This is a genomic window from Mangrovibacillus sp. Mu-81 (genome assembly GCF_036867415.1).
In the GTDB taxonomy this organism is placed as follows: domain Bacteria; phylum Bacillota; class Bacilli; order Bacillales; family Bacillaceae_B; genus Rossellomorea.
This window is the reverse complement of the sequence record NZ_JBAJHU010000004.1, coordinates 173,015-288,357: the sequence shown is the minus strand read 5'-3', so window position 1 is coordinate 288,357 and position 115,343 is coordinate 173,015. Positions and strand designations below refer to the sequence as shown.

105 protein-coding genes and 3 other annotated features (2 of these 108 running past the window's edge) are annotated in these 115,343 nt (G+C 44.1%); of the genes, 79 read left to right on the top strand and 26 right to left on the bottom strand.

Annotated features, from left to right (window positions below):
• Positions 1 to 310 carry the 3' portion of a bacillithiol system redox-active protein YtxJ gene (gene ytxJ / locus V6B33_RS11980; protein ID WP_334217978.1) on the top strand. It extends 5 nt beyond the left edge of the window, so 310 of the gene's 315 nt are visible here — the last part of the coding sequence; its start codon lies off the left edge, out of view; the stop codon is at positions 308 to 310.
• A gap of 184 nt (positions 311 to 494) precedes the next feature.
• On the top strand, positions 495 to 1,058 hold the full coding sequence (locus V6B33_RS11975; protein ID WP_334217977.1) for a YtxH domain-containing protein: 564 nt from the start codon (positions 495 to 497) through the stop codon (positions 1,056 to 1,058).
• Positions 1,059 to 1,097: 39 nt separating this feature from the next.
• Here the strand turns inward: V6B33_RS11975 and V6B33_RS11970 are convergent, their stop codons facing one another.
• Positions 1,098 to 3,257 carry a cell division protein FtsA gene (locus V6B33_RS11970; protein ID WP_334217976.1) on the bottom strand — a complete coding sequence of 720 codons (2,160 nt, stop codon included), beginning with the start codon at positions 3,255 to 3,257 and terminating at the stop codon, positions 1,098 to 1,100.
• A 198-nt stretch (positions 3,258 to 3,455) separates the two neighbouring features.
• On the opposite strand from V6B33_RS11970, the gene V6B33_RS11965 reads away from it, so the two are divergent.
• The 4 genes from V6B33_RS11965 to motS all read left to right on the top strand — a co-directional run bounded on the left by V6B33_RS11965 (position 3,456) and on the right by motS (position 7,424).
• The gene (locus tag V6B33_RS11965; RefSeq protein WP_334217975.1) at positions 3,456 to 4,532 is read left to right on the top strand and encodes a bifunctional 3-deoxy-7-phosphoheptulonate synthase/chorismate mutase; all 1,077 of its coding nucleotides are present in this window, start codon (positions 3,456 to 3,458) and stop codon (positions 4,530 to 4,532) included.
• 290 nt (positions 4,533 to 4,822) lie between these two features.
• Positions 4,823 to 5,821, top strand: a complete 999-nt coding sequence (gene ccpA, locus V6B33_RS11960; RefSeq protein WP_334217974.1) for a catabolite control protein A — start codon at positions 4,823 to 4,825, stop codon at positions 5,819 to 5,821.
• A 57-nt stretch (positions 5,822 to 5,878) separates the two neighbouring features.
• Complete coding sequence (gene motP, locus V6B33_RS11955; protein ID WP_334217973.1) at positions 5,879 to 6,694, top strand: flagellar motor protein MotP; 816 nt, start codon at positions 5,879 to 5,881, stop codon at positions 6,692 to 6,694.
• Positions 6,684 to 7,424 carry a flagellar motor protein MotS gene (gene motS, locus V6B33_RS11950; protein ID WP_334217972.1) on the top strand — a complete coding sequence of 247 codons (741 nt, stop codon included), beginning with the start codon at positions 6,684 to 6,686 and terminating at the stop codon, positions 7,422 to 7,424. The genes motP and motS overlap by 11 nt, the downstream gene beginning before the upstream one ends.
• A 122-nt stretch (positions 7,425 to 7,546) precedes the next feature.
• Here the strand turns inward: motS and V6B33_RS11945 are convergent, their stop codons facing one another.
• Genes V6B33_RS11945 through V6B33_RS11935 form a run of 3 tightly spaced genes read right to left on the bottom strand, consistent with a single transcriptional unit; the run spans position 7,547 to position 10,024 of the window.
• Positions 7,547 to 8,722, bottom strand: coding sequence for an acetoin utilization protein AcuC (locus tag V6B33_RS11945; protein WP_334218009.1), 1,176 nt, complete (start codon positions 8,720 to 8,722; stop codon positions 7,547 to 7,549).
• Positions 8,719 to 9,366: an acetoin utilization AcuB family protein gene (locus V6B33_RS11940; protein WP_334217971.1), complete on the bottom strand. Its 648-nt coding sequence runs from the start codon at positions 9,364 to 9,366 to the stop codon at positions 8,719 to 8,721. Before V6B33_RS11940 ends, V6B33_RS11945 begins: the two co-directional genes overlap by 4 nt.
• A 25-nt stretch (positions 9,367 to 9,391) precedes the next feature.
• Positions 9,392 to 10,024, bottom strand: a complete 633-nt coding sequence (locus V6B33_RS11935) for a GNAT family N-acetyltransferase (protein WP_334217970.1) — start codon at positions 10,022 to 10,024, stop codon at positions 9,392 to 9,394.
• A 265-nt stretch (positions 10,025 to 10,289) separates the two neighbouring features.
• On the opposite strand from V6B33_RS11935, the gene acsA reads away from it, so the two are divergent.
• Positions 10,290 to 12,008, top strand: coding sequence for an acetate--CoA ligase (gene acsA, locus V6B33_RS11930; protein ID WP_334217969.1), 1,719 nt, complete (start codon positions 10,290 to 10,292; stop codon positions 12,006 to 12,008).
• Between the two features lie 361 nt (positions 12,009 to 12,369).
• On the opposite strand, the gene V6B33_RS11925 is transcribed toward acsA, so the two are convergent.
• The gene (locus V6B33_RS11925) at positions 12,370 to 15,294 is read right to left on the bottom strand and encodes a transglycosylase domain-containing protein (RefSeq protein ID WP_334217968.1); all 2,925 of its coding nucleotides are present in this window, start codon (positions 15,292 to 15,294) and stop codon (positions 12,370 to 12,372) included.
• A gap of 181 nt (positions 15,295 to 15,475) precedes the next feature.
• Positions 15,476 to 15,688, top strand: a binding site (T-box leader).
• Positions 15,689 to 15,759: 71 nt separating this feature from the next.
• Here V6B33_RS11925 and tyrS point away from each other — a divergent pair.
• The gene (gene tyrS / locus V6B33_RS11920) at positions 15,760 to 17,022 is read left to right on the top strand and encodes a tyrosine--tRNA ligase (protein ID WP_334217967.1); all 1,263 of its coding nucleotides are present in this window, start codon (positions 15,760 to 15,762) and stop codon (positions 17,020 to 17,022) included.
• A gap of 648 nt (positions 17,023 to 17,670) precedes the next feature.
• On the opposite strand, the gene rpsD is transcribed toward tyrS, so the two are convergent.
• On the bottom strand, positions 17,671 to 18,273 hold the full coding sequence (rpsD, locus tag V6B33_RS11915) for a 30S ribosomal protein S4 (protein WP_334217966.1): 603 nt from the start codon (positions 18,271 to 18,273) through the stop codon (positions 17,671 to 17,673).
• 509 nt (positions 18,274 to 18,782) lie between these two features.
• On the opposite strand from rpsD, the gene V6B33_RS11910 reads away from it, so the two are divergent.
• The 3 genes from V6B33_RS11910 (at position 18,783) to megL (ending at position 22,659) form a co-directional block, all read left to right on the top strand.
• Positions 18,783 to 19,379, top strand: a complete 597-nt coding sequence (locus V6B33_RS11910) for a hypothetical protein (protein ID WP_334217965.1) — start codon at positions 18,783 to 18,785, stop codon at positions 19,377 to 19,379.
• Positions 19,380 to 19,416: 37 nt separating this feature from the next.
• Complete coding sequence (locus tag V6B33_RS11905) at positions 19,417 to 21,258, top strand: sensor domain-containing diguanylate cyclase (protein ID WP_334217964.1); 1,842 nt, start codon at positions 19,417 to 19,419, stop codon at positions 21,256 to 21,258.
• Positions 21,259 to 21,456: 198 nt separating this feature from the next.
• The gene (megL, locus tag V6B33_RS11900; protein ID WP_334217963.1) at positions 21,457 to 22,659 is read left to right on the top strand and encodes a methionine gamma-lyase; all 1,203 of its coding nucleotides are present in this window, start codon (positions 21,457 to 21,459) and stop codon (positions 22,657 to 22,659) included.
• Between the two features lie 67 nt (positions 22,660 to 22,726).
• Here the strand turns inward: megL and V6B33_RS11895 are convergent, their stop codons facing one another.
• Positions 22,727 to 23,212 carry a GAF domain-containing protein gene (locus V6B33_RS11895; protein WP_334218008.1) on the bottom strand — a complete coding sequence of 162 codons (486 nt, stop codon included), beginning with the start codon at positions 23,210 to 23,212 and terminating at the stop codon, positions 22,727 to 22,729.
• Between the two features lie 257 nt (positions 23,213 to 23,469).
• Here V6B33_RS11895 and refZ point away from each other — a divergent pair, with 257 nt between their 5' ends.
• Complete coding sequence (gene refZ, locus V6B33_RS11890; RefSeq protein ID WP_334217962.1) at positions 23,470 to 24,123, top strand: forespore capture DNA-binding protein RefZ; 654 nt, start codon at positions 23,470 to 23,472, stop codon at positions 24,121 to 24,123.
• A 54-nt stretch (positions 24,124 to 24,177) separates the two neighbouring features.
• On the opposite strand, the gene hisJ is transcribed toward refZ, so the two are convergent.
• Positions 24,178 to 24,972: a histidinol-phosphatase HisJ gene (gene hisJ, locus V6B33_RS11885; protein WP_334217961.1), complete on the bottom strand. Its 795-nt coding sequence runs from the start codon at positions 24,970 to 24,972 to the stop codon at positions 24,178 to 24,180.
• A gap of 219 nt (positions 24,973 to 25,191) precedes the next feature.
• Here hisJ and ezrA point away from each other — a divergent pair, with 219 nt between their 5' ends.
• Positions 25,192 to 26,889 (top strand): septation ring formation regulator EzrA, encoded by a 1,698-nt coding sequence (gene ezrA, locus V6B33_RS11880; protein ID WP_334217960.1) that lies wholly within the window; start codon positions 25,192 to 25,194, stop codon positions 26,887 to 26,889.
• A 72-nt stretch (positions 26,890 to 26,961) separates the two neighbouring features.
• Here the strand turns inward: ezrA and brnQ are convergent, their stop codons facing one another.
• Entirely contained in the window at positions 26,962 to 28,299 is a 1,338-nt protein-coding gene (brnQ, locus tag V6B33_RS11875) for a branched-chain amino acid transport system II carrier protein (RefSeq protein ID WP_334217959.1), read from the bottom strand.
• A gap of 317 nt (positions 28,300 to 28,616) precedes the next feature.
• On the opposite strand from brnQ, the gene V6B33_RS11870 reads away from it, so the two are divergent.
• The 6 genes from V6B33_RS11870 to rarD all read left to right on the top strand — a co-directional run bounded on the left by V6B33_RS11870 (position 28,617) and on the right by rarD (position 35,787).
• On the top strand, positions 28,617 to 29,765 hold the full coding sequence (locus V6B33_RS11870) for a cysteine desulfurase family protein (protein ID WP_334218007.1): 1,149 nt from the start codon (positions 28,617 to 28,619) through the stop codon (positions 29,763 to 29,765).
• Positions 29,762 to 30,973 carry a tRNA uracil 4-sulfurtransferase ThiI gene (gene thiI / locus V6B33_RS11865; RefSeq protein ID WP_334217958.1) on the top strand — a complete coding sequence of 404 codons (1,212 nt, stop codon included), beginning with the start codon at positions 29,762 to 29,764 and terminating at the stop codon, positions 30,971 to 30,973. Before V6B33_RS11870 ends, thiI begins: the two co-directional genes overlap by 4 nt.
• Positions 30,974 to 31,062: 89 nt before the next feature.
• Positions 31,063 to 31,269 (top strand): alpha/beta-type small acid-soluble spore protein, encoded by a 207-nt coding sequence (locus V6B33_RS11860; protein ID WP_172251897.1) that lies wholly within the window; start codon positions 31,063 to 31,065, stop codon positions 31,267 to 31,269.
• 161 nt (positions 31,270 to 31,430) lie between these two features.
• Positions 31,431 to 33,014: an acyl-CoA synthetase MbcS gene (mbcS, locus tag V6B33_RS11855; RefSeq protein ID WP_334217957.1), complete on the top strand. Its 1,584-nt coding sequence runs from the start codon at positions 31,431 to 31,433 to the stop codon at positions 33,012 to 33,014.
• A gap of 186 nt (positions 33,015 to 33,200) precedes the next feature.
• Positions 33,201 to 34,793 (top strand): amidohydrolase, encoded by a 1,593-nt coding sequence (locus V6B33_RS11850; RefSeq protein WP_334217956.1) that lies wholly within the window; start codon positions 33,201 to 33,203, stop codon positions 34,791 to 34,793.
• Positions 34,794 to 34,869: 76 nt separating this feature from the next.
• Positions 34,870 to 35,787, top strand: coding sequence for an EamA family transporter RarD (rarD, locus tag V6B33_RS11845; RefSeq protein WP_334217955.1), 918 nt, complete (start codon positions 34,870 to 34,872; stop codon positions 35,785 to 35,787).
• A gap of 51 nt (positions 35,788 to 35,838) precedes the next feature.
• Here the strand turns inward: rarD and V6B33_RS11840 are convergent, their stop codons facing one another.
• Positions 35,839 to 36,639 (bottom strand): NAD kinase, encoded by an 801-nt coding sequence (locus V6B33_RS11840; protein WP_334217954.1) that lies wholly within the window; start codon positions 36,637 to 36,639, stop codon positions 35,839 to 35,841.
• A gap of 151 nt (positions 36,640 to 36,790) precedes the next feature.
• Here V6B33_RS11840 and sppA point away from each other — a divergent pair, with 151 nt between their 5' ends.
• From sppA to V6B33_RS11800, 8 genes are all read left to right on the top strand, one after another.
• Positions 36,791 to 37,801, top strand: a complete 1,011-nt coding sequence (gene sppA / locus V6B33_RS11835) for a signal peptide peptidase SppA (RefSeq protein WP_334217953.1) — start codon at positions 36,791 to 36,793, stop codon at positions 37,799 to 37,801.
• Positions 37,802 to 37,815: 14 nt separating this feature from the next.
• The gene (locus V6B33_RS11830) at positions 37,816 to 38,385 is read left to right on the top strand and encodes an RDD family protein (protein WP_334217952.1); all 570 of its coding nucleotides are present in this window, start codon (positions 37,816 to 37,818) and stop codon (positions 38,383 to 38,385) included.
• Positions 38,386 to 38,510: 125 nt separating this feature from the next.
• Positions 38,511 to 39,224: a DUF2953 domain-containing protein gene (locus V6B33_RS11825; RefSeq protein ID WP_334217951.1), complete on the top strand. Its 714-nt coding sequence runs from the start codon at positions 38,511 to 38,513 to the stop codon at positions 39,222 to 39,224.
• A 15-nt stretch (positions 39,225 to 39,239) separates the two neighbouring features.
• Positions 39,240 to 39,716: a GerW family sporulation protein gene (gene ytfJ, locus V6B33_RS11820; RefSeq protein ID WP_334217950.1), complete on the top strand. Its 477-nt coding sequence runs from the start codon at positions 39,240 to 39,242 to the stop codon at positions 39,714 to 39,716.
• Positions 39,717 to 40,232: 516 nt separating this feature from the next.
• Positions 40,233 to 40,733: a thiol peroxidase gene (tpx, locus tag V6B33_RS11815; protein ID WP_334217949.1), complete on the top strand. Its 501-nt coding sequence runs from the start codon at positions 40,233 to 40,235 to the stop codon at positions 40,731 to 40,733.
• 129 nt (positions 40,734 to 40,862) lie between these two features.
• Positions 40,863 to 41,849: a class I SAM-dependent methyltransferase gene (locus tag V6B33_RS11810; RefSeq protein WP_334217948.1), complete on the top strand. Its 987-nt coding sequence runs from the start codon at positions 40,863 to 40,865 to the stop codon at positions 41,847 to 41,849.
• Positions 41,850 to 42,119: 270 nt separating this feature from the next.
• Entirely contained in the window at positions 42,120 to 43,313 is a 1,194-nt protein-coding gene (locus tag V6B33_RS11805) for an acetate kinase (protein ID WP_334217947.1), read from the top strand.
• Between the two features lie 277 nt (positions 43,314 to 43,590).
• A complete protein-coding gene (locus V6B33_RS11800) occupies positions 43,591 to 44,427 on the top strand; it encodes an EcsC family protein (RefSeq protein WP_334217946.1) in 837 nt (278 codons plus the stop codon).
• A gap of 69 nt (positions 44,428 to 44,496) precedes the next feature.
• Here V6B33_RS11800 and V6B33_RS11795 read toward each other — a convergent pair whose 3' ends face one another.
• Positions 44,497 to 44,796, bottom strand: coding sequence for a hypothetical protein (locus tag V6B33_RS11795; protein ID WP_334218006.1), 300 nt, complete (start codon positions 44,794 to 44,796; stop codon positions 44,497 to 44,499).
• 254 nt (positions 44,797 to 45,050) lie between these two features.
• Here V6B33_RS11795 and V6B33_RS11790 point away from each other — a divergent pair, with 254 nt between their 5' ends.
• The 5 genes from V6B33_RS11790 to V6B33_RS11770 all read left to right on the top strand — a co-directional run bounded on the left by V6B33_RS11790 (position 45,051) and on the right by V6B33_RS11770 (position 50,750).
• Positions 45,051 to 46,262 (top strand): argininosuccinate synthase, encoded by a 1,212-nt coding sequence (locus V6B33_RS11790; RefSeq protein ID WP_334217945.1) that lies wholly within the window; start codon positions 45,051 to 45,053, stop codon positions 46,260 to 46,262.
• On the top strand, positions 46,259 to 47,653 hold the full coding sequence (gene argH / locus V6B33_RS11785) for an argininosuccinate lyase (RefSeq protein WP_334217944.1): 1,395 nt from the start codon (positions 46,259 to 46,261) through the stop codon (positions 47,651 to 47,653). Before V6B33_RS11790 ends, argH begins: the two co-directional genes overlap by 4 nt.
• A 151-nt stretch (positions 47,654 to 47,804) precedes the next feature.
• Positions 47,805 to 48,542, top strand: coding sequence for a glycosyltransferase (locus tag V6B33_RS11780; RefSeq protein ID WP_334217943.1), 738 nt, complete (start codon positions 47,805 to 47,807; stop codon positions 48,540 to 48,542).
• A 22-nt stretch (positions 48,543 to 48,564) separates the two neighbouring features.
• The gene (locus V6B33_RS11775) at positions 48,565 to 49,761 is read left to right on the top strand and encodes a glycosyltransferase family 4 protein (protein ID WP_334217942.1); all 1,197 of its coding nucleotides are present in this window, start codon (positions 48,565 to 48,567) and stop codon (positions 49,759 to 49,761) included.
• A 113-nt stretch (positions 49,762 to 49,874) separates the two neighbouring features.
• Positions 49,875 to 50,750, top strand: coding sequence for a sulfite exporter TauE/SafE family protein (locus V6B33_RS11770; RefSeq protein ID WP_334217941.1), 876 nt, complete (start codon positions 49,875 to 49,877; stop codon positions 50,748 to 50,750).
• A gap of 165 nt (positions 50,751 to 50,915) precedes the next feature.
• Here the strand turns inward: V6B33_RS11770 and V6B33_RS11765 are convergent, their stop codons facing one another.
• The gene (locus V6B33_RS11765) at positions 50,916 to 51,368 is read right to left on the bottom strand and encodes a universal stress protein (RefSeq protein ID WP_334217940.1); all 453 of its coding nucleotides are present in this window, start codon (positions 51,366 to 51,368) and stop codon (positions 50,916 to 50,918) included.
• 107 nt (positions 51,369 to 51,475) lie between these two features.
• Between V6B33_RS11765 and V6B33_RS11760 the strand changes: the two genes are divergently transcribed.
• Entirely contained in the window at positions 51,476 to 51,631 is a 156-nt protein-coding gene (locus V6B33_RS11760; protein ID WP_334217939.1) for a hypothetical protein, read from the top strand.
• Positions 51,632 to 51,676: 45 nt separating this feature from the next.
• Here V6B33_RS11760 and V6B33_RS11755 read toward each other — a convergent pair whose 3' ends face one another.
• Entirely contained in the window at positions 51,677 to 53,020 is a 1,344-nt protein-coding gene (locus tag V6B33_RS11755; RefSeq protein WP_334217938.1) for a purine-cytosine permease family protein, read from the bottom strand.
• A gap of 240 nt (positions 53,021 to 53,260) precedes the next feature.
• Between V6B33_RS11755 and ald the strand changes: the two genes are divergently transcribed.
• From ald to V6B33_RS11735, 4 genes are all read left to right on the top strand, one after another.
• Positions 53,261 to 54,379: an alanine dehydrogenase gene (ald, locus tag V6B33_RS11750; RefSeq protein ID WP_334217937.1), complete on the top strand. Its 1,119-nt coding sequence runs from the start codon at positions 53,261 to 53,263 to the stop codon at positions 54,377 to 54,379.
• Positions 54,380 to 54,608: 229 nt separating this feature from the next.
• Positions 54,609 to 55,289 (top strand): metal-dependent hydrolase, encoded by a 681-nt coding sequence (locus V6B33_RS11745; protein WP_334217936.1) that lies wholly within the window; start codon positions 54,609 to 54,611, stop codon positions 55,287 to 55,289.
• 124 nt (positions 55,290 to 55,413) lie between these two features.
• On the top strand, positions 55,414 to 55,662 hold the full coding sequence (locus V6B33_RS11740) for a hypothetical protein (protein WP_334217935.1): 249 nt from the start codon (positions 55,414 to 55,416) through the stop codon (positions 55,660 to 55,662).
• Positions 55,663 to 55,760: 98 nt separating this feature from the next.
• Complete coding sequence (locus tag V6B33_RS11735; protein ID WP_334217934.1) at positions 55,761 to 57,077, top strand: CBS domain-containing protein; 1,317 nt, start codon at positions 55,761 to 55,763, stop codon at positions 57,075 to 57,077.
• A 47-nt stretch (positions 57,078 to 57,124) separates the two neighbouring features.
• Here the strand turns inward: V6B33_RS11735 and V6B33_RS11730 are convergent, their stop codons facing one another.
• A complete protein-coding gene (locus V6B33_RS11730; RefSeq protein WP_334217933.1) occupies positions 57,125 to 57,430 on the bottom strand; it encodes a YtpI family protein in 306 nt (101 codons plus the stop codon).
• 93 nt (positions 57,431 to 57,523) lie between these two features.
• Between V6B33_RS11730 and V6B33_RS11725 the strand changes: the two genes are divergently transcribed.
• Positions 57,524 to 58,462: a DHH family phosphoesterase gene (locus V6B33_RS11725; protein WP_334217932.1), complete on the top strand. Its 939-nt coding sequence runs from the start codon at positions 57,524 to 57,526 to the stop codon at positions 58,460 to 58,462.
• 42 nt (positions 58,463 to 58,504) lie between these two features.
• On the opposite strand, the gene ytrI is transcribed toward V6B33_RS11725, so the two are convergent.
• Positions 58,505 to 59,008, bottom strand: coding sequence for a sporulation membrane protein YtrI (ytrI, locus tag V6B33_RS11720; protein ID WP_334217931.1), 504 nt, complete (start codon positions 59,006 to 59,008; stop codon positions 58,505 to 58,507).
• Positions 59,005 to 59,340 carry a YtrH family sporulation protein gene (locus V6B33_RS11715; RefSeq protein WP_334217930.1) on the bottom strand — a complete coding sequence of 112 codons (336 nt, stop codon included), beginning with the start codon at positions 59,338 to 59,340 and terminating at the stop codon, positions 59,005 to 59,007. Before V6B33_RS11715 ends, ytrI begins: the two co-directional genes overlap by 4 nt.
• A 149-nt stretch (positions 59,341 to 59,489) precedes the next feature.
• Here V6B33_RS11715 and dnaE point away from each other — a divergent pair, with 149 nt between their 5' ends.
• From dnaE to V6B33_RS11675, 8 genes are all read left to right on the top strand, one after another.
• On the top strand, positions 59,490 to 62,843 hold the full coding sequence (gene dnaE, locus V6B33_RS11710; protein ID WP_334217929.1) for a DNA polymerase III subunit alpha: 3,354 nt from the start codon (positions 59,490 to 59,492) through the stop codon (positions 62,841 to 62,843).
• Positions 62,844 to 62,990: 147 nt separating this feature from the next.
• Positions 62,991 to 64,229 carry an NAD(P)-dependent malic enzyme gene (locus tag V6B33_RS11705; RefSeq protein WP_334218005.1) on the top strand — a complete coding sequence of 413 codons (1,239 nt, stop codon included), beginning with the start codon at positions 62,991 to 62,993 and terminating at the stop codon, positions 64,227 to 64,229.
• Entirely contained in the window at positions 64,226 to 64,894 is a 669-nt protein-coding gene (locus V6B33_RS11700; protein WP_334217928.1) for a FadR/GntR family transcriptional regulator, read from the top strand. The genes V6B33_RS11705 and V6B33_RS11700 overlap by 4 nt, the downstream gene beginning before the upstream one ends.
• A gap of 465 nt (positions 64,895 to 65,359) precedes the next feature.
• Positions 65,360 to 66,238 carry an acetyl-CoA carboxylase, carboxyltransferase subunit beta gene (accD, locus tag V6B33_RS11695; protein ID WP_334217927.1) on the top strand — a complete coding sequence of 293 codons (879 nt, stop codon included), beginning with the start codon at positions 65,360 to 65,362 and terminating at the stop codon, positions 66,236 to 66,238.
• A complete protein-coding gene (gene accA, locus V6B33_RS11690) occupies positions 66,232 to 67,212 on the top strand; it encodes an acetyl-CoA carboxylase carboxyl transferase subunit alpha (RefSeq protein ID WP_334217926.1) in 981 nt (326 codons plus the stop codon). Before accD ends, accA begins: the two co-directional genes overlap by 7 nt.
• Before the next feature lie 369 nt (positions 67,213 to 67,581).
• Positions 67,582 to 68,541 (top strand): 6-phosphofructokinase, encoded by a 960-nt coding sequence (pfkA, locus tag V6B33_RS11685; RefSeq protein ID WP_334217925.1) that lies wholly within the window; start codon positions 67,582 to 67,584, stop codon positions 68,539 to 68,541.
• Between the two features lie 34 nt (positions 68,542 to 68,575).
• Positions 68,576 to 70,336, top strand: coding sequence for a pyruvate kinase (pyk, locus tag V6B33_RS11680; protein ID WP_334217924.1), 1,761 nt, complete (start codon positions 68,576 to 68,578; stop codon positions 70,334 to 70,336).
• Positions 70,337 to 70,476: 140 nt separating this feature from the next.
• On the top strand, positions 70,477 to 70,863 hold the full coding sequence (locus tag V6B33_RS11675) for an FxsA family protein (protein ID WP_334217923.1): 387 nt from the start codon (positions 70,477 to 70,479) through the stop codon (positions 70,861 to 70,863).
• A 421-nt stretch (positions 70,864 to 71,284) separates the two neighbouring features.
• Here the strand turns inward: V6B33_RS11675 and ytvI are convergent, their stop codons facing one another.
• Positions 71,285 to 72,403, bottom strand: a complete 1,119-nt coding sequence (gene ytvI / locus V6B33_RS11670; protein WP_334217922.1) for a sporulation integral membrane protein YtvI — start codon at positions 72,401 to 72,403, stop codon at positions 71,285 to 71,287.
• 481 nt (positions 72,404 to 72,884) lie between these two features.
• Between ytvI and citZ the strand changes: the two genes are divergently transcribed.
• The 26 genes from citZ (at position 72,885) to V6B33_RS11540 (ending at position 100,062) form a co-directional block, all read left to right on the top strand.
• Entirely contained in the window at positions 72,885 to 74,003 is a 1,119-nt protein-coding gene (gene citZ / locus V6B33_RS11665; protein WP_334217921.1) for a citrate synthase, read from the top strand.
• A gap of 122 nt (positions 74,004 to 74,125) precedes the next feature.
• The gene (gene icd, locus V6B33_RS11660; protein WP_334217920.1) at positions 74,126 to 75,397 is read left to right on the top strand and encodes an NADP-dependent isocitrate dehydrogenase; all 1,272 of its coding nucleotides are present in this window, start codon (positions 74,126 to 74,128) and stop codon (positions 75,395 to 75,397) included.
• 81 nt (positions 75,398 to 75,478) lie between these two features.
• Entirely contained in the window at positions 75,479 to 76,417 is a 939-nt protein-coding gene (gene mdh / locus V6B33_RS11655) for a malate dehydrogenase (RefSeq protein WP_334218004.1), read from the top strand.
• 413 nt (positions 76,418 to 76,830) lie between these two features.
• Positions 76,831 to 77,025, top strand: coding sequence for a hypothetical protein (locus V6B33_RS11650; RefSeq protein ID WP_334217919.1), 195 nt, complete (start codon positions 76,831 to 76,833; stop codon positions 77,023 to 77,025).
• Positions 77,026 to 77,547: 522 nt separating this feature from the next.
• On the top strand, positions 77,548 to 78,024 hold the full coding sequence (locus V6B33_RS11645; RefSeq protein WP_334217918.1) for a MaoC family dehydratase: 477 nt from the start codon (positions 77,548 to 77,550) through the stop codon (positions 78,022 to 78,024).
• Between the two features lie 175 nt (positions 78,025 to 78,199).
• Complete coding sequence (locus V6B33_RS11640; RefSeq protein WP_334217917.1) at positions 78,200 to 78,916, top strand: response regulator transcription factor; 717 nt, start codon at positions 78,200 to 78,202, stop codon at positions 78,914 to 78,916.
• Positions 78,913 to 80,709: a two-component system histidine kinase PnpS gene (gene pnpS / locus V6B33_RS11635; RefSeq protein WP_334217916.1), complete on the top strand. Its 1,797-nt coding sequence runs from the start codon at positions 78,913 to 78,915 to the stop codon at positions 80,707 to 80,709. Before V6B33_RS11640 ends, pnpS begins: the two co-directional genes overlap by 4 nt.
• Positions 80,710 to 80,994: 285 nt before the next feature.
• Positions 80,995 to 81,951, top strand: a complete 957-nt coding sequence (gene hflK / locus V6B33_RS11630; RefSeq protein ID WP_334217915.1) for an FtsH protease activity modulator HflK — start codon at positions 80,995 to 80,997, stop codon at positions 81,949 to 81,951.
• Positions 81,951 to 82,883, top strand: coding sequence for a protease modulator HflC (hflC, locus tag V6B33_RS11625; RefSeq protein ID WP_334217914.1), 933 nt, complete (start codon positions 81,951 to 81,953; stop codon positions 82,881 to 82,883). The genes hflK and hflC overlap by 1 nt, the downstream gene beginning before the upstream one ends.
• Positions 82,884 to 83,078: 195 nt before the next feature.
• On the top strand, positions 83,079 to 85,709 hold the full coding sequence (polA, locus tag V6B33_RS11620; protein ID WP_334217913.1) for a DNA polymerase I: 2,631 nt from the start codon (positions 83,079 to 83,081) through the stop codon (positions 85,707 to 85,709).
• A gap of 23 nt (positions 85,710 to 85,732) precedes the next feature.
• Entirely contained in the window at positions 85,733 to 86,560 is an 828-nt protein-coding gene (gene mutM, locus V6B33_RS11615; protein ID WP_334217912.1) for a DNA-formamidopyrimidine glycosylase, read from the top strand.
• Between the two features lie 76 nt (positions 86,561 to 86,636).
• A complete protein-coding gene (gene ytaF / locus V6B33_RS11610; RefSeq protein ID WP_334217911.1) occupies positions 86,637 to 87,275 on the top strand; it encodes a sporulation membrane protein YtaF in 639 nt (212 codons plus the stop codon).
• A 31-nt stretch (positions 87,276 to 87,306) separates the two neighbouring features.
• Positions 87,307 to 87,912, top strand: coding sequence for a dephospho-CoA kinase (gene coaE, locus V6B33_RS11605; RefSeq protein WP_334217910.1), 606 nt, complete (start codon positions 87,307 to 87,309; stop codon positions 87,910 to 87,912).
• A gap of 980 nt (positions 87,913 to 88,892) precedes the next feature.
• Positions 88,893 to 89,921, top strand: a complete 1,029-nt coding sequence (locus V6B33_RS11600) for a glyceraldehyde-3-phosphate dehydrogenase (protein ID WP_334217909.1) — start codon at positions 88,893 to 88,895, stop codon at positions 89,919 to 89,921.
• 330 nt (positions 89,922 to 90,251) lie between these two features.
• Entirely contained in the window at positions 90,252 to 90,632 is a 381-nt protein-coding gene (gene speD, locus V6B33_RS11595; protein ID WP_034756998.1) for an adenosylmethionine decarboxylase, read from the top strand.
• Positions 90,633 to 90,777: 145 nt separating this feature from the next.
• Positions 90,778 to 91,158 carry a cytosolic protein gene (locus tag V6B33_RS11590; protein WP_334217908.1) on the top strand — a complete coding sequence of 127 codons (381 nt, stop codon included), beginning with the start codon at positions 90,778 to 90,780 and terminating at the stop codon, positions 91,156 to 91,158.
• A gap of 82 nt (positions 91,159 to 91,240) precedes the next feature.
• Entirely contained in the window at positions 91,241 to 91,696 is a 456-nt protein-coding gene (gene nrdR, locus V6B33_RS11585; RefSeq protein WP_334217907.1) for a transcriptional regulator NrdR, read from the top strand.
• Positions 91,697 to 91,766: 70 nt separating this feature from the next.
• Complete coding sequence (locus tag V6B33_RS11580) at positions 91,767 to 93,161, top strand: replication initiation and membrane attachment family protein (protein WP_334217906.1); 1,395 nt, start codon at positions 91,767 to 91,769, stop codon at positions 93,159 to 93,161.
• Between the two features lie 12 nt (positions 93,162 to 93,173).
• The gene (gene dnaI, locus V6B33_RS11575) at positions 93,174 to 94,106 is read left to right on the top strand and encodes a primosomal protein DnaI (protein ID WP_334217905.1); all 933 of its coding nucleotides are present in this window, start codon (positions 93,174 to 93,176) and stop codon (positions 94,104 to 94,106) included.
• 131 nt (positions 94,107 to 94,237) lie between these two features.
• Entirely contained in the window at positions 94,238 to 95,104 is an 867-nt protein-coding gene (locus V6B33_RS11570) for a putative sporulation protein YtxC (protein WP_334217904.1), read from the top strand.
• A 75-nt stretch (positions 95,105 to 95,179) separates the two neighbouring features.
• Positions 95,180 to 95,433: a binding site (T-box leader), on the top strand.
• A 61-nt stretch (positions 95,434 to 95,494) separates the two neighbouring features.
• A complete protein-coding gene (gene thrS, locus V6B33_RS11565) occupies positions 95,495 to 97,426 on the top strand; it encodes a threonine--tRNA ligase (protein ID WP_334217903.1) in 1,932 nt (643 codons plus the stop codon).
• A gap of 182 nt (positions 97,427 to 97,608) precedes the next feature.
• Positions 97,609 to 97,752, top strand: a sequence feature (ribosomal protein L20 leader region).
• An 84-nt stretch (positions 97,753 to 97,836) separates the two neighbouring features.
• Positions 97,837 to 98,340 (top strand): translation initiation factor IF-3, encoded by a 504-nt coding sequence (gene infC / locus V6B33_RS11560; RefSeq protein WP_034757009.1) that lies wholly within the window; start codon positions 97,837 to 97,839, stop codon positions 98,338 to 98,340.
• 22 nt (positions 98,341 to 98,362) lie between these two features.
• On the top strand, positions 98,363 to 98,563 hold the full coding sequence (gene rpmI / locus V6B33_RS11555; protein ID WP_032087387.1) for a 50S ribosomal protein L35: 201 nt from the start codon (positions 98,363 to 98,365) through the stop codon (positions 98,561 to 98,563).
• A 28-nt stretch (positions 98,564 to 98,591) separates the two neighbouring features.
• Entirely contained in the window at positions 98,592 to 98,951 is a 360-nt protein-coding gene (rplT, locus tag V6B33_RS11550) for a 50S ribosomal protein L20 (RefSeq protein WP_032087388.1), read from the top strand.
• Positions 98,952 to 99,047: 96 nt separating this feature from the next.
• Entirely contained in the window at positions 99,048 to 99,326 is a 279-nt protein-coding gene (locus V6B33_RS11545) for a DUF1294 domain-containing protein (protein WP_334217902.1), read from the top strand.
• 157 nt (positions 99,327 to 99,483) lie between these two features.
• The gene (locus V6B33_RS11540; RefSeq protein ID WP_334217901.1) at positions 99,484 to 100,062 is read left to right on the top strand and encodes a TVP38/TMEM64 family protein; all 579 of its coding nucleotides are present in this window, start codon (positions 99,484 to 99,486) and stop codon (positions 100,060 to 100,062) included.
• 94 nt (positions 100,063 to 100,156) lie between these two features.
• On the opposite strand, the gene V6B33_RS11535 is transcribed toward V6B33_RS11540, so the two are convergent.
• On the bottom strand, positions 100,157 to 101,230 hold the full coding sequence (locus V6B33_RS11535) for a YheC/YheD family protein (RefSeq protein WP_334217900.1): 1,074 nt from the start codon (positions 101,228 to 101,230) through the stop codon (positions 100,157 to 100,159).
• Positions 101,231 to 101,372: 142 nt separating this feature from the next.
• Here V6B33_RS11535 and V6B33_RS11530 point away from each other — a divergent pair, with 142 nt between their 5' ends.
• Positions 101,373 to 102,689: a YheC/YheD family endospore coat-associated protein gene (locus V6B33_RS11530; protein WP_334217899.1), complete on the top strand. Its 1,317-nt coding sequence runs from the start codon at positions 101,373 to 101,375 to the stop codon at positions 102,687 to 102,689.
• Positions 102,690 to 102,816: 127 nt separating this feature from the next.
• Here V6B33_RS11530 and V6B33_RS11525 read toward each other — a convergent pair whose 3' ends face one another.
• From V6B33_RS11525 to V6B33_RS11515, 3 genes are read right to left on the bottom strand one after another with little or no spacing between them, the layout of a single operon-like run.
• Positions 102,817 to 104,199, bottom strand: a complete 1,383-nt coding sequence (locus V6B33_RS11525) for a UDP-N-acetylmuramoyl-tripeptide--D-alanyl-D-alanine ligase (RefSeq protein WP_334217898.1) — start codon at positions 104,197 to 104,199, stop codon at positions 102,817 to 102,819.
• Between the two features lie 14 nt (positions 104,200 to 104,213).
• Entirely contained in the window at positions 104,214 to 105,266 is a 1,053-nt protein-coding gene (locus V6B33_RS11520; RefSeq protein ID WP_334217897.1) for a YheC/YheD family protein, read from the bottom strand.
• Between the two features lie 9 nt (positions 105,267 to 105,275).
• Positions 105,276 to 106,499 carry an ATP-grasp domain-containing protein gene (locus V6B33_RS11515; protein WP_334217896.1) on the bottom strand — a complete coding sequence of 408 codons (1,224 nt, stop codon included), beginning with the start codon at positions 106,497 to 106,499 and terminating at the stop codon, positions 105,276 to 105,278.
• 237 nt (positions 106,500 to 106,736) lie between these two features.
• Between V6B33_RS11515 and V6B33_RS11510 the strand changes: the two genes are divergently transcribed.
• Positions 106,737 to 108,065 carry a YheC/YheD family endospore coat-associated protein gene (locus V6B33_RS11510; RefSeq protein ID WP_334217895.1) on the top strand — a complete coding sequence of 443 codons (1,329 nt, stop codon included), beginning with the start codon at positions 106,737 to 106,739 and terminating at the stop codon, positions 108,063 to 108,065.
• Positions 108,066 to 108,100: 35 nt separating this feature from the next.
• Here the strand turns inward: V6B33_RS11510 and V6B33_RS11505 are convergent, their stop codons facing one another.
• Both V6B33_RS11505 and V6B33_RS11500 read right to left on the bottom strand, forming a co-directional pair.
• Positions 108,101 to 108,829 carry a YheC/YheD family protein gene (locus V6B33_RS11505; RefSeq protein WP_334217894.1) on the bottom strand — a complete coding sequence of 243 codons (729 nt, stop codon included), beginning with the start codon at positions 108,827 to 108,829 and terminating at the stop codon, positions 108,101 to 108,103.
• A 180-nt stretch (positions 108,830 to 109,009) separates the two neighbouring features.
• The gene (locus V6B33_RS11500; protein ID WP_334217893.1) at positions 109,010 to 109,399 is read right to left on the bottom strand and encodes a sigma-w pathway protein ysdB; all 390 of its coding nucleotides are present in this window, start codon (positions 109,397 to 109,399) and stop codon (positions 109,010 to 109,012) included.
• Positions 109,400 to 109,532: 133 nt separating this feature from the next.
• Between V6B33_RS11500 and V6B33_RS11495 the strand changes: the two genes are divergently transcribed.
• Together V6B33_RS11495 and V6B33_RS11490 are read left to right on the top strand one after the other, a co-directional pair.
• On the top strand, positions 109,533 to 110,021 hold the full coding sequence (locus V6B33_RS11495) for a dUTP diphosphatase (protein WP_334217892.1): 489 nt from the start codon (positions 109,533 to 109,535) through the stop codon (positions 110,019 to 110,021).
• A 76-nt stretch (positions 110,022 to 110,097) separates the two neighbouring features.
• Positions 110,098 to 111,183, top strand: coding sequence for a M42 family metallopeptidase (locus V6B33_RS11490; RefSeq protein WP_334217891.1), 1,086 nt, complete (start codon positions 110,098 to 110,100; stop codon positions 111,181 to 111,183).
• A 45-nt stretch (positions 111,184 to 111,228) separates the two neighbouring features.
• Here the strand turns inward: V6B33_RS11490 and V6B33_RS11485 are convergent, their stop codons facing one another.
• From V6B33_RS11485 to sspI, 3 genes are all read right to left on the bottom strand, one after another.
• Positions 111,229 to 111,774, bottom strand: coding sequence for an isochorismatase family cysteine hydrolase (locus tag V6B33_RS11485; RefSeq protein ID WP_334217890.1), 546 nt, complete (start codon positions 111,772 to 111,774; stop codon positions 111,229 to 111,231).
• 26 nt (positions 111,775 to 111,800) lie between these two features.
• Positions 111,801 to 112,013 carry a hypothetical protein gene (locus V6B33_RS11480; protein WP_334217889.1) on the bottom strand — a complete coding sequence of 71 codons (213 nt, stop codon included), beginning with the start codon at positions 112,011 to 112,013 and terminating at the stop codon, positions 111,801 to 111,803.
• A 513-nt stretch (positions 112,014 to 112,526) separates the two neighbouring features.
• Positions 112,527 to 112,745: a small acid-soluble spore protein SspI gene (gene sspI / locus V6B33_RS11475; RefSeq protein ID WP_334217888.1), complete on the bottom strand. Its 219-nt coding sequence runs from the start codon at positions 112,743 to 112,745 to the stop codon at positions 112,527 to 112,529.
• 124 nt (positions 112,746 to 112,869) lie between these two features.
• On the opposite strand from sspI, the gene V6B33_RS11470 reads away from it, so the two are divergent.
• From V6B33_RS11470 to pheT, 3 genes are all read left to right on the top strand, one after another.
• Complete coding sequence (locus V6B33_RS11470; RefSeq protein WP_334217887.1) at positions 112,870 to 113,628, top strand: TrmH family RNA methyltransferase; 759 nt, start codon at positions 112,870 to 112,872, stop codon at positions 113,626 to 113,628.
• A gap of 368 nt (positions 113,629 to 113,996) precedes the next feature.
• Complete coding sequence (gene pheS, locus V6B33_RS11465; RefSeq protein WP_334218003.1) at positions 113,997 to 115,034, top strand: phenylalanine--tRNA ligase subunit alpha; 1,038 nt, start codon at positions 113,997 to 113,999, stop codon at positions 115,032 to 115,034.
• A gap of 31 nt (positions 115,035 to 115,065) precedes the next feature.
• Positions 115,066 to 115,343: the 5' end (the start) of a phenylalanine--tRNA ligase subunit beta gene (pheT, locus tag V6B33_RS11460; protein ID WP_334217886.1), read on the top strand. 2,137 nt of this gene lie beyond the right edge of the window; 278 of the gene's 2,415 nt are visible here — the first part of the coding sequence; its start codon is at positions 115,066 to 115,068; the stop codon falls past the right edge of the window.

The following is a 115,343-nucleotide window of genomic DNA, read 5'->3' as shown; positions in this document are numbered from 1 at the left end:
AAAGATCGAAACCATACAGCAATTTGAGCAGCTTGCAGAAACGAAACACCGCTTTTTCTTTATGAAGCACAGTTTGACCTGCCCGATCAGCTCAACGGCATTTTCTGATTATCAATCATATTTGAACACCAACAGGGAAGAAGAGGGCTATTATCTGGCCGTGCAGGAATCAAGGGAACTCTCAAGCCATATTGCTGAGAAATACGGAATCAAACACGAATCCCCGCAAGCGTTCCTATTCATCGACGGCAAACCAGGCTGGTCCGCCTCCCACTGGAATATCACCGAAAAAGAACTGAATAAACTATAAAAAGAATCTGCCTGGCAGGTTCTTTTTTTGCGACGGATACAAGAAACGTGCTCATCTGCATAGCAGAATACACACAAAATAATACCGGTAATAACAGGAATTTTGCCTTTTGAAGTTTATTTACAGAGGGAAGGGGAATTTAACGTAATAACAAATTAATAACCCTATAGGAGGATTAATCAATATGGTACAGCCTTATCAAGGTCAAAAAAATGAAACGAACAATGCAAATCAAATCCCTACAGTTAAGGAGAAAAGAAGCGGAAAGCTTGTAAAAGGAATCGTACTCGGCGCTGTCGTGGGGGGAGCGGTAGCCATGATGGACAAGAACACAAGAAAGAAGGTCACATCAAGCACCAGCTCCATGAAAGACTCTACGATGGGTATGGTCTCAAAAGTGAAAGAAAATCCATCAGGAGTCATGAATGACTGGCAGGAGCGTATCAAGTCAGCTTCCTCAGTATTGAAAGAAGCCATAAATGATGCACAATCGTTATATGAAAAAGTAAACGGGGACGTCATCGATCAAGTGAATCAGGTAAAAGAGGAATCATCTGAAATCATAGCCACGACAAAAGACGCTGCTGAAGATTTAAAGGGTATCGGAAGCAAAGTAAAAGAAGCAGGTGAAGAAGTGTCAGGGGATTCAACACAGGCTTCATCGACATCAACGACAACATCATCAAATGATGAATCGATTCACAGTACGAATAAACCGAGCAGTGTTCCCGGACAGGTGGGATCATAAAAAAACTGGCTTTCGCCAGTTTTTTTGTGTTTTTCCCTTTTAGTTTTCATAAGCATTTGTCCAGAGTATCTCAAGATTGTCACCAGTTTGGATTTCTTCATAAAACGTTGTTTCTTCTCCATTTCTCATCAACTGAAATGAAGCATTCCCATGTGCCGGCATGGCGATTTCCACGTGATTGAACACATCCTGGAAGATGAAAGAGTGACCTGCTTTTTCTTCGATGATGATCGTGTCTCCGAGTTCCACACGGTCAGTCATTTTCAATGGCTGATCACCTTTATAAACGTTCGCTGCCTCTTGTTTCAAAATGACCGGGGTACCATTGAAAATGATCTCGATCGATCGATCCCGATAATCGCTTCTTTTCATCAATAATTGTTCGACCGTAGGATGTTCAGTAGAAGCCAACGTAATCTGGTCATTATGTGAGATGGCTGTGGAAGGTTTGGCTTCCATTCCATTGATATATACCTTTCCTCCGAATGAAGGAAAGTAGGTTTCTTTTCCGTTTATAGTAAGGCGGAACGGCTTCCACCTTTCCAGCCATTCTCCATAATCGAGTCTTTTTAATGCGTCTGCTATCGTTTCTTTGACCTCGTAATGGATGATGTCGCCGTCGCAGATCTTTTCACTGTGTGAATCTTGCTTTCCGTTTCTTAATAGCAGAGGTGAGAGAGTGTGAACTTTTTCATTGATGAATAGTGTTTTATCCGGAAGTTCATCCATTAACTCGGAAATTTTCACGGAAGGTGCAGCACCGTCATCGCCCTTCAAAACGGTTATCCTGTCATGATTCATTAATCTGTCGTCTACCGATGCTTCCCTCCCATTCTTCGTAATCACAGGAGGATGTCCGTATCCTCCTGGAAGGGTGACTTCCTGACCGTTGACAGTGATGAAATAGGCATGACCCGGTTTTCCATAAAGCTTGTTGATTTTCATTCCGGCAGCAAGCAGTCCATCCCCGATTGTTAAATCCTTAACCTCGAACAAACGGATGGGCTGCTCATTTACGTGGATTGTGACATATTGGACAGGAGCTTGTTTGGCTGCGATCGCTATGCCGACAGGTGTCACGAGTTCCGGCCCTTTGGCGGGAAGGTCGGCAAACGATAAGTTCTGGATGGCTTCGATTCCTCTTACGGCGACTCTGTTTTCAGGAAGTTTCAGGGATCTTGCCAACTGTGCAGGCAATTCCGGCGTCAAGCTGCCCCCTCCGACAAGCATGACTGCCTGCGGCGGCTTTTGATTGTTTAATAGAAGGATTTCATGTGAGATCTTTTCTGCAAGATGTTCGATGGAAGGCTGTATTTTCTCCACTACTTCCTGAACGGAGAACTCTGATTCAAATCCCAGAATATCGGTCACAGTGATGCTTTCTGACTGATGAAGTTCTCTTTTCGCTTTTTCCGCAAATGGGAAATCGAGCAGTAATGCGTCACTCATGGCTTCGGTGATTTCATCGCCGGCAGTCGGCACCATACCGTAAGCCGTGACGGTTCCTTTGTTTGTAAGGGCAATATCAGATGTTCCCGCTCCGATATCCACCAGTGCGACGTTCAACCTCCTCATGGATTGAGGAATCAACACATTGATCGCAGCGATGGGTTCAAGCGTCAGGGCTTCCATTTCAAGGCCAGCCCGATTCAAAGCGGCTAAGAGGGATTCCACTACCACTCTCGGGAGGAAGGTAGCGATGATCTCTACGCTTGCTTCATCCCCCTGCTGGTCGATCAGGCTGCCGATCTCTTCTCCGTCTAAACGATAGTACAGAACGGAATAGCCGACGCAGTAATAGTGATAGCTGTTCGCATCTCCGCCATTTTCTGCTGCCTGCGCCTGCGCCTGCTGGACAGCACTGAGTTCCAGGTGGAGGATATCTTCCTTTTTCAGCAGTGGTTTGCTTTTGATCGGAAAAGCCGCAAGTGATTTTTCCGTTTTCAACGCCCTTCCGGCAGCTGCGACACACACTTTATGGAGTGACCCATGTTTTTCTTCCAACTTCTTTTTTATGGATGATATAACTTCCGATACAGCAGGGACATCGTGAATTTGTCCATCAAGCATTGCACGTTCTTTATGTTCTTCCACTTCTATGTCGGTTACGTGGTATTTCCCGTCTCTTTCTTCTAATATGATTCCGACAACCGAACGTGTGCCGATATCTAATGAAAATATTTTTTTCAACGTATACACCTACTTTTAATCAGTCTCATAAAATACTAAAATGCTTTAGTGCTTAAAAGCGTTTAATTAATAAAGAAATTTATCGTGACATTTGGGAATTCTTCTATTATAATTAGTTTCAATATCTATAAAAAATGTATCATACTTTAATAACTAAAACAGTTTTTTATGTATGAACAGGATAAAATCAAGAAAGGGTGCTGTATTGTGAGTAATCAAGAGCTCGATCAATTACGGAAAAAAGTCGACGAGATGAACTTAAAACTACTAGAAACCATCAATGAACGTGCTAAGCTCGTGCAGGAAATCGGGCGTGTGAAGGAAAAGCAAGGAGTATACCGATATGATCCTGTTCGTGAAAGAGGAATGCTCGACCTGATCAAGGAAAATAACAATGGTCCTTTTGAAAACTCGACCATTGAACATATTTTCAAAGAGGTCTTCAAAGCTGGTTTAGAATTACAGAAAGATGATCATCGTAAAGCATTACTGGTATCCCGAAAGAAGAAAGCTGAGGATACGATCGTGAATATCAATGGAGATGCAATCGGTGACGGGAATCCTCATTTCATCTTTGGTCCATGTGCTGTAGAATCCTATGAGCAAGTAGCTCAAGTGGCACAGGCTGTTAAAGCAAAAGGTCTGAAGCTGCTGCGCGGCGGTGCATTCAAACCAAGAACTTCCCCTTATGACTTCCAGGGTCTTGGAATCGAAGGACTGAAGATTCTAAAGAAGGTTGCGGACGAATACGATTTGGCAGTAGTCAGTGAAATCGTCAATCCTGCCGATATCGAGTCTGCAATTGAATACATCGATGTAATCCAGATCGGTGCGAGGAACATGCAGAATTTCGAATTACTGAAAGCTGCCGGCGCTGTGAAAAAACCGGTATTATTAAAAAGAGGTCTTGCTGCAACGATCGATGAATTCATCAATGCAGCTGAATATATCATTTCTCAGGGTAATGGAGACATCATCCTTTGTGAACGCGGTATCCGAACGTACGAGAAAGCAACACGCAATACGCTTGATATCTCAGCCGTGCCGATCCTGAAACAGGAGACGCATCTTCCAGTGTTCGTGGATGTAACACACTCCACGGGACGCAGGGACCTTCTGCTGCCTACAGCGAAAGCGGCTATTGCCATCGGAGCCGACGGCGTCATGGCAGAAGTTCATCCTGATCCGGCTGTAGCCTTATCCGATTCAGCTCAGCAAATGGATCTGGACCAATTCGACCATTTCTATCAGGAACTATTAAAAGGACGTACAATTAACGTTTAATCAACTTGGATCAGGGTATAAAATCAAGGCTGGACTTTCAACGGGTCCAGCCTTTTTTGTGGAGATCACCAAAGATTTATCCCGAATAGTGCACAGCCATTGCAGTTATACAAAGACTGTCGTATGATAATGTACATAATTGCAGATAAATAGACTAAATACTGTTTAACATATAGTTTGAAACGTAAATATGTGCATTTTTTAACAAACTATTGTAATCGCTTTTTTCTTATGGAATATTTAGTGTAAAATAACAGTAACAAAGTTGAGAAGGCAAAGGAGTGTCAGAAATGAATATAACAATATACGATGTAGCGCGGGAAGCAAGTGTCTCGATGGCCACAGTTTCACGGGTAGTGAATGGGAATCCAAATGTGAAGCCTGCAACACGGAAAAAAGTACTTGAGGTGATCGAACGTCTCGGTTATCGTCCTAATGCAGTAGCCAGGGGACTTGCCAGCAAGAAGACGACAACGGTAGGAGTCATCATCCCGGATATTTCCAATATCTTCTATGCCGAACTGGCACGGGGAATCGAAGACATTGCTACAATGTACAAATACAATATCATCCTAAGCAACTCTGATCAAAATACAGAAAAAGAGCTTCATCTCTTAAACACGATGCTTGGAAAGCAAGTGGATGGAATTCTCTTTATGGGAGGACATATCTCTGCAGAACATGTGCAGGAGTTTGAACGTTCACCGGTTCCGATCGTGCTTGCGGGAGCAGTGGAAGAGACCAATACAGTCCCATCGGTAAACATTGATTATAAAGCGGCAACGTATGATGCAGTGAAGGAACTCCTTGATAAAGGGCATAAGAGCATCGGGTTTGTAAGCGGTCCTTTCCACGATACGATCAACATGAAGTTCAAGCTTGAAGGATATAGAGAGGCATTGGGTTCAGCAGGAGTCGAATTCAACGATGATCTGGTAATCGAAGGGGAATACACTTATGACTCCGGTCTGGAAGCGTGGCAGAAATTCTCTGACCTGGATGAATTGCCGACAGCAATCTTTGTGGGGAATGACGAGACTGCCCTTGGAGTGGTGCATGGTGCACAAGACAATGGTGTGTCGATCCCTGACGAGGTTGAAATCATCAGTTTTGATAACACAAGACTTGCACTTATGGTAAGGCCTCAGTTGACATCAGTTGTACAACCGCTGTATGACATCGGTGCTGTAGCGATGAGGCTCTTGACGAAGTACATGAACAAGGAAACGGTGGATGAAGAGACCGTTGTATTACCTCACCGCATAGAGCACAGACACTCAACAAAATAAGACTTTTGTCGATATATCAGATAAGACAAACAGAACTTATTTACAGGGAGAGTCAAAATGAAGAAGATTGATGTACTAACGCCTATCGGAGTGATTGCAGGCTTTCTATTTGTAGCGTTTGCCATCATGACAAACGCAGGACTTTCAGGGTTTGGTTCCTTTGTGGACCTTCCCTCTATTTTTATTGTCATCGGCGGTTTGTTTGCTGCCATGCTTGTCAGTTTCTCGCTCAAAGAGCTGAAGCATCTGGGGAAAGTCATGCGGCAATCTTTCCGTGAAGAAGATTTCGACCATCATGGATTGATCCGAACCTTCATCCTGCTCTCGGATAAAGCAAGAAGGGAAGGTCTGCTGTCTTTAGAGGCGGAAGTAGAGGAAATCGGGGACCCTTTCATTCGGAAAGGTGTTCTTTTAGCTGTGGATGGAATCGAGTCTGATGTGATAACGGACATTATGAATGCCGAAATCATCGCACTTGAAGAGCGTCACCGCAAGAACAGAAGCCTATTGGACAAAGCTGGTGAATATGCACCGGCATGGGGGATGATCGGAACCCTGATCGGGCTTGTGCTGATGCTGAAAAACTTGAACGATCCGTCTTCCCTGGGACCGAATATGGCCATCGCCCTATTAACGACCCTGTATGGCTCGCTGCTTGCTAACCTTGTATTCATTCCCATGGCATCCAAGTTGGCTATGAGAACGGAAAGAGAGGTATTCATGAAGCAAATCGTCATCGAAGGAGTGGTTGGCGTTCAGTCCGGGCAGAATACCAGAATACTAGAGGAAAAGCTTAAGGTCTTTCTTTCTCATGACGAATTGGTGAAACATGTAGAGAAAGAACAGCAGGGGGCATCACTCGATGATGCGTAGAAGGAAGCTGACTGAGCAGAAATCGAATGCCCCAAGGTGGATGGTGACCTTTTCAGATCTGATCACTCTTATTCTCGTATTCTTTATTCTGCTCTTCTCCATGTCGCAGATCGATATCGTGAAATTCCAGGCGATTGCGGATTCCTTTCAGCAGAAACAAATCCTTGAATTCTATCCATCTGTCATTCCTTTAGAAGAATCATCAGATGAGTCTGAAATCGAAACGAATGAAGAAATAGAAGATACAAGAGAGCAGCGGGACAGGGATCTTCAGGAACTGCTTACCGAAATACAGGACTACTTGAAAGAAAACAAATTAAGTGACATCGTCGTTGCAACGAGAACGGAAAGAGGAGTCGTCCTCGTCCTTCAGGAGCAGGCACTCTTCGATTCAGGTGAATCAGCGATCCTCGGGTCGTCATACCCGTTTCTGAATAAAGTCGGAAATCTGCTGTCACAAATCCCAAACTTCGTAAAAGTGGAAGGGCATACGGATAACAGACCAATTTCAACAGACAAGTTCCCCTCCAACTGGGAGCTTTCGTCTGCGCGTGCAAGCTCGGTGATCCGCTATTTGACTGGAATAGAGAACCTGGACCCGAAACGCTTCATTGCAGTGGGTTACGGCGATACACGCCCGATTGCACCGAACGATACAGCCGAGAATCTGCAGAAGAATAGACGGGTGGAGATCATCGTGACCGATCCTGCCTACGAAGAGGAAGAGTAAACAGGAAACCATTTCAACAGTGTGTGTTGAGATGGTTTTTTTGATGCTGATAAATAGTGAAATGAAAATTTAATAGGAAGCTCCAAAATGCTGGAGCTTCCTCTCGTGATGATTAAATTGGATTAACTGCCAGGCTTCTGACGGAGATGCTGGCGGATCGGGTAGAGCGCTTTTTCAAGCGTGTGCCTATTCTTTTCGGTGATTTCACCCTTACGCGGTATGGCTGGATAAATGTCCGGTGCATCTGTCCATTCAGTGGGCAAAGGCACACCTGCCTTGCTTTTCCACCGTTCAGCCCACCCCGCCGGAAATGATGCGGCGGCATCCATGCGTCCTGTCATTTCAAGCCAAATGAAAGACCATGCTCTCGGAACGACTCTCCAAATATCATAGCCCCCGCCACCTACTGCAATCCATTTACCGTCACAATATTTCTCGGCCAGTTCATGGGCGATCCTGGGGATTTCCCTGTATATCTTCATCGTAGCCGAGAGATGAGTCAAGGGATCATAATAATGGGCATCTGCCCCGTTTTGAGTAAGAATGATGTCGGGTTTGAAGAATTCTACGACCTCCCTGAAGCTGGTTTCGTATGTTTCGAGCCAGGATTCATCTTCGGTGAAGGCATCCAGCGGGATGTTGAATGAAAATCCATATCCTTTCCCATGACCACGTTCATTAATGTTCCCTGTACCGGGGAATAAATATCTGCCGGTCTCGTGAATGGACAGCGTGCAGACATCCGGATCGTCATAAAAGGACCATTGCACACCGTCCCCGTGATGAGCATCCGTATCTACATATAAAACTCTCGCATGATATTTCTCCTGTAAATACCGGATAGCCACTGCACTGTCGTTGTAAATACAGAAACCGGATGCCTTTCCTTTAAAGCCGTGATGAAGTCCGCCGCCGAGGTGAAGGGCGTGCCTTGTTTTTCCCGTCATCACATAATCAGCGGCCGTAAGTGTCCCTCCGACTAAAAAGGCGCTTGCTTCGTGCATTCCGTCAAATATCGGCGTATCTTCTGTACCGATTCCGTATCCTTCCGCCTGTTCAGGAGGAAGCTGGCCAGCGCTTGCTCTCTTAACTGCGTTAACATAATTGGGATCGTGGTTCAAAAATAACTCTTCATCCGTGGCCATTCGTGGAGCTATGATCTCGTCCGGGTGGAGAGCCTGGATGTCTTTCAATAAATCGATTGTCAGTGTCAACCGGGTCTGGTTGAATGGGTGCTGATCATTGAAGCGGTAGCCGAGAAGTTCGTCTGAATAGATAAATAGAGCATCTTTCTTCATGAAGACATTCCCGGCATGTTTGGCCATAACACGTCATATCCTTCTTTCTTCAGATCTTCTATCACATTCATGGGATTCATCGTCCGAACCCTGAACACAAGGATTTTGTAGGCATCATCATTTTTATCAGGATACACAAGGACACTTAATATATTGCTGTTATGACGGCGGATGATCCCGGCAACGTCATATAAAATACCGGCGCGGTGGGGAACCTTCACCTCGATTTGTGAACCGGGCTGATTGGCTCCGGTCAGCTGGATCAATGTGTACAGTAGATCGGTTTCCGTAATGATCCCGATCAACTTGTTTTCCCTTACAATCGGAAGGCAGCTGATCTGGTGCTCAAAAAAAAGAGCGGCGACTTCTTCAACGAAATCGAGGGGATGCCCAGTGATGACATCGGTTTTCATTATGTATTTAAGAGGGTTCTTCAGCTCTGCTGCTGAAGAATCATCGTGAAAGATCGAAGGTGTACCGTCTTTAACATCGCGGTCGCTTACAATCCCGATGACTTCTGATTTTTCATTCGTGATGGGGATGTGCTTTATTTTCTTTTCTCTCATTAAGTGAATGGCAGATTCAATCGTGTCATCAGGTCTTAAGGCTGACACTTCCGTCTTCATAATTTCTTCGACTATCATATTTTCAACCCCTTTTATAAAACGATTAATACATAAACCGGTTCATGAAACGCAGTTGATCAAATTGCTGGATGGATTCGGAATCGACCCGCCTCCCGATTCTGGCCATCAGGCAATTGGCTGGATGGGAGCTGATTTCAGGGTCGTCTGTCGCATAATATTCCAGACCTCCGGCATTCATCATCTTCTCCATGATTTTGCGGTACTCCCAAACATTAAGCCCCGTTCCTTTCAGGTCCCAATGCCAGTAATATTCCGTTGTAATAACGATATAATCATCCATATGGTCATCCATCATTGATACTTTCAGCAGGTGCTTTCCGACAGATGCACCCCGGAACTTCGGGATGACTTCGATCGCACCGAGCTCAATGAGATTCTCCATCTTCCCTTGAGACCACCTCTCAAGCGGATCAGGATATAGATATGTAACATAGCCTACAATGGTATGATGATCCCTTGCGATAATGATTCTTCCTTCAGGCAATCCGGCAATCTCCACAAGGGCTTTGTGCTGCTGAGCAGGAGGCCTGAAAGCAACCAGATCTTCATGAAAATCCAGGCGTGCTAGCTCCTCTGCATGAATGGGACCTTCAATGATCAAATTTCCTTTTGTTGTTTTTAACTCCGTTGCATTATAGGTTTTCTTCACTTTCATCTGGACACCACCTAAAGATATTCCTCGCAACCTATTATACATGAAATAGAAAAAAGTAGAGCGCTTTCACAAAATTTTCAGACGTATAAAATAAATTTTTGTGATTGAATATTATTTTGAAATACCTATAAATCAATAGTTTAAAGCGGATGAGCTCCTTGAAGATTGAAGATAATTGATACGGCAGATTTTTTAAAAAATTGAGAAAATATAATTTATATACTATAATAAGGATGTAAATTCTTACATAAGGGGGATTCGGTATATGAAAGTGGAAGCGTTACCAGTCACGAAGGGAAACTATAATCTGGAAAGCTATGAAACTGCTTATGAGTCTTTTGATTGGAAAGAAGTTGAAAAAGAATTTTCATGGCATGAAACAGGACGGGTCAACTTAGCATATGAAGCGATTGACCGCCACGCGGAATCATTCAGGAAAAATAAAGTTGCCCTTTATTATCGGGATCCTGAACGGAATGAGAAATACACGTTCACAGATATGAAGAAATTATCGAATAAAGCTGGAAACGTGCTGAAACAATATGGTGATGTAGAAAAAGGGGACCGCGTGTTCATCTTTATGCCAAGATCACCGGAACTGTATTTCTCCGTACTGGGAGCGGTCAAGCTGGGAGCGATTGTCGGACCATTATTCGAAGCGTTCATGGAAGGGGCTGTACGTGACCGTTTGGAGGACAGTGAAGCGAAAGTTCTGATTACGACGCCTGAACTATTGGACCGCGTTCCTGTAAGCGAGCTTCCTAATTTAAAGCATGTGTTCCTGATCGGTGAAGAAATTACGGAAGACGATGTACACATTGATTTCAATGCGAAATTCGAGCAGGCAAGCGATAAGCTCGAAATCGAATGGGTGGACCGCAATGATGGGTTGATCCTACATTACACTTCCGGCTCAACAGGAAAGCCTAAAGGAGTCCTGCATGTTCATAATTCGATGCTTCAGCACTATCAAACATCAAAATGGGTGCTGGATCTGCAGGAGGAAGACGTGTACTGGTGTACAGCTGACCCGGGCTGGGTAACGGGAACATCATACGGAATCTTCGGCCCATGGCTGACAGGAACTTCAAATGTCATTGTCGGAGGGCGCTTCAAACCTGAGAACTGGTACAAAATGATAGAAGATTACGGTGTGACCGTCTGGTACAGTGCCCCAACCGCATTCAGAATGCTGATGGGTGCTGGCGACGAGGTCGTGAAACAGTTCGATCTAAGTTCACTCCGCCATGTCCTGAGTGTGGGAGAACCGCTTAATCCTGAAGTGGTGCGCTGGGGCATGAAGGTCTTCAATCAGCGCATCCATGATACGTGGTGGATGACGGAAACGGGTGGACAGTTAATCTGTAACTATCCTTGCCTCGAAATCAAGCCGGGCTCAATGGGGAAACCGTTCCCGGGAGTGAAGGCTGCAATCGTCGACGACCAGGGGAATGAACTGCCTCCAAACCGCATGGGGAACCTTGCCATCAAGAAAGGGTGGCCATCCATGATGAGTCAGATCTGGAACAACCCTCAGAAATATGAGTCCTACTTCATGCCTGGTGACTGGTATGTATCAGGTGATTCAGCATATATGGACGAAGAGGGGTACTTCTGGTTCCAGGGCCGTGTGGATGATGTCATCATGACATCGGGTGAACGTGTCGGCCCGTTCGAAGTTGAAAGCAAGCTTGTTGAGCATCCCGCTGTCGCAGAAGCGGGTGTCATCGGGAAACCCGATCCTGTGCGCGGTGAAATCATCAAGGCATTCATTGCGCTTCGTGACGGTTATGATGTCACAGATGAACTGAAAGAAGATATCCGCCAGTTTGTCAAAAAAGGTTTGGCTGCACACGCAGCTCCCCGTGAAATCGAGTTCCGCGAAAAACTTCCAAAGACCCGAAGCGGTAAAATCATGCGCCGTGTGTTAAAAGCATGGGAGCTGGATCTGCCTGCAGGTGATCTGAGTACGATGGAAGACTGATAGATATATACGAAACCCCTGCTCCTTGATTGGAGCGGGGGTTTTTATAAGATGAATGGCAGATAGTCATGAAGGAGTATGTTGAGATTTGAATATGGAAAGATTTTAGAAGTGGGATTTTATGTTATTTAGCTAAATTATCTGTGGTTTTGACAAGAATAATAGCCTTTTCGGAAAGATAAATGTTCATTCCTGCAAAAATAGTCCACATTTCGGCAAGAATAACACTCACTTCGGCAAGAATACGATCACTTTTCTGATGTGGGAGTATCCTTCTCTTCTGGTTTTTAGACTAATTATGTTCTCCAAGCTCAAAACGAAAAAACCGGGCAAACAATTATATTGTTTGCCCGGTTTTTACTTATTCAGGTGATGGATCTTGTTCTGGTTCGACAGGAGGCTCGGTGCCGCCATCATCACCGCCGTCTCCACCATCATCAGCCGGAGGAGGCTCCGGTTTATCAGGTTCAGGAGGTTTGGGATCTTTCGGTTTATCCCCGCTTGGAGGCTTCGGATCAGGTTTTGGCTTTTCAGGTTTTGGTTCTGCTTTACCTACCTGAACCGTGTTTGAGGGAGAGGATTCCTTACCGGCTACATCGACTGCCTTGACGAAGTATTCCCCGTTCCCTACTGAAACTGTATAGTTGTCACCAGATTTGACGCTGCCGACTTTATTTCCTGATTTGGAATATACACGATATCCGACGACATCCCCGCTTGGAGATGAAGTCCATGTAAGTTTATTTCCGTTTACAGAAGCTTTCACCGTACCGGGTGCTGCTCCATCATCAGAAATTTTATTTTCGGCGATGAGAACGTTCTTGAATCGCTCATCTTCCTGAGGGATCAATTTCGACGCATCCCCTGGTACCTTACCGAACACACTCTTTACAAAATCGGGATTCAGGATGACGCCCGGCTGTGAAAATTCGTCAGGTGTATTGGGAAGTGCGAGATATTTCTTCCCGTTGACCATTACATAACGGCTCATCAGCAAGCTGTCATCTGTCTTGGTCGGTACATATTTGGCATTGAACAAATCGCTCTTGACCAGTCCGGCTTTCGTACATGCTTCAGATGGAAGCAGTCCGGAAATGGAACAGAACGAACGGCGCACGATTCCGCCAGGCTCTTTAAAGGAGCCTTCAGGATCGATCAGGCCAGGTGCAAGATCTCTTGTATCATTCAACAGGAATGCCCACAGGCGGATATTTCTTAATCCGTAATGACCATACTGTGCGCGTGAAGATACGGTATTTAAATCAGATGGTGTATCATAACCAAACCAGGTACCAAAGGTGATGCTTGGGTTGGAAGCAACAAACCAGTGATCTTTATAATCTTGGGAAGTACCTGATTTCCCTGCCCAATCTGAAGAGAAGTTAAGGAACCTCTTCGCATAGCGTCCCGTTCCGGCAAAGTGGTCGAGTGTATCCCTCATCATATCGATCGTCAGGTATGATGTTTGTGGACTGTAAACATCCACTGCTTCAGATTTATGTTCAAATACGACATTTCCATCTTTATCAGTGATTTTTTGAATCATATAGGCATCTACGAACTTTCCTCCGTTGGCAAAGGTAGCATACGCATTCACATTTTCTTCGACGGTTACACCTTGTGTGGTGGCTCCGAGCGCGAGGGATAAGTTATTATCCACCCTGCCCAATTTAGCAAAATCCATTTTCATGAGGAATTCATTAAATGGGTTGCGGTCATAGATGTTTGCATATGTTCTCACCGCCGGGAGGTTGAGGGACTCGGCAAGTGCAAGTCTTGCCGGGAACAATCCACGCTCCCTTAATGAATAGTTCTCCGGCGTCCAACCGTTAATATTCACTCCTACATCAGGAATTGGCGATCCAGGTGAAATATAGCCGTACTCCAATGCAGGGGCGTAGGCGAGCAGAGGTTTCATCGTCGAACCGTTCGAACGGTAGGAAGATGTTGCGTGATTCAGCTGTTCGGTTTCAAAATTACGTCCGCCGATGAAGCTTATGATTCTTCCAGTCTTATTTTCTATCATAATGGCGCCCACCTGCACCGGTTCCTCGACTTGAACCTCTTCACCCGTTTCGGGATCGGTACTCGTCACCGTTTTACTTGGACCGTACATGGTATACGCATTTTTTGTTTTTTGCATTTGATCATAGATTTTCTTATCAATGGTGGAGTGGATTTCATATCCGCTTTGACGGACATTCCTGTCAGCCAAAGTATGATATTTCTCTTCCAATTCATCGTTATTTTCAAGATCCTGCGTTGAATAACCGTCTTTCTCAGCAAGCACTTCTGTCATGATATCAATTGCTCTGCTTTCAAGTTCAGCAGTCAGCCAAGGGTATCTTTCATTAGGTGAAGCTTTCGGTTCGACGAAGTCCTTTGTCAGATCATAGGCAACAGCGTCTTCATACTCTTTGTCTGTAATATAGCCTTCCCTGTGCATCCGGTAAAGAACTGTGTTTTTTCGGGATATTCCCGGTTCAAGATTCTCTTTGATTTCACCGTTGTTCATAAATGGTGTGTAGCTGAATGGAGCCTGCGGTAATCCTGCGATGAAAGCTGACTGCGGAAGGGAAAGATCTTTCGCATCAACCCCAAAGATTCCTTTGGCAGCGGACTGCACACCCGCAATATTCTGTCCGGAAGAATTTCTTCCCAAAGTGGCGACATTCAAATAGGCTTCGAGGATTTCATCTTTTTCAAAGAATCTTTCAAGCCTTAACGCCAGAAGGATCTCCTTTGCTTTTCTCTCGAAGGACACTTCGTTCGTCAGAATCTGATTTTTGATCAGCTGCTGTGTGAGAGTACTTCCTCCGGATTGGGTAGAAGAATTGGTGAATTCCTGCAGTACCGCACGCATGATGGCTTTGGGCACTACCCCATTATGCTCTTTGAAATATTCATCTTCAGTGGCGATGACAGCATTTCTTAAATGCTTCGATACATTATCCAATTTCACTTCTTCACGTTCAAGGTCCGTTCTTAATTTTCCAAGATAGACATCATCAGCGAAATAGAGCTGGGAGGTTTCCTCATAGTTATATATGTCTTTCTTCATTTGGTCATATGGACGGATCGGTTCTTCTTTGACAAGTGAAGCGAAGTAGCCTGCACCGACACCCCCGGCGAATGCGGTTCCCAGGACGAGGACGATCACGGTGACAAGTGCCAGGTTCCAAAATACTCCGTATGTAATTCTTGTACGTTTTTGAACTCTCGTATTTGTAAAGAACCTTATGACAGGATCTAATTTTTCAAGTAATTTGTTCCATGTTTCTCTCATATTTTCATTCCCCCTAGAACATTCCTATTATAGCATATCCGAAAGAACACTGTCGTAAAAAGTCAAATAAAAAGGGTATTTTGACATAAAAAATTCTTGACTTTGTTGACTAATATAGTGCAATATGGTAAAAACCTAATATAGTAAGTATTGATCTATTCAATTCAATTACCATATAGACCCTACCGCAATGAGAGGATAAAGTAGTGTGCATTCCCTGTTAGCCAGAGAGTCAGTGGCCGCTGTAAACTGACACAAAATGCAGATGAATTACGTCCTGGAGCTTTTGCTGTGAACGTTCAGTAGCAGCAAACGGTTAAAGCCGTTATCTATTTTGAGTGAAGGATATCTTTATCCTTAATCTGGGTGGTACCGCGCGAACAGCGTCCCTGCATATATGCAGGGATTTTTTTGTTTTTACGGGGGTTGTCAGGTTTGTTGAAGAGAAGAAGGAGGAAAATTGTTATGGAATTATTGAAGGATTTGGAATGGCGTGGAATCACGTACCAGCAGACAGACGCTGAAGGGTTAAAGAACCTTTTAGATAAAGAAAGCATATCGATTTACTGCGGGATCGATCCGACTGCGGACAGTATGCATATCGGCCACCTGCTGCCGTTTTTAACGCTTCGACGTTTTCAAAATCAGGGGCACCGTCCGCTGGTTCTGGTCGGAGGGGCAACCGGATTGATCGGCGACCCAAGCGGCAAGAATGAAGAACGCAAATTGCAGACGATCGATGTGATCCGGCAAAATGCAGCAAGCATCAAAAATCAGCTGGAAAGCATCTTCGATTTCGAAGGTGAAAACGGAGCGGTAATGGTGAACAACTACGACTGGATCGGCTCGATGGATGTCGTGACATTCCTGAGAGACTTCGGAAAGCATGTCGGTGTCAACTACATGCTGGCAAAAGATACGATTTCATCCCGCCTGGAATCCGGGATCTCATTCACTGAGTTCACCTACACAATCCTTCAGGCGCTTGATTTCAATCACTTATACGATCACTACAATTGTAAGCTTCAAATCGGCGGAAGCGATCAATGGGGAAATATTACGACCGGTCTTGAATTGATCCGCAGAACGCATGAAGAAGAAACAAAAGCATTCGGCTTTACGATTCCGCTTGTAACGAAAGCGGATGGTACGAAATTCGGTAAAACTGAAAGCGGCGCGATCTGGCTGGATCCAGAAAAGACGTCTCCATACGAGTTCTACCAGTTCTGGATCAATACAGCGGATGCGGATGTGGTGAAATACCTGAAATACTTTACATTCCTGTCTCATGAAGAAATCGAAGGGCTGGCTGTCTCGGTTGAAACAGAGCCGCATCTCCGCAAAGCTCAGAAGGCTCTCGCAGAAGAAATGACGAAAATGATCCACGGTGAAGAAGCGTTAGAGCAGGCAATCCGAATTACCGGTGCGCTGTTCAGCGGAGACATCAAGTCACTATCTGCTTCTGAGATCCTGGAAGGTTTCAAGGATGTTCCGTCATTTGAACAGCCGAAAGGAGACGCGATCGGTCTTGTCGATTTGATCGTGAATGCGAAAATTTCACCATCGAAACGCCAGGCGCGTGAAGACGTAGGAAACGGCGCCATCTACATCAACGGAGAACGTGTGACAGATCTTCAGCATGTGATCGATGAAAAGGACATGATCGAAGGGCAATTCACAATCATCCGCCGCGGAAAGAAGAAGTATTTTAAGATACAGTACATGTAAACATGTAAGATTTTGGATTGCAAAAACAGCGTGGGAACCGCCTTATTTAAGAGCGGGTGCCATGCTGTTTTTTAGTTTGGTTCCGTTGGGGTAAAGAGAGGAAGTTGAAAATAAATTGGTTAGAGTTGAAAATAAAAGGTGGAAAGTTGAAAATAACTTAGAAGAAGTTGAAAATAAAGGTGTAAAAGTTGAAAATAAACCGGTGAATTTGAAAGAATAATGGATAATATCATAAGCAATGTTGGTATAAAATGACCCTGTAAGTGAAAATCGTCCCACGATTCATTCAGAAACACGAAAAAGGAGGCAGATGTACGGATTAGGTTAATAAATGGATGCGCAGCGATGTCGTTCGCACCTTGATACAGGCGAAATTCATTTCCAATTGCAAGAATATAAATATATTAATATTAATTGCGCTGGATTTCAGATTATTAAGCCGCTTTTTGATTAATTGCGCCGGATTTCGAATAATTAAGCCGCTTTTGAAATAATTGCGCCACTTGTCGAATTTTCTTCAATCCCGGCAGCGCGAGCACGAGTACGAGCCGGCACCCGCCTCCCGTCACCCCTCAATTTACACAGCACCATTTCTGAAACAAACAAAAAAACCCCGTCCAATCAGACGGGATTTCATTTTCACAAAGATTAACGAGAGTAGAACTCAACGATAAGAGCTTCGTTAATTTCAGCCGGTAATTCAGAACGCTCAGGAACGCGTGTGAAAGTACCTTCTAGTTTGTCAGCATCGAAAGTTACGAACTCAGGAACAAAGCTGTTCACTTCAAGAGCTTCTTTGATGATGTCAAGGTTGCGTGATTTTTCACGAACCGAGATTGTTTGTCCAGGCAGTACGCGGAAAGATGGGATATCTACGCGAGATCCATTAACCGTTACGTGACCGTGGTTAACAAGCTGACGAGCTTGACGGCGAGTACGTGCAAGACCTAAACGATAAACAACGTTATCAAGACGGCACTCAAGTAAAGCCATGAAGTTTTCACCGTGTTTACCTTGTAATTTGCCAGCTTGGTCAAATAGGTTACGGAATTGACGTTCAGTTACTCCGTACATGTGACGAAGTTTTTGCTTTTCTTGAAGTTGTAAACCGTATTCAGAGATTTTCTTGCGTTGGTTAGGACCATGAGGACCTGGAGCGTAAGGACGCTTTTCTAATTCTTTACCCGTACCGCTTAGAGAGATTCCAAGACGACGAGATAATTTCCAACTTGGACCAGTATAACGAGCCATGAGAGACTCCTCCTTTATTGTTTTTATTTTGTTGTAAAATAAAAACACCTGTGAATAACAATTATGTGTATTTTGTTTTCATGTACCTTCGCCCTAGCAGCAGAGGGTTACAAGATACACCTCAAGTGTAGAGGAACAAAATACGAGCATAAAGGATTTCACTGAAGCTGCATTATTTTACACAAAGAATATTATATGATGCATAAGACCAGAAGTCAAGGAAGTATTTGAGATTCGTATAGAATGAAGGAGTAAGAAATGGATCAGTTATTTAAAACTTACACATTCTTTCATCCGTCTAATTAAGGGACGCTTCCGGGCACCTTTACAACACCAGGATTTTGATTCCAGAATAAGCGCAGGATCGGTGTCAGCAGGATTCTGCATGACGGGGACCCTCAATCTGCGCCAGGTGGATGCGCACCTAAATAATTCCAAATATTTTCGTTCATGCCTTTCTTCCTGTGCTATAATAAAGAGTGGCAAATAACTTATTCAGGTGAAGGCTTTTGGAAGAAACAAAGCGTGAAAAATACATACGATTTTTATTGATTTCTTTATGTCTGCTGATTGTGATCATCGGTTTTTATTACTCTGGACTCCCACAAGAAGCAGATCGAAAGCGGGATCCGCATGTTTCGGCGCAAGTACTAAGGAAAGAGGACGCCGGACAGGACGCCGTTATAGCTGTCTCCAGAATGACCGGTGATCAGCCTGTTCTTGTCATTTACGAAATAAATAAAGACGACAACTACCATTTCAACGTGCTGCATCAAGTGGAACTGAAAGAATTTATCGAAGAAATGAAGGTTGGGAGTGACGGCTCGGGACTCTGGGCAAGGGTGAAAAAAGATCAATGGTTCCTGTTTTCAAACAGATTGAAAATGCTGAATCAAACAGAGCATCCTGAAAGCGCCCATACCACGCGTCAAGTCTTTCACTACGAGGAAAGCACCAGCAAGGCAAGCTTTGAGAAGAAATCCCGTAAGATTGAACTTCAGCTCCATAAAAAAACAAAGCCAATGGAAATACATCCGCTGTCCGCTGTTGATACCTTATGGCTCGTTGTATATGAGGACGAATTGGTCCTGGCAAAATCGCGTTAATCCAGATTCACAAACCTTTCAGGGTACGGGTGAGAAAATGAGCATTCTAACAGATCGTTTATACGCTTATAAATCTAAATTATTTGATTTGATACATGAAGACACATCCCTCGGGCTGCAGCAGTCAAAGCCCCTGGATAATTGGGTGGAGCTGGTAAAAGAAAGCTTGGATATTGAAAAAGCTTTCTTATATAAAAGCAGATGTGATGAATACCGCCTGCTCCAACGTTCTGGTGAGCTTGAGGCCCCGGCGGCATTAAGCAAAGTGAGCATAGATGATTGTTTCAAAAATGAGCATTACTTTTTCAAAGGGTGCCGGGAAAATTTCTTCCATTCCGGTTTGCGTTTTCAAAAGGATGCAGAAGAGACGTATGTCATTTTGTTTAAACGCCAGGAAGTATTCGTAACCGCTGATACGGAGTGGGTTTCATCCTTTTGGAAAGCGAGCGATCAGTTTCTTCAGCATTCATGGAGGATTCAAAGGGTATTTGAGGAAGAGAGCCGTTACCGGGAATTGTTCAAGGTCACCGAAGTTTTTCATTCAAACAGGGACGTTCAAACATTGTTGGTGCAAATCATCGAGACGCTAAGGGAGGCTTTTCCCCTGGATGCATTCCGGATCCTTCTTGCCAATGACCGGTATGATTTCGGTACTCTCCCAATAAAATCATTTGATTTTGAAAAGGCCAATTCCTATGCGATGCAGGCGTTTGTAAACGGAAACATCGAATTGGATGAAGAATCGATGCTTTATGCGCCGTTAAGAGGGAAGCAGGGGATTTACGGCGTATTGGAAGTTTGTACAGCTTCACACATGCTTTTTACAGAGCAAAAAATCGAGTTTATCAAACTGCTCGCATATACGGCTGGAAGTGCGTTGGAAAATGCCAAGTTGTATGAGCAGTCGAAAAGGCTGATCAGTGATCTGCAGCTGATTAATGAAACTTCTCATCAGCTCAATTTGAAGTTCCGCTTATCCGATACGTTACTGTTTCTAAAGAAGCAGATTCAGCGGTCATTTCATCCAAGTGCAATCGGGTTTGTGTTAAATGAAGAAAAGGAATCCGTCATCCTCGAACAGAGCTCTTCTATATTTTTTACAAAAGAGGGTCTTAAATACATATCCTATGTAAAGCAGAGGCTCAATAAGGAGCGGGATTCGATTTTCTTAGGCGACGTCAGTGATCGTTTGGATCAACCGGAATACTTATCGCTCATGGCTGTCCCGATGATACAGAATGAAGTGCTGATCGGTTTCTGCGTCGTCCTGCACACGGAGCCCTATATGTTTTCATTTGATATGTATAAGCTCTTGCAGTCGTTTATCCATCATTCTGCGCTTGCCATTACGAATGCGACATTAAGGGAAGAGCTTGAGCATTTGGTCATCACCGATCATATGACCAAATTGTTCGCCCGGCATTATCTTGATGAGAAAATGGAGTCTGCGATGAAGGACGACCGCCTCGGCACACTGCTTCTGATCGACATTGATGACTTCAAATCGGTAAATGATAATTATGGACATCAAATCGGGGATGAAGTCCTGATACAAGTTGCATGTCTGCTAAAAGACCGCATTGGTGAGAGTGGATTTGCTGCGCGCTGGGGCGGGGAAGAGATGGCTGTATATCTTCCCGGCTTCGAACGAAAAGAAGGCCTTGTCATTGCCGAATCCATTGTGACTCTGATTTCATGTGAAACCGAACCGCGGGTCACGCTCTCATGCGGACTTTCGACTTGGGAAGAACGGGATGAGAGAAGTCCCAAATCAGTGAAGGAATTAGTCAAGAAAGCGGACGAGGCACTTTATATCGCTAAAAATCATGGCAAGAACCAGGTTGTCGAAGACATGGATGCACGACTCTTGATAAAATAACAGCCTGTATTCCGGCTGCTCATTGAGGGGTCGTTTTTTTCTGCAGACAGTGAGGGAAATATGCCGGAATTTGCCGTTTCTTTGTATGTACTATCCTTTAACACTTTAATGTAAACGCTTTCTTTTTTGTGTTAATTACATTATTCTAGAATAGAAGAATAACAGATTTTAGAGTGAACATATTGGGAGGAATACTGGATGAAGGATGAGAAACAGTTCGAGACACGCGTGATACATGAGGGGTATAAGTCTTCTCAGCATTTTGATAGTTTAGCACCCCCTTTATATCAAACTTCAACCTACACTTTTGCCAATGCGAGGCAGGGAGAAAAACGCTTTGCAGGGGAAGAAGAAGGATATATTTATTCGCGGCTGGGCAATCCGACCGTCGGCATTCTGGAAGAGAGGATGGCCTCACTTGAAGGCGGGGAAGCAGCGCTTGCTTTCGGTTCCGGGATGGCAGCCGTTTCAGCGGTACTCTTTTCGCTGACTAAATCAGGGGACCATATTCTTTGTTCTCAGGGGGTGTACGGTTGTACTTTCGGCCTCCTTGAATTAATGAGCGGGAAATTTGCGATCGGGCATGATTTCTCTGCCATGGACACAGAAGAAGAGATCCGCTCGATGATCAAAGAAAATACAACCTGTATTTATGTTGAAACGCCGATCAATCCTACGATGCAATTGATAGATTTGCAGATTGTTGCGAGGGTAGCCCGAGAAAAGGGGATTCCTGTCGTTGTGGATAATACGTTCTGTTCTCCATATTTGCAGAGACCGCTTGAACTGGGCTGTGATATTGTCATTCATAGTGCGACGAAGTACATTGGCGGCCACGGGGATGTCATTGCAGGCATAGTGGTCGGTTCACAGGAGAAAATGTCTGAAATCAGGATGACCACGCAAAAGGATATCGGAGGAATTATTTCTCCATTTGATGCATGGTTATTATTAAGAGGATTGAAAACACTGGCTGTGCGCCTGGATCGACATTGTGAAAGTGCAGACAAGATTGCGGGACTGCTCGCTACCCATCCGGCGGTGGAACAGGTGATTTACCCGGGCCGGCCGGATCACCCTCAGCATTCAATCATGAAGAAACAAATGAAAAAGCCAGGCGGCATGATTTCTTTTACCATTAAAGGGTCGAAGGAAGATGCTCAAAGGTTCATGGATGATCTGCACATGATCAAGATTGCGGTCAGCCTTGGTGATGCGGAGACATTAATTCAGCATCCCGCAACAATGACACATGCAGTCGTTCCGGAAGAATCGCGAGGGAAAATGGGGATCACCGATACACTCCTGAGGCTTTCCGTAGGTCTTGAATCATCAGAAGATATTTGGAACGATCTTGAACAGGCATTGAATAAAGTGAAGTTTCCAAGCGATGTCATGTGAAATATATGAAAAAAGCGTGGAGAACAGAGAGTTCTCCACGCTTTTTGTGTTTTTTGAACAAAGCCGATTATAGGTGTCTCATCAGTTCCTCTGTAAATGCCTCGAGGTACTTCTGATCCTCATCATCAAAGCGTGATTTTTCAGGGCTGTCGATATCCAGCACTCCCACCAGCTTCCCATCTTTCATGAGTGGAATGACGATTTCAGACTGGGATGCTGCATCACATGCGATATGTCCAGGAAAGCTGTGTACATCTTCTACTACAAGTGTTTTTTGTTCACTGGCGGAAGTACCGCACACTCCCCGTCCCAAAGGAATTCGTACACAAGCAGGGAGACCTTGGAATGGGCCCAATACGAGTTGATTGCTTTCTTCTTCATATAGATAGAACCCTACCCAGTTGATACGATCGAGAAATTGATTCAATAAAGCAGAGGCATTGCTTAAATTTGCGATTTTATTCGGCTCACCGTCCAGAAGTGCTTTTAGCTGCTTCGTGACAAGACCGTAATGATCTTTCTTCGTTCCCGTATATTTTTCTGCTTGAAACATCATCATTTCCCCCAATTCTACAAAATCAGTGTGAATTCCTTGTCATATCGCACATTGGATAGAAAAACTGTCGAGAAATACTTAAAGGAATTCACCAGGTAAAAGCGAAATCTTTGTGTAAACATACTTTGAAAAAGCTATTAGACCATTTTTAGCACATTTTCTGAAAAGCTTCAATAGATTCGATTCACTCCAACCGTTACCGGCAGTTACTATTTTGATGGGAATCATAAAAATAGAAAGAAAAGAGGGAGAATATGAAAAAGGGGCAATCCTCAACTTCGCCAAAGGACGCGATATTTCAAGCAGCTGTCTCACTGTTTTATGACCATGGATACGACGGTACCTCCGTCAGGGACATCGCTGGAAAAGCGAAAGTGAATCCGGCTACGATTTCGTATTATTTTAAAGGCAAACAGGGACTGTTGGAAGCGTGCTTTACCCAATTCTTCGAACAATACCTGCAGTTTCTTCAAGAAGAGGCGGATGCACTCAAATATATTCGGGCAGATTTATGCCTGAAGCGTGCAGTATTCAAAATACTGAAATTCCAAAGTGAACATCATCAATTATCCCGTTTCATCTGGAGGGAAGTGTCGATTGATTCACAAATCGTGCGTGAAATTATTTCTTCCTACCTCATGAAGGAAAGGTTTTACATGAAATGCCTGTTTGAACAGGGGATGATTGACCGTTCTTTTAAAAAGCAACCGATCAGCTTTCTTGTCATCCAATTGAAGTCGATGCTGACGATGCCGTTTCTAAACAGCCAGCACTTGAGGGAAGTATGGCAGATGTTTCCTCAGGAATATTATTTTGTCGATCAGTATTATCAGAACATCGACCAATGGATCAATCTGTTGATGGCAGCTGAAGGTTCCACGGATTTCAAAAAGGAACTCATTATCTGAATTCACAGAAAAGAGATTGCCCGCTTAGACTTGGAGCAATCTCTTTTTATTATGCTAAGACTTCATTACGTCCCGTCCTTGCCCGATGGCGTTTGCAGAGTGGGCATCTGATCCATAAACCGTTTTGATGCCGAGTGAATGGGCACGGTCGATGATGTCCTTTGGCGGGTAGGATTCTCCACAGTGAGGTTTGATTACACCTGCACCATTATAATCAAGCTCAAGCCCTCTTGCTGCCACAGCCTTCAGGATCTGCCCGATTTCATTTGTGAAAGGCTTGGATGCAGGAAAAAGCTTTTGAAACTTTTTGACGAGCGTGATATGTCCGATGCGATTTGGCTTGAATGGCCCAAGATCGGCTTCGATGGATTTTAGAAGGGTTCTGTAATAATGAATGTACACGGAATTGGCCGACCCGTAGTTTTCAATCATGCTGCGAAAGACCTCTGGACTGTAATCGAGACAGTCCCATTTGTTCTGAAAAAATAAAAAATGGACTGACAGGATACTGTCATCCAATCGATGCCCCCAGCGAGTGAGGAAATCTGCAGTTTCCTTCTCGTACCCTTCGATGTAGTCGACTTCCAATCCCGATTTGATCTTAATCCGATGCTTATATTCATCTTTCAATTCATCCAGTGCCTCAAAGTATGCCGATACCTCATCTTCGGCCATGCCGCTGTCCCTGTCAGGCGTTGTGTCCGTAAAGCCGTCAGGAAGAGGGGCATGCTCCGTAAATGTCAGGTGTGTGTATTGAAGGGAAATGGCTTTTTCAATATACTCGTGGAATGAATCTTTACTACCGTGGGGACAAAAAGGAGTATGTATGTGTCCATCGACCCTTTTCATCAAATAACACTTCCTTCATTCAAAATCATCAACCATTTTCTGTGTATATTTCACCATTTTTAGAGAAAACAGTAAAATTTAACTTTTTACAGTTGAAAAAATAGAATTTATTAGTCAAAAATTGTCGTTCTCATGGTATCATTATAACAATGAGAATTTATTAATGAAACTTTCAAATTGATATAGATGTCTACTGAATAGTTGAACAGGGGGCTTAAGATGCAATATGTCATCGCTGGAATCATACTTATTTTGATTTTATTCCTTATCGGAGTCTTATCCAGAAAGAAATATTATAAAGAAATTGACAGGTACGAAGCATGGAAGGTGGATATCATGAACCGCCCTATTCCAGAGGAACTGTCGAAAGTCAAACAGCTCAATATGACGGGGCAGACGGAACAGCTGTTTGAAGGATGGAGACAGGGCTGGGACGAAATCGTAGCTGTACAGCTCCCCGATATTGAAGAGCTGCTGTTCGATGCAGAAGAATACACAGACAAATTCCGTTTTAATAAAACAAAAGATACGCTTGCAAAGATCGATGGTGTCCTTACCGAAACAGAAACGAAAATCGAAAAGATCCTTCAAGAGCTGAATGAACTGGTCGGCAGTGAAGAAAAGAACCGGGAAGAAATCGAATTTTTGCAGGAAGAATATCGGGGCAGCAAGAAACAATTGCTCGCATACCGTCATACATATGGCCAGGCCGCTAAGAAAATAGAAGTTGTGCTTGATACGCTCGCAAAAGAAATCGAACAATTTAACGAACTGACGGATGGGGGTAACTACCTGGATGCACGTGAAATTGTGTTGAACATGGGTCAGGAAATGAAGGCAATCGCTTATAAGATGGAAAGTATTCCCAAACTGACGACCGACTGCGAGAATATCCTTCCTTCACAGTTATCTGAACTGGAAGCGGGCTATATTGAAATGAAAGAGCAGGGCTACATACTCGATCATATAGAAGTGGATAAAGAAGTGAACGCATTGAATGACACTCTTGCCGGTTTCACAGAACGGCTTCAGTCCCTTGAAGTTGAAGAAGTGGAAGAAGGTTTGCAGGAAATCAAGAGTAAAGTTGAAATGCTTTATGACCTGCTTGAGAAAGAAGTTCATGCAAGACATTTCGTCCATCAGTATACGGAAGAAACGACAGAAGGATTGATCAAGGCAAAAGAAGAGAATGATGACATCCAGTATGAAGTGAATCTTGTACAGCAGGGATACCACCTGCATGAGACAGATCTGAAAGCACCACAGGAACTTCAGAGGAAAATCATTCAATTGTCGAAACGCCATGAATTGATCATGAATAAAGTCGAAAGCAATCAGACGGCTTACACGGCTATGAGTGATGAGTTGAAGGAAATAAGAAGCGGCCTCGAAGCTCTGAATGTGGAGCAGTCAGAATTTGCTGTGTTCCTGCAGAATTTAAGAAAAGATGAATTGACGACACGTGAAAAAATCGCTGATCTCAAGAAAAAAGTCGCAGAAGCAAGCAGGATGATCGCGAAAAGCAATGTACCCGGCCTGCCTGCAGATTATGATGAACTTCTGAATGAAGTCCACCGGAAGATTGAACAAGTGAATGCAAGCCTCAACGAAAAACCATTGAACATGAAGTTCATTCAGGAAACGCTGCTGGAAGCTTCCGATACAGTCGATCATTTCTTTAATAAAACGCAGGAACTGATTGAAAATGTTCTGTTGTCAGAGAAAATCATCCAGTACGGTAATCGTTACCGAAGCAGATATGATTCGGTCCGTGAAGGACTGCAAGTGGCAGAAGAAGCTTTCAGGCAGTATGACTATCGAAAAGCTCTGGAAGAAGCAGCCACCACGATAGAGAAAGTGGAGCCGGGAGCCCTGAAAAGAATTGAAAAAATGATCAATGCCGAAGAACAGCATTAAACGAAAAGGACCGTGGAAGAAGAGTACTCTTCTTCCACGGTCCTTTTTTGTATGGAGTGAATCCTTAATGACTTAAACTTCACTCACTCTTTTAGATTCACCTGCAAATTGAGAAATGATGAACCCGATGACGGCTCCGGCCAAAGCGGGAACGATCCATCCGATACCCTGTGTATAGAAAGGAAGGAAGCTTAAAGCTTCACTGATCGAAGTGACATCCATTCCTGCAGTCTTCAATCCGTCGATCACACTGATGACCCCTGTTGGAATCAATGCTCCTGCGTATACCAGTGAATATCCGTTAAACCAGTTATGCATGAAAGATAACATGATCAGAACGATGGCCAGTGGATAAATAATAATCAGCACAGGCAGTGAAACGGCGATCAATTGCGTAAGTCCGATATTTGCAATAATCATACTGAATGCTGACAGGATAATGACCAGCTTCCCGTATGATATCGGGAGGATTTTGCTGAAGTATTGCGCACATGCAGACACCAGCCCGATGGAAGTGGTCAGACATGCGAATGTGATGGCCAATGCTAGAATCATCGCCCCGGCAGAGCCGAATAAGTAGTCGGCTGATGCTGAGAGAATCGCTCCTCCGTTCGCCTTTACACCAATTGATTCCGTACTTGTTGCCCCAATATAGCTGAGAGACAAGTATACAAGGGCCAGTCCGGCAGCAGCGATGAAGCCTGCGATGATGGTCACCTTGGTGATGCTTGCTTTACTGGTTATACCCCGGCCCTTTATCGCATTGATCACCACAATCCCAAAGACTAATGCAGCTATCGTATCCATCGTTAAATATCCATCAATGAATCCTTTAAAAAGTGCTCCACCCTGATAAGCTGGGTTCGGTTCTCCCAGGGTCCCCATAGGGGTAACGATGCTTTTAACTGCTAAAATCGTCATAATGATAATCAGCGCCGGTGTTAATATCTTTCCAATACGGTCGACTAGTTTAGAAGGATTCATCGCAAGCAATGCGGTGATACCAAAGAATACAATTGTATAAATTAGTAAGGGGATTCCGTATTTTGCCGCATCTTCTGATAAGAAAGGAATGACGCCTATTTCATATGCGACGGTACCCGTTCTTGGTATACCGAAAAACGGACCGATTGCTAAATACATGATGACGGTAAAGATCAATCCAAACAATGGGTGTACCCGGCTGGCAAGCGTCTGGAGATCTCCACCTGACTTCGCTATCGCGATCACGCCAAGTAATGGAAGTCCCACTCCTGTAATCAAAAATCCGAGGATGCCTGTCCAAACCTGGTCTCCTGCCTGTTGACCAAGAAATGGAGGAAAGATCATATTCCCGGCTCCGAGAAAAAGAGCGAACAACATCAGTCCTATTGTTAGGATTCCGCCGGATGACAGCGCTTTCTCATTCATATATACCCCTCCGTTTGTAATCGTTATCATAAGCAAAACTATCTTATCATATTCATGTAGAATATTGTCGAAAAACTAAATAGTCTTACTATTTAGTATATTTAAATAGTTTGTCTGCTTTATCACCTACATGATTGTCGCAAATTTTATCATAGTTATCAATGGTTATTTTTATAAAATAATAACAATTTAAAGAATTTAATCAGAAAATCATTATTGTGATGATAGTATTGAAAGTCTTTCGTTCAACATTATTTGGGATGCACGGATTTTGTGATAAGATTAATGATTGGATAGAACAAAAGAAGGTGTAGATGATGATTTATTTTGATAATGCAGCAACAACTAAGCCTTATAAGGAAGTATTGGATGCTTATGTGAAAGTGAATGAAGTGTATTATGCCAATCCTTCTTCTATACATTCATTTGGCGGACGGGTGGAAAAATTAGTCGCTCAGTCAAGGATACAAATCGCCGGACTCCTGAAGATCAAGGAAAAGGAAGTGGTCTTTACTTCCGGCGGTACGGAATCGAATAACCTGGCGATTAAAGGAACGGCTTTACAATATGGACATAGAGGGAAACATATCATTACCACCGGCATTGAGCATCCTTCTGTGACGAATACAATGAAGCAATTGGAAACCCTGGGTTACTCGATAACGTACATCGGGGCGGACCCATCTGGAAAAATCGATCCTTCAGAAGTAGAAAAATCGATTCAGGATGATACGATTCTGGTTTCAGTCATGCATGTAAATAATGAAACAGGGGCGATACAGCCCATCAGGGAAATCGGATCGATCCTGAAAGGTCATTCTAAAATTCTTTTTCATGTGGATGGTGTCCAGGCGTGCGGGAAAATTCCGTTGTCCTTCCATGACCATCATATTGATCTTTATAGTATTTCCGCCCATAAAATACACGGCCTTAAAGGGACTGGCATGCTTTGTGTCAGGGAGGGCGTGACCCTTTCCCCCCTACTTACAGGAGGTGAGCAGGAAGGGAACATTAGAAGCGGTACAGAAAATACAGGCGGAATCGTTTCGTTTGCGAAGGCGATGAGGATGTATTTTGATAAGAGTCATGAACATCTGAACAGCCTTAGGGACATTCATTATTATTTACGGAAGGAACTGGTCACGATAGATGGTGTGACGGTTCACACGCCAATTGACAGCTCACCGCATATTCTCAACTTTTCCATAAAGGATTTTAAGAGCGAGGTGTTGGTGCATGCACTCGATCGGCATGAGGTGTATATTTCAACCACAAGCGCCTGTTCGTCAAAGAAAAGCAAGCCGAGTCCTACACTCCTTTCGATGGGTGTGGGAGAAGCCCTTGCAGACAGCGCGATCAGAATTAGCTTGTCATTTCAAAATACAATGGAAGAGGCGGCACAATTCCTGCAATTGTTAAAGAATGAGACAGCCCAATTACAGAAAACAATGAGGAGATCAAGATGAAATACAATCGAATACTAGTCAGATACGGTGAAATATCAACCAAAGGAAGAAACCGAAAGAAATTCACATCGAAACTGAGGGAAAATATCGTTCACGCATTAAAAGAATTTCAGGGAATATCCGTGTCAGCAAGCCGTGACCGCCTGCATATCCTTCTCGGGGAAGAAAATGGAGAAGAGATCATTCCGCACCTGCAGAAAATCTTCGGAATACAGTCTTTCAGTCCGGTAGTCAAGGTGGAAAGGGATCTTCAAGAAATATGCAAAGCCGGCTTGGCGCTCGTTCAAAAGAGCTTTGAACCAGGTAAAACATTCAAGGTCTCAGCGAGACGCGCAGATAAGCATTTCCCGCTCGAAACAAATGAAATTAATTATGAAGTGGGTTCATACGTATTAAGAAATACAGAAGGACTCTCTGTGGACGTCAAGAATCCTGATATCAAATTGAACGTGGAAGTAAGAAAAGAGGGCGTGTACCTTTCTTCTGAAATCTATCCAGGTTCAACAGGCATGCCTGTCGGAGCGAGTGGAAAGGCGATGCTGATGCTGTCAGGAGGAATCGACAGTCCGGTTGCCGGTTATTTAACAATGAAACGCGGTGTTGACATCGAAGCCGTCCATTTTCACAGTCCTCCATTTACAAGCGATCGGGCCAAACAGAAAGTCATCGATTTGTCCAAGAAGTTGTCTGCATTCAGTGGCAGCATTAAATTGCATGTCGTCCCGTTTACAAAAATCCAGCAAATGATCCATGATCAAGTACCAGAGAATTACACGATGACATCCACGAGACGGATGATGCTGAAGATCGCTGATAAAATTCGTCAGCAAAATGAAGGACTTGCACTCGTAACAGGAGAGAGCCTCGGACAAGTTGCGAGCCAGACGCTCGAAAGTATGCAGGCGATCAATGATGTCACGAACACACCTGTGCTCAGACCGTTAATCGCGATGGATAAACTCGAAATCATCGATATCGCCCAAAGAATTGATACCCATGATATTTCGATTCTTCCTTATGAAGATTGCTGCACGATATTCACACCGCCGGCACCAAAGACAAGACCTAAAAAGGAAAAGGTACAATATTACGAAAGCTTTGTTGATTTCGAAACGATGATCGATGAAGCAGTCAGGGAAACAGAGACGATCAACCTCTACGCCGGTGCGGTTTCGGGTGCTGAAGAAAGCTTTGAGGATCTTCTGTAAATAGGAACATTTACCAATGGTTTTCCTTGCATGAAGCCACGTGTTTTCGCACAATCTATACTCAACAAGCAACGAGGAGGTGAAAATACATGGCAAACAACAGAAGTTCTAACCAACTAGTAGCTCCTGGAGCTCAACAAGCTATCGACCAAATGAAATACGAAATCGCTTCTGAATTCGGTGTTCAACTTGGTGCTGATGCAACTTCACGCGCTAACGGTTCTGTAGGTGGAGAAATCACTAAACGTTTAGTTCAAATGGCTGAACAACAAATCGGTGGTGGATTCCAAAAATAATTTAATACAATGGCTACAAGGAGCGGGGTGACTCGCTCCTTTTAAATTTGCCGTGAGTTTGTTACACCAGGTGGACCTAAACTTTTTAATAATGAATAATTTAAAAAATTTAAATAATTTAGTATAATGGGGGTGTAAGCTACAAACAAGGGGGAATTCGGATGAACAGACAAGAGCTGATCGCACCAGAAAGGTACAACTTGGTTGAGGAAGTGGAGAAGTTTGCGGGCAATGAAGAGAAGCTTGCGATCAAATGGGAGAATGAAGAAGGAGAAAAGAAAGAAATTACTTATACGAACCTGATCAAAAATGCAAATAAGATTGGAAATGTATTCTTAAAGTCCGGCCTTGAAAAGGGTGATGTCGTACTTGTAATGGTACCGAGATTAATTGAAGCATACGGTGTTTATCTAGCTGCATTGAAAGCGGGTATGATCGTCATACCGAGCTCAGAGATGCTGCGGACAAAAGACCTTGAATACCGAATCGAACATGGTGACGTAAAGGGGATCATCGCATACTCTCCATTTATCGGGCAGTTTGAAAATGTCCGCGGGATGGACAAGCTTCAGAAGTTCGTCATCGGGGATGAACAAGATGGATGGATCACAGTCGATGAGGAGATGAAGATGGTCCAGGACGAACTGCCTTTCGCTGATACGGCCAGGGATGACATGGCTTTCTTATCCTATACTTCCGGCACGACAGGAAATCCTAAAGGAGTAGTACATACACACGGATGGGCATTTGCCCACCTGAGAACGGCTGCAGCGGGCTGGCTTGGAATCGAAGAAGGCGATACGGCCTGGGCCACTGCAGGCCCCGGCTGGCAAAAATGGATCTGGAGTCCGTTCTTGTCAGTCCTCGGTTCAGGTGCCACCGGCCTTGTTTATCAAGGGAAATTCGAGCCGAACAAATATTTGCAATTACTTCAGGAGCATGCTGTGAATGTCCTTTGCTGTACACCGACTGAATACAGGCTGATGGCAAAGGTTGATAACCTCGGTACCTATGACTTGAGCGCCTTGCATAGTGCCGTTTCGGCAGGGGAGCCTTTGAACCGTGAAGTCATCGATTTGTTCAAGAAGCATCATGGGATCGAAGTGCGTGACGGCTATGGACAAACCGAAAATACACTGCTCGTCGGAATCATGAAGGGAATGGAACTGAAGCCCGGTTCCATGGGAAAGCCGACTCCGGGGAACAGAGTGGAAGTAATCAATGAAGAAGGCGTGCCGTGCAAAGCAGGTGAAGTGGGCGACATTGCCGTCCATATCGAAACACCTGCACTGTTCAAAAACTATTATAAAGACCCTGAAAGAACGGCGATGCAATTCAGGGGAGACTACTACATCACAGGTGACAAAGCGAAAAAGGATGATGAAGGCTATTTCTGGTTCGAAGGGAGAGGCGACGACATCATCATTTCCTCCGGCTACACAATCGGGCCATTTGAAGTGGAAGATGCACTGGTGAAACATCCTTCTGTCCAGGAATGTGCGGTAGTGGGAAGCCCGGATGAAGTCCGCGGACTGATCGTTAAAGCTTTCGTCGTATTAAGGGAAGATACAGATCAACACGATCCCGATCTCATCCCGATGTTGCAGGATCATGTGAAGCAGCTTACTGCACCTTACAAATACCCGCGTAGAATCGAATTCGTCTCTGAACTGCCGAAAACGACATCAGGTAAAATCAGGAGGATTGAACTGCGTCAGAAAGAAATGAATTCAGTTAAGAACTAGAATTGTAAGTACGAGACAGGGAGCCTGATAGATTGGGTTCCCTGTCCTTTTGTGTGTTTCAGCATTGCCTGTGCAAAGAAATGGCGTCGTTAAATAGAACCATCCAAATACATTCCACTTCCCGATTCCTCCTCTATTATGGTACATTTGAAACAGCATTTTCTAAGAAGAAAGGAAGCTTCCAAGATGGGTACATTATGGACAAACGGAAAGATTTATACAATGCAGTCTGAAGGTCATGAGGTTGAAGCGGTATATACGGAGAATGGTTTCATCAGGGCATTGGGCTCAGAGGAAGATATCCGGCAAAAGCACAATATAGAAGAAATCGTCGATTTACATAACGGGGTCATGTTCCCGGGATTTGTAGACAGCCATATGCATCTGATCGGTCACGGGGAAACATTGCTCCGTCTCGATTTGTCCCAGATGACAAGTAAGGAAGAAGTCCTGAACGCCATTACTTCTAAAGCTGATAAACTCCCTGAAGGGCAGTGGATTTTCGGAGAAGGATGGAATGAAAATCTATGGATGGACAGAGATGTCATTACAAAGAAGGAATTAGATGCCGCAGTTCCACATCACCCTGTTCTATTGAAGCGGATTTGCAGACATGCGATGGTCGTGAATTCCTTTGCGTTCAAACAGGCGAATATCGATGAAAGTACCCCTGATCCCGCAGGGGGATTAATCGAAAAAGATGAATACGGAATGCTGAATGGGCTCTTAAAAGATAAAGCACAAGATCTTATGGTGGATGCGTTGCCGTCCATTTCATCTCACTACCTGGAAGAAGCCCTGTCAAAAGGAATAGAAAGCTGCTGGGAAAACGGTTTGGTCGGCGGACACACCGAAGACTTAAGCTATTACGGTAATTTCAACAAAACATATAATGCGTTCAAACAAACAATCAACGGTCATCATAAAAAATTCAGGGCCCATCTCCTCGTCCATCATGAAGTGATTCATGATTGGAAGGATGAAGGCCACCAATTTCTTGGGGGAAATGAATTTATCGAGTTCGGAGCAATGAAGATTTTTGCTGACGGTGCTTTAGGTGGAAGAACGGCCTTGCTGAGCTATCCATATGCAGATGATCCAAGTACGGATGGTGTCAGCATCCATACTCAGGAAAAACTTAACGAGCTTGTGGAAAAAGCCAGAAGTCTTCATTTACCGATCGCTGTGCATACAATCGGAGATCAGGCGTTTGAGAATGTGGTGAATGCCATCAAGGCGCATCCATCTGTGAAATCAAGACGCGACCGCTTGATTCATGCTCAGATCCTTCGGGAAGAGTTAATAGATGAAATAAAAGATCTTCCGTTGATTTTGGATATCCAGCCGCGTTTTGTCGCTTCTGATTTTCCCTGGGTGATTGATCGCCTTGGTGAGGAGAACATGAAATATAACTATGCATGGAAGACATTACTTGACAGGGGCATCCCTTGTGCAGGGGGATCTGATGCCCCGATCGAACCGATTAATCCTTTATGGGGAATCCATGCGGCGGTTACCCGGACGAATCCGTTGGATCCAAAAAAGACGGTGCATATTCCTGAGGAGAAACTTTCAATGTATGAAGCGATTTCCCTTTTTACTAAAGGCAGTGCGTATGCCTGTCACCATGAGGATGATCGCGGTGTCATCAAAGAAGGCTTCACAGCCGACTTCACTGTTCTCGAAAAGGACCCATTCGAAGAAGATCCGGATGAACTGTTGGAGAAAATCGTTTCCATGACGATCGTGGACGAGACGATCGTGTTTAAGAAAAAATAAAATCATTGCCCTCGAAACTTTTCCCGGATATAATGTAGTTATTTCGGAAACGGAAATAGTTTTGGGGGTGTTTTTTTTGAAGCAGAATGAACAAACAGGAATCCTTTACACAGCTTTTTCCTATTTTCTATGGGGAATACTCCCGATTTACTGGAAATGGTTAAATCATGTGTCCGCAGACGAAATTTTAGCAAACCGGGTTTTTTGGTCTTTCTGGTTTATGCTGCTATTCTTATTTTTCACGAAGAGATGGAAGGCATTCATTACCTATATAAAGTCTTCACTGACGAAGAAAAAACAACTTGCGGCTTTATTGCTTGCTTCGTTATTGATCAGTGCCAATTGGTTCATCTACATTTGGGCGGTGAACACGAATCAAATGGTGGAAGCAAGCCTCGGTTACTATATCAATCCGCTTGTAAGTGTGCTGTTAGGAGTATTCATCTTAAAAGAAAGCTTGTCTAAAGCTCAGATCGTTTCGTTTATTCTGGCTGCTGCGGGCGTGATGATCCTGACATTTTCATACGGTGAGTTCCCTTGGATCGCGATCGGCCTTGCTTTTTCTTTCGGATTATATGGTCTTGCGAAGAAACTGATCAAAGTTGATTCAGCGATCGGTTTGACGCTGGAGACGATGACGATTGCACCGATTTCATTGATTTACATGTTCTATATGTTTGAAGCGAATTTATCTTCGCTTTTCAATGTATCTTTGGGGACTGACCTTTTATTGATGGGCGCTGGCGCAGTTACTGCCATTCCACTGCTGTTCTTCTCTAGAGGTGCGCAGCAGATTCCCCTTTATATGGTTGGTTTTCTGCAATATATTTCCCCGACGATTACATTGATCCTCGGTGTCATGGTTTATGGCGAAACATTCTCGGCGACTCATTTGATATCGTTTATCTGCATCTGGATTGCGCTGGTCATCTTTACTGCATCACGAATCCAGTTCGCCAGAAAAAGAAGAAGAGAAGCAAAATTGTCTGCTTAATAATGAAAAAGCTCCGGCAAATGACCAACGCCGGAGCTTTTTTTAATACAATTATAAAAACGAACGCTTCACTTTCTCCCAGTAAGAATTGTCTTTCAATTTCACTGTCTTGATCATATTATCGCTTAATCTGGCTTCCACTTTCTCCACGTGCTGAATGCTCAGTGCTTCGTTGTCCATTCCCATCGCAGGATAATCGTTCCCATCCTGGACGATCTTTAATTCCAGCCGTCGTTTATCACTGAGGATGAAAGATGATCCGAGTGTCCGGTAGCGGTTATTATTAAGTGAAGCCATTTCACTGACCTGCATACATGGAATCATCGGGTCGACAACAGCTCCGTTAACGGATTTGTTATAGGCGGTGCTCCCGGTCGGAGTGGCGATGATCATCCCGTCCCCCCTGAACGTTTCAAAGTGAATATCATCAATGAAGACATCCATCACGAAAGTCTTGATGATTCCTGAACGGATGCTGAATTCATTCAGGCATAGGAAAGATGTCTGCTCGTCCACTGTCAATTCGATGGTAGGATATTTTCTTACTTCGATTTGTTCTTTCGTCATCGCATCGATCATTTTGGACGTATCATCAATATGAAAGTCGCAATACATACTGAGGGTGCCGCCCGTTGAAATGCCGGCATACAGACAGTCCTGCCTGAATCCTGTTTTGCGGACAGCCTGGAGGAATGTGCCGTCACCTCCGATACTTACGATGATATTCGCTTCCTTCGGGGATGTCACTATTGAAAAGTCATATCGCTCTGCGAGATCATACAGTTTTTCAAGTTTGGGCTGGATGGTTTCATTTTTTAATACGTAAAAATAAATATTTCGGCGATTGTTCATACTATGTACCTCCCAAAAATTAGTAGGATAATTTTTCCCATTCCATCAAAAGTCTGCTAAAATTACGTTGTGAATATTCTATCATGTTTTGGCAGGAGAATGATATTCATATCCTTACATAAGATAGGATAAACAAGGGAGGAATATACAAATGAATGCGAAAAGATGGATCGCACTGGCGATTGCCGCAGGTTTGTTCTTTGTCTCAGTCGTGGTGAATTTCGCCACTTCCGCATTGACAGGGGATTTCAACAAGGCATTCGATGAAGTGCTGGGCAGTACGGAGCAGGCTTTCGGTGAAGAAATCATTGAGGATGGGAATATGCAGAAAAGAATAGCCGTCCTTGAAGTGGATGGGGTCATCCAGGATACCGGTGATGCAGCATCCATGTTTCAGAGCCCTGGCTATAATCATGAACTATTCATGGATAAACTGGATGCCGTCCAGAAAGATGACTCGGTAAAAGGGATTGTCCTTAAAGTGAACTCACCTGGCGGAGGAGTTGTGGAGAGTGCCCAGATCCACTCAAAGCTGGTTGAAATCATAGAGAAATCGAAAAAGCCAGTATATGTTTCTATGGGAAGTATGGCAGCTTCGGGAGGATATTACATATCTGCACCGGCAACGAAGATCTTTGCCAGTCAAGAGACGTTGACCGGTTCATTGGGTGTCATCATGCAAAGCATCAATTACTCTGAGCTTGCTGAAAAGTACGGGGTAGATTTCGTCACAATCAAGAGCGGTCCTTATAAGGATATTATGAGCCCGACGAGGAAGATGACAGAAGAAGAAAGAAAGATCCTCCAAACGATGATCGATAATTCATATGAAGGTTTCGTCGATGTCATCGCCAGCGGCCGTGACATGTCCGAAGCACAAGTGAGAAAAATAGCCGACGGAAGAATCTATGACGGCCAGCAAGCAAAAGATGTGAACTTGATCGATGATTTCGGTTATGTGGAAGATGTCATAGCCGCCATGAAAAACGATCATAAGTTGAAAGGCGCTCAGGTATTTGAATATACGAGCGGTGATCCTTTCTCAGAGTTCTTCAGTATGAGTGCCAAGAAGATGATCGGCAAGGATCTTGAAGCGACGGCACTCATGAAGCTTCTGTCACAGCCGAATTCTCCAAGATTAATGTATCTATATTCTGAGTGAGGAAGGTGAATGAAGTGAGTGAAAATCAAGATGCGCCTCGAACAAGCGGGGAATTTATAGAGAATCGCCGTCAAGCAGCAGTTGATGAAATGACTGTGCATGACCAAACCGATGCGCCGGCGCCTCCTTACAAAGGGAACAGGTCATTCTTTCTGGCAGGGTTCTGGCTGCGGGTATGGGCATACCTGATTGACTTGATCGTCATCGGCAGCATCACGCGCCTGATCGTCAAGCCGGTATTCAAAATGCTGGATATTTCATTAGTGGAAGGGTCGATGTTTGCACCTATATCCATCTTGTCTGCAATCGTCTTTTACGGTTATTTCGTCTTGATGACGAAGTTCTTCAGCCAAACGATCGGAAAAATGGTATTGGGAATCAAAGTGATTGATTTAAAAGGCCATCGCCCGTCCTGGGGAACCATCCTCTTCAGGGAATTGATCGGCCGCTTTATTTCGTCGACCATTTTCATTTTATATATCGTTGTGGCGTTCACTACGAAAAAACAGGGAATCCATGACTTGTTTGCCGATACTACGGTTGTTCAGGAAAAAAAGAAACTGGAATTCAAGCCCGCAGTATAGAAATAGGGAATTCGCTCTTTCACCAGAGCGGGTTCCTTTTTTGTTTAATTTGGATAAATAATTCAAGCGGAAGGGTTATTTTTTCCTGCTTGGGTCATAATGAAAAGTTGAAGGGTTGTGAAAAAATGAGCGGTTGGGTATGGGCAGTACTCATTATTCTGGCATTTTTATCATTCTTATTCATTCTTATTCTCCTAACGAAATTAACCATTACCCTATCTTTGTATCACGGAAATGACAATGATCATTTCAAAGTGAAGCTGAGGGCTTGGTTCGGACTGCTGAGATATACGTTTGATGTTCCCATGGTAAAGCTTGATGATGATGGGCCGAATATTGTGGTGGAAGAAAAAAATATCCGCGGGAAGGAAAGCGAGCCTTCCAGTGAAAAAGAGTCTAAAAAGAAGATCACCGCAAGTGACTTCATAAATAGTTTACATGACACTAAGGCGATTCTCATCCATGTGAAGGGAATGCATAAAATCATCAGAAGCTTTTTGAAAAAAGTCAAAATCGATCATGTCCATTGGAAGACGCTATTCGGATCAGGAGATGCAGCGGCCACGGGAACGATAACAGGGACGATATGGGCTTTGAAAGGAAGCATCATCGGACTGATCAGCGGCTATATGAGGCTTCAGACACAGCCATCCGTGGAGGTAGTTCCTTCTTTCCAAAAAGCCATCATCCAGACTCACTTTTCATGTATTATCCAGTTTCGGATAGGGAATGCTATCCTAGTAGGTTTCAAGATACTTCGGTACTGGAGGGGCGGCAGGGCTCAATTTAAGATGAAAATGTTATCCCGTCTCTCAGAAGAAAAACAACAATCAGTTTAATGAGGAGGACTTTTCATGTCTGAACATCCTATTGAAGGTCTAATGACCACTGCAATGGAAAACTTAAAAGAGATGATCGATGTCAATACGATCATCGGTGACCCCGTCGAGACGCCGGACGGGAGTGTCATCCTGACCGTCTCCAAAGTAGGCTTTGGGTTTGCTGCGGGAGGCAGTGAATTCAGCATCGATGGCAAAAGCAAGAACGGTGATTCCGAAGGCGGAAAAGGCGGAAATGAGGGCGGAAGTTCATCAAAGCAGCAACCATTCGGCGGAGGTAGCGGCGGTGGGGTGTCCATCACTCCGATTGCATTCCTGATCGTCAGCTCCAGAGGAATCAAAATGCTTCATCTCGATGAAAGCACTCATCTTATAGACCGCCTGCTTGACCTGGCACCGGGTGCAATCGAGAAAATCCAGGGCATGATGAAAAAAAATGACCAGGGCAACAATAACCAAGGAAACGCCTCAAGGCAGAATATGGACTTCTAGGAGGCTGGGACAAAAGTTTTTCAGTCTAATTTAAACCCGAACTAATTTGAATTCAAGGATTCGAGTAAGTTCGGGTTTTTTATTATCTTTACTCAAAGGTTCATTTAGTTTTCAGCTTGTTCCAGCGGTTGATTGGAGTGCAAGACGCAGACTCCTATCAGAAAAGCGGAAGGGCTTTGCCCAGAGGCGGGTGGCATAAGGCGAATCGGTCACGAAGGGTTCTTTGCCTTCTTGGTCGGTTTGACTTATGTCATGTGTGCCTCTAAGCCCTGCAGCTGTACAGTACTATTCAAATTTAGATGAGGCTCACGGGCTACCCGTGCGGAAAGCGAAGTCTTGCACGGAAATCATTAGCGGTATTTAGAGTCAACACTGATAATGTTCGCCGTTAGGAAGTTGTTTTTTGTTTTGTACCAGCCTTTTCTTTTATGATATCGGACCCTTATCATTTGCGTTGACCAGCCCACTTTCTGTACTATAAAGTTGTACATACTATTCACAGAGGAGGAACAAATAATGGCAAACATTACATTTAAGAATAACCCTGTAACCCTGCTTGGAAGTGAAGTGAAGACAGGGGATAAAGCACCTGATTTCACAGTACTGGCAAATGATTTATCAGAAGTCACTCTGAATGATTCAAAGGGTAAGGTTCGTTTGATCAGTGTCGTTCCTTCAATTGATACCGGAGTTTGTGATGCACAAACAAGAAAATTCAACGAAGAAGCAACCAAGTTTGATAACGTGGAAGTACTGACCATTTCAGTCGATTTACCATTTGCACAGAAGCGCTGGTGCGGAGCGAATGGAATCGAAAATGTCCAGACACTTTCCGATCACCGCGATCTTTCATTCGCTGAAGCATACGGTGTGCATATCCAGGAACTCCGCCTGCTTGCACGTGCTGTATTCGTGGTAAACAGCAATGACGAGGTAACATACGTTGAATATGTGAGCGAAGCAACCGACCACCCTGATTACGAAGCTGCTGTCGAAGCAGTGAAGAATGCTGAATAATATAACCTTTTACTAGAACAAGAAACATGCTGACCTGCCACTGATGTATGGTCAGCATTGTTTTTTTACAAATTTCCCGGCGACGGGTAAAATAAAGGACACAAAACGTTGGTAAAGGAATGAATGCACATGATGAATTCGCCAGTCGAAACGCTCTTCGGCATCATTGATGAAACCTCACAGCTGCTTCGCGAAGAGCTGGCATGCAGCTATCTCGAAGCGGTTGCTGAAACCGGGGAAAATCTCTTTCAGGATGAAGTTCTGCAAGATGAATTGAGTGAACTGACCAAGAAACGTCTACATAAAAAATATGAAGAAATAAAGATCGGAAGCATTGAAAACGAAGATATCCGTAAAGCCTTCCAATTTGCCATATTGAAAGGCATGAAAGAGAACGTGCAGCCGAATCACCAAATGACCCCCGATTCACTCGGATTATTTATCAGCTTCCTCGTCAATAAATTTACAGCGGGAAGTCAGAACCTGACCGTCTTGGATCCCGCGATCGGGACTGGGAATCTGCTGACAACCGTACTGAATCAGATGCCCCATATTGAGGCTCAATCAATCGGGGTGGAAATCGATGATGTATTGATTAAACTGGCATATGTCGGTGCGAATCTCCAGAAGCACCAGCTCGAGCTCTTTAATCAGGATGCATTGGAACCACTATTTATTGATCCGGTCGATATTGTACTCAGCGACCTGCCGGTGGGATATTATCCGAATGACCTTAGAGCACAGGACTATGATTTAAAAGCCGATGAAGGGCATTCTTATGCTCACCATTTATTCATCGAACAAAGCTTGAAGCATACGAAAGAGGGCGGTTACCTCTTCTTCATCGTTCCCAATGCCCTGTTCGAATCACCGCTCAGCAGCCAGCTGCACTTATTTTTAAAAGAAAAAGTGAACATACAGGGATTCCTGCAGCTGCCGCTTTCACTATTTAAAAATAAGAGCTCAGCGAAAAGTATCCTGATCTTGCAAAAGAAAAAAGAAGGACTGAAAGCACCTAAAGAAGTCCTGCTTGCAAACCTTCCGAGCCTCTCAAATCAACATGCGCTTGAAGATATCCTTTCAAAAATCGATCAATGGCTGCATGAAAATAAATAATTTCATAAACAAAGACTGCTTCCATACTGGAAGCAGTCTTTTTACTTGCTACGAACCCTGTTTAGGTCTGTGGTTAATAAGGTAATAGAAGAATGAGATTCCTTTTCGAATTTTGGGAAAATATTTAATTTAACATGAAAACGATGTCATTTCAAGCTTTTTCTTGAAATAGATGGTGTACAGTGATTAAATGGGAAATTGAGAGATAAAATGTGATTCAATGAACACAATATAGATAGTAAAGATCCTATCCTAAAGGAGCGATACAACGTGGCAAACAAAATTATTGCAATCAACGCTGGAAGTTCATCTTTGAAATTTCAGTTATTCGATATGCCGGAAGAAACAGTCATAACAAAAGGACTTATTGAGCGTATTGGATTGGACAATGCGATCTTCAACATATCAGTGAATGGTGAAAAGAAAGAAGAAGTAACGGACATCCCGGATCATGAAGTAGCTGTTAAAATGCTTCTGGAAAAACTGACTGGATTCCGAATCATCAACTCCCTTGATGAAATCCAGGGAATTGGCCACCGTGTGGTACACGGAGGCGAAGTATTTAATGAATCTGTCCTGATTACAGATGAAGTGATCGACAAAATTGAAGAGCTTTCTGACCTGGCTCCGCTCCATAATCCTGCAAACCTGACAGGGATCAAAGCATTCAAAAATGTGCTTCCAAGTGTACCTGCGGTAGCAGTATTCGACACAGCTTTCCACCAGTCCATGCCTGAAAGCTCTTTCTTATACAGCCTTCCGTATGAGTATTATGAAGATTTCGGCATCCGCAAATACGGATTCCATGGCACATCACATAAATACGTATCCGAAAGAGCGGCTGAAATGCTTGGACGTCCAACAGAACAAGTGCGCCTGATTTCTTGTCACTTAGGAAACGGCGCCAGTATCGCTGCCATTGAAGGTGGAAAATCAATCGACACATCCATGGGCTTCACTCCTCTTGCCGGTGTAGCGATGGGTACACGTTCAGGAAATATCGACCCTGCATTGATTCCATTCATCATGGAAAAGACGGGTTCGACGGCTGAGGAAGTGCTGAACATCCTGAATAAAAAATCAGGTATGCTTGGTGTATCCGGATTCTCAAGTGACCTTCGTGATATCGAGCAGCAGGCTTCTGAAGGGAACGAACGAGCAGAGCTTGCCCTTGAAGTATTCGCGAACCGTATCCACAAATACATCGGATCGTATGCTTCCCGTATGTACGGAGTAGATGCGATTGTCTTCACTGCCGGTATTGGTGAAAACAGTACGCTTGTACGTGAAAAAGTACTGCAGGGACTTGAGTTCATGGGCGTATACTGGGATCCTGCACGCAACAACGTGCGCGGAGAGGAAACATTCATCAACTACCCGCACTCACCGGTAAAAGTCATGATCATTCCGACAAATGAAGAAGTCATGATCGCACGAGACGTAATGGAAAAAGGAAACATCTAATGCTTTAAAGCAGTGAGGGATGGTCCATTAGCATGATAAAGGGCTGTATCACTTCTGAACAGATAGAAACAGGATTGCCATTTGGGTAATCCTGTTTTTTTGGTGTGCTCATTGTGGCTGATAATGCAGGAGATATTGCAGTTTCTCGTCACATGTCTTCATCATTCAGAACCTTCGATAATAACAGAAAATTCAAATTGCATTGCTGAAGAACGGAAAGTACTGAACTTTTTATGATATACTGAAATTAATTTTACAACTGTAAGGAGTGGAAGTCATGAGCTGGTCCGATCGGGATAAACAAGTTTGGCAGTCAATTAAGGCATGGAAAGAAGACTTGTATGAATATGAAGCGAATGATTTGGAACATACATATGTTAAATGGTTGGATTATGCTTTCGAATCGATACCTGAAGATGTTCAGGAACAATTCTTTCAGCGTCTGGATGGCTGGCTGTTCCATATGCATTCACTCATTCAGGGATCTCAGATGCAGAATGATGCACGTGAACGGATCCTGGTGACAGCACGCGCGTTCAACCAGGATATCCAGACCATTGATGATCTGCATTACCTCACAATCGATCAACTTCACTATATCGCTGAGCAGCATGCAGGGCGCCACCGCATTTATTCCCTCTTTCAAGGCGGGATTACCGGCACAGGAGGCCTGGTGGCACTGGGATCAGATCTGCCGGCGATGGCGGTGATCAATCTTCGGTCAGTTCAGCTGATTGCGATTACATATGGATTCGACGTGCAGACTCCATTTGAAATGATGACTTCTTTGAAAGTGTTTCATGCATCTACCCTGCCTTCAAGACTTCGTGCACTTGCCTGGGAAGACTTGATGGAAGACTTAAATAAGAAGGATACGGATTACTTCTTTGACGGTTCCGAACAGCTGACCGATTATACATGGTTGGAAGGAACGATGAAGCATGCACTCAAGGGCCTGGCAATAACAATGTTCAAAGGGAAGAAATGGTCGGGACTCCCGCTTGTGAGCATTGCGATCGGGGCAGGCGCGAATTATCAGCTTTCCCGCAAGATCACTGACTTTGCAGAAAAGTATTATCAATACCGTTATTTGCGTTTGAAGAAGAATGAATGATTAATGGATGAAGCGATGGAGCGTTTTGGGCTCCGTCGCTTTTTGTTGTTTTTACAAGAAATTTAAAGCTTATTGAATTTCCGGCATCGTGCGGTACCATATCCAGAGATCATTTATCCGGGAGGCCCTCTCGGATATTTCACTATTCAATCTGCATGATTCCTCGAAATTCTCCTCTTGTCCGAGTGATGCCTGCAATTCTTCAATGTCTTCTTCTATTTCAGATATACGGTCAGGGATCGTCCCCCTTATCTTTTCCCATTCCAATAGAATAGCTTCCTGTATTCGGGAAGGGTAAGCAGGCCATTCTTCTAATAAGTGAGGTAGATGTATATGTAAACGCGGGTCATATGTAAAATATTTGTTGATCGTGTTCATATTTAGGCACGTACTCCTTTTCGGGTATGATTACACACCTAAATCCTACACCAAATTAACTCGCCAATCCATTCAATACAACATTTACAGAGGCAACAGATAAAATATTTATACAAATTGAAGAATAAGTATTGATAAATACGGGGTAAATTGTTAATATAAATTCATTCAAAGGAATATTTATTCAAAAATACGAATAGAATTCAAATTCTATTATTATACGAAAACAACAGGAGGGAATACGAGTGAATAAAAAAGTGGTATTAGCTTACTCAGGTGGATTGGATACATCCGTGGCCGTGCAATGGTTAAAGGAAAAAGGATATGAAGTCATTGCCTGCTGTCTGGATGTCGGTGAAGGAAAAGATTTGGACTTTGTTAGAGAGAAAGCGCTGAAGGTAGGAGCATCAAAAAGCTACGTCATTGATGCCAAAGAAGAATTCGCAAAAGACTATGCACTGCTTGCATTGCAGAGTCATGCTTTATATGAAGGAAAATATCCATTGGTTTCTGCACTTTCCCGACCTTTGATCGCTAGCAAGCTCGTTGAAGTGGCGGAAAAAGAGGGGGCTTCAGCAGTCGCACACGGATGTACGGGAAAAGGGAATGACCAGGTGCGCTTTGAAGTTTCGATTGCTGCTTTGAACCCGGATCTTGAAGTGATTGCTCCCGTACGTGAATGGAAATGGTCACGTGAAGAGGAAATAGAGTACGCGAAAGATAAGGGCATCCCGATCCCGATCAATCTTGATTCACCTTATTCAATCGATCAGAACTTATGGGGCAGAAGCAATGAGTGCGGGGTCCTTGAGAACCCGTGGACCGCACCTCCGGAAGATGCATATGATTTAACCAGCTCAATTGAAAACGCTCCGGACGCTGCGGATGTAGTGGAAATTACATTCAAGCAGGGGGTGCCCGTTGAATTGAATGGTCATGCCTATCCACTGGATCAGATCATTGCTGAATTGAACCTGCTTGCAGGGAAACATGGGGTAGGTCGCATCGATCATGTAGAGAACCGCTTGATCGGAATTAAATCCCGTGAAGTATATGAATGTCCCGGAGCCGTCACTTTATTGAAAGCTCATAAGGAACTGGAAGATTTGACTCTGGTAAAAGAACTTGCTCACTTTAAGCCGGTCATTGAAAAGAAAATGACGGAGTTAATCTATGAAGGGTTATGGTTCTCGCCATTGAATAAAGCTTTAAAAGCATTTCTCGATCAAACTCAGATATATGTAAATGGTGTGGCGCGTGTGAAATTATTTAAAGGTCATGCCATCGTGGAAGGCAGAAAATCTTCTAATTCTTTATATGATGAAAATCTTGCTACTTATACGAAAGCGGATGAATTTGATCACGACGCAGCTATTGGTTTCATCAAGCTTTGGGGACTGCCGACAAAGGTTTCTTCAATTATTAATAGTGACAAAAAGGAGAAAGTGAGTCTATGAGTAAACTTTGGGGCGGAAGATTCACGAAAAAACCGGAGGAATGGGTGGATGAGTTCAATGCATCCATTTCCTTTGATCAGGAATTGGTCCTCGAAGACATTGAAGGCAGCATGGCACATGTGAATATGTTGAAAAAATGTGAAATACTGTCAAAAAAAGATGGAGATGAAATCCTTCACGGCCTGCAGACGCTTCATCAGAAAGCTTTATCAAACGAGCTTGAATACTCTGTAGAATATGAAGATATCCACTTGAACCTGGAGAAACTCCTGATTGACGAAATCGGGGAAGTCGGCGGGAAACTTCACACCGGAAGAAGCAGGAATGATCAAATCGCTACCGATATGCATCTGTTTCTAAAAAGAAGAGTCCAGGAAATCATCGTCCTGATCGAAGACATGCAAGAAGCGATCGTCCATCAATCCGAAGAGAATGTGGAGACGATCATTCCGGGATACACACATCTGCAGCGGGCACAACCGATTTCATTTGCTCATCATCTCATGTGCTATTTCTGGATGCTGCAGCGTGACAAGGACCGCTTATCCGACTCGCTGAATCGCATCGATATCTCTCCGCTCGGGGCAGGTGCGCTTGCCGGCACCACATTCCCGATCGACCGGGAGTATTCCGCAGATCTTCTCGGATTCGGCTCTTATTATGAGAACAGCCTTGATGCGGTAAGCGACCGTGACTTCATCGTCGAATTCCTCAGTAACAGTGCCCTGATGATGACACATCTGTCACGATTGGCGGAAGAATTCATCCTCTGGTCGACGGAGGAATTCAGGTTCATCGAGCTGGATGACAGCTTTACGACCGGAAGCAGCATCATGCCGCAAAAGAAAAATCCCGACATGGCTGAGCTTGTCAGGGGAAAGACGGGCAGGGTGAACGGGAATCTTATTTCCCTTCTGACTGTTTTAAAAGGGCTGCCCCTTGCGTACAACAAGGATATGCAAGAAGACAAAGAAGGTATGTTTGATACGGTGAAGACGGTCATCGGTTCTTTGAAGATCTTTACAGGCATGATCCGAACAATGACGGTGAAACAGAAGAGAATGGAAGAAGCGGTGGCCAATGATTTTTCCAACGCAACAGAGCTTGCCGATTACCTGGCTGCCAAAGGCATTCCGTTTCGTCAAGCTCATGAAATAGTCGGGAAGCTTGTCCTGCATTGCATCGAAGAAGGATATTATTTAAAAGATGTTTCACTGAAGCAGTTTCAGAAATATTCCTCCCTGATCGAAGAGGATATTTATTCAATCCTCGCTCCATATGCAGCTGTCGAAAGAAGAAACTCATACGGAGGCACGGGATTCGGGCAAGTGAAACTCCAGATAGAAAAAGGGAAGTCGCTCCTTCAGGGACAGGTGACGGCACACCGATAGCAATATGCGAAAAGATGGTACAGTCTGGACCTTTATGGATCCAGGCTTTTTTCTATGGAAAAAATGGCTCATCCGTCTAATCATCGCGGACAGGACATGAATAGTCTATAGTATTCACGTCTTGTCCAAGCCAGCACAAGGAGAGTAAAACATGAAGCCAACAGTATCGATCATCATCCCTTTCTATAATTGCACATTCATAGCTCAGGCGATCAACAGTGCCCTTAAACAAACCTATCACAATATCGAAATCATTGTGGTGGATGATGGTTCTACAAGGGAAGTGGAAAGAATCCAGCCTTTCAGGAACAGAATTATTTATATCAGAAAAGTGAACGGCGGCACAGCCACAGCCTTGAATGAAGGGATAAGGAGGGCGAAAGGCGAGTATATCTCCTGGTTAAGTTCGGATGACTATTTTCTTCCTGGAAAGATTGAAATGCAGCTTCACTTTATGATGAACCATCGCGCGAAAGCAAGCTTCCATAACTATGACTTCGTGAATGAAGCCAATGAAGTGGTCCTTCCATTCAACGGCAGGAGATTTCATAATGCGTGGGAAGTAAACCGTTCGTTTCTAAATCAAAACCCTGTAAACGGATGCTCTGTCATGCTTCATAGAGAAGTGTTCAGTAAAGTGGGGTATTTCAGTGCGAATCTCAAGTTCACCCAGGATTATGAAATGTGGTACCGGTTGTTATTAAACGGATTCCAGTTGTTCTATCTTGATGAGGTTCTGCTAAAATACCGGACTCACGGTCAATCGGGGACGAGTCAGAACCCTGCTCAGATCAAAAGGGAAATATTCTTCGTCCGGCATCACTACAACCGCAGAATGAGGCACTATCTCCATCAGCACGGAGCTTACCTGAAGGCCATTACGTTTTAATCATAATGAAAGGATCAAGTTTATGAGAATATTACTCGTTTCGTATTATCCCCTTCCTTATGCAGGAGGGCTGTGGGCTGTGGTCGCCAATTTGAGAAAGAAATTGAATGAAATGGGGCATACGGTCGACATTTTCGGTCAGAGGCCGGATTTATCCGGCTATCGCATCATTGACCGTGACAGAGGGATCACCCTTGAGCAGCAGCGGCCGGCAATACACAAGAGAATACTGGCAACCTATCCGGAATGCACCTCTCATCCCCTTGTCCTCCAAGCTGAAACATACCGCCTCAACTTCGAATTGACGCTGCAGGAATACGGGCTGGGAGGTTACGATATCATTCATGCACAGGATGTGACGGCGGCGAGGACCATTGGTGAAATGATAAACGTCATCCCCCCCCTTGTCACGAGTGCACATGGGTGCCTCACGAAAGAAATCTATTACGTCCTTAAATCCCTCCATCCCAATTGGACAGATCAGACCGTATACAACAGTTTTGAGTACTATTATTACAAATACAATGAAAGACATGGCTATACATCAAGCCGGCTGATTCATACACAATCGATTTGGATGAAAGGGGAAATCCTGAAAAATTTTTCGATTCATCCGCAGAAAGTCATTTCATTTCCTCTTGGAATTGAGAATACTCAGCATGGAAAGCCGATTCAAAAAGGAGCACATGAAAAAGTCATTTTATTTTCCGGAAGGCTGATTCACTTAAAGGGGGTCACCGTTCTGATCGAAGCCCTGAAGCTCCTTAAAAAAGAAAGGAAAGATTGGGTATGCTGGATTGCCGGGGGAGGCGATATGGAAGCGGCATTAAAGAAAATGACTGCTGCGTATGGCCTTCAGAATTCAGTCAAATTCCTTGGAGTACAAACTTCCATGGAACCGATTCTTGCAATGGCGGATTTCCTTGTGCTTCCAAGTCTGCAGGATACTCAGCCGCTTTCCGTCGTCGAGGCCCAATTCGCCGGACTTCCCGTAATTGTCAGTAATGCAGCCGGCCTTCCTGAAATGGTCCGTCAAGGTTATAACGGATTCATTGTTCCTGCAGGCAACAGCAGGGCGTTGAGCCTCAAAATGAAGGAACTCCTTGAAAGAGATCCCTTACGCGTTGTGATGGGACAACAATCCCAGGTTTGGGCAAAAGAACATTGGTCGCTGGATGGAATGGCTGCCAAAACGCTTGAATTTTACAGCAGAGCTTAAATGAAAAGAGTGTGTGATTTTTAAAGTGAAGGCATCTTTCTGGAAACCTGCTGTCTCCCCGTCCATTCAAAACCTGATGAAAAAATATAGATTAAAGGCTGTGACACTACATCATGAGAAAATTGATTATCTTTGCACTGGTTGGTTTTTTTGCGCAACTCATAGACGGTTCATTAGGAATGGCATTCGGATTAACATCATCCTCTTTATTGCTTGCTTATGGAGTGGCTCCCGCAGTCGCATCCGCTTCCATTCATATGTCAGAGATCGCGACAACTGCTGCATCAGGTATTTCACATTTTAAATTCGGGAATGTAAACAAACGGATGGCTCTCCTGCTGGTGATACCGGGTGCTATCAGCGCATTTCTTGGAGCCGCATTCTTAAGCAGTATTCCTGGAGATATGATCAGGCCATACATTTCCACGTTTTTACTGATCCTCGGATTGTATATCTTTATCCGCTTCCTCTTCTTCCATTCTCCTGATTCTATAACGGAAACCTCTCACGGAAAGCCATCCTTATTGACGAAGAAGCGACTATTGTTCCCGCTAGGGGCTGCTGCGGGTTTCTTTGATGCCATTGGAGGCGGAGGATGGGGGCCGATTAATACTCCGGTATTATTGTCAGTCAAACAGGCCAATCCAAGAGAAGTGATCGGCACTGTGGATACGAGCGAATTTGTCATCACGATTGCAGCTACATTGGGATTTGTTTTATTCCTAGGATGGGAACAATTTAATTGGTTTTGGGTCATTGCTTTTGTCATTGGCGGTGTTTTTGCTGCACCGCTTGCTGCCTGGCTGGTCAGAAAGATGCCCGGATATCTTCTGGGGGTTTTAGTAGGGGGATTTATCGTTCTCACCAATCTGAACACACTATTTAAAGCGAGTGGAGTCAATCCCCTTGTGGCGACTTATGGATATGTCTTTGTCATTTTTGCGTGGTTGATCGGGATCATTTACAGTATTAAAAAAGGGAGGAAGTGATTCGCTGGGTATTGCCCGGATAGAGAAGCATTCGTTAGTAGATGAAAGAAGGTAAAACAGTAAGCTCGAATCCCCGAGCTTACTGTGAGTTTACTGCCATATTTTTTGTGAACCTTTTTCTAACCAATCCGGAAAAAATAATCCATGTAACAGTCACAGTACATACTACTCTTCAGTTTCTTCAGTCCGTACAACAAGCACATCACAATGTGCAGCACGTGTGATATGTTCGGATACACTTCCGATCAGAAAACGTTCAACGGCATTCAAGCCTGTTGCACCGCAGATGATCAGGTCTGCTCCGATATTCTTATTCGCTTCTCTGGGGATGATCACTTTGGGAGAGCCATATTCAACATACGTTTTTACCTTTGTCACCCCTGCTTTGGCCGCTGTTTCTTTGTACTCCTCAAGAAGTTCTTCCGCATAACGGATCGCTCTTTCTCCAACAGTACGGTCATACGATTCAATCGCGGCAAAAGAACGGGTATCAATGACATGAATCAGTGAAAGTGTTGCATCATTCCGCTTTGCGATGGCGATCGCTTTTTTGAATGCCCATTCAGCTTCTCTTGATCCATCGACGGCTACCAATATGTTCTGATACTTTAAACTCATTTGTTATCCCCTCCTTATATTCATCATACTACATTTTTCCACTTATAGCTTATGACTAATCATCGAATAATAATGTTGAATAAAATAGTCAAACAGGGGGATTTACAATGAAGAAAAGAGATCCGAAGGAACAGTTCCAATACGATGAGCAGGGCAGTGAACAAGTAAGTCAGCAAATTATGAATTCTTATACGAGCGGTGTCATTGATACTGAAAATGGACACTACAACACGTATGAAGACCACGGTGAAAACCAACAGTAATCACTAGAAAGGCTGATCCAATTCTATTAGAGGATCAGCCTTTTCCTATCCGGGCTTGTTTTCAAGTGGAGGGATTTGTTGTTTCGTACGCCGGAAGTGCTTCGTTAGCATATATACTAATGATGTCAAAATGAAGGACAGAAATCCCGGCGAGCAGTCCTCAGGAATTAATATGTATGCAGCCATTCCGGCGGGAAGCACCCATAATGCTTCTTTGTTATAGGCAGCAGTCCCATTCAAAAGTTCGAGCAGGGATTTATCGGTCAGCCGCCCTTTTTTCACAAACAGATAATCGGCTGTCACAATAGCCGAAATCGGTATGATCAATATGCCAAGGATTGAAATGTAGCCCTCTGCATGAAGAACAAGGGAAGGGATACAGCTTAGCAGGATTCCAGCTGCCCCAAAGACTGCAGCACTTTGAACCCGGGTCATACCGGGTAAAGCATTCAGCAGGCTGTAGCCGCCTGTATACGCATTGCTGAGGTTGATTGATATCATGGACACCATTGCGCATGCACAAATGATAAGCAGAAGAATAAGAGAAGAAGTAAGCTCACTTGCCATCACAAATGGATTCAATTCACCGAATAAGCTGGCACTGAGTCCTCCTAATAATGCAGTCATCATGAATCCGGCGACATTTCCGCCGTACAGCCCCCAGAATCCGTGAGCTCCGCTTTTGCTGTAGCGTGTAATATCGGATGATGCACTGACCCCGGAGACATATTGGACGAAGATCAGACTTGAATAAAAAAAGAATTCAGCTGCACCGGCATCCTTTTTCCCCCCGGTGATCAAAGAGGAAACATCCGGTGCCGGCATGTTTGTCACGAATAAATAAAGGATGGTCAATTGTCCGAGGACAAGGACTGGAATGAAGTACTTGACTGCTTTTTTCACTGCATGGAATCCGACTAAAGCGAGCAGTGTCATGAAGAGTGCAAGGCCGGCTGCAACCGGGATAAACGGGAGGGATACCTCCGTCAGTTTTTTTACCATCGACAAAAGGACATACGTCCCGCCGATTGTCTGAACGCTGAACCAGTAAAGTGACGTCAGTGACCGGACGGGGGAAGCGATATGCATGGAAAGCTTAGTGCCAAGCAGGGTCCGGAGTACATATTGTGCGGGCAGTCCGTATCTCGAACCCGGGAGAGACAGGAAGGACACATAAAGAAACGCTGCCATTGACCCTAATACTGTACATATGAACGCCGCTGCAAAAGAAAGCCCGCCCTCGATCACCGCCAAAGCGGGAATCAGGAAGTTGCCCGCATTGACTGAAAAGGCGAGTTGAATGATGAAATATTCCTTCCACGAAGTGGTCTTTTGCTCTGCCGGGACCTGCTCCAGACCCAGCCGTTCAATCATTGGTTGTTTACCCATGGCAGTCTCCTTTTGACCGGTGATTTTCCGCTCTTTCTATTTTAAAGAATTTTTGCAAAAAAGCGAAGAAATAAACATTAATAATTTTACATGAAAAGAGAGATATTTACTTATAAATTTGTTAAAATGTAAGTGCTTACAGAGAAGCGAAATTCTCTTAGCTATAATATAAAAATAGTGTTATATTTATGAAGTGATGCTCAGGAATGAGCAATAGTGGATTTTAGGAGGTAGGCATAAATGCGTATTGGTGTGCCAATGGAGATTAAAAACAATGAAAACCGTGTAGCGATGACTCCTGCAGGGGTCGTGAATCTCGTTCAATTCGGACATGAAGTTTATATTGAGTCTGGGGCAGGGCTCGGTTCAGGATTCACAGATGAAGATTATACGGCTGCAGGTGGACATATCGCAGGTTCTGCATCAGAAGCATGGTCCATGGACATGGTCATGAAGGTGAAAGAACCTCTGCCTAGCGAATATACTTATTTCCGCGACGGGCTGATTTTATTTACATATTTACATCTTGCTCCTGAGCCGGAACTTACAAAGGCTCTTATCGACAATAAAGTCGTAGCAATTGCTTACGAAACAGTTGAAATGAACCGTGCACTTCCACTGCTGACTCCTATGAGTGAAGTGGCCGGACGCATGGCGACTCAAATCGGTGCTCAATTCCTTGAAAAGATCCATGGAGGAAAAGGAGTTCTTCTATCGGGAGTCCCTGGTGTACGCCGCAGTAAAGTGACAATCATCGGAGGCGGGGTAGCAGGAACGAATGCAGCAAAAATGGCAGTAGGTTTAGGGGCAAACGTAACAATCCTTGACTTGAACCCTGACCGCTTACGTCAGCTTGATGATATCTTTGGGAGTGATGTCACTACAATGATGTCAAATCCACTTAATATTGAACAAGCTGTGAAAGAAGCAGACTTGGTTATCGGGGCAGTCCTTATCCCTGGAGCTAAAGCACCTAAGCTTGTAACAGAAGAGATGATCAAGTCGATGACTCAGGGATCGGTGGTAGTTGATATTGCGATCGACCAGGGCGGTATTTTCGAAACGACTGACCGCATCACGACTCATGATGATCCGACTTACGAAAAACATGGCGTCGTACACTATGCAGTTGCTAATATGCCTGGTGCCGTTCCGCGCACATCGACGATTGCCTTGACGAATGTAACCGTTCCGTATGCAATCCAGATTGCGACCAAAGGCTACAAGAAAGCTTGCCTCGATAATGAAGCGCTTCTGAAAGGAATCAATACACTGAACGGATACGTAACGTATCAAGCTGTTGCCGAGGCGCACGGACTTGATTACTCAGATACAAGAACACAACTTGAACAACTTTAATACACCAAGCCGGCTGCAGACAAAACTCTGGGGCCGGCTTTTGTTTCAGTCCAGCTGCGGAGCTTAGAGGCACATGTCATAAGTCAAACCGGCCAAGAAGGCAAAGAACGCCTTATGCCACCCGCCTCTGAGCAAATCCCCTCCGCATTTCTTTTTAACTTTTAAACAAGCAAAAAACAGGGTATATCAAACTATAGATCATTAAAGATACTAAGCAGGAGGAGATACGATGAAGATTTCATACCACGGACATTCGGTAGTGAAAATTGAAACAAAAGGAAAGACGATCTTGATCGACCCGTTCATTAATGGAAACGAACTGACAGACCTTAAGGTTGAGGATGAGAAACCTGATGTAATCATCTTGACACACGGTCATAATGATCATGTGGGGGATACGGTCGAACTTGCCAAGAAAAATGATTCACTCGTGATCGCCAATCACGAACTGGCGACATATCTCAGCTGGAAGCTTGTCAAAACCCATCCGATGCATATCGGAGGTGCATTCGAGTTTGATTTCGGGAAAGTAAAGATGACTCAGGCTTTCCACGGCTCGGGACTCATGACTGATGGAAATGAAATCGTCTATATGGGGATGCCTGCAGGACTTCTATTATTCATTGAAGGAAAAACGATCTATCATGCCGGGGATACAGGGTTATTCTCGGATATGAAACTGATCGGCGAACGTCATCCGATAGACCTGGCATTCCTGCCGATAGGGGATAATTTCACGATGGGACCTGAAGACGCAGCAGAAGCAGCCAGATTCCTGAAACCGGAGAAGGTCGTTCCGATTCACTATAATACGTTCCCGCCGATCAAGCAGGATCCGCATAAATTCATCGAGATGCTGGATGGCTGTACGGGACAGATCATGAATGCAGGCGACACAATCGAATACTAAACACGGAGGAGAGTGACGTATAGAAGCGGTTGTGACCTATGCGTCACTCTCTTTTTTCAGTTTTTACACAATATCCCGTCCTTCTCCGCATATATATGATACAAGCCCGGAGAGGAGGAATCACATGAAGAAACAACGCTATATCCTTTGTCTGTTACTGACAGGTGCCTTACTGTACTATGCAGCCCCGCGATTATCAATCGAAGCCGGCGGGCTGGAAGGTGCATTCGCAACCGCCTGGATCGTACTCGCAACATTCGTCATCGCAGGCAACCTTGCTGGACTTCTATATAGCCCGTCCAAAGGGGTCAAAAGAGCCAAAGCGAAGTCTGTTACGCCCCCGAAAAAGAGGCTCCGTTCTTTTGGTAATTAGGTAAGGAGCGGCTGTGCACCCTGATAAAATTGAAACCCCAAGCTTTTCACATTATAATGAATCTATGAAGCAGGACGTATAAAAGAAGGGTGAAAAGCTTGGCAACCAAACATGAACAAATTTTAGAATACATAGACTCCCTCCCTGTCGGAGAAAAAATATCCGTCCGCCAAATCGCAAAAGCACTGAGCGTCAGTGAAGGAACAGCTTACCGGGCGATTAAGGATGCAGAAATAAAAGGCTATGTCAGCACGATCGAACGTGTCGGAACAATCCGGATCGAACAGAAGAAAAAAGAAAACATCGAAAAGCTGACCTATGCAGAAGTGGTAAACATCATTGATGGACAAGTCCTGGGCGGAAGAACGGGTCTTCATAAGATGCTCAATAAATTTGTCATCGGTGCAATGAAGCTCGAAGCGATGATGCGTTATACCGAAGCAGGAAACCTGCTGATCGTCGGAAATCGAACCAAAGCCCATGAGCATGCATTGAGAGCAGGAGCGGCCGTCCTGATCACCGGCGGATTCGACGCTGACGATCATGTGAAAAAACTTGCGGATGAGCTTGAGCTGCCTATCATCTCCACCTCCTATGATACCTTTACCGTTGCGGCGATGATCAACCGGGCGATTTATGATCAGCTCATTAAAAAAGAAATCGTCCTCGTGGAAGATATTCTGACGAAAGTGGACAACACTGCTTATTTACATGTAAACGACACACTTGAAGACTGGTATGAAAAAAACCAGTATACCTTTCACAGCCGATTTCCGGTAGTCGATCAGAATCTGAAAGTTCACGGGATGGTGACGTCCAAAGATGTCATGGGCCAGGAAAAGCATATCGGAATCGATAAAATCATGACCAGGCAGCCGATCACGGTCAGTGCGAAGACAAGTGTTGCTTCAGCCGCCCATATGATGATTTGGGAAGGGATTGAAGTACTCCCGGTAGTGAATGAACAGAACAAGCTGAAGGGGATCATTTCACGGCAGGATGTCCTGAAGGCACTTCAAATGATTCAAAGACAGCCGCAGGTCGGAGAAACGATCGATGACTTGATCAGCAACGGGGTCGAAGCAGGCGAGAAAAAAGGAGACAAGGAAATCTATCATTTCGCTGTCACCCCTCAAATGACGACCGGACTCGGCACCATGTCCTACGGGGTCTTCACCACTCTGATGACAGAAGCAGCCAACCGGGTGTTGAAGCCGTATAAAAAAGGCGATCTCGTTGTCGAGAATATGACCATCTATTTCATCAAGCCGGTGCAGATGGAAAGCATGCTCGATATTCACCCGAAGGTCCTTGATGTCGGAAGAAAGTTCGGTAAGGTGGATGTTGAAGTATACAGTGAAGGGGTCCTTGTCGGTAAATCGCTTATGATCTGTCAATTGATCGACAGACACTAGAATAAGAAAAAAAGACTGAGATGGATATCCCAGTCTTCCAGGCGTTTCTAGTTGCCGTTCAGTTCCTTTGCTTCACGTTCCGCATAAGGGAGCACATGCTTGTACAGCTTGTAGCCTGCCCAACAGCTGCCGATACCGATCAATATGAACAGGGCACCAACGAAATACGTTACGGTACCAGGGAATAACACGAGCTGATTGACGCCGAATAAAGCAACGAACAAGCCGAGAGCCATGCTTGCCTTTGCAGACAGCCATTTTTTCTCCATAGGCCGGTTGCTTCTGACTTGCTTAACTTTATAGAAAATATAGAAGGTAAAAGCTAGTGTAATAAAAAATGCGAGAAAATACATATTCATTGTCCTCCAGTGCTGGCTTTCTCGCTACTATTTTACAGGTAAGAGAACAGATTGCCAAATGAAAATTTCGTGAAGAAGGAGATCCTTATGAAAGAAGAGATACTGCAATTAATCAAACAATATGAAACGATCATCATCCATAGACACGTCCGTCCCGATCCCGATGCATACGGTTCACAGGGAGGACTTGCCGAAATGTTGAAAGCTTCTTTTCCGGATAAAAATATATATGCGGCAGGCCTTGAGGAAGTAACGCTTCACTATCTGAACCGACTTGATTCCATCCAAGATGAGGTGTTTGAAGGTGCGTTGATCATCGTATGTGACACGGCCAACGAAGAACGGATATGTGACAGGCGCTACAAACTGGGAGATAAGCTTGTCAAGATCGATCACCATCCAAATGAAGATGCATATGGTGATCATTTATGGATCGATACGACTGCCAGTTCAGTCAGTGAGATGATCTATGAATTCTATCAATTCGGTAAGGACAAAGGACTGGTTCTTCCGGAAAGTGCTGCCCGCCTTCTGTTTGCCGGTATCGTCGGTGACACGGGAAGATTCCTTTATCCGAGCACCACGCAGAAAACATTTGATATCGCCGGGGAATTGATCCGTTTTGATTTTGATAGAAACGAACTTTTCAATAAGATGTATGAGGTCGATCCATCCGTGTTGAAACTTCACGGTTATGTTCTCCAAAACTTTGTCATGGATGAAGATGGGTGCGGTCAGATGATCATGTCCAGGGAGATTCTCGAACAGTATGGAGTGGTCCCTTCGGAGGCATCCCTGCTGGTAAGTACTTTAGGTAATGTTAAAGGAATCAAAGCATGGGTTTTCTTTATTGAAGAAGAAGATCAGATTCGGGTGCGCCTCCGTTCGAAAGGGCCAGTCATCAACACGATCGCCAAGAAATACAACGGCGGCGGCCACCCGCTTGCGGCAGGCGCTTCGATTTATTCCTGGGAAGAGAAGGAGGAAGTACTGCGGGACCTGCGAGAGGTTTGCAGGGATTACTAAGTTTAAAGTTGAAAGCTCCCATTTTTTTATGGGAGCTTTTCTTTAGTCTTCATACTCGAGTTCCAGTGTAATCTGCGTGGTCGTCCAGAAATACATCTCCCGAACTTTAAAGGTGAAGCTTTTCTCATTCAGCTCCACGGTTTTATTTTCAATGATTTTTTTGATAAGATCACGATTTCCATACACGGATTCAAGGTCTTTATTGATCAGACTCCTGAGATCTCCGCTCAGCCTGTCCTCGGTTTCATGGATGCTCAGCAGTTCCACTTTTGTTTTGGTGGGGTTCGATATCTTTATCTTCACTTCCTGGATGGTCAGTTGGTCTTCATTTTTTTCATTGAGCTGTTTGTACTCTTCCTGCAAGTAGGTGAGGGTATTTTTATATTTACTGATTTCATTTTTCTGCTCTTCAATCAGCTTGGTTTGATTTTCGTGCATCACCCCGAACATATAGATAAAGATCATCCAGCTGACGATGCCTCCTACGACCATGCCTGCAAAAAAACGCTGCCAGGAAGGAAGTTTGTAAAATGGAGGGATCCTCATGATGAGATATGCTCCTGGGTGAGCCACGAAATAATCATGGCACCGGTATTGGCTCCTCCCAAAGCAGAAAGAATTAATAAAAATTGTTTGAAGACTTCTTTTGTTTCTCCGTTTAAGAACCCTTTTTCAAAACTGTATACTGTATCAAACGTACCTCCGATTGCAGCGATGATCGCCCATATCCGCAAAAAATTTGAAAGACGCCACATTTCAATGAACAACGGCTGTCCCATCGCGAATGCAGCGAATCCGCCCAATAATGAACCCCCCAGTAAAACCCCCAGTGCGATAAAGAAACTTTTGATCAACTCAGGAAAAAAGGCTTCAGCCATTTCATCATCTCCATCTCAAGTCTGTCCAATTCTTCTCTTACGATAACTATATGGGTTTCGATGACGGGATATGAGGGAGAACATATTTTCTTTTTTTGGTTTTCTTACCTATAATGAAGGTATATTGAAACTTAAAGGGTGTGCATAATATGTCGTTTGTTCATTTGCAGGTAGCAAGCGCTTATAGTTTACTTTCCAGCACAATCTCCATAAATGGACTTGTACATAAAGCTAAATCGCTCGGCTATAAAGCTTTGGCGTTAACGGATAGAAATATGATGTATGCTGCCATACCTTTTTATAAGGCGTGTATGAACGAAGGAATCAAGCCGATCATCGGTTTGACGGCTGATGTCGCGGTCAGCGATGAACGCTCCTTTCCTTTGGTGTTATTAAGCAGGAACAACAGGGGATATCAGAATCTATTGAAGATATCGAGTGCAATCGGTGCTAAATCCTCGAACGGAATTCCCTTGAAGTGGCTTAATTCCTACAGTGAGGGCTTGATTGCCATCACTCCCGGTCCCCTGGGGGAAATTGAAACCCGGCTATTAAATGATGAAGTGGTTAAAGCGAAGGAAGCCATCCATACGTATCAACAGATGTTTGGACGTGATTCATTTTATATAAGTCTGCAAAAACACGGTTTGAAAACCGAGGAAGCATTCAACCCTCTCCTGAAAAAAACAGCTTTGGAAACCGGTACAAAAATGGTCGCGGCAAATAACGTTCACTATTTAAACCAGGAAGATCATTTTGCACATGAATGCATGAATGCGATCCGGGATGGAGTCAAGCTTTCGGAAGATGACCGGGACATATTGGAAACACAGGAGTACTATTTCAAGTCGAAGGAGGAAATGGTCGAGCTTTTTGCGGAAGAGGTGGAAGAGCTTGAGAACACCTTGAGGATTGCGGAAGAGTGTACTGTCCGGATCCCATTTCATCAACAGCTCCTGCCGAAGTATCCTCTGCCTGAAGGAGCAGGTGCTCAGCAAGAACTGACCCATCTATGTGAAAAAGGGTTAAATGAAAAGCTTGAAGAAGTAACCCCCGAGTATCTGGAACGGCTGGATTATGAACTCGAAGTCATCGGTAAGATGGGCTTCAGTGACTATTTCCTTATCGTCTGGGACTTTATGAAGTTTGCAAGGGAAAGAGATATCCTTACGGGGCCGGGGAGGGGGTCTGCAGCGGGGTCTCTCGTTTCCTATGCCCTCAGTATCACTGATGTAGATCCGATCAAGCATCATCTATTATTTGAGCGTTTTCTTAATCCGGAACGGGTTTCAATGCCGGATATTGACATCGACTTTCCCGATCACCGCAGGGATGAAGTGATTCAGTATGTGGAAGGGAAATATGGTTCTCTTCATGTCGCTCAAATCATCACATTCGGTACATTTGCAGCCAAGGCGGCACTGAGGGATACGGGAAGGGTCTTCGGCTTGAATATGAAAGAGCAGGAGCAGCTGTCCAGGCTCGTTCCGAATCAACTGGGCATCACATTGAAAGAGGCTTTCGGCAAGTCAAAAGAACTGCGGGAATTCATAGAGAATAATGACTTGTATAAACGCCTGTTCGATACGGCACTTAAGCTGGAAGGACTTCCGAGACATACTTCCACACATGCTGCCGGTGTGGTGATCAGCGAAGATCCCTTAGTACAGTGGATCCCGATACAGGGAAGTGCTTCCGGGATTCACCTTACCCAGTATTCGATGGATATCCTTGAAGAAATAGGCTTGTTGAAGATGGACTTTCTCGGCCTCCGGAACTTAAGCATTTTAGAGAGGATTGTAAAAAACATTAGAAGAGGAAGGGATAAACGCTTTTCCCTGGAAAGCATTCCGTCACATGACCGAAAGACCTTCGAGCTGCTGAGCAACGGGCAGACCAATGGCATATTTCAGCTGGAATCCGAGGGGATGCGCAATGTTTTGACGAAACTGAAGCCTTCTTCTTTTGAAGATATCGTAGCCGTCAATGCCCTGTACAGACCGGGACCGATGGAAAATATCCCGACCTATATCAATAGAAAACACGGTAAGGAAAACGTAGAATTTCCCCATCCGGATTTAAGGCCGATCCTTGAAATGACATACGGAGTCATCGTCTATCAAGAGCAGATCATGCAGATCGCTTCGAAAATGGCAGGATTCTCCCTAGGGGAAGCAGATTTGTTAAGACGGGCGGTTTCAAAAAAGAAGAAGGATGTGCTCGATCAAGAAAGAGAGCATTTTGTAAAGGGGTCCATTCAAAAAGGCTACACCGGTGATGTGGCCAATGGCATCTATGATCTCATCGTCCGGTTTGCTGATTACGGTTTCAACAGGTCCCATGCGGTTGCATACAGTATGATTGCTTATCAACTTGCGTACTTAAAGGCCAATCATCCTGCCTATTTTTTATCTGCGCTTCTCACTTCGGTTGTCGGAAATGAAACGAAAATCTCACAGTATATCAGGGAAGCCAAACAATATGATATTGAGATTCTGGCACCTTCCGTCAATAGCAGTCAATTTGTATTTTCAGTGGAAGGGAAAGATAAGATCCGCTACAGCTTAGGGGCGATCAAAGGAATCGGTGCCCAGGCACTCAAAGAAATCATCTCTGTAAGAAATGACAAGCCGTTTGATGATTTGTTTGATTTCTGTATGCGGGTGTCGTCAAAGATCATCAACCGAAAGATTTTGGAAAATCTGGTTTTTGCGGGTGCCTTCGATGAATTCAATGTCGACCGTGCGACTCTCCTCGCAAGTCTGGACGTCGCGCTTCAGCATGCAGAGCTCGTCAACCCCGAAGATGATCACGATTTATTTGGTGAAGAAGAGGCGTTTCTGCTTAAACCGAAATATGCAGAGGTGGAAGCGATGACGAATGAGACGAAATTGGGTTTTGAAAAACAGGTGCTTGGGCTGTATCTTTCAAATCATCCGGTCTCCTCCTATCGTCAACTTTTTGAAGAGTATGGTTCAACGCTGATTTCAGATGCAAGGCATGGTGTGAAAACGGCAATAGGGGGTTATATCACCTCGATCCGGTCGATCCGGACGAAAAAAGGGGAAGTCATGGCCTTTCTGGAAATCAGTGATGAAACAGATGATATGGAAGCCGTGGTCTTTCCAGGAGTTTACCGTCAGATTATGACACGCTTAAAGGAAGGCAATGTGTTATGGTTTGATGGAAAGACAGAAGAACGGAACAATAAGCTTCAGCTCATCATCAATAAAGTACAAACCATCGAAGAAATAAAGCAGGGAGTGGAAACGCGGCAGAAGAAGTTATACTTAAAGATCCCCCTGCAAGAAGATAAAGAGACGTGCATGAAGGATATACAGCAAATCATCCGGCGCAACAGAGGGACGCATGACGTGATCGTCTACATCGAGCAGGACAAAAAAAGCATGAAACTGTCTGATTTCTATAGAATCTCCGCTAATGACAGTGTGCTGAAAGAATTAGAAGAATTTTTGGGAAAACCGAATGTCGTTTTAAAATAACATCCTTTACTTCAACCAACATTTATATTATTGTTTAATAGAAAAAGGTGGTCTGACCACTGTGACCCTGCATTCTTTAAGATGGTAACCCATGAATCTATAAAAACGAAAATATAGCACGGACTATTGATTAAGGAGTGGATGAAATTGTCATTGCGTGAAGAAGCTTTGCATATGCATCGAGTAAATAAAGGAAAACTGGAATCAAAATCAAAGATAGAGGTAAGAAATGCCGAAGATTTAAGCCTCGCCTATTCCCCTGGAGTCGCAGAGCCTTGCAAAGTGATCTATGACAAACCTGAAACGGTCTATGATTATACGATGAAAGGCAACATGGTTGCCGTCGTATCGGATGGGACTGCAGTTCTGGGCCTTGGGAATATCGGTCCCGAAGCATCCCTTCCCGTTATGGAAGGTAAAGCTGTTCTGTTTAAGAGCTTTGCAGGTGTCGATGCATTTCCAATCTGCCTGAATACAACGGATGTGGACAAGATCGTCGAAACGGTAAAGCTTCTTGAACCGACATTCGGCGGAGTCAATTTAGAGGACATCGCCGCCCCGAACTGTTTCGAAATCGAAGAACGCCTGAAGAAAGAAACGAACATACCTGTATTTCATGATGATCAGCATGGTACAGCAATTGTTACCGTGGCGGGCCTTGTGAATGCTTTGAAGATCGTCGGCAAGAAAATGTCAGAAATCAAAGTCGTGGCAAATGGTGCCGGAGCTGCCGGAATCGCAATCATTAAGCTTCTTTATCGGTATGGTGTAAGGGATATCATCATGTGTGATTCCAAAGGGGCGATCTATGAGGGCCGTTCACAAGGGATGAACTCGATCAAGGATGAAGTGGCGAAATTCACGAATCGGGATCGCATTGAAGGCGGGCTCAGCGAGGTGCTGAAAGATGCGGATGTATTCATCGGTGTGTCTGTCGCAGGTGCACTGACAGAAGAAATGGTGTCATCGATGAAAGCAGACCCGATAATATTTGCCATGGCGAATCCTGTGCCGGAAATCATGCCGGAACTGGCAAAAGCCGCAGGTGCAAAAGTGGTAGGAACCGGCCGGTCGGACTTCCCGAATCAGGTAAATAATGTACTTGCATTCCCTGGTATTTTTCGCGGAGCATTGGATGTACGTGCCACACATATAAATGAAAAAATGAAACAGGCAGCCGTCGAAGCGATAGCAGGGTTGATCAGTGAAAGTGAATTGAATGCGGACTATGTCATCCCCGGTCCGTTTGATAAACGTGTAGCCCCTGCTGTTGCAGCAGCGGTAGCGAAAACGGCAATGGAAACCGGTGTTGCCCGCTTAAAAATAGATCCTGAAGAAATCCGTAAAAAAACGGAAGACTTAGCGGTAATCGGGAAAAGTGAATGATGAATAAAGTGAACTCCCTCCATTCACAATCGAAAGTGTATGTTGGAATTGTTCACCAACTTAGAGAAATGATATCAAAGGATGGCCTGAAGCAGGGAGATAAGATCCCTTCCGAAAGAGAGCTTTCCGAACGGTTGAACGTCGGCCGTTCTTCTGTAAGAGAAGCACTCAGGGCTCTTGAATTATTAGGTTTGATTGAAACCAGGAGAGGGGAAGGAACCTTCCTGAGAGATTTCAGGGATCACCATCTGATTGATCTGCTGGGAATGTTCATTCTGCAGGATCATAAAGCACAACAGGATGTAAAATGTACGAAAACGATGATTGAAAAAGAGGCGCTGCGTACAATTTTCTGCCAAAATCTTGATGTGTCTGCACTCATTTCTAAAGTTGCCGAAGACAATGACAGTCTTACCTGGAGGGAAATATTTGAGGGAGTCATCCTCGTAAGCAACAACTATTTATCACATAGAATATGGAACGTCCTGAATGATTACGAAACTTTAATCATCGGTGAGAAGAAAATAACCCCTGAAATAAAGGAAAAACTTTTAACCCTGCTACAAGGATTAGAAAATCAAGACAAAGAATCAGTGCAAACAGCTTATAAACAGATCTGTGAAATCGGCGATCAAGAGTTGACAAATTCCAACATCTTTTTATAATGGTTTCCGTTAAACTGGTAGACAAGCTGATTGTTCCAGATGGTGCTTCTGAAAGGGGATCAACAATTACTTTTTTATGAATCTGTTAGAGGTTATTCATATTTTTAACAGATTCCAGCTGTTGATTGGAGTGAAAGACGAAGACTCCTGCGGGAGAAGTGGCCAATGTGAGACCTGTCCAGCAACGGCGGCTAACCCCTCGAGGTCATAAGCTAAATTGTCCAAGAAGGCAAAAAGGGCCTTCCCGGCCGATTCATCTTATGCTTGTCGGGGCTGGACGAGCCGCCTCCACTTTTCTTCCCGCAGGCGAAGCCGAGGAGGCTCACGGGTCACCCGCGGAAAGCGAAGTCTTCCACGGAAATCAACAGCGGTATTGAGCAGGTCCTTCCATTTCACTTATACACTTTCTTTCATCCAAAGAATATGAATACAAAAGCGACGGTAATTAGTTAAGGAGGTTTCACCTTGCTTAAGGAACTTTTCAATAAATCCAATAAGCCCAAAAAGAAAAAATATGCAACCATTCCTTCTGAAGCAGCCAAACAGGATGTTCCTGAAGGGATCATGACCAAATGTCCTGATTGTAAAAAAATCATGTACACAAAAGAACTGCAGAAAAACTTAAAGGTCTGCGTTCACTGTGGATATCATCATGGGATGAGTTCGACGGAAAGAGTCGACAGCTTTATCGATGATGGGACATTTGAAGAAATTAATGGAGATCTCGTTTCTGTCAATCCGCTAGGGTTTCCCGACTACCTTGAAAAAGTGGAGAAGGACCGGAAGAAAACCGGGATGAACGAAGCGGTCCTCACGGGGGCGGGCAAAGTAAACGGGGTAGACGCAGTCGTAGCGATCATGGACTCCAGATTCCGAATGGGAAGCATGGGTTCTGTGGTCGGTGAGAAAATCACGAGAGCGATTGAGGAAGCTGATAAGCGGCATGTACCGTTCATCATTTTTACTGCATCGGGCGGAGCCAGAATGCAGGAAGGTGTGCTGTCCCTGATGCAGATGGCCAAAACAAGTGTCGCTCTTAAACGCTTCAGTGAAAATGGTGGTCTCTTCATTTCAATCATGACCCATCCTACAACTGGAGGAGTATCGGCAAGCTTTGCTTCTGTAGGCGATTACAATTTTGCAGAGCCTGGCGCACTGATCGGTTTTGCCGGCAGAAGAATCATCGAACAAACGATTCGGGAAGATCTTCCGGAAGACTTTCAGACAGCGGAATTCCTTCTGAAGCATGGTCAGCTTGATGAAGTGATATCACGTTCGCAGCTAAAGGAAAAGATAGGTCTAATACTTGATATACATCAGTGGGACGGTGATCTGCCATGGTAAATGAGATGGAATTTGAAAAGCCTGTCGTTGAATTAAAGAAGAAAATTGCAGAGCTTAAAGAATTCACTCAGAATTCGGAAGTAGATTTATCAAAGGAAATTGAAAAACTGGAAGCAAGGTTACAGAAGCTTGAGAACGATATTTATGAAAACATGAAACCTTGGGAAAGAGTGCAGGTTGCGCGACATCCGAATCGACCGACAACCCTGGATTATATCCGCTTTCTCTTTACGGATTTCATGGAAATCCATGGCGACCGGTTATATGGTGATGATGAAGCGATTGTTTCGGGAATTGCGAAATTCGATGGTGTGCCGGTGACCGTCATCGGCCATCAACGGGGTAAAGACACGAAGGAGAATATCCGCAGAAATTTCGGGATGCCTCATCCGGAAGGCTACCGGAAAGCTCTCAGGCTGATGAAGCAGGCGGATAAGTTTAACCGTCCGATTGTTTGTTTCATCGATACAAAAGGTGCTTACCCCGGGAAAGCGGCCGAAGAAAGAGGGCAAAGCGAAGCCATCGCCAGAAATCTGGTAGAGATGGCAGGTTTGACTGTTCCTGTAGTGTGTATCGTCATCGGTGAAGGTGGAAGCGGAGGAGCACTGGCATTGGGTGTGGGCAATCATATCCATATGCTTGAAAACTCCACTTATTCTGTCATCTCACCAGAGGGAGCGGCTGCTCTTTTATGGAAAGATTCCACTCAAGCCAGGAAAGCGGCTGAATCCATGAAAATCACGGCTCCTGACCTGAAAGAGCTCGGTCTGATCGATGAAATCATCACTGAAGTGACAGGTGGAGCTCATAAGAATGTGGAAGAACAGGCTGCTTCGATTAAAGCCGTTCTAAAACAATCACTTAAGGAATTAATCCCGATGAGTAAAGATGAGCTGATTAACCATCGATATGAGAAATTTAAAGCGATGGGTGATTATTCTGTTTTAAATGAATATATTGGGGTAGAATCTTAATAAAACGACCGGACTGACAAATAGGAACCAGCCTTTTGTCAGTCCTTTTGTTTAAGGTTCTTCTCATTGGTTCTTGTTGTAAACAACAGTGAGACAGGGTATGTCCCGTTCAAAAGATATTTTTGAAAGTTTTAACAGTTGAAACGCTTTCAGTTAATAGAGTATTTCGTCTATTGGATTTCCAAGGGGGAACTTGTTGAGAAGCTTGTCTCTTCGTGTTATTTTAGAAATAATCAATAGTCTAATGGTCTATAATAAATGGGTGGATTAGAATTTTTCAAAATGACATCAACCGATAATATGTGAAACCATTAACAAATTTGCTTTTTATTCTTTTACATATAAATTTATCTTCATGAGGTGATGAAAGTGAAAAAAATAGGAGTACTGACAAGTGGCGGTGACTCTCCTGGTATGAACGCCGCTGTTCGTGCGGTCGTTCGTAAAGCTATTTTTCATGGTGTTGAGGTATATGGTATTTACCAGGGCTATAACGGCTTAATCAATGGCAACATCAAGAAACTTGAGCTGGGTTCCGTGGGCGATATCATCCATCGCGGCGGGACGATGCTCTATACTGCGCGCTGTGAAGAATTCAAGACAAAAGAAGGCCAGCAAAAAGGGATTCAGCAACTGGAGAAACACGGTATCGAAGGTATTGTCGTAATCGGCGGAGACGGTTCTTATCAAGGTGCAAAAGCGCTTACGGAATGGGGGTACCCTTGTGTTGGCGTACCTGGTACGATTGATAATGACATCCCCGGTACAGAGTTTACGATCGGCTTTGATACAGCACTGAACACAGTCATTGATGCGATAGACAAAATCCGAGATACGGCAACTTCACATGAAAGAACATTCATTATTGAAGTAATGGGCCGTAATGCAGGTGATATTGCACTATGGGCAGGACTGGCAGGCGGAGCTGAAACAGTCATCATTCCTGAAGAGAAGTTTGACATGAATGATATAGTGAGCCGTTTGAATAAAGGTCAGGAACGCGGCAAGAAGCACAGTGTGATCATCGTCGCAGAAGGCGTCATGTCCGGTAACGAATTTGCGAACCGCTTTACAGAAGCGACAGGCATGGATACACGGGTCTCTGTTCTCGGCCACATTCAGCGCGGAGGAACGCCCACAGCATCCGACCGTGTATTGGCAAGCCGATTGGGTGCGCGAGCCGTTGAACTCTTGATGAACGGAAAAGGCGGAAGAGCTGTAGGAATCGAAAAGAATGAAATGGTTGACTATGATATCATCGAAGCACTTGCCAAGCCTCACCAAATCGACCTTGATATGTACCGACTTTCAAAAGAGCTTTCTATTTAATAATTGGTGAAAGATTCAGGAGGTAAATAAAATAATGAGAAAAACTAAAATTGTATGTACCATTGGCCCTGCCAGTGAAAGTGTAGAAAAATTATCTCAGTTGATTGATGCGGGCATGAATGTTGCCCGTCTGAACTTCTCCCATGGTGACCATGAGGAACATGGTCAACGGATCATCAATATTCGTGAAGCAGCTGCAAAAGCAGGTAAAAATGTAGGGATCCTGCTGGACACAAAAGGTCCTGAAATCCGTACGAATAACATGGAGAATGACGGATTTGAACTTCAGCAGGGAGCATCCGTCATCGTATCCATGAAAGAAGTATTGGGTACACCAGAGAAATTCTCCGTGACATACGAAGGGTTGATCGATGATGTCCACGTCGGTTCTAAAATTCTTTTAGATGACGGGCTTGTCGGCCTTGAAGTAACGGATATCGATAAAGCTAATGGCGAAATTCATACTACGGTTGCCAATACAGGTATGCTGAAAAATAAAAAAGGTGTAAACGTACCTGGCGTTTCTGTCAATCTGCCTGGAATCACGGATAAAGATGCGAAAGATATCATTTTCGGTATCGGACAGGAAGTCGATTTCATCGCAGCTTCATTCGTACGCCGTGCAACGGATGTACTCGAAATCCGTCAGTTATTGGAAGAACATAATGCATCTCACATTCAAATCATCCCTAAGATCGAAAACCAAGAGGGCGTTGATAATATCGATGAAATCCTTGAAGTATCCGACGGATTGATGGTTGCACGTGGTGATCTTGGTGTCGAAATCCCTGCAGAAGAAGTACCTCTTGTACAAAAGCAATTGATCAAGAAGTGCAATTCACAAGGTAAGCCAGTGATAACTGCCACTCAAATGCTTGACTCCATGCAGCGCAATCCAAGACCCACAAGAGCGGAAGCAAGTGACGTTGCCAATGCCATCTTTGACGGGACGGATGCTATTATGCTATCAGGCGAAACAGCTGCAGGTACATATCCTGTAGAAGCGGTTCAAACAATGCATAATATTGCATCAAGAGCGGAAACTGCCCTGGATTTCAATGAAATCCTTTCAGCCCGCAGCAAAGAAAGCGATCATAACATGACAGACGCAATCGGCCAGTCGGTGGCACATACTGCAATTAACCTCGATGTGAATGCAATCGTTGCACCGACGGAAAGCGGTCATACCGCACGGATGATTTCGAAATATCGTCCTAAAGCACCGATCGTAGCAGTCACCGGCACAGAATCTGTCTCAAGAAGACTGGCTCTTGTATGGGGCGTTTACCCGACAGTCGGACGCAGAGTATCCACAACGGATGAAATGCTGGATATGGCTGTGGAAGAAAGCATGAATTCAGGCATGACGAAACATGGGGACCTGATCGTGATCACGGCGGGTGTTCCAATCGGGGAATCCGGAACGACTAACCTGATGAAGATCCATGTAGTCGGCGACATTGTTGCCAAAGGTCAGGGGATTGGACGCAAATCTGCTTATGGGAAAGCTGTAGTGGCTTCCAGCGCAGAGGAAGCTGTGAAAAACGTTCAGCCGGGTTCAGTCCTTGTCACAATCGGTACAGACAAGGATATGATGCCTGCCCTTGAAAAATGCTCGGCGCTGATCGTGGAAGAAGGCGGACTGACAAGCCACGCAGCCGTTGTAGGAATCAACTTAGGCATTCCAGTCGTAGTTGGAGTGGACAATGCTACTTCCCTGTTTGAAAATGATCAGGAAATCACGGTAGATGCCACTCGCGGAGTCATCTACAATGGCCATGCAAGTGTACTTTAACAGTTAAGCAGCAAACCGGGGTCTCACATGAGGCGCCGGTTACTTTGGTCTCTGATAGGCTGAGGTTTGCGGAATAATCCTCGTCCACCGCAATATGTTATAATGATAGAAGCAAGTCATAATAACAGGAGGAATTCCTCGTGAGATATATTTTGCCGCTTTTAATTGTAGTACCGGCTTTGGAAATCGGGATCCTGGTTCTGGCTGGACAAGCAATCGGCGTTGTACCGACCGTGTTGATGATCATAGCTACAGGGATTGCAGGGGCCTACCTGGCAAAGAGACAGGGGCTCGAAACGATCAGGAGAGCACGTGAGGACATGCAATACGCTCAGTTCCCGGGCGATGTGATCATTGACGGATTATGCATACTGGTCGGGGGATTACTGTTGCTGACACCTGGCTTCATCACTGATGCAACCGGCTTTTTATTGCTTCTTCCGCCTACCCGGAAACTATTTAAACCTTTTATCTATAAATTATTTAAAAAATGGTTCAATAACGGGAACCTCATTATCTATCGGTAATAAGAAAAGTTAGCTGGGACAAAAGTGTTGACTCTAAATACCGCTAATGATTTCCGTACAAGACTTCGCTTTCCGCGGGTAGCCCGTGTGCCTCTAAGTCCCGGAGCTGGACAATTAGAAAAGCGGAGGCGGCTCGCTCAGAGGCGACAAGCATAAGGCGAGCAAGCCGGAAAGGCGCTTTTGCCTTTTTGGCTTGATTGACTTATGACCTCGAGCCTCTAGCCGCCGGAGCTGGACAGGTCTCACATAAGCTACTTTTCCCGCAGGAGTCTTCGTCTCAACCGCTGGAACAAGCTAAAACTAAATGTACATTTTTCATAATTAATAAAAAGCCCGAACTTTATTGAATAATGGTATTCAATAAAGTTCGGGTTTTAATCGTTTTGTCCCGACTTCTTTTAATTTTTTAAAGAAACCGATTTCAATTTGGCTTTTCCCCCATGATAAACCTCCAGATGTCTTCAAACACTCCGGCTCGCTTCAGTGTTGAAAGGATGACCAGTACCACGGGTCCGACGATCAGGCCGAGGAAACCGATCAATTTGAACCCTACAAAGAGAGCGATAAGTGTGGCAAGGGGATCAAGGCCGATGCTGGAAGATAATATCTTTGGTTCCATGATCTGCCGCTGCACGACGACGACTAAATATAATACGGAAAGTCCGATCCCGAGCCCGGCGTCACCGGCAATGAATTCATAAGCGATCCATGGAACGAACACCGCGCCTGTTCCTAAGTAAGGCAGGATATCCACCAAACCGCTCACAAGGGCGATGGTGATGGCGTAATCGACTCGAAGGATAATTAAGCCGATTAGAACAATGATGGCTGTAATCGAGATTAACGTGAATTGAGCACGGATAAAGCCGAATAATGCTTTCTTCAGGTCGATGAATACGGTTCTGCCGCTAGTCATCGCCTTCCCGGGAACGAGTCGATCGGCTTTGGCTGATAATGTATACCAATCTTTACTGATAAAGAAGGTTGCCAGCGCGGCAAATATTAATACGGAAGCGGCATTCGGTATCCAGGAAATAAGCTGAGGAAGCCTCTGGAAAAAGTTTTGGAGAAAATCACCAGCGGATTGGGCGACCTTGCTTCCGGCTGTTTCAATGTTTTCAAGAATCGTGCTCTGTTGACCTGCATCGAGATTTTTAAAGATCCCTGCAATCTGGTGATAAAACGGGATCACCTGACCGACGATGAAATCTTCAGCAAAGGTCACAAGTGTTCGGACGTGTTGAGGAAGCACTTCTGATAAATAATTTGCACCCGAAACAATTTCGGCAATCAGCAGGGTGATGAGGCCTGCAAATACCCCTGCTATCAGAAACAGTGAGAGGACTACGGCCCACACCCTTGGAAGTTTGCCCCTTGTTTCAAGCATATTGACTAATGGATTGATCAATAATGCGATTCCCACGGCAATGACGAAAGGATATGCCAGTTTCCAAATGTAATACAAAGTAAATAAAGAAAGTATGATGACTGCAATCACCACAAGGAAGCGAATCGTTCGATATACATATTCCAAGTTCAACTGAGTTCCCCCTACCCTGTCTATTATCTTCTATTTTATAAGAGACAGGAAATGAAAGGAAGTTTAAATTTCTGTATATACAGAATATTTCAGAATGTTATTTTGAAGCAGTAGTTTTGCAAGTAGCATAACGAACGTTTACAATGTTTCAGTAGAGTGTTTATTGAAAACTTTATTTTTCTAGAAAAATAATTTTAGATAAATTCGAGCGTTTTCGTTCACAAATGTCAGATAATTGTTTATAATAGAAAATGTAAGCGCATCCCAAGTACTGCTTCCCTGCCGGTAACAACAAGGCACAGGGAATCATTTTTTGTACGGGGATTGAGCAATCGCTCAGCGCAGGAATTAAATCGATTTAAAGCCCTCAATAGGTAATTTACTTACTTTTATCAAACAAGCCCGATACAAATTTTCTGTCAGGGTTTTATGCTCATATGAAAATGGGTAAAAGGGAAATACATTCAAAGGAGAGATTATTATGACAGCGACTCGCGGACTAGAAGGAGTTGTAGCCACTACATCATCCATCAGTTCAATCATCGATGACACTCTTACATATGTCGGTTACAACATTGATGATTTAACAAACAACGCCACATTTGAAGAGGTAATCTATTTACTGTGGCACCTTAAACTTCCTACTCAAAGTGAATTGCAGGAGCTGACAGACCAATTAGCGGAAAACATGGCTCTTCCTCAGGAAGTACTTGATCACTTCAAGATGTACAACATCAAAGAAGTGCATCCGATGGCTGCATTGCGGTCTGCGGTTTCACTGCTTGGCCTATATGATGATGAGGCAGATGTGATGGAAGAGGAAGCAAACTACATGAAAGCGGTCCGTCTTCAAGCGAAGATCCCTACAATCGTAACGAGTTTTGCGAGAATCCGTAATGGACAAGAACCGATCGCCCCTCGTAAAGATTTAGGATTTGCAGCTAATTTCCTATACATGTTGACCGGTAAAGATCCGGAGCCGATTGAAATCGAAGCGTTCAATAAAGCTCTTGTTCTTCATGCCGATCACGAGTTAAACGCTTCCACATTCACTGCACGTGTCTGTGTCGCTACACTTTCGGATGTTTACTCCGGTGTAACGGCTGCAATCGGCGCTTTGAAGGGACCTCTCCATGGCGGAGCGAACGAACAGGTCATGAAGATGCTGACTGAGATCGGTTCTGTTGATAAAGCTGAACCTTACATTTTGGATAAACTTGAGAAGAAAGAAAAGATCATGGGATTCGGCCACCGTGTATACCAACAAGGTGATCCGCGTGCCAAGCATCTTAAAGAAATGTCCAAAAAGCTGACTGAGCTTAGAGGAGAAAGTAAATATTATGAAATGTCTGTGAAGGTCGAAGAAGTATTCACAGCGAATAAAGGGCTTCCGCCAAATGTTGATTTCTATTCGGCATCTGTCTATCACAGCCTTGGCATCGATCATGACTTATTCACTCCGATCTTTGCTGTAAGCCGCGTATCCGGCTGGCTTGCCCACATTCTGGAGCAATATTCAAATAACCGCTTAATCCGCCCTCGTGCTGATTATGTGGGGCCCGGCAAACAGAAATATGTGCCGGTTGACCAAAGAGGTTGATCATCAATATTTACAAAAAGTAAAAATATTGGTGTAATAAATAAGAAGGGGAATGACTCTGATTGCCAAGAAGCACTTATGGGTCATCCCCTTTGATCATGAATAAAAATGGAGGTTACATAATGACACAAGGTGAAAAGATTACAAATCAAAACGGCCAGTTGAATGTGCCGAACAATCCAATCGTTCCATTTATCGAAGGTGACGGGACAGGTCCTGATATCTGGGCAGCAGCTCAGCGCGTATTAGATGCATCAGTGGAAAAAGCTTACAAAGGTGAGCGCAAAATCGAATGGAAAGAAGTTTATGCCGGTGAAAAAGCATTCAACAAAACGGGTGAATGGCTTCCGAACGATACTCTTGAAGCGATCCGTGAATATTTCATCGCCATCAAAGGACCTCTTACCACTCCGGTAGGCGGAGGGATCCGTTCTCTGAACGTGGCTCTGCGCCAGGAATTGGACTTATTCACTTGCCTGCGTCCTGTACGCTATTTCGATGGGGTTCCTTCTCCTGTTAAGCGTCCTGAGGACACTGACATGGTCATCTTCCGTGAAAATACAGAGGATATCTATGCTGGTATCGAGTACGCTAAGGGTTCTGACGAAGTAAAGAAATTAATCTCATTCCTTCAGGATGAAATGGGTGCAAACAAAATCCGTTTCCCTGAAACGTCAGGAATCGGAATCAAGCCTGTATCTGAAGAAGGTACATCACGCTTAGTCCGTGCCGCAATTAATTATGCAATAGCTGAAGGCCGTAAATCTGTGACGCTTGTACACAAAGGAAACATCATGAAGTTCACGGAAGGCGCGTTCAAGAACTGGGGCTATGAGCTTGCCGAGAAAGAATTCGGAGATAAAGTATTCACTTGGGCTCAATACGATAAGATCAAGGAAGCTGACGGCACAGATGCTGCGAATAAAGCACAGTCTGAAGCAGAAGCTGCAGGAAAGATCATCGTTAAAGATTCAATCGCTGATATCTTCTTACAGCAAATCCTTACTCGTCCGGCTGAGTTTGATGTAGTGGCGACAATGAACCTGAACGGTGACTACATTTCTGATGCTCTTGCAGCACAAGTAGGCGGAATCGGTATTGCTCCAGGAGCGAACATCAACTATGAATCCGGACATGCGATCTTTGAAGCAACGCACGGAACAGCCCCTAAGTATGCTGGAATGGATAAAGTGAATCCATCATCCGTAATCCTTTCCGGAGTATTGATGCTTGAGCACCTTGGCTGGTCCGAGGCTGCTAATATGATCACGAAATCAATGGAAAAAACAATCGCTTCAAAAGTTGTAACATATGACTTTGCCCGCCTGATGGATGGAGCAACTGAAGTGAAATGTTCTGAATTCGGTACTGCATTAATCGAGAACATGGAGTAATCCACAACAATATGTCACGAGCAGAAGCATTCCTGAGGGAGTGCTTCTGTTATATCTATTTTAAGAACAGGAGGAGCTATGATGACAATTAAACGCAGGAAAGTTTCAGTGATCGGCGGAGGATTCACAGGTGCGACGACTGCACTTATGCTTGCTCAAAAAGAACTTGGGGATGTAGTGCTCGTTGATATTCCGCAAATGGAAGATCCGACGAAAGGGAAAGCATTGGATATGCTTGAGGCAAGTCCCGTCCAAGGATTCGATGCAGACATCATCGGTACTTCAGACTATGAAGACACGAAGGATTCTGATATTGTCGTCATCACTGCCGGAATTGCACGCAAGCCTGGAATGAGCCGTGATGACCTTGTTCAGACCAATCAAAAAATCATGAAATCTGTAACAGAGCAAATCGTCAAGTATTCTCCAAACTGCTACATCATCGTACTTACAAATCCGGTTGATGCCATGACATACACAGTTTTCAAAGCTTCCGGGTTCCCTAAAGAACGCGTGATCGGTCAGTCGGGTGTGCTCGATACTGCCCGTTTCCGTACGTTCGTTGCACAGGAATTGAACCTGTCAGTCAAAGATGTGACTGGATTCGTCCTTGGCGGACACGGGGATGATATGGTTCCATTGATCCGCTACTCCTACGCAGGAGGGATCCCTTTGGAAACATTGATTCCAAAAGACCGTCTGGATTCAATCGTCGAACGCACCCGCAAAGGCGGAGGCGAAATCGTCGGCCTGTTGGGCAATGGATCCGCTTATTATGCCCCTGCGGCTTCACTCGTTCAAATGGTGGAAGCGATCCTTAAAGATCAACGCCGCGTCATCCCGGCAATAGCATACCTGGAAGGCGAATACGGCTTCGAGGGAATCTACCTCGGCGTACCGACCATCCTTGGCGGCGGCGGACTCGAAAAAATCATCGAGCTCGAACTCACAGAAGAAGAACAATCTGAACTGGCAAAATCTGCTGAATCTGTTAAGAACGTCATGTCATCGCTGGCGTAAATATTTGAAAATCCGATTTCTGATTGAGGAATCGGATTTTTTAATAGGCTTTTTTCGCATGCTTTGTTGCATTGTACACAAGAAAATACCGGGACTTGGATATTTTCGCTGTGTCCTAACCTATTTAAGCTTGAGTTTGAAAAGAGCATGTGCACGCACTTCATTCAAAATCCTGGATAATGGACGTAAAGCTGCGATCTTTTAGAAATCAGCCTTATTTGTCGCTAGTGCGGGGATCGTTCCTGCTTGAGCGGAAGTGGTTGGCAGATGAAAGCCCGTTGAGTTTAGTCAGCGGGGTTTTATAATTGGATTGTCTGCGTGAGCAGGTATGGGATGTTGGTTAGCGCTGCGAAGGCCGGCATTTTCGTGATGGGATTGGATAATTATGTTAAACGGCAGGATTGTTGATCGTTTTGACTGGAATATGGTTCATATCGGCAGGAATAAGCGTGAAATCGGAAGGAATATCATTCAAAACGAAAGGATTATCCATCAAAACGAAAGGATTATCCATCAAAACGGCAGGATTATCGTCTAGATCAGTTGAAATCATTTCAGTTACGAACCTATCAGCTGTATATTGGGATAAACAACTGCTTTTCGATTGAGGAATTGGTATAAAATGTTAATCGGCAAAATTAATTGTAATTTTGGCAAGAATAATGTCCACTCCGGCAAGAAAATCGACTATTCGGGAAGATTACAGCCCCAATCGGTAAGATTATCCATCAAAACGGCAAGAATACGCTAATCGTATAGTCCAACCGGCTGACAGTTCACTGAATTCATTCCTAAATTCGGGTGAAGTGCACAACACACTTATTTATTTACGGTTTCTAATAGGATTACGGCCAGTTTTGTAGAGGAAGAGTCTGTTTTCCACATTACATAATCCAGCAGTCTGATTGCAGACTGTGCATGTGCTTTTTTCGAAGTATTTCCTAATGCTTACACAACAAATTTTACGAAAAGAGCCTGTATATATTAGAGTACGTACTAATATAATCACAAGAACTGCGTAAAATCCCTTTGTATGGAAAGCCTATAAATGATATTATAGTAATATACAGATAATAAAGATTATTTCTATTATTTTAAAATGTATGCGTTTACATATGGAGGTGCTTCTATTGCTGCTAGGTAAAAAAAGAAAGCTTGGAAGAAAAATCGAGGAAATGACGATTGGAGAAAAATTAACGTTAACAGAAAAAATTGAAGATCATGACCTGCTTCTGTATCTGGGTTTAACGAATGATGCCAACCCTCTATACATCCAGCACGACTATGCGTCACAGACGCCTTTTAAGAAACCGTTAGTCCCGTCCATCATGCTGACAGGAATCATTACATCTGCCGTTTCTAAGTACTTACCAGGACCTGGTTCGCACATCATTGAACAGAACATTGATTTTCCTAAACCCGTATATCACTATGCTACGATCCAGTTTCTCTTTGAAGTCACTGAAGTCGAACCATCATCCCATACAGTCACCATCAGGGTCACAGCGGTGAATGAAGAAGATGAGCAAGTGATCAACGGGACCATCAAAGTATGTCCGCCTCACAAACTCGAAAAGATGAACAGCCATGCTTTGGAGAACTTCTGATATGGCAGTAATGAAGCTGTAAAATCCTTAAGGATTTTATAGCTTTTTTTTATTATGAACATACTAATCGTAACTTTAGGTATGGTCAGGATCCACAATTGTATTATAATGAAACTATAATTACATAATATCGTTGGATGACGGGGTTAATTTCTTTCGCATGGAGGCACTTTTAATGAGTAAAAAAATCCTGGTAGTAGAAGATGAACAATCGATCGCAACTTTATTGAAATACAATCTGGAACAATCCGGTTATTCGGTCATCACCGCTCATGACGGTGAAGAGGGAAGGGACATGGCTGTAGATCAGCGCCCTGACTTGATGATTCTAGATCTTATGCTTCCTAAAATGGATGGAATCGAAGTATGTAAGGAACTAAGGCAGCAGAAAGTGAATCTGCCCATTCTCATGCTTACAGCGAAGGATGATGAATTCGATAAAGTTCTTGGCTTGGAGCTTGGTGCCGATGATTATATGACCAAACCATTCAGCCCGAGAGAAGTGGTGGCGAGGGTGAAAGCGATCCTCCGCCGCAGTCAATCGAATCAGGAAGCGGCAGACGCAGCCGAAGAAGAGACTGATTATAAAGAAGTCGGGGAGTTGAAAGTGTATCCGGAGCAGTACGAAGCGTATTTCCAAGGTCAGTTATTAGAATTGACGCCGAAGGAATTTGAGCTTCTTCTTTATTTAACCAACAATAAAGGCAGGGTTTTGACACGGGATCAGCTTCTAAGTGCGGTCTGGAATTATGATTTCGCCGGAGACACAAGAATTGTCGATGTTCACATCAGCCATCTTCGTGAAAAAATTGAATCCAATACAAAGAAACCTGTTTATATAAAAACGATCCGCGGACTCGGTTATAAGCTGGAGGAGCCAAAAGTTCAATGACAAAATTCAGGACCAAGCTCCTTTTTGCCCTAATAACACTAATCATCGTCGTATTGATCGGACTTGGCCTTGTATTAGGACAGATATTCAAGAATTTCTATATGGACACCTTTAATTCAAGGATCCAAAAGGAATCGAGATTACTGGCCAACTCCATTGAAGAGAATGGAAGCCTGAAGGACATCAACCCGTCCATGATCGAAGAGCTTAGTGATATATTGGATGTCCGGATCACAATCCTGAATGATTCGGGCAAGGTCATCCATGATACAGAGTCGGATGATTCCCTCCTGGATGTCCATCAGAAGAGGATGATCAATGAGATCGGTGATAATTGGGATGTGAAAGATAAGAATAAAAAACTTGTCTTATCCGGGAAAGAATACCGATATTATTGGTATCCCCTTAGAAAACAGGACAATGAAATCAACGGACTCCTGATCATGAGCACGGAAGTACAGGCGCTTGAAAAGGGGACTGGCCAAATCTGGCTTGTGCTGACGGTTTCCCTCGGTCTTGCGTTAATACTGATCATCATTCTGGGTTCAAGGATCACGGTGCGTTATACAAGACCGATCGAGTCTGCTACCAAGGTGGCGATTGAACTTGCCAAAGGGAATTTCAGGGCCAGGACTTATGAGGATCGATTGGATGAAACCAGCATGCTGAGTACATCGATCAATATATTGGCCCGCAATCTCCAGGAAATGGTCACTTCACAGGAGATGCAGCAGGACCGGCTGACTACTTTGATCGAAAACATGGGGAGTGCCATGCTTCTCATTGATCAGCGGGGGTTTGTCGTTCTGACGAATCACACATTCAGGGAGTTCTTTAACCTTGAGGAAAGTCAGTTGAGGAAAGTGCGCTATCATGAAGTCATTCATTATCCTCAGGTGAACAAGCTGGTGGAAGAAATTTTCATGACTGAAGATCGGGTGCGGAGGCAGATTCTCCTCCCCCACAGGATTGAGAGAAAGCATTATGAAGTGTACGGTGCCCCGATCATCGGTCAAAATGACGAGTGGAAAGGGATTGTCGTCGTATTCCATGATATTACCGAGCTGAAGAATCTTGAGCAAATGAGAAAGGATTTTGTGGCAAACGTCTCTCATGAGTTGAAGACACCGATCACATCGATTAAAGGTTTCTCTGAAACATTGCTGGATGGGGCGATGCAGGATCGTGATGCATTGAAATCGTTCCTCGAAATCATCCTGGCGGAAAGCGACCGCCTGCAATCGCTCATACAGGATTTATTGGAGCTCTCCAAAATTGAAAAGCATGGATTTGAGCTGTCCCTCGAAAAACAGGAAGTGCCTGCCCTTATCTTAGAGGTCCTGCCGATCTTGAAAGATAAGGCGGAGAAGAAGGAAATTACAATTCACACCCGGTTCGAGTCAAAGGGTGAGGCTGAAATCGACCCTTACCGGTTGAAGCAAGTATTCATCAACCTGATCTCTAATGCGATTGTCTATACTCCGAAGGGCGGGGACGTGACAATATCCGTTACAGAAGGGAATGAGAAGGTCGTTGTCGCCATTACGGACAACGGCATCGGAATCAGTGAAGATGAGCTTCCGAGAATCTTTGAACGCTTCTACCGCGTGGACAAAGCCAGGAGCCGCAATTCAGGCGGAACGGGTCTCGGCCTTGCAATCGTCAAACATATTATTGAGGCTCATGAAGGGAATATCGAAGTCGACAGTGAAGCGAACAAAGGCACGACCTTCACAGTTTCTCTTAATAAAAATTTCCCCGATCATTCATTAGGAGAAATAATTAGAAGATAAACCATACTCTTACTTATTTTTTACAATCTATTTACAAATGCTTAAACCGGAATTAACAAACGGGTGCTACTATAATGATGAAACCCCTTCATCCAAGGAGTTATGAAAAGGCGAGAACCAACCCCGTTCTCGTCTTTTCGCATTGAAAAAACAGTCTTTCCTTCCCGCTTCATCCCCTCCTCCCATTGTCATATTTTTGAAACCTTTTTCCATCCTGCCCGTATATATTACTAGTCGACTAATAGTATAGAGATAGGTTGTTTGTAATAGAAAGGGAGGGAGTTAATGAGTCTTAAACGTATTTATACCGTCACTGGAATGGTTATTGCCGCTCTTATATTGATTCTTGTATTAATCACATCCTGGTATACCGTGGACGAATCCGAACAGGCACTTGTCCTCACTTTTGGTGAAGCGGGCGAGCCGGTTGTCGAACCCGGTCTGCATTTTAAAATGCCCTGGCCGATGCAGTCGGTAGAGGTTCTTTCGAAAGAAACGTTCAGTCTTCAGTTCGGCTATGAGGAGAAGGATGGGGAGATCAAAGAATTTCCGAAAGAAACGAAAATGATCACCGGAGATGAATATATCGTCCTTGCCGACCTCGTGGTGCAGTGGAAAATCACTGATCCCGAAGGATACTTATATAGTTCGGAGGATCCGAAGGAAATCCTTTATGATGCAACTTCAGCTTCTTTAAGGAGCATTATAGGAAGTTCACTCATCGATGATGCGCTGACTTCAGGGAAAGCGGAAATTGAAGCCAATGTCAGGGAGCTGTTAACGGATCTGATCGATAAATACGATATCGGTATTTCCATCCTGGCAGTTAAACTGCAGGATGTCGAACTGCCGAATGATGAAGTGCGCAGTGCTTTCACCGCTGTTACGGATGCACGCGAGACCATGAATACGAAAATAAACGAAGCGAAAAAATACCGCAACCAAAGGACGAATGAAGCGAAAGGTGAAAAAGATGCCATCATCTATAGAGCAAAAGGTGATAAAATTGCTCGCGTGGAGCAGGCACGCGGAGATGTGGCAGTCTTTGATAAGCTCTATGCTGAATATAAAAACAATCCGGAAATCACCAGAAAGCGCCTGGTTCTTGAAACGCTTGAAAACGTGCTGCCTGACGCCGAAATCTATATCATGAAGGATGACGGGGACACGCTGAAATATTTCCCCATCAGACAGCTTGAAAATCAAACACCGCCGGTCAAAGAGGAAGGGAGTGAGGGATAATGGCTGATCAAAATGTCTTTGAGATGAAATCACGGCAAGATCCGGTAGAATGGAAAAAATATAGAAAACTGGGCATTTTCCTGGTCATCCTCCTCTTAGCTGTCCTGCTTCTTTTCACAAGCCTCTACATTGTAAAAGAGAGTGAGTACAAAGTGGTGAGACAATTTGGCGAGGTCGTCAGAATCGATAAGGAACCCGGCTTGAAGGTGAAGATTCCGTTCATTCAATCAATCACTACCTTACCGAAACATCAAATGACTTACGATGTGACAGAAGCGGAAATCAATACGAAGGATAAAAAACGGATCCTGATCGATAATTTTGCTGTATGGAGCATTGAAGATCCACTGAAGATGATCAAAAATGCGAGGACAGTAGTGAATGCTGAAACGAAGATGGAGGAGTTCATTTATTCGGTTGTCCGTGCAGAACTCGGACGGTTGAATTATGATCAAATCATCAATGACGAGAAATCCTCCCGTGGAAGTCTGAACGATCAAATCACGACGAAAGTGAATGAGCTGCTCGCTAAAGATGAATATGGAATTGTTGTTAAGGATGTGCGGATGAAACGGACAGATCTTCCTCAAGCGAATGAAAATTCCGTTTATACCCGTATGATTTCAGAACGAGAATCAAAAGCCCAGGAATATCTGTCGATGGGAGACGCCGAGAAACAGAGGATCACGGCTGATACAGACAGGGAAGTAAAAGAACTTCTCGCAAAGGCAGGTGCTGACGCAAATGTCATTCGCGCAGAAGGAGAATCCGAAGCAGCCAAGGTTTACAATCAATCCTTCTCGAAAGATCCTGATTTCTATGATTTATTTAAAACGTTAGAAACGTATAAGAAGACGGTAGATGAAAAAACCGTCATCATCCTGCCTTCAGATTCACCGTACGCCAGACTGTTGATGGGTTATACGGAATAATATCAATAAGCTCTTCCGGCATGGAGGCATCTCCGCGGAAGGGCTTATTTTGTTCCCGGGGGAGACACCTCTTTTTCCTTTCTCCTTTAGGCATGATAGAATAAAAGAGGATGACATAGAAGGAATCGGACATGATATTATCCGGCATAATAAATAAGTTGAAGTGTACTCAACCCTTTTAGAGGAGGTTCTTTTATGACGAAAAAGTTAGTATTGATTGACGGAAACAGTATAGCTTACCGGGCATTTTTCGCCCTGCCCTTACTGAATAATGATAAGGGTGTACATACAAACGCAGTATACGGTTTTACCACCATGCTCCAAAAGATCCTGGAAGACGAAAAACCGACTCATATGCTGGTAGCATTTGATGCAGGAAAAACGACGTTCAGGCATAAGACATATAAAGAATATAAAGGCGGCAGGCAGAAGACCCCGCCTGAGCTGTCAGAGCAATTTCCTTATATCAGGGAGCTTCTTGACGCTTATGGCATCAAGCGCTACGAAAGGGAAAATTACGAAGCAGATGATATCATCGGGACATTATCCCTTCAGGCCGAATCAGACGATTATGAAGTGAAAATCTTTTCAGGGGACAAGGACTTGACCCAACTGAGTACCGATAAAACGACGGTTTGCATCACAAGGAAAGGAATCACTGACCTCGAAGTGTACACGCCTGATCATATCAAGGAAAAGTGGGAAATATCACCCGATCAGATCATTGATATGAAGGGATTGATGGGAGACAGCTCGGATAATATCCCGGGGGTCCCAGGAGTCGGGGAAAAGACGGCGATCAAGCTGCTGAAAGAATTTGAAACGGTTGAAAAGCTTCTGGAATCCATCGATCAGGTCAGTGGAAAGAAGTTAAAAGAAAAACTTGAGGAAAATAAAGAATCAGCAATCATGAGTAAAGAACTGGCTACTATTCTGCGTGAAGCCCCGGTTGAAATCAAAGTGGACGAACTGGGCTATGACGGTATGGACGCAGCCAGGCTGAAAGAAGTGTTCAAGGATCTTGGCTTCAATTCCCTGCTTGAAAAGATGGGGGAATCTCCTCAGGAAGAAACGAAGGAGCTCGAAGAAATCTCTTATGAAAAACTGCAAAAGATAGAAGCAAAGCATCTTACGAATGAGACTTCTTTATATATTGAAATGCTTGAAGAAAATTACCATACAGGATCCATTATCGGACTGAGTATGCACAATGGAGAAGGCACGTTCTGCTTCACACTTGATGCGGCACTCGAATCCGAATATTTTAAAAAATGGGCAGAAGGCGAAGCGAACATCAAGTATGTGTATGATTCAAAGCAGGCTGTCGTCTCCCTGAAAAGACATGGAATCGATATCAAAGGGATTCAATTCGATTTATCATTGACTTCCTATATCCTGAATCCTGCTTCTTCCGGTGATGATTTCGCTGCGATCGCTAAAGCCCACGGTCTCCCTGAAGTGGATTCCGATGAAGCGGTCTATGGAAAAGGGGCTAAACAAAAAGTCCCTGCAGAGGACGTACTTTCTGAACATCTGGCCAGAAAAGCGGCAGCCCTGCATGAACTGAAAACGTTGTGTACGAAAGAGCTTACGGATAATGATCAATTGGAACTAATCGATGAACTCGAACTCCCGCTTGCCTTGATCCTTGCTGAAATGGAGCATACAGGGGTAAAAGTCGATCAGCAGCGCCTGCTCGATATGAAGGAGGAACTTGGAAATCGAATTGAAGAGCTTGAGAAAAAGATTCATGAGTTGGCAGGTGAAAGTTTCAACATCAATTCGCCAAAGCAGCTAGGAGTCATCCTGTTTGAGAAATTGGGGCTGCCTGCAGTGAAGAAGACGAAAACGGGATATTCAACTTCAGCGGACGTACTTGAAAAACTTCAATCCAAACATGACATCATCGATCACATTCTGCATTACCGCCAGTTAGGGAAGCTTCAATCCACTTATTTAGAAGGCTTGTTAAAAGTGGTTCATAAAGATTCAAGTAAGATCCATACACGGTTCAACCAGGCATTGACGCAGACCGGCCGTCTGAGCTCCATTGACCCGAATCTGCAAAATATCCCGATCCGTCTGGAAGAAGGAAGGAAAATCCGACAGGCTTTCATCCCATCTGAAACAGGCTGGGTGATGTTTGCAGCCGACTATTCACAAATCGAGCTCAGGGTGCTTGCTCATATTGCGGGGGATGAAAAGCTGATCGAAGCTTTCCGGAATGATATGGACATTCATACGAAAACAGCGATGGATGTGTTCGGGGTTTCAAAAGACGAAGTGTCATCCAATATGAGAAGACATGCGAAAGCGGTCAATTTCGGGATTGTTTATGGAATCAGTGATTATGGACTATCACAGAGTCTGGACATCACCCGGAAGGAAGCCGGAGAATTTATCAGGAAATACCTGGAGAGCTTCCCGGGAGTGAAAGAGTATATGGATGATATCGTCCAGGAAGCCAAGCAGAAAGGGTATGTGACAACACTGCTCAACCGCCGGCGCTATCTGCCTGAAATCACAAGCAGAAACTTCAATCTCAGAAGTTTTGCCGAGCGGACGGCCATGAATACACCAATTCAAGGGAGTGCCGCTGATATCATCAAGAAAGCGATGATCGATATGGCCACAAGATTGAAAGAAGAAAAACTTCAATCACGCTTATTGCTGCAGGTGCACGATGAATTGATTTTTGAAGCCCCCGAAGAAGAAATTGAAACATTGAAGAAAATTGTACCGGATGTGATGGAAAACGCGATGGAACTCGAAGTTCCATTAAAGGTCGATTATTCATACGGCCCTACCTGGTACGATGCCAAATAAACATAGGACGAGGAGGTGCCTGCATGCCTGAACTTCCTGAAGTCGAGACGGTCCGCAAGACGCTTGAACTCCTTGTCATCGGAAAGAAGATAAAAGAAGTCTCAGTCTTCTGGCCAAAGATGATCAAGCATCCTGAAGAGACCATAGAATTCATTCATGGTCTGCAAGGACAGGAAATATTTGAAATGAGGCGGAGAGGGAAATTTCTGATTTTCTATATGAATGAAGTGTCCCTCGTGTCCCATTTGAGAATGGAAGGAAAATATGGGGTGTATGAGAGCAGTGAACCGATTGAAAAACATACCCATGTCATCTTTCATTTTACTGACGGTACAGAGCTCAGATATCGGGATGTCCGCAAATTCGGAACGATGCACCTTTTTAAAAAAGGGGAAGAACTTCTCCATCGCCCGCTGATCGGACTGGGAGCCGAACCCTTTGACAGAGAATTCACCGTATCTTACCTGCAGAAGAAGCTTAAACGCACCGAACGGATCGTCAAAGCTGCACTGCTGGACCAAACCGTCATGGTGGGTCTTGGGAACATCTATGTTGATGAGGCATTATTCCGTGCCGGTATCCACCCAGACCGTAAAGCGAAGTCGCTTACGAAGAATGAAGTCACCATTCTTCACAAATGCATTATCGAAACGTTGAAAGAGGCTGTCGAGATGGGGGGCAGCACGATCAGGTCCTACGTGAATTCACAGGGACAAATGGGAATGTTCCAGCAGAACCTGTATGTCTACAGCCGGAAAGATGAAGACTGCAGAAAATGCGGGACGCCGATCGAGAAAAAAGTTTCGGCAGGAAGAGGGACCCATTATTGTCCCCGCTGCCAGAAAGCATGAATGAGCCTGAAGTTATTTAACATCTGATAAGCCCTTGCCATATAGTATTGTAATGATTTTTTGGGAGGGCTTTTAGATGACTGAAACATTCGCCTTATTACTGCTTGCATTTGCGGTAAGTCTTGACAGCTTTAGTACCGGTTTAACGTACGGATTACGAAAAGTGAAAATTCCTTTAAAATCAATCATTATCATATCGATTTGCTCGGCAAGCTCGCTGCTTGCCGCCATGATGGTAGGAGATACGATTCAATCCATTTTATCCCCGGTATGGGCAGGGCGGATCGGCGGGCTTATCCTCGTCTTGATAGGCGGCGTAGTCCTGTATCAGTTCTTCAGACCTGAAAGAGACGCGGAAGTGAGCCCGTCAGAAGAGAAAACATTGATCAACTTTGAAATTAAGTCCATCGGATTAGTCATACAGATACTCAGGAGACCACTGACTGCAGATTTTGACAGGTCGGGAACGATTACCGGAATTGAAGCGTTCATGCTTGGAATTGCCCTGTCACTGGATGCTTTTGGAGCCGGGATCGGTGCAGCCCTGCTGAATTTTTCCCCGCTTTTACTGGCGCTGGCCATTCTCTGCATGAGCTTTGTTTTCTTATCATCAGGCTTGAAATTGGGGCAATTCTTCTCGCATTTGAAATGGATTCACCGTGTTTCGTTCCTGCCGGGCGTGTTGTTGATACTTATAGGGATTCTGCGTTTTTAAGCGAAAAGGCAATGTAGAAAGGATCTGACATATGGCAATTATTCTAGGATTGACAGGCGGCATCGCTAGCGGCAAGAGTACCGTCTCAAACATGCTCGATCAAAAAGGGTACACGGTTATAGACGCCGATCTTGCGGCACGGAAGGTCGTCGAGACAGGGCAGCCGGCTTACCTTGCGATTGTGGAGGGATTCGGCAAAGGCATTCTACATGAAGAAAATGAAACGATCGACCGGGCAAAACTAGGGAATATTGTATTTCATAATGAAGAAATGAGAAGAAAATTGAATGGCATCGTTCATCCTGCCGTACGCGGCATGATGCTGTCAGAGAAAGATCAAGCCGCAGATTCAGGGAAAAACACGATCATCATGGACATTCCGCTTCTATATGAAAGTGATCTGACATGGATGGTCGACCGGACAATCGTCGTATATGTAGATGAAGAAACGCAATTATCGAGGCTGATGAAACGAAATCAATTCACCAAGCAAGAAGCATCTTCACGAATCGCTTCCCAGTTCCCGCTAAAAGACAAAGTCGGACTCGCCGATGCCGTCATCAACAACAACGGAACAATCGAAGAAACTGAAAAACAGCTCAACCAGATAATAAAGGACTGGAATCTAAGACCATAATACTTAACCACAACCGGCAGGTCATCCCTGCCGGTTTTTTATGTGCTTGAATGCGATTCATTAATATCCTTAGAGAACATATTCCCCAGTTGGATTCTAATTGTAGGCTCAAGTTTTACTGAAGAAAAGTATTGAGTTAAACTAATTTATGTTTTTAGGCAAATCCAGCTGTTGATTGGAGTGGAAGACGCAGACTCCTGCGGGAGAAGTGGCTTATGTGAGACCTGTCCAGCTCCGGCGGCTAGAGGCTCGAGGTCATAAGACAAGCAAGCCAAAAAGGCAAAAAGCGCCTTTCCGGCTTGCTCGCCTTATGCTTGTCGCCTCTGAGCGAGCCGCCTCCGCTTTTCTGATTGTCCAGCTCCGGCGGCTAGAGGCTCGAGGTCATAAGTCAATCAAGACAAAAAGGCAAAAGGCCTTTCCGGCTTGCTCGCCTTATGCTTGTCGCCTCTGAGCGAGCCGCCTCCGCTTTTCTGATTGTCCAGCTCCGGCGGCTAGAGGCTCGAGGTCATAAGTCAATCAAGCCAAAAAGGCAAAAAGCGCCTTTCCGGCTTGCTCGCCTTATGCTTGTCGCCTCTGAGCGAGCCGCCTCCGCTTTTCTAATTGTCCAGCTCCGGGGCTTAGAGGCACATGTCATATGTCAAATCGGCCAAGAAGGCAAAGAACGCCTTCGCGGCCGATTCGCCTTATGCCACCCGTTTCTGAGCAAAGCCCCTCCGCTTTTCTATCCCGCAGGCGAAGCCGGGGAGGCTCACGGGTCACCCGCGGAAAGCGAAGTCTTCCACGGAAATCAACAGTGGTATTGAAGTGGAATTTATGTATTTTATACATCATTTTTCACAAGAACGTAGAATATAATTTGTCAGAATAATAAAACATTTAAAATCAGCAAATTACTTATTAACTATTTTTCTAAATATGTTATACTATTTTTAGTTAATAAACATATAAGTATAACATTAATATAGAGGGGAGCCGGATTTATGAAGGCGAAAATTGCGATTAACGGTTTTGGACGCATTGGAAGAATGGTTTTCAGAAAAGCGATTATGGAAGAGAACTTAGAGGTTGTTGCGATTAATGCAAGCTATCCAGCAACCACACTGGCACATCTGATTAAGTATGACACAAATCACGGTACATTCGATGCCGAAGTACTGACCGAAGAAAATGCCATTATCGTAAACGGGAAAAGAGTTCAATTATTAAGTGATCGCGATCCGAAAGCATTACCTTGGAAAGCCCTGGGCATTGATATTGTAATCGAGGCAACAGGTAAATTTAATTCCAAGGATAAAGCAAGTCTTCACCTGGAAGCCGGCGCCAAGAAAGTCATCCTCACAGCACCAGGAAAAAATGAGGATATCACCATTGTCATGGGTGTAAATGAAAGCGCATTAAATATCGAAGAGCACGACATCATTTCAAATGCATCCTGTACGACAAACTGCCTGGCTCCTGTAGCAAAAGTGCTGGATGAACAATTTGGAATCGACAACGGCCTGATGACGACAGTCCATGCCTATACAAATGATCAGAAGAACATTGATAATCCACACAAGGACTTGAGAAGGGCGAGAGCATGCGGTCAATCGATCATCCCTACGACAACGGGAGCTGCGAAAGCGCTGTCACTCGTACTGCCTCAATTAAAAGGCAAATTGCACGGAATGGCCCTTCGCGTACCTACTCCAAACGTGTCGCTTGTCGACCTGGTGGTAGATGTGAAAAGAGATGTGACAGCTGAAGAAATCAATGAGGCATTCATTACAGCTTCATTAGGTTCTCTGAACGGAATTGTCGAATATACAACCGAACCGTTAGTTTCCATTGATTTCAATACAAATCCTCATTCCGCCATCATCGACGGATTATCCACAATGGTAATGGGGGACCGCAAAGTCAAAGTGCTTGCATGGTATGACAATGAGTGGGGTTACTCCTGCCGCGTAGTCGACCTCGCAAAATATGTCGCCGCCAAAATGGATGTCAAAACAGAAGTGAACGTTTGAAAGAACCAACAAAAATAATAAGAAAACCAATCGAACGTCCTCCCGGGGGCGTTCTTTCTTTTATGCTGGCTGACAAAGCGAGTCTTGCACAGAAATCAACAGCGGATTCAAGGAGGTTTCTTTCAAAAAAGTTTTAATAATTTTATTGCAAAAGAATATTAAACAAAGTATACTATTTTTCGTGAACTTCTTAAAAGCAGATGAATACTGATTTAGCTACTTAAAGGGTTAGGACCTCTTCGGACTAACTTTCCCCCGTGGTAGTTAAGATTTTGCCGAGGGACTTGTTCATTTTGACGAAAAAAATTATGTCAAAGGGGGAAACGATCAATGGAAACAATGGGTCGTCACGTAATCTCGGAACTATGGGGTTGCGATTTCGAAAAGCTTAATGATGTTGTAGGAATTGAAAAAACGTTTGTAGATGCTGCACTGAAATCAGGTGCTGAAGTACGTGAGGTAGCCTTTCATAAATTTGCTCCTCAAGGTGTGAGCGGAGTTGTGATCATCTCTGAATCGCATTTGACCATTCACAGTTTTCCTGAACATGGTTATGCAAGTATTGATGTATATACGTGCGGTGATTTAGATCCTAATATTGCTGCTGAATATATTGCAGATGCTCTTGGTGCGGATACTCGTGAAACAATCGAGCTGCCTAGGGGAATGGGTCCTGTCCAAGTGAAGAAATCACAGGCTCAAGCACTTTAATAGCGATAACGTAAAGGGATGCATGACAGTGCATCCCTTTTTTGATGACTAGAGACAAAAGGGATGAACCCCGCCATTCTCAATCCTCAATTTTCAACTCAGCCTTTTTCGTGTAAAATAAGGATATATAAAGGGAGGCAGGAAAATGAGTGGATTACGAACCTTGTTTAAGAGATTTCAATCAGAATGTGAAACGTCGGATCAGAATGATGATCCGGGCTTGCGTTCCGAGTATTATAAATCGATGCATGGAGCTGCGTTCAATGCCGTACTGGACTTATTCTCGTCTTCAGAGTACGAGGTCATTTCGGAATCCAGGGAACGAGGGGAGATCACGGTCCGGAAAAACGGGACTCCACGTCTGTTTATCGTTGCAACCGTAATCACCGTCCGTCCCCTGGAAACGGCTGTCGACTTCAAAGTGAGTGCGGATAAAGGGAAGATTTTCGGTACATACACAGTGTTGAAAGCGCAGATCAGGCATTATTATCAAACGCTTGGCAGTCAATTGACAAAGGTAAAATAACGGTAAATCCTTATTATGCTTGTGTATGCGGCAGCTTTTTTATATGATTGAAGTAATAGTTATTTAAAACGGAGCTGATAATATGAAATGCCCGTCATGCCAGCATAATGGGACCCGCGTAGTCGATTCCCGTCCCGCTGATGAAGGACGCTCGATCAGAAGGCGGAGAGAATGCGAAGAATGCAACTTCCGATTTACGACATTCGAAAAAGTGGAGGAGCTCCCGCTGATTGTCGTGAAAAAGGAAGGAGTTCGTGAGGAATTCAGCCGTGAAAAAATCCTTCGCGGGTTGATCAAGGCCTGTGAGAAGAGGCCCGTCCCCCTTGAGCGCCTGGAAAAAATCTCGCTGGATATCGAAAAAGAACTCAGAAATCAAGGAACATCTGAAATTGAATCGGTGAAAATCGGCGAAATGGTCATGGACGAGCTTGCAATGGTGGACGAAGTGGCGTATGTACGTTTTGCATCCGTCTATCGACAATTCAAGGATATCAATGTATTTATAGACGAATTAAAAGAATTAATAAAAAAAGAGTAAAGTCGTGAGCTGAAGAGACATTCTTTAGCTCTTTTTCTCTTTATTTATTTTTGAAAGGTTGAATCAGACTATGAAGAAGCATTGGAATGAAATACAGCCGATCGATCACTACATCGCAGCGACTAACGGGATGCTTCAGGAATATGACCGCAAGATTATTACATTCCTTTATCAGCCTCTGATCGGTGCTGCTCCTTACAGCTTATATATGAGTCTATGGGGGGAAGTGGAGGAAAACAGGCTCTGGTCCTCAGGATCTGCTCATTATCATTTAATGAACGTTCTCTCTGCAAATCTGCAGGAAGTATACGAAGCGAGGTTGAAGCTTGAAGGAATCGGCCTATTAAAAGTTTATGAAAATAAAAGCGGAGGAGAACGAAGCTTTGTGTATGAACTGCAAAGCCCCCTTCTGCCTCAAAATTTCTTTCGTGACGGCATGCTGAATGTATATCTGTATCAGAAAATAGGACGTACCCATTATATGCGTCTAAAGCAATTCTTTACCGACCAGGCTGTTGATATGGATCAATACAGTAATATCACCCGTTCATTTCAGGACGTCTTTACATCGGAACAGAACATCAATTTCCTGAATCATGATGCCAATGCTGATTCAGAAACCGATGCTGGCAAGAAATTCATCCACTATCAGAACGGTACCGGGCTCCCTCTCGATGAGGTGGACTTTGACTTTCAACTGCTGCTCACTGGTCTGTCAGAGGTGATGGTACCGAGAAAAGCTTTCACGATAAAGGTGAAGGAAACGGTTAAGAAGCTGAGTTATTTATACGGAATCGATCCTTTGCCTATGAAGAATCTGATCTTGAGCTCCATGGACTCGGAGGATGAAATCGACCTCGAAATGCTGAGAAAAGCAGCGAGGGACTGGTACCAGCTTCAAACCGGGGATAAGCTGCCGGATTTAGCTCCCAGGATTTCTCCCAATCGGGAAGGAAAAAGAACGGACAAGCCGTTAACGAAGGAGGATGAACTCCTGGAGTATCTCGAAACGACTTCCCCGAAGGACGTTCTTTCGGATATCTCGAACGGAAGCAGCCCTTCTAAATCAGACCTGCAGGCTGTCGAAGAAGTACTGCTGTCACAAAAACTGCCGGTCGGGGTCATGAATGTGCTCATTCAGTATGTCCTTTTGAAAACGGATATGAAGCTCACAAAAGGGTATATGGAAAAAATTGCTTCACACTGGGCGCGTAAGAAAGTGGAGACAGCCGGGCAGGCAATGGAACTTGCTAAGAAAGAGCACCAGCAATACCTCGAGTGGGCACAAGGGAAAAAAGAAAACAAATCCAATAGAAGAAAACCTGTACGGACAGAAAAGCTCCCGGATTGGTTCAAAGAGGGTGGAAGCAAGGATGAAAAACCCGCTTCTTCAGAAAGTGATGATTATGACTTTGAAGCTGAAAAGAAAAAGCTTGAAGAGGAATTGAAAAAATTCAGGAAGTAGGTGAATGACAAAGTGGAAAAAATTAATAACACCCTAAAAAAACTGGCGGCATCGAATTCATTTCAGCAGCGCTATGAAAAAATGAAAAAAGAAATCCTGGAAAATCAGGATGTAAGGGACTTCATCAATAAGAATCGTGATCAAGTCACATCGGAAATGGTGAATGAAAGCCTGATGAAGCTTTATGAATATATTTCCCAAAGCAAGGAATGCAGGGACTGCCCCTCTCTTCAGGAATGCCGGAATATGATGAAGGGGTATGACCCTCATTTGGTCATCCGTGGAAACACGATTGATATCGAATATCACCGGTGCCCAAGAAAAGTGGTCCATGATGAAAGAACAAGTTCCCAAAAGCTGATTAAAAGCTTATATGTACCAAAAGATATTCTTCAAGCTTCCTTCTCTACACTCGACCTTGATTCGAAAAGCAGATTGGAGGCTGTGCGTCTTGCGAAGAACTTTGTGGAAAACTATTCAGCTGAAGAACGGATGAAAGGATATTATTTCTACGGAAAATTCGGTGTGGGGAAGTCCTATATTCTCGGAGCGGTTGCAAATGAACTTGCTCAGAGTAAAGTGGCTTCCATGATTGTGTACGTGCCGGAGTTTTTCCGTGAAATCAAGCAGTCTCTCGGAGATAACTCTCTCAACGAAAAACTCGAAGCGGTCAAAGCTGCACCGGTCCTGATGCTTGATGATATCGGTGCTGAAACGATGTCGAGCTGGGGAAGGGATGAAATCCTCGGAACCATCCTCCAGTACAGAATGCTTGAAAATCTCCCTACTTTCTTCACATCAAACTTCAACTTTGATGAACTTACGCATCACTTGACCTACACCCAGCGTGGAGAAGAAGAAAAGCTGAAAGCAGCGAGAATCATGGAAAGAATCAAATACCTCGCCCAGCCTGTACTCATCGACGGCCGGAACAGAAGAGAATAGATCGGATAAAAAAGAAAAGGTGCGGCTGCCTTTTCTTTTTTATGCAATTAATTCACAAACAAACTTCTAATTCATACAAGCTCCCCATATATATAAAGCAGGGATTTCGGCTTTTTAGGAGGGGAGAAAGTTTGATTGAATTCATTTTCAGACAGAAAAATGATGCATTAAAGCTTCAACAATGCCTGACCAAGCATGATTTGACATCATGGTTTCATGAAACGCTTTTTCAAAATAAAACACATTATAACCTTACTATAGATGTTTCGGCTCCGACTAACGGAATGGACCGCCTGATGAAAGGAACAATAGACTTTATTCTCTGTGACAAGTGTATCGATTGGGCGGAAGACATTCTAAGGAATCAATTTTTCTATGAAGATATCTCTGAAATTGAACAGATTCTGGAAATCGTCTCGGATATGAGAATGGGGGAACGGCCTGAACTGGATCAAATGCTGGAAGAATGGAATGAACCTTTATTTGTAAGGGAAAGCCTGGATCGGGTGTTCGTTGGCAGCATACCTGTTTCATTTGATTCATTCAGTACATTCAGGCTGAAAAAGCTGCAGCTCCGGATAACGGAAATGGTGGAACTTGCAATCGATGAATACAAAATGGAACAGGAATATCAAATGTTCATCCACATGCTCAGGGAATATTTAGCTTCAAGGGAGAAGAAACTCGATACAATCCATCTTTTCTCTACTGGATTCGGATTTCGATTCTTTGATGAAAATATGAAGGAAGTTTCAAGGAAAGAACTTACGAAGCTCATCGACAAGCGGCTTTTGACGAATCATCCTCTTTATGTGGATTCTTACACGATTGCACCGCTTCTGTCCCTCGCTCCTGAAAAAATATACGTCTACGGCAGCAGCGAGAATAATCTGATACGGACATTACAGAATATTTTTGAGGAACGGATCGACCTGCTTCCCTTGCATTATTTTCCTGAACCGCTCCTTTATTCATCGATTGATATGGCAAATGAATAGGAAGTGTAATTTTACCTTTGGCCCTTGCTTTTGACTGCATAACCGATTATAATACCTACATAATAAGTCTATAAGGTAAAGGTTATGAAGAGGACAATAATATTCCTATTCGATTCACAGAGAGGGAAGCCGGGGCTGCAAGCTTCCTAATACGACAGAATATTTACCACCTCTGAACTTCAATCCGGAAATGGCATTCGTGCCTCATTATGGATTGACGGCTAAATGTCGTTATTCGTTTTCAATGAAGTCATTTTTTGCAATTTTTCAACGCATCTAATGAGAAGTTGGGTGGAACCACGAGTATATCGATTAACCTCGTCCCTTCAATTATGAAGGGGCGGGGTTTTTTATTTTTTTACCCTGATAAATTCTAAGGAGTGAATTCAAATGTCTGAACAGATCAAAATGACGTTCCCGGATGGAAATGTGAAGGAGTTTCACAAGGGGACCAGCACTGAAGACATCGCTGCATCCATCAGCCCGGGTCTTAAGAAAAAAGCGATTGCAGGTAAAATAAATGATCAACTGATCGATCTGCGTACTGGAATCATGGAGGACGGAAAGATTGAAATCATCATGCCGGACAGCGAAGAAGCATTGGAAATCCTTCGCCACAGCACGGCTCACCTGATGGCGCAGGCGATCAAACGACTGTATCCGAACACGAAGCTTGGGATCGGTCCTGTGATCGAAGGCGGATTCTACTATGATATCGACTCCGAGCATACGTTTACTCCTGAAGATCTTCCTCTTATCGAAAAAGAGATGAAGAAGCTCACAGGTGAAAACCTTGAAGTAATCCGTAAAGTTGTAAGCCGTGACGAAGCTCAGAAGATCTATGAAGAAGTCGGGGATGAATACAAGCTGGAGCTGCTTGAAGCAATTCCTGAAGGAGAGCAGGTTTCCATTTATGAACAGGGTGAATTCTTTGACCTTTGCCGCGGAATCCATATCCCGTCCACAAATAAAATCAAGGAATTCAAATTGTTGAGCATCGCCGGTGCCTACTGGCGCGGTAACAGTGACAATAAAATGCTTCAGCGCATTTATGGGACTGCTTTCTTCAAAAAAGCCGATCTTGATGAGCATCTTCGTCTCTTGGAAGAAGCGAAGGAACGCGATCATCGTAAAATCGGTAAAGAACTGAATCTGTTCATGAATTCGCAAAAAGTAGGTCAGGGACTTCCAATGTGGCTGCCTAAAGGTGCCACGATCCGCCGCATCATCGAGCGTTACATCGTCGATAAGGAAGAACGCCTAGGCTACGATCACGTCTATACTCCGGTAATGGGAAGTGTCGAGCTGTACAAGACAAGCGGTCACTGGGATCATTATCAGGAAAACATGTTCCCTGTCATGGAAATGGATAACGAAGACCTGGTTCTCCGCCCGATGAACTGCCCGCATCATATGATGATTTATAAAAATGACATACACAGCTACCGGGAACTTCCGATTCGGATTGCAGAGCTTGGTTTGATGCATCGTTACGAACTTTCAGGTGCCCTCTCCGGACTCCAGCGTGTACGTGGAATGACATTGAACGATGCTCATATCTTCGTGCGTCCTGATCAAATCAAAGAGGAGTTCAAGCGTGTCGTCCGCCTGGTTCAGGAAGTATATAAAGACTTTGATCTTGATGATTATTCCTTCCGATTATCGTACCGTGACCCTGAAGACACTGAGAAGTACTTCGACGATGATGAAATGTGGAACCGTGCACAGGGAATGATCAAGGAAGCGATGGATGAGCTTGACCTTGAGTATTTTGAAGCAGAAGGCGAAGCGGCATTCTACGGTCCTAAGCTTGATGTGCAGGTGAAGACTGCTCTTGGAAAAGAGGAGACATTATCCACTGTCCAGCTTGACTTCCTGCTGCCTGAACGTTTTGATCTTTCCTACGTAGGGGAAGACGGGAAGCAGCATCGTCCAGTCGTTATCCACCGCGGTGTCGTATCGACAATGGAACGCTTCGTTGCTTTCCTGATCGAAGAATACAAAGGGGCATTCCCGACTTGGCTTGCACCGGTACAGGTTCAGCTGATCCCGGTATCCCCTGATGTCCACTTCGACTATGCAAAAGAAGTGAAGGAAAAGCTTCAGGCAGAAGGTCTTCGCGTCGAAATCGATGACCGCAACGAAAAGATGGGTTACAAGATTCGTGAAGCTCAAATGAGCAAAGTACCTTACATGCTTGTACTTGGCGATAACGAAATTGCAGACCGCGCAGTGAACGTACGTAAATACGGCGAACAGAAGTCCGAGACGATTTCTCTGGATCACTTCGTTGAAAAGATTGTAAAAGAAGCAAGACGATAAGAGATACTTGAAGGACGGACCTGGCTGCAGGTCCGCTCTTTTTGGGAAGAATAGTCATTTCAAAAAAACTATTGCGCGAAAGAGGGATGTCTGCTATTATAAGAAACGTTGTGACATTAGAACGATTGTTTGACATCAAATATGTCATGTGATATAGTAGCTAAGGTGAATTGAATACAGTTTGGTACAAGCAGAAGCTACCCGCTTCTCACCTGAATGACGCTTTTAAAGAGCAGTTGCCAGGTATGATATTGACTATTAAAGCTTTTTATAGATGCTTTTATAATCAGATGCGGGTGTTTCGACACCCGCATCTTTTTTTTGTGCAGACAAAAACGTGCGGGTGCCTGAGACCAAAGCCGTTGTATTCTTTTAATAAACCTTGGAGGTGGCTAATTATTAGCAAAGACATGATCTTAAACGAAACCATTCGTGCCCGTGAAGTACGTCTTATCGATCAAAATGGCGAGCAGCTTGGAATCAAATCCAAGAATGAAGCCCTTGAAATCGCTGAACGTGTAAATCTTGATCTTGTTCTTGTTGCTCCAAATGCCAAACCACCCGTTGCCCGTATCATGGACTACGGAAAGTTTAAATTTGAACAGCAAAAGAAAGAAAAAGAAGCGCGTAAAAATCAAAAGATCATCAACCTTAAAGAGGTGCGCTTAAGCCCTACGATTGATGAGCATGATTTCAATACCAAGCTTCGCAACGCACGCAAGTTCCTTGAAAAAGGAGACAAAGTTAAAGCGTCAATCCGATTTAAAGGTCGTGCGATTACGCACAAAGAAATTGGTCAACGTGTTCTGGATCGCTTCTCTGATGAGTGTAAAGATGTAGCAACCGTTGAATCAAAACCGAAAATGGATGGTCGCAGCATGTTCCTGGTGCTGGCACCAGTTAACGAAAAATAAAGGACCCGAGGAGGAAAAGCTCATGCCAAAAATGAAAACTCACCGCGGCTCAGCTAAGCGTTTTAAGAAAACAGGTTCTGGTAAACTGAAACGTTCACACGCTTACACAAGCCATTTATTCGCAAACAAATCTACTAAAGCAAAACGTAAACTACGTAAAGCGGCTGTTGTCTCTAAAGGAGATTTCAAACGCATTCGTCATATGCTTGACAACCTAAAATAAGAAGTAATAGAAACAGGAGGGAATTATTATGCCACGCGTAAAAGGCGGAACAGTAACACGCAGACGTCGTAAAAAAGTTCTTAAATTAGCCAAAGGTTATTTCGGTTCCAAACATACTTTATATAAAGTAGCAAATCAACAAGTCATGAAATCATACATGTATGCTTATCGTGACCGTCGCCAAAAGAAACGTGACTTCCGTAAGTTATGGATCACTCGTATCAATGCGGCAGCACGTATGAACGGTCTTTCTTACAGCCGTTTAATGCACGGATTAAAGCTTGCTGGTATCGAAGTTAACCGTAAGATGCTTGCTGAGCTTGCGATTGCTGACGAAAAAGCATTCAACCAATTAGCTGAAGCAGCTAAAGCTCAACTTAATAAATAATATCTTTTGCCACGTGCAAACAGATAGAAGGACTGGCCTTTTGGGTCAGTCCTTTCTTTATAACCAGTCCTGACTATATGGAAAGAAGGGTTCGACATGGAATCATTTATGAACGTAGTGTATGTTTATGTCCTGATCATCAATATTATCGGTTTCAGCCTGATGAGAAGCGATAAGAAGAAAGCACAGCGGCAAGAGTACAGGATCAAAGAGCGTACGTTATGGACCGCTGCCATCATCGGGGGAAGCATCGGCTCGTATATCGCCATGAAGGTATACAGACATAAGACGAAGCACAGATTATTTGCAATGGGATTTCCATTCCTCGTCATTGTTCACAGTGTTCTGTTCATTTGGATGATCCAACATTTATAAAGATTCAGCAAGGCTGCTTTACAGGTGCGGCTCCCGTGTCATCCCTTAATGCGGACAAACCCCGGAGAACCATAATTATTCCCATTTTGTCATACAGTGTAGACAGAATGTATAAACTGTAGAGAGTAAAGGCAACAGAAGGAGGTCTGCATTAGCTATGGACGACCGATTAGTAGCAGCATTCGCCATCATGGAAGCTAGTGGATATATCGCTCCTGTTCTGTTTATATTGTTTCATGTGCTGAGACAGTTTTTATTTATTCCCGTCGCATTGGTATGTATGGCTGGGGGTATCCTTTTCGGCAGTCTCCTCGGTACTGTGTACTCGCTGATTGGATTGACGCTCTTATCCATCATTTTTTACTTCGCCATCAAAAGTTTCACATCCTTTTATGAGCGACTGTTGAGGTTAAAAGAAAAGTGGTTCGGGAAAAGCGCAGACCTGACCACCGGGCAGATAGCGGTATTGCGTATGATTCCGTTCATTCATTACCAGCTGCTTAATCTTTGTTTGATGCAGAAGAACCCGCAGTTCAAGCCTTACGTTCGTGCCACCATCATTTCCAATATCCCTCTTGCTTTTTTCTACACGGTATTCGGCCAATATATCAAACAATTTTCTCCCCCCATTCTGATTATGATCCTGTTGGCTTTGGTAGTTCTTTTCTATCTGTTGAGGGAAAAAGTAAGGGTCATCGGATGGAACGAGTTTTTTCCTGAGAGGAACCGTGTATAGGCAGAAAATCAGGGTTGCCCCACAATTATATAACTGCACATGCAAAGGGAACCTGATGGGGTTCCCTTTGCATGTGCATCCGTTCATGAACAGTTCACGTCTGCCGGTCCAATAAAAATCTGCCGTAGCCGATCGGGTTGAAATGTTTCGCTTTCCACTCTTCTAATCGCTTCCCTTTATAGCGGATGTTTCCATATCTCCCGCGGAAGTTGCTTTCGATGAAGTACGGCCGGCCTTTTTTGTCGAGCGCAATATCGAATGCAATATCCGCAATATGATCGGTGTATGATTCAAGATGCTTTGCCATTTTTAACGTGAGCTTTGAAATGTCTTCCTGGACCCTGCTGTGGGATAGATAAGGGTGTTCTTTTACCACTTGATCGAAACCAAGGGATCTGCCTCCCTGGCTGATGTTTGTGACAAACTGATTTCTTGAAGGGGATACCTTGCACAGGATTCCGGCGACGACCCAGTCACCTGTTTGATCACGCTGAACGACGGCCCTGAGATCGAACGGTTTTTTTTTGTAGGTAGCGAGCTTAATATTTTCCTGGATGATATACTGCTTCATTTTGAAAGCTTCCGTAATCAATGGGGGGATGTCTTCCTTAAACTGAATTTCCTTCCATTTTCTTCTTGCGATGGGGTATCGTAGTTTGACCCTGCCGGCTTTATCTTTGGTCATCTTCATAATACCTCCTCCGTGGCTTCCTTTGGCAGGCTTCATGATCAACTGTCTATGCTTCTCCAACATCAATAAAAGGTTTTCAATCGTACCCGGAACCGTTTCCGGGAGAAAGGGTGCTATTTCGGGGTCTTCACTCATGATCTCATGCATCTCCCATTTATTATGGCCAATGCCTTTTTTGTTGAAGAATTGGACCTTTTTTTCTTCCAGGAAGCGGCTCTGCTTCTTGGTTAGGAAACTGCGTGTATAGATCACCTTCGGAATATCGACTGTTTCGAGCCCATACTCCTTTCCTTTCTTAATGAAACCCTGAACTTGATCTACACCAGGTTTAAGACATGAGAGCTTCATGAAGACGGGTGTAAGACCAAAGTGGTCGGCAGCAGCCTGATAAGCGCGGACATTTATTTGTTTCTTACCTGCTGACAGCCTGTCGAATATGCCATCGGGAAGGATGACCCCTATATATTCCTGTGTCATTTTCTCTTCAACTCCTGCTTTTATTCGGTCTCTTCTATTTATATTAAAAAATAAGAAAATGGTTATTGGTAATTGGCATATATGAACGGATGTTCATAGTATATAAAGGTGAAAAGGCAACTGCAGTAAATGAGGTGAATGAATGAAAACTTGGTTCAGGGTGAAAAAGGGGGAAGAGACCGGTTATCGCATCCTTGTGCATCCGGGATTGATAAAGGGTTTCGAATGCTCTGTAAATACGAAAGTGACGGTAAGATTCGGTCTTCAGACATGCGAGGTGAAAGTCATTCCCTCCAAAAAAATCAGCATCGGAAAGATGATCATGTCAGGTGATGTCATCCATAAGCTGATGCTGCCTCTCATACCCTCATACGAAATCGTGTATCGTGATAATGAAATCCAAATAGGTCCGATCATTGGGATAGTCGCAGCTAAAAAGATTGAAAAGCTGGAGGAAAAGGTGCAGAAGCTCGGGAGATATGTGAGGAAGTATCATAAGGTGAACGGGGCAATCATCGCATTTTCCAATGAAGGAATCGATTTTGATAAAAAGCTTGTATTTGGCTACCTGTATGATCCTTTTGAAAAAAGGTGGATCAAGGGAATCTATCCATACCCTGCGGCAATCTTTAAGAAGACTTCATTGAATAAGGAACTTCATCATCATTTTGAGAAAATAATCGGGAATTGTATATTCAATTCCTCCACTTTCAATAAATGGGAGATGTATTCTTGGTTTCAGAATGCTTCAGAGCTGATTGACTATCTTCCAGAGACGAAGATGCTCAAACAAATCGCCGATGTGGAATATATGATGGAACAGTTCGGATCGGTCTATATCAAGCCCATCAAAGGCATGCAGGGAAAGAAGATAGCGAAGATCGAGAAATATAAAGAGGGGCTGAGGGTTCAATATATTGCGGAGGATACAAAAAAGGATTATTTCTTCAATGACTTGGTTGATGCAAAGGAATTTCTCCAGGCTACATTCAGGGAAGGTAAGTTCATCATCCAGCAGCCTCTTAATCTGCGATTCAATGATTCCATCATTGATTTCCGTGTCATCATGGTCAAAGATCGGAGGGGAAAGTGGAAGAACTATGGGATGATGGGCAGGAACGGGGTGGATGGACAGATTGTCAGTAACCGTCATAGAGGCGGGAAGGTGGAACAGGCTTATATAACTCTGGAGAAAGTATTCCCTGAACAAGAGAGTGAATATATGAAGGAGATGGATTGGTTAGCAAGAAAAGCAGCCCATGCGATTGAGAACTGCGGCTTTCATTTCGGGAAGCTCGGGATCGATATCGGAATCGACAAGGATGGCCGTATGTGGTTAATCGAAATCAATCACCGCAATCCAAATGACTATGTAGCGTCATTTGCAGGTGACAGAACTCTCGTAAACAAGATCAGACTTGCTAACATGCGGTATGCAAAGAAGCTTGCAGGTTTTTAGCACATGGAATAATGATTCTGGAATTTTTTCCCGTGATTCTTACCATGCAGCGGCAATCGAGCACATCATACGAAATGCCTCCCCCCGTCACGAAGTCCATGTGACGGGGGGAGGCATACTCGTTTTTTTATTGTCCTTTATCCTTTATGTTCTTGAGTAATTTCCTGAACGATTCCCTCATTGAAGTTTTTACAAGTATGACGGAGCGGGGCCCGGCCATTCCTTTCAGGAGTTCCAAGGCTTCTTCTGGCTGCCGGCATAAGTGGATCTTTCCTGGATCCATCCCGAGCCGCAATGCTTCATTCCCGATCGTGGCAGCTGTTTCGCCGATGGTGATCAAAACGGAAGGCTGGCTTTTGATGACCATATCCGCTATCTTTTTGTGTTCTGTTTTCTCTTCTTTTCCGAGCTCGCTTATTTTCCCAAGCACCGCGATGGACTGTCTGCCTTTTGAGATTTCCTTTAATACAGACAGGGCTGCCTGAACGGAGCTTGTGTTTGTATTCCATGTGTCATCGATCAGAGTGGATCCATTCAATCCTTTTTTTACTTCCAGGTGGCGTCGTACATGACGGAATGATTTCAGACGGTCTATCGCTGCCTGGATATCGATCCCGTGAGTATGGGTGGCGGCTATGGCTGCGAGGGAATTATACACATTGTGTATGCCGTAACCGGGAATGATGACGGGATACGACCTTTCTTTATGCCGCAGGGTGAAAGCCATCCTATTTGTGGAAAAGAGGATGGCTTCTGCTTTGTAATCTGCTGCATCCCCAAGGCCGAACCAGACAGGTTTCAAGGTATCGAGTGTTTTCAGGGCTTGTGACGTATGCGGACAGTCTGCATTTAGAAAGGCAATTCCTCCTTCGCCGACCCCGGTCAGTATTTTGAGCTTCTCTTCCACGTATCGTTCAGAGGTGCCGAATCTTTCGATATGATCCGCACCTATTCCGGTAATCAAAGCTGAATAAGGACCGAAATAACGGCCGCATTTCTCCAGATTCCCTGATTTGCCTATGCCGAATTCGAACACGGCATAATCGGTATCCTCTTCAATATTCGCCAGGACAGATGCGTTTGAGCGGAAGAGGTTATAATTTCCGAGAGTGGCTTTCACTTTGTATCGGGATGACAGGATATGTCTGATCATTTCCTTCGTTGTCGTTTTGCCGGAAGTTCCTGTTATCGCGATGACGGGTATATCAAATAGACTTCTGTAGAATTGAAGGAAGCTTTTGTAGGCTCTCTTAATATTTTTCACTTTCACGATGGTGGCCTCACCCGTGATGTTTTTAAGCTTTTCTACCCGGTCGCTTATGATCACGCATGAAGGGAAAGCTTCCCCGCAGTCTGTCTCTTTCAGGTTTCGATCCAGGCAAAAAAACAGCGATCCTTTTTGCAGCTTCTTCTTTTGGGTGATCACTTTATTCAGGACGGGTGCCGGGCCCATCCTAACGACAACCCCGTTGATGCCGGGGAGGATCTCATGTAAGTTTAATGATTTCACTAGTATCTCCTTTTTCAATTCTTTAATCTTTCCATTTTTCTTCTCTTTTTTCTGTTTGATTCTGCCACGTATCGTGCATAAGGAATAAGGTTTTTGGCAACGGAGAATTCCCTGTTTTTACTCCCGGGACGCCAGTTGACTTCATATATCCATAGACGCTGCTGTTGATCGATGGCCACATCGATTCCCAATTCATCAAAGGAACGATGTTTATAAAGACTTTCAAAATGGCTTGCGAAAGAAACAGCAAAATACTCCAATAATTGTTTAATATTAAAATAGTCTTCTCCAAATTCTTCAACTAAAAAAGGGATTAATTCCCCCCTGTATCCGCCGCTGCTGATATTACTGGTTAATTTATCATTACCGCTTACCCGTGGATAGATCAGGTTTATGGCCCACTTCCCAGCCGCATCTTTCTGGACATGTAATCGAAAGTCATAGGTTAAGCCGGCTTTTGTTTTACATTCTATGAACGGCTGGATCAAATATTTCTGTTGTTGAATGAGTCTCCGGATAAAAACTTTAAAATCCTCCCAAGTATAGTGATTTACTTCAAGTCCTGTGATGCAGCGGATTGTCTGATCTTCCAACAGGGTGATGAAAAAGATGGAGCGGCCCTTGCTTCCTGAATGTGGCTTGATGACCAAACGGGTGTATTTTTTAATAAATGAGATCACATCATCCACTTGAGAGATGCTTTGAGTGGGAATCAGAAATTGAGAGAATGACCCGCCTTCTTCGATTCTTCTGAAAACGCTCATTTTGTTTCCGATGGAGTGACTGATAAAAGGAATGGAACGTTTCAAAGCTTTTCGGATGATGGTTTGCTTATGCGTCTTTGGCGGGCTGATATTGATAATGGAATCAGGGAAATTGACTTTGCGCTGCGTCCATCTGCCTTCACTGAAAATCCATCCATTGATTATTTTATTGGCAAAATCCACTGAACGGTACGAGAAATAAACAAATGACACACCGTACATCTTTGCAATGGAGGCGCAGGCAAATGCTTTTTTTACGTCATGCGGCTTCTTTCGGTAATGAAGCATGCCGATTAATGTCATGGTCAACACCTACAATGGTTCTAAATAGAACTTTATTTCTTCTGCTGCTCTTTTTGCCGTCTCCTTTGCTCTGACAGGATCAGTTGAGCTTGCAAGAACGTAGGCATACCGGTCCCCCATGGATAGTGGAGGATTCAGGATACTGCCTTTTCTTGGTTTTACATAGACTTGTTTGACACCGTCGATTTTCTTTGCCTTATTTTTGCCGGTCACTTTAATTAACTTTCCTGGTGTGTCGACCGTTATGAATTCTGCAAAAACATGTTCGTTTTTGGAGGGGATGAGGCATAGGTCTTCACCAAGATATAGCTTCAATGTTTCCTTTACAAGGCAGATCCCGGATGATTCGAGAATCATCCGGTTGATGACACTGCCGGAAATGCGCGGATTGATTTCAATCAGCTTCCACTCCTCATTTACGTGCCTCATTTCCAAATGGCAGGTGCCATGAGACAAACCGATATCTTTCATAATATTCCCGATTGCAGCAGCGAGTGTTTCCTTTGCACTATGAGATAAACGGGCAGGCATATGATAGCCTGTAATGATAAATCGGAGGTTGCTGGAAATTTCCTGCTCGATGATGGCGACAATCTCTGTTTTAGAGTGGCGGACCACGACTTCAATTAAATACTGGGGACCTGATAAATATTCTTCAATCAGCAGGGGGGTATGGCTGAAGTGCTTTTTGAAATAGTGCACCCCTTTTACGAATTCCTCACGGGTATCTGCCCTTATGACGTCCTTTGAGCCATTGGAAATCGGGGATTTCAATATGACGGGAAGCTTATTGACATGATGATCAAACATCTCATTGCCGTCCATATCTAACGTGCAGACTGAAAAATCCGGCGAGACAGGACTTCTCTTCAATTCATTACGAAAGCGTGTTTTATCTTCCATCTTAAATAATGCTGCGACTGACACTTCTTGCAATCCGAGTTCCCTTGAAATATCGGCTGCGAAACTGACCAACGGGTCGATAAAGCTTACAAATGCTTTTACCTGTTTGCCTTGGTCGTAGATGATCGATAGGTGTTTGAAGATTTCCTCCCTGTCCGATAGATCCTTCAACAGAATCATTTGATGGACATCGGGAAATTCCTCCCGTTGTCTCTTCCATTTTCTTCTATCTGTCAACAGCACGGTAAAATAGCCCATTTCTGAGGCAGCGATGATGGCATCCCTGCTGGAGCCTGACTTATTACTGCCAAGAAAAATAATTGTTTGCATAACAAAATGCTCATCTCCTGTGAACAATGATGTTTACCTTTTTCCTTTCACAACTGACTTCGTCGTCAGAAATAAGGTTCTTATACGCATCAATATAGTATTCACCACACTAGAAATAGTGATGGCTTACACAGAATTTACGTACATTCCTACAGCCCGGTACATATATAAATAACTGTATAATTTTTTCTCCAGGCAATGGACAGTTAAATCTGGTGTAGGTAAGAAGGTGCGAGATTGTATATAAAAAAGATGGCGTTACGCGAGGGGACGATCCTTTTGAGTCCCGTAGCAGCAGAAAAGATGAATATGGAGGAAGGCGGGAAGGCAACATTGCACTTGGGGGGCTGGCATAAAGAAGTGACGCTGGTCCCGGATAAGGAGACGGACCATGATGTGTTGAGGGTACCAGACAGTTTGTTCGATTTTACCATACCCGAAGATATCGATTTTGAATGGCGCACAGAAGGAGGAAATCTATATTTGGGTCCGGTTCTCGGAATTGTCAGGGGCGTCCGCATGGCTAATATCAATAAGAGGAGTCTCAGGATCCTGTTAAGGTGGGTCAGGTCATATAGAAAGATTAAAGGGCTGGTGGTAATCTTTCCCTTATCAGAAGTCCAGGATGGCTCCACTTCGGTGAAGGGGTTCTGCTATCACCCATGTCAAGATGGAACGAAGTGGACGGAAGGAAACTTTCCAATGCCCGGTGCAGTATTCAACCGGCCGATTGCCGGTACAGGCAATAAATATCATTTGCTTGAAAAAATGACAGGGGGGAGTTTCTTCAACAGCAGTGGAACCGGTAAGTGGGAATTTTATCAGGCGTTAATGGAAAACCCCGATGCGAGTTCCTTAGTCCCCTATACGGAGAAGTTCTCTGATTTCAAACAACTCTTCTTCATGCTTGAAGAATTTCGTGTGCTTTACTTGAAGAAAAGATTCGGAGCGCGGGGGTACGGCATCATCCAAGTGAAAAAAACAGTACAGGGGATTGAGGTAGCGCGGGTGATAAAAGGGTCGCAGGTAAAAGAGACCTTTGTAACAGAAGAAGAGTGCAGAGACTGCCTGCAAAAGTTCGTGAAGAGAAACAGATATATCGTGCAGCGCGGAGTTCCCTATGAAAACAACAGAAAACAAGTGGATTTCAGAGGGTATATCCAAAAAGACAGCAGCAAGGTCTGGCAGGTGAGGGGGATCATCGGAAGACTTGCCAAACCCGGCAGCGTCATCACGAACCTGAGGTACACGGAGAGGGTACTCCCCGGTGAGGAAGCACTTGAGGAATTTTACGGGTTTGACAAGAAAGAAACAGAAAGAGTTATCTGCAAGATGAAAGATGCGTGTATCCGCGCAGGGGAAAGCCTGGATAAGAATATAGGCCATTTTGGAGATGTAGCACTTGATTTCATCGTCGATCCAAAAGGAGATATCTATTTCCTGGAGGCGAATTCCAACTACGGGCATGAAAGTCTGGGGAAACTTAACGATCCTGAATTAAGGAAACGAGTGTTTCAATCGCCTCTGGAATATGCAAAGGCGCTGGCAGGATTCGGGAAAAGATAAACATCCGGACTGTTTTGAAGCAAATACCGTATGAACTATCCTTTCCTGTATTTCAGGATCCTCTTGTATACTTCCTCGTCTTTCAGTGCTTTGAATAGAGAGACACTTGGGGCGATATTCGCTTCGATAATCCAGATGTCCGCCTTTTCATCAAGCCCGATATCCAGGCCGAATGTGCGGGTGTTCTTGTAATAGTTTCCAAGATGAGCCGCTGTAAGCACACTAATTTGATCGATTTTTTCTGGTAAGTGACCGCTTGGGGCTGTAAAAGAGGAGTGTTTAATGGCATTCTCAACTGTGACGAGATGTTTTGGATAGTTGGTGAGGACGAATCCATTGGCGGCCACTTTTGCGAGTTTGGCTGTGACAGTCCAGTCAGGTGATTTCTTCATTCGCTGAACCATCACCCGTATATCATACGGCGATTGCTTGATCGTGTTCAAGGCGATCCTTTGCTGAACGATATAATGTTTGTTAGTGCAATAGTGCTTCAATAGATGCTCGAAAGTATGCTTTCTTCCTTGTACCCTATATATTTTCTCCATGACATGGAACTCGTAATGGTTATCGGAGGCGGATGTCACCTGGACGATGCCCTTCCCCATATAACCTTTGGTGGGCTTGATCATGACAGCTCCATATTTGTCCATCACATGCCAAAAAGAATTCTCATTCAGTAAAAAGGTTTCAGGCAAATAGCGGGATATCCCCGCTTCCTTCAGCATAAGCTGATATTTTTTCCACTTCCCGGTCGAAATTCCCATGATGATTTCACTTCTTTCGCTGAATTTAATGAATGTGAGGCAGAAGTGGCAGCAGATACACTACTATCATCATATGAAGACGCAGTGTTCTGCATGTTAACAAAGTCAAATCCGCGTCTGTCACTTTTATGGATAGATACAAAAAATGCTTAGAACATGAACTGCTCTAAGCATTTTCAATCACTTATGCGATTTTCTCATGAACTCGTTAATGGGACTCTTCCAATCGATTTTTGCATTCGGATAGCGTTCTCTGATTTCATTCTGAACGTAATGGAAATCATCATATCCAAGTCCCTTCAAAGACGAAATATTATTGGCCCAGACGAAAATCGATACCACTTCAAAAGACTTTTCCGTTGTCCCCAAATATTTTTCCCCTTCAAACAAAACCCCTTTATACGTCACATAAAAGTTTTTTCTGACATTCTCCTGGTCATCAAGGAAGTAGAAGCGTTTCTGTTCCTGAGCAAGCTCAAGCTTCCGTTTAGGATCAATGATATATTTAATGCTGCGGTAAAAAAGGTAAATGATAAGGGCAAGAATGAATAATCGGATGAGCCATAGCATGTAAATTACCTCCATAGGCATAGATCTTCTATTATTATTTACGGCATAAAAATGAAAAGGTTTCAATTTTATTTAAAAAAAGTGAAAAAGTTTGTCATACTAAGATAGATAACAAAACGAGGGGGAGGATACGATGAAGATCGAATCATTACTGGATATGCAAAAGCAGCTGGACGTGCATATCGAAAAAGAACACGGATTGAGGGATGAAGATCTGGTCGATAGAAAAATTCTGGCTTTATTGGTTGAAGTCGGGGAACTCGCAAACGAAACAAGGAGTTTCAAGTTCTGGAGCAAGAAAAAGGCTTCTGCCAAAAATGTGATCCTGGAAGAATACGTGGACGGTATCCACTTCATTCTGTCCCTGGGAATTGAGATGGGACTTCAGGATATTGAACTGGAAAGGGGTCATTCAGATACTGAAGACTTGAATGAACAGTTTCTCCACATCTATCAATGCATTACGGAATTTAGAAAAGAGCCGTCAGTCACGCACTTTCTTGACTTGTTCGATGGATATCTATATTTAGGTGAATTACTGGGCTTCACAAGTGATGACGTGTTCAAAGCGTATACAGAAAAAAATAAAGTGAATTATGAAAGACAGCAAGAAGGTTATTAACTTTCAAAGTTTTTTGAAGTATTGGAAAGATTATAATATAATGGGAATAGTTTAAATTATTTAGGGGGTCGAAAGAATGACGAATTTAGATGAAACATTGACCATGCTCAAAGATCTGACGGATGCAAAGGGTGTTCCCGGTAACGAAAAAGAAGCTAGGGATGTAATGAAACGATACATAGAACCATTCGCGGACGAAATCACGACTGACAACCTGGGAAGCCTAATCGCCAAAAAAACAGGCGATGAAAACGGCCCTAAAATCATGGTGGCAGGGCATCTTGACGAAGTCGGCTTCATGATCACACAAATCGATAACAAAGGATTCCTGCGTTTCCAGACAGTTGGCGGCTGGTGGTCACAGGTCATGCTTGCACAGCGTGTGACGATTGTGACAAACAAAGGGGATGTAACCGGGGTCATCGGATCTAAGCCTCCTCATATCCTTCCTGCAGAAGCGCGTAAGAAGCCTGTCGATATTAAAGATATGTTTATCGATATCGGTGCTTCCAGCCGTGAAGAGGTCCAGGAGTGGGGAGTGAAACCGGGGGATATGGTCGTCCCTCATTTCGAATTCACTGTGATGAAGAACGAAAAGATGCTTCTTGCCAAAGCATGGGACAACCGCATCGGCTGTGCAATTGCGATCGATGTCCTGAAAAACCTGAAAGATGTACAGCATCCAAACGTAGTGTACGGTGTGGGAACTGTACAGGAAGAAGTAGGGCTTCGCGGAGCAAGGACTTCTGCTGCAAAGATCCAGCCGGATATCGCTTTCGGTGTCGATGTAGGGATAGCAGGGGACACACCAGGTATCTCTGAAAAAGAAGCGCAAAGCAAAATGGGAGAAGGTCCTCAGATCATCCTTTACGATGCATCGATGGTTTCACATAAAGGTCTTCGTGATTTCGTGACAGATACTGCCGACGAGCACAATATCCCTTATCAGTATGATTCAATTGCCGGCGGCGGCACGGATTCAGGTGCGATCCATCTGACAGCGAACGGGGTACCTGCCCTTTCCATCACGATCGCAACCCGATACATCCACTCCCACGCAGCCATGCTTCACCGTGATGACTACGAAAATGCAGTTAAATTGATTACGGAAGTCATTAAAAAGTTAGACAAAGATACTGTTGCAAAAATTACATTTGATTGATTATACAAGAAAGACCCTGCTCCATGCAGGGTCTTTTATCGTCTGTCATTTCAATTCTGCCTCACTTGAATCCCTCAAATCGGCATTGATCGTTTTTTTGATGATATGGATGGCACTGTCATTATCCTTCTTGGATTCAGATGCGATGCAGTCAATCGGGATGCTCACCCCGTATTCCCTCATATAGGCATCGTTCGCCGTGAATAAAACGCAAATATCGCCGGCGATCCCCGTCAACATCAAATGGTTGACATCAAGCTGGTGCAGGAGGATTTCGAGCTGGGTCCCGAAGAAACAGGAATGCTTCGGTTTGACTATGAAGTATTCATCTTTATCCGGGTGAATCTTCTCGATGATGGACCGGCCCTTTCCTTCCTTACATACTTTAATGATATCATCCATATTATCCTGCCATAAACCATAGTTATCATTTACATAAATGACGGGCACATCTGCATTCTTTGCCTTCTTCTTTAAATGATTGATCGGTTCCACTATTTTTTTTGTATGGTTGAGAAGATCGTCCCCGCCAGTGAAATCAAATGTATTTATCATATCGATTATCAATAATGCGGTTTTATTTTTATTCATTAGGTTTTTCTCCTTTCATATCCTTTCTATACCACTAAATGGTCAGCGGTAAAACCGGAGAAATGATAGCAGGAAAAGGGAAGGCGAACATTATCAGTGTTGACTCTAAATACAGCTAATGATTTCCGTGCAAGACTTCGCTTTCCGCGGGTAGCCCGTGAGCCTCCTCGTCGCATACGCTCCTGCGGGTAAGAAAGCGGAGGCGGCTCGCTCAGAGGCGACAAGCATAAGGCGAGCAAGCCGGAAAGGCGCTTTTTGCCTTTTTGGTTTGTTTGACTTATGACCTCGAGCCTCTAGCCGCCGGAGCTGGACAATTAGAAAAGCGGAGGCGGCTCGCTCAGAGGCGACAAGCATAAGGCGAGCAAGCCGGAAAGGCGCTTTTTGCTTTTTTGGTTTGTTTGACTTATGACCTCGAGCCTCTAGCCGCCGGAGCTGGACAATTAGAAAAGCGGAGGCGGCTCGCTCAGAGGCGACAAGCATAAGGCGAGCAAGCCGGAAAGGCGCTTTTTGCCTTTTTGGTTTGTTTGACTTATGACCTCGAGCCTCTAGCCGCCGGAGCAGGACAGGTCTCACATAAGCTACTTTTCCCGCAGGAGTCTGCGTCTTGCACTCCAAACAACCGCTGGAACAGGCTGAAAATTAAATGGACATTTGAACAAAACTAATAAAAAACCCGAACCTACTTGAATTTTGAAATTCAAATTAGTTCGGGTTTTACTTAGACTAAGATCCTTTTGTCCCAGTTCCTTTCCTTACTGTTGCTGCTGCTGCAATGATTCTTCCAACGTATCCAGTAGCATTTGCTGTTCCTGCGGATCGGCATTCTGCCAGAAAACTTCAAGCAATACTCCTAAACCGGGAAGTGTTTTTTCTTCTCCGCCTTGGATGGCATCTACGATCGTATCCTTCAACTCTTCCTGGTTGTTTCCGGAAACGTTGTGTATGATTGCTTTTCTTAGATTCAAGTTCATTACGCATTTCTCCTTTTGCTTTAGGATGAGGAATTCATTGATATCATCTCTCAAATTGAATTTATTATGTATTGAAGTTAAGATATAATGAAGTTTGAAATGTTAAATGAAGGAGCGGGTACGATTGAAGTATATTCAATCCTCTAAAAACCCTGTCGTGAAACAGTGGAAAAAGTTACTGACCAAAAAGGGCAGAGATCAGACCCATACATATTTGGTAGAAGGGTTTCACCTGGTTGAAGAAGCACTGAAACAGGAGGAAACTGTGATAGAGTTGATTCTTGTCGAAGGTGTTGAACTGCCGGCTAAATGGAATCTCGATGGTATAGAGATGGTTCAGGTTTCAGAAGAAGCGGGAAAAGCATTGGCTGATACTGAAACGACACAGGGTGTGTTTGCGGTGTGCAGGCAGAAAGAGTCGGCATCCACATACGAGGGGAAGACATTTTTACTTCTGGATGGTCTTCAGGATCCAGGAAACATCGGAACGATCATCCGTACGGCAGAAGCATCAGGTATCGATTCGATCGTCCTTGGAACGGGTACGGCAGATCTTTACAATCCAAAGGTGTTGAGATCTGCACAGGGAAGTCACTTTCACGTGAACATCGCCAAATGCGATCTTGCCGAAATCATATCTGACTTAAAAGAAAAAGACATACCTGTCTATGGTACGGCTCTTGAAAACGGTGAAGAATATATGTCAGTCAAGCCGCAGGATTCATACGCTTTGATCGTTGGAAACGAAGGCAGCGGCATGAGCAGCGAAATCCTTTCACTGACAGATCGGAATCTGTACATACCGATTTACGGAAAGAGCGAGTCACTGAATGTCGCCATTGCAGCAGGCATCCTGTTATATTATTTTAAAAATGGGCAATAATTTTTCTTAAATGGTTTGAATTATCGGGAATAATTCACTATAATTATTCACATATACTTTATTAAAAACGAAGACAGAGGAAAGTAACGCATGAATATTCTTCAAGGGAGAGAATGCCGGAGACTGAGAGCATTCTTAAGAAACCATGTCGTGAACATTTCACCTCTCGAGTTGGCATCGGGACCATTCTCAGGTAGGGAATGTAAAGATGCACCGGCATAGCCGTTATCCGAATGAAGTGAGCCTATCTTTTGCAGATATGCTTATAAGGGTGGTACCGCGATCACAACCTCGTCCCTTTCCAGGGATGGGGTTTTTTTGTTTTTTTATAAAACTGCCTGATTACCGACCATAAAGGAGGAAGAATGATGGAGGATAAATTACGATCCCTTCAGAATGAAGCAATTGAAAAAATCAACGAAGCACAAGACCTAAAGGAACTGAACAACATTCGCGTTGCCTACTTAGGGAAAAAAGGCCCAGTTACTGAAGTGTTAAAAGGCATGGGAAAACTTTCGGCAGAAGAACGCCCTAAAATGGGTGCACTTGCGAATGAAGTCCGCGGTGCCATCACCGGGAAAATCGAAGCAAAGCAAGAAAAGCTTGAGAAAGAAGCAGTCGAGAAAAAGCTCCGATCAGAAACCATCGATGTGACCCTGCCGGGACGCCCGGTCAGAAAAGGGAACCACCATCCGCTTACGATGATCGTCGAAGAAATTGAAGATCTCTTCATCGGGATGGGCTATACAGTTGCGGAAGGTCCTGAAGTCGAGAAGGATTACTACAATTTCGAAGCATTGAACCTTCCGAAAGGCCACCCTGCACGCGATATGCAGGATTCATTCTATATCACTGAAGAGACATTGCTTAGAACCCATACATCACCGGTGCAGGCAAGAACGATGGAACTTGCGGGAGGCAAAGGCCCTATCAAAATCATCTGTCCGGGTAAAGTATACCGCCGTGATACAGATGATGCGACACATTCCCACCAGTTCATGCAAATCGAAGGGCTTGTGGTAGATAAAGATATCCGCATGAGTGATCTGAAAGGGACGCTGAATGTGTTTGCAAAGAAAATGTTCGGGGAAGACCGTGAAATCCGTCTGCGCCCAAGTTTCTTCCCATTCACTGAGCCATCCGTAGAAATGGATATCTCTTGTAAAATCTGTGGCGGGGAAGGCTGCCGCGTATGTAAAGGGACCGGCTGGATCGAAATTCTCGGAGCCGGTATGGTTCACCCGAATGTACTTGAAATGGCAGGATTCGATTCGAAAGAATACACAGGCTTTGCATTCGGGATGGGACCTGAACGTATCGCGATGTTGAAATACGGAATCGATGACATCCGTCACTTCTATACGAACGATACCCGTTTTGTGACACAATTCAACGTGACCGAGTAATGCAACACTATTATCGAGCGGAGGTAAAAACATGTTTGTTTCTTATAAATGGTTAGAAAATTATGTAGACCTGTCAGGGGTGAATCCTGAAGATCTGGCAGAAAAAATCACAAGAAGCGGTATCGAGGTTGAAGGCATCGAAAGAATCGGTGCAGGGATCAAGAACGTCGTTGTCGGACATGTCCTTGAATGCGAACAGCATCCGGACGCTGATAAATTAAATATATGCCTGGTTGATGTTGGCGAAGAAGAGCCGGTTCAAATCATTTGTGGTGCTCCAAATGTCGCCAAGGGCCAACAAGTGGCTGT

What these genes read in the sequence shown, in the direction of transcription:
- V6B33_RS11975 (WP_334217977.1), top strand. Translation starts at nt 495, where the DNA reads ATGGTACAGCCTTATCAAGGTCAAAAAAATGAAACGAACAATGCAAAT.
- ccpA (WP_334217974.1), top strand. Translation starts at nt 4,823, where the DNA reads ATGAATATAACAATATACGATGTAGCGCGGGAAGCAAGTGTCTCGATG.
- motP (WP_334217973.1), top strand. Translation starts at nt 5,879, where the DNA reads ATGAAGAAGATTGATGTACTAACGCCTATCGGAGTGATTGCAGGCTTT.
- motS (WP_334217972.1), top strand. Translation starts at nt 6,684, where the DNA reads ATGATGCGTAGAAGGAAGCTGACTGAGCAGAAATCGAATGCCCCAAGG.
- V6B33_RS11945 (WP_334218009.1), bottom strand. Translation starts at nt 8,722, where the DNA reads ATGAAGAAAGATGCTCTATTTATCTATTCAGACGAACTTCTCGGCTAC.
- V6B33_RS11940 (WP_334217971.1), bottom strand. Translation starts at nt 9,366, where the DNA reads ATGATAGTCGAAGAAATTATGAAGACGGAAGTGTCAGCCTTAAGACCT.
- V6B33_RS11935 (WP_334217970.1), bottom strand. Translation starts at nt 10,024, where the DNA reads ATGAAAGTGAAGAAAACCTATAATGCAACGGAGTTAAAAACAACAAAA.
- acsA (WP_334217969.1), top strand. Translation starts at nt 10,290, where the DNA reads ATGAAAGTGGAAGCGTTACCAGTCACGAAGGGAAACTATAATCTGGAA.
- V6B33_RS11925 (WP_334217968.1), bottom strand. Translation starts at nt 15,294, where the DNA reads ATGAGAGAAACATGGAACAAATTACTTGAAAAATTAGATCCTGTCATA.
- tyrS (WP_334217967.1), top strand. Translation starts at nt 15,760, where the DNA reads ATGGAATTATTGAAGGATTTGGAATGGCGTGGAATCACGTACCAGCAG.
- rpsD (WP_334217966.1), bottom strand. Translation starts at nt 18,273, where the DNA reads ATGGCTCGTTATACTGGTCCAAGTTGGAAATTATCTCGTCGTCTTGGA.
- V6B33_RS11905 (WP_334217964.1), top strand. Translation starts at nt 19,417, where the DNA reads ATGAGCATTCTAACAGATCGTTTATACGCTTATAAATCTAAATTATTT.
- megL (WP_334217963.1), top strand. Translation starts at nt 21,457, where the DNA reads ATGAAGGATGAGAAACAGTTCGAGACACGCGTGATACATGAGGGGTAT.
- V6B33_RS11895 (WP_334218008.1), bottom strand. Translation starts at nt 23,212, where the DNA reads ATGTTTCAAGCAGAAAAATATACGGGAACGAAGAAAGATCATTACGGT.
- refZ (WP_334217962.1), top strand. Translation starts at nt 23,470, where the DNA reads ATGAAAAAGGGGCAATCCTCAACTTCGCCAAAGGACGCGATATTTCAA.
- hisJ (WP_334217961.1), bottom strand. Translation starts at nt 24,972, where the DNA reads ATGAAAAGGGTCGATGGACACATACATACTCCTTTTTGTCCCCACGGT.
- ezrA (WP_334217960.1), top strand. Translation starts at nt 25,192, where the DNA reads ATGCAATATGTCATCGCTGGAATCATACTTATTTTGATTTTATTCCTT.
- brnQ (WP_334217959.1), bottom strand. Translation starts at nt 28,299, where the DNA reads ATGAATGAGAAAGCGCTGTCATCCGGCGGAATCCTAACAATAGGACTG.
- V6B33_RS11870 (WP_334218007.1), top strand. Translation starts at nt 28,617, where the DNA reads ATGATTTATTTTGATAATGCAGCAACAACTAAGCCTTATAAGGAAGTA.
- thiI (WP_334217958.1), top strand. Translation starts at nt 29,762, where the DNA reads ATGAAATACAATCGAATACTAGTCAGATACGGTGAAATATCAACCAAA.
- V6B33_RS11860 (WP_172251897.1), top strand. Translation starts at nt 31,063, where the DNA reads ATGGCAAACAACAGAAGTTCTAACCAACTAGTAGCTCCTGGAGCTCAA.
- mbcS (WP_334217957.1), top strand. Translation starts at nt 31,431, where the DNA reads ATGAACAGACAAGAGCTGATCGCACCAGAAAGGTACAACTTGGTTGAG.
- V6B33_RS11850 (WP_334217956.1), top strand. Translation starts at nt 33,201, where the DNA reads ATGGGTACATTATGGACAAACGGAAAGATTTATACAATGCAGTCTGAA.
- V6B33_RS11840 (WP_334217954.1), bottom strand. Translation starts at nt 36,639, where the DNA reads ATGAACAATCGCCGAAATATTTATTTTTACGTATTAAAAAATGAAACC.
- sppA (WP_334217953.1), top strand. Translation starts at nt 36,791, where the DNA reads ATGAATGCGAAAAGATGGATCGCACTGGCGATTGCCGCAGGTTTGTTC.
- V6B33_RS11825 (WP_334217951.1), top strand. Translation starts at nt 38,511, where the DNA reads ATGAGCGGTTGGGTATGGGCAGTACTCATTATTCTGGCATTTTTATCA.
- ytfJ (WP_334217950.1), top strand. Translation starts at nt 39,240, where the DNA reads ATGTCTGAACATCCTATTGAAGGTCTAATGACCACTGCAATGGAAAAC.
- tpx (WP_334217949.1), top strand. Translation starts at nt 40,233, where the DNA reads ATGGCAAACATTACATTTAAGAATAACCCTGTAACCCTGCTTGGAAGT.
- V6B33_RS11810 (WP_334217948.1), top strand. Translation starts at nt 40,863, where the DNA reads ATGATGAATTCGCCAGTCGAAACGCTCTTCGGCATCATTGATGAAACC.
- V6B33_RS11800 (WP_334217946.1), top strand. Translation starts at nt 43,591, where the DNA reads ATGAGCTGGTCCGATCGGGATAAACAAGTTTGGCAGTCAATTAAGGCA.
- argH (WP_334217944.1), top strand. Translation starts at nt 46,259, where the DNA reads ATGAGTAAACTTTGGGGCGGAAGATTCACGAAAAAACCGGAGGAATGG.
- V6B33_RS11780 (WP_334217943.1), top strand. Translation starts at nt 47,805, where the DNA reads ATGAAGCCAACAGTATCGATCATCATCCCTTTCTATAATTGCACATTC.
- V6B33_RS11775 (WP_334217942.1), top strand. Translation starts at nt 48,565, where the DNA reads ATGAGAATATTACTCGTTTCGTATTATCCCCTTCCTTATGCAGGAGGG.
- V6B33_RS11770 (WP_334217941.1), top strand. Translation starts at nt 49,875, where the DNA reads ATGAGAAAATTGATTATCTTTGCACTGGTTGGTTTTTTTGCGCAACTC.
- V6B33_RS11765 (WP_334217940.1), bottom strand. Translation starts at nt 51,368, where the DNA reads ATGAGTTTAAAGTATCAGAACATATTGGTAGCCGTCGATGGATCAAGA.
- V6B33_RS11760 (WP_334217939.1), top strand. Translation starts at nt 51,476, where the DNA reads ATGAAGAAAAGAGATCCGAAGGAACAGTTCCAATACGATGAGCAGGGC.
- V6B33_RS11755 (WP_334217938.1), bottom strand. Translation starts at nt 53,020, where the DNA reads ATGGGTAAACAACCAATGATTGAACGGCTGGGTCTGGAGCAGGTCCCG.
- ald (WP_334217937.1), top strand. Translation starts at nt 53,261, where the DNA reads ATGCGTATTGGTGTGCCAATGGAGATTAAAAACAATGAAAACCGTGTA.
- V6B33_RS11745 (WP_334217936.1), top strand. Translation starts at nt 54,609, where the DNA reads ATGAAGATTTCATACCACGGACATTCGGTAGTGAAAATTGAAACAAAA.
- V6B33_RS11740 (WP_334217935.1), top strand. Translation starts at nt 55,414, where the DNA reads ATGAAGAAACAACGCTATATCCTTTGTCTGTTACTGACAGGTGCCTTA.
- V6B33_RS11730 (WP_334217933.1), bottom strand. Translation starts at nt 57,430, where the DNA reads ATGTATTTTCTCGCATTTTTTATTACACTAGCTTTTACCTTCTATATT.
- V6B33_RS11725 (WP_334217932.1), top strand. Translation starts at nt 57,524, where the DNA reads ATGAAAGAAGAGATACTGCAATTAATCAAACAATATGAAACGATCATC.
- ytrI (WP_334217931.1), bottom strand. Translation starts at nt 59,008, where the DNA reads ATGAGGATCCCTCCATTTTACAAACTTCCTTCCTGGCAGCGTTTTTTT.
- V6B33_RS11715 (WP_334217930.1), bottom strand. Translation starts at nt 59,340, where the DNA reads ATGGCTGAAGCCTTTTTTCCTGAGTTGATCAAAAGTTTCTTTATCGCA.
- dnaE (WP_334217929.1), top strand. Translation starts at nt 59,490, where the DNA reads ATGTCGTTTGTTCATTTGCAGGTAGCAAGCGCTTATAGTTTACTTTCC.
- V6B33_RS11700 (WP_334217928.1), top strand. Translation starts at nt 64,226, where the DNA reads ATGATGAATAAAGTGAACTCCCTCCATTCACAATCGAAAGTGTATGTT.
- accA (WP_334217926.1), top strand. Translation starts at nt 66,232, where the DNA reads ATGGTAAATGAGATGGAATTTGAAAAGCCTGTCGTTGAATTAAAGAAG.
- pyk (WP_334217924.1), top strand. Translation starts at nt 68,576, where the DNA reads ATGAGAAAAACTAAAATTGTATGTACCATTGGCCCTGCCAGTGAAAGT.
- citZ (WP_334217921.1), top strand. Translation starts at nt 72,885, where the DNA reads ATGACAGCGACTCGCGGACTAGAAGGAGTTGTAGCCACTACATCATCC.
- icd (WP_334217920.1), top strand. Translation starts at nt 74,126, where the DNA reads ATGACACAAGGTGAAAAGATTACAAATCAAAACGGCCAGTTGAATGTG.
- mdh (WP_334218004.1), top strand. Translation starts at nt 75,479, where the DNA reads ATGACAATTAAACGCAGGAAAGTTTCAGTGATCGGCGGAGGATTCACA.
- V6B33_RS11640 (WP_334217917.1), top strand. Translation starts at nt 78,200, where the DNA reads ATGAGTAAAAAAATCCTGGTAGTAGAAGATGAACAATCGATCGCAACT.
- pnpS (WP_334217916.1), top strand. Translation starts at nt 78,913, where the DNA reads ATGACAAAATTCAGGACCAAGCTCCTTTTTGCCCTAATAACACTAATC.
- hflK (WP_334217915.1), top strand. Translation starts at nt 80,995, where the DNA reads ATGAGTCTTAAACGTATTTATACCGTCACTGGAATGGTTATTGCCGCT.
- hflC (WP_334217914.1), top strand. Translation starts at nt 81,951, where the DNA reads ATGGCTGATCAAAATGTCTTTGAGATGAAATCACGGCAAGATCCGGTA.
- polA (WP_334217913.1), top strand. Translation starts at nt 83,079, where the DNA reads ATGACGAAAAAGTTAGTATTGATTGACGGAAACAGTATAGCTTACCGG.
- mutM (WP_334217912.1), top strand. Translation starts at nt 85,733, where the DNA reads ATGCCTGAACTTCCTGAAGTCGAGACGGTCCGCAAGACGCTTGAACTC.
- ytaF (WP_334217911.1), top strand. Translation starts at nt 86,637, where the DNA reads ATGACTGAAACATTCGCCTTATTACTGCTTGCATTTGCGGTAAGTCTT.
- coaE (WP_334217910.1), top strand. Translation starts at nt 87,307, where the DNA reads ATGGCAATTATTCTAGGATTGACAGGCGGCATCGCTAGCGGCAAGAGT.
- V6B33_RS11600 (WP_334217909.1), top strand. Translation starts at nt 88,893, where the DNA reads ATGAAGGCGAAAATTGCGATTAACGGTTTTGGACGCATTGGAAGAATG.
- speD (WP_034756998.1), top strand. Translation starts at nt 90,252, where the DNA reads ATGGAAACAATGGGTCGTCACGTAATCTCGGAACTATGGGGTTGCGAT.
- V6B33_RS11590 (WP_334217908.1), top strand. Translation starts at nt 90,778, where the DNA reads ATGAGTGGATTACGAACCTTGTTTAAGAGATTTCAATCAGAATGTGAA.
- nrdR (WP_334217907.1), top strand. Translation starts at nt 91,241, where the DNA reads ATGAAATGCCCGTCATGCCAGCATAATGGGACCCGCGTAGTCGATTCC.
- V6B33_RS11580 (WP_334217906.1), top strand. Translation starts at nt 91,767, where the DNA reads ATGAAGAAGCATTGGAATGAAATACAGCCGATCGATCACTACATCGCA.
- thrS (WP_334217903.1), top strand. Translation starts at nt 95,495, where the DNA reads ATGTCTGAACAGATCAAAATGACGTTCCCGGATGGAAATGTGAAGGAG.
- infC (WP_034757009.1), top strand. Translation starts at nt 97,837, where the DNA reads ATGATCTTAAACGAAACCATTCGTGCCCGTGAAGTACGTCTTATCGAT.
- rpmI (WP_032087387.1), top strand. Translation starts at nt 98,363, where the DNA reads ATGCCAAAAATGAAAACTCACCGCGGCTCAGCTAAGCGTTTTAAGAAA.
- rplT (WP_032087388.1), top strand. Translation starts at nt 98,592, where the DNA reads ATGCCACGCGTAAAAGGCGGAACAGTAACACGCAGACGTCGTAAAAAA.
- V6B33_RS11545 (WP_334217902.1), top strand. Translation starts at nt 99,048, where the DNA reads ATGGAATCATTTATGAACGTAGTGTATGTTTATGTCCTGATCATCAAT.
- V6B33_RS11540 (WP_334217901.1), top strand. Translation starts at nt 99,484, where the DNA reads ATGGACGACCGATTAGTAGCAGCATTCGCCATCATGGAAGCTAGTGGA.
- V6B33_RS11535 (WP_334217900.1), bottom strand. Translation starts at nt 101,230, where the DNA reads ATGACACAGGAATATATAGGGGTCATCCTTCCCGATGGCATATTCGAC.
- V6B33_RS11530 (WP_334217899.1), top strand. Translation starts at nt 101,373, where the DNA reads ATGAAAACTTGGTTCAGGGTGAAAAAGGGGGAAGAGACCGGTTATCGC.
- V6B33_RS11520 (WP_334217897.1), bottom strand. Translation starts at nt 105,266, where the DNA reads ATGACATTAATCGGCATGCTTCATTACCGAAAGAAGCCGCATGACGTA.
- V6B33_RS11515 (WP_334217896.1), bottom strand. Translation starts at nt 106,499, where the DNA reads ATGCAAACAATTATTTTTCTTGGCAGTAATAAGTCAGGCTCCAGCAGG.
- V6B33_RS11505 (WP_334217894.1), bottom strand. Translation starts at nt 108,829, where the DNA reads ATGGGAATTTCGACCGGGAAGTGGAAAAAATATCAGCTTATGCTGAAG.
- V6B33_RS11500 (WP_334217893.1), bottom strand. Translation starts at nt 109,399, where the DNA reads ATGCTATGGCTCATCCGATTATTCATTCTTGCCCTTATCATTTACCTT.
- V6B33_RS11495 (WP_334217892.1), top strand. Translation starts at nt 109,533, where the DNA reads ATGAAGATCGAATCATTACTGGATATGCAAAAGCAGCTGGACGTGCAT.
- V6B33_RS11490 (WP_334217891.1), top strand. Translation starts at nt 110,098, where the DNA reads ATGACGAATTTAGATGAAACATTGACCATGCTCAAAGATCTGACGGAT.
- V6B33_RS11485 (WP_334217890.1), bottom strand. Translation starts at nt 111,774, where the DNA reads ATGAATAAAAATAAAACCGCATTATTGATAATCGATATGATAAATACA.
- sspI (WP_334217888.1), bottom strand. Translation starts at nt 112,745, where the DNA reads ATGAACTTGAATCTAAGAAAAGCAATCATACACAACGTTTCCGGAAAC.
- pheS (WP_334218003.1), top strand. Translation starts at nt 113,997, where the DNA reads ATGGAGGATAAATTACGATCCCTTCAGAATGAAGCAATTGAAAAAATC.